The sequence below is a fragment of the Rhizobium sp. 10N414 genome (assembly GCF_056394785.1).
Window position 1 is genome coordinate 114,000 of sequence record NZ_JBFTIN010000003.1, and the last position, 113,264, is coordinate 227,263.

The window sequence follows — 113,264 nt, forward strand, 5'->3', positions numbered from 1 at the left end:
CGATAGGCCGGATGTCTCGTTGACGAAGTCGATCATCGGACTGACGCTGGATATCGCCATTGCGCGGATGCAGGGAAAGCCGCACGTGGACGACGAAGCGATCGCGATGACGGCACACTACAAGACGATCTATGCCGGTGTTCGTGACGAACCTGGAATGGACGTGCCGCTGTTCAATGGCATCAGGCCGTTGATCGATGAATTGGCGCAGAACGATGACATCCTGATCGGAGCGGTAACGGGCAAGTCGCGTCGCGGTCTTGTCCACATTCTCGAAACACACGGTTTCGCACCCCATTTTATCGTTTCGCGCACGGCTGACGACTGCCCATCGAAGCCCCATCCAGCTATGGTAATGGAGTGCTGCAGCGAGATCGGCATGAATCCCGCCGATGCGATTGTTATCGGCGATGCCATCTACGATATGCAGATGGCGAAGGCCGCGGGCGCGAAAGCGGTTGGCGTGTCGTGGGGCTATGCGAGCGTGGACGATCTGGTGTCTGCAGGGGCCGACGGCATTGTTCGTCACCCGAGTGACGTTTTGAAGCATTTTTCCTGAGGTGAAGCATGCGTGATCTGTTGAACGACCTGGCGGAAGGATTGAGCCATCCGGACCCTATTCGCCGTGCCCAGATCCAGATGAAGAAGCCGTTGCCGAAGCGCTTCTACAAGGCTGTCACGATCGCGGAAGTCGACGAAGGCCATTCCATCGAGCTGGACGGCAAGGCCATTCGTACGCCAGCGCGCAAACTGCTTGTTGTCGCGACGAAGCCACTTGCGGAGCTTTTGGTACACGAATGGGAGGCGCAGGTTGAGGTGATCGACCCCTCGACCATGCCTGTGACTCGGCTCGTCAACACCGCCATCGACGGAGTTGCAGCCGACACGCAAGCCGTCTTCGACGATATCGTGCGCTTCTCCTCGAGCGATCTGCTTTGCTATCGTGCCGAAGCCCCGCAAGCCCTCGTCGAGCGCCAGAGAGATCTTTGGGACCCGGTGCTCGATTGGGCCGGCAACTCGCTCGGCGCGCGCTTCATCCTGATCGAAGGCGTCATGCACCATGACCAGCCGCCGGAAGCAATTTCTGCGTATTCCGCAGCATTGAGGCGGCACGACGATGCGACGACCCTGGCGGCCTTGCACACCATCACGACACTGACCGGCTCCGCGCTGCTGGCGCTTGCCTTCGCCGATGGCACTCTGCCGGCGGACAAGGTTTGGTCGCTCGCGCATCTCGATGAGGATTGGACGATCGAGCATTGGGGCAGTGACGAAGAAGCCGAAGAGCGGCGCGCGAAGCGCTTTGAGGACTTCAAAGCCGCTGCGGACGTTTTTTTGGCCTTGAAGGGCTGAAACATATTGCGTTGAGCCGGGTTATCGCGAAAATCTGCGAGTCTATTGGGGGCGGATGCGGATTTTCTTAATGAGCTGGGTCAAGTCGTGCTTTTTACCGGTGGCGCTGGTTTGCATCGCGCTTGCCTCGTGCTCGATTTTCGCAAAGGAGCAACCCGCCCCGGTCTATGACGTGCGAAGCGCTGTCGTTGTCAGCGCGCAGAAGATCCCGCCAGCAATCCTTGCCGGTGTCGGCGATCGGGTAAATGCCGCGATAAACGCTACGGTGCGAACAGACGTCTATCCGCGCGTTGTGCTGACAATCCGGATCCTTTTTGTCGAAAAGGGCCAGGGCTTCGACAAGAGCCGGAATGTCGCAAAGGTCAGCGTCGATGCCGCCTCCGTCGACGATGGTTCGGTCATCGCCGTCAGTGCGTTTGAAGTGACAAGCTTCTCCAGTAGTCCAACGGCAGCCGACGAGATCCTCGCCGAGGATATCGCCGCTCGCATTCGTTCCGCTTTCTCACTGAGCGCCGGACGCGCTTGAACCAGCCGCGTGATCCGCGGCGAGGAGTATCCATGAAGGAAATTCTTGAGGAACTCGAACGCCGGCGCGGCATTGCACGGCTCGGTGGAGGCAAGGTGCGTATCGACGCGCAGCATCAGCGCGGCAAGCTGACGGCACGTGAGCGGATCGATCTTTTCCTGGACGAAGACTCCTTTGAGGAGTTCGACATGTTTGTCGAGCATCGATCCAACGATTTTGGCATGGACAAGACGCGGATCGCCGGTGACGGCGTGGTCACCGGTTGGGGAACGGTGAACGGGCGAACGGTATTCGTCTTCGCGAAGGACTTCACGGTGTTCGGCGGTTCGCTCTCGGAAGCGCATGCCGAGAAGATCATGAAGGTTCAGGATATGGCGCTCAAGAACAGAGCGCCGATCATCGGCATCTATGATGCCGGCGGCGCGCGTATCCAGGAAGGCGTGGCGGCGCTGGGCGGGTATGCGGAGGTCTTTCAGCGCAATGTGCTCGCCTCCGGCGTCATTCCGCAAATCTCGGTCATCATGGGTCCATGTGCCGGCGGTGACGTCTACTCGCCCGCCATGACCGATTTCATCTTCATGGTCCGTGATACCTCCTACATGTTCGTGACCGGCCCCGACGTGGTGAAGACGGTGACGAATGAGACCGTCACCGCGGAAGAACTCGGTGGCGCCTCGGTGCATACGACCAAATCCTCGATTGCCGACGGCGCCTACGACAATGACGTCGAGGCGTTGCTGCAGGTTCGGCGACTCATCGACGTGCTACCGCAGTCGAACACATCACCGGTGCCCGAAATCGAATGTTACCAGTCGGTGACAGATGCCGATGCATCGCTCGACACACTGGTGCCAACGAACGCGAGCAAGCCCTACGACATCAAGGAATTGATCCTAAAGACGGTGGATGAGGGTGATTTCTTCGAGATCCAGGCGAGCTTCGCCAAGAATATCGTCTGCGGCTTCGGTCGGATCGAAGGCTCGACTGTCGGTTTCGTGGCAAACCAGCCGATGGTGCTCGCCGGCGTGCTCGACAGCGATGCGTCGCGAAAGGCAGCCCGGTTCGTCCGCTTCTGCGACTGCTTCAACATTCCGATCGTAACCTTTGTAGACGTGCCCGGCTTCCTGCCTGGAACCGCCCAGGAATATGGCGGGCTGATCAAACATGGTGCGAAACTGCTGTTCGCCTATGCGGAGGCGACGGTGCCGAAGCTCACCGTCATCACGCGCAAGGCGTTCGGCGGGGCCTATGACGTCATGGCATCCAAGCATTTGAGGGGGGACTTGAACTACGCTTGGCCGACGGCTCAGATCGCCGTGATGGGCGCGAAGGGGGCCGTCGAAATCATCTTCCGCAAGGATATCGCCGATCCCGAAAAGATCAGCGCGCATACGAAGATGTACGAAGATCGGTTCCTTTCTCCGTTCGTCGCTGCCGAGCGCGGTTACGTGGACGAGGTCATCATGCCGCATTCCACACGCCGACGGCTGGCGCGGGGCCTAAAGATGCTTCGCAATAAAGACCTGAGCAATCCTTGGAAGAAGCACGACAATATTCCGCTTTAAGGAGAATAAAGTGGGGAAAGCCAAGGAAAATCAACAGGAAGTGATCGCCCGTCAACGATCCGTGTCTTCTTTCCTCTTGGCGAAGCAGCTAACCCTCCGCTGTCTTTATTCAAAAGGAGAGTCTACATGGAACGACTGAGCGCCTACCAGTCCTACGCGCTTGCCGCTCTGCGCATCATCACTGCGCTGCTGTTTATCGAGCATGGAACGATGAAGCTTTTCGCGTTCCCGGCCGCGCAGATGGACGGCCCGCTGCCGCCCTTGCTGCTGGTCGCCGCTTTGCTCGAAGTGGTCGGTGGCCTGCTGGTGCTGATCGGGCTGTTTACGCGGCCGGTCGCCTTCATCCTTTCGGGCCAGATGGCTGTTGCCTACTTCATGGCGCACGGATCGAAAGCGTTCTGGCCGGCTCTGAACGGTGGCGAGGCGGCAATTCTGTTCAGCTTCATCTTCCTGTTCATCTTCTTCGCTGGCCCCGGTGCTCTGTCGGTCGAGGGGCGCAAGGCCTCCGCCTGATGCAATAAAATGCCGTGGCCGGCTTTACCGGCCGCGGCTGCGGCTCGCTACCTGTTTTTTTGCCGCCTCAGGCAAGACGCTCCGCGTGCCACTTCAGATGATCGTCCATGAAGGTCGAAATGAAGTAGTAGGAGTGATCGTAGCGCTCGTGCAGGCGCAGGGTAAGCTTGATGTCAGTATCCTTCACAGCCTCATCGAACAGCCATGGACGCAGCCCGCTCTCTAGGAAGCCATCGGCCTTGCCTTGGTCAATCAGGAACTCGGGAAAACGTGCGCCGTCGCTTACCAAGGCGCAGGCATCATATTTCCGCCAGGTGGCACGGTCGGAGCCCAGATATTTCTCAAACGCTGGGGCCGACCAATCCGCGGTCGAAGGCTCCACGATGGGCGCAAAAGCCGAGCAGCTCTTGAACCGATCTGGGTTCCGGAGCGCGATGGTCATGGCACCGTGACCGCCCATCGAGTGACCGAAGATGCCCTGGCGGCTCATGTCCATGCGGAAGTGTTGGCTAACATAGGCCGGAAGTTCTTCGGTGATGTAGGTGTACGTCTGATAGTTTTCCGACCAAGGCCTTTCCGTCGCATCGAGATAGAAACCGGCGCCTTGGCCCATCTGCCAATTGGTAAGCTCATCCGGGACGTCATTGCCGCGCGGGCTCGTGTCCGGGCAAATGACGATCAGGCCGAGCTCTGCAGCCATGCGCCGATATTCGCCCTTTTCCATAACGTTTGCATGCGTGCAGGTTAGGCCTGAGAGATACCAGACAACCGGGCAGGGCTCCTTGATGGCCTTTGGTGGGACGAAAACTGCAAAAGTCATGTCGCACTTGCAGGCGTCGGATTCGTGCGTGAAAACACCCTGCATGCCACCAAAGGCAGTCGTCTGTGAAATTATGTTCATTCTTTATCGTCCGTTTTTGGGGTAAGAGCCTTGGCCCGGCGGCACAGGCGATCGAAAGTTTCGAGGAAGCGGGAGCGATCCTTCGGGCCGAAGGCCGCATTGTAACCCTTGCTTTCGCCGGTCTCTCTCAGGTGAGCGCCGAGATCGCGCATAGCGCTCGCCATGCCGATATTGGTATGGTCGAAGACCCGACCCGTCGGACCGCTGACGAGCGCGCCAGTTGCCACGCAACGGACCGCGAGCGGGACATCGGCAGTGACGACCACGTCACCGACACTGGCATGCTCGGCAATCCAGTTGTCGGCGGCATCGAACGAGGCCGAGACGATGACATTGTGCACCATCGGATCGCGGGAAGGACGCAGACCGGAATTCGCCACGAAGGTCACTTCCATGTCGTGGCGCTCGGCGACCTTGAGGATTTCCGGCTTCACCGGGCAGGCGTCTGCATCGACATAAATCATGAATTTCAATCTGCTTTGATGGAAACGCTAGGAGGCCCCGACGGGCGCGTAGCGGCGGTTCGTTCGGGGTCTCATAATCCGACGGCTGCCATTTGTTCAAGACGTCAGGCTTCCTTCAGTGTGCCTGCCTTTTTCGCCACCCAGGTTGCGATGACATCCATCAGCGTTGGGTTCAGGCAATCATAGGGCGTGAGGCCTAGCTCGTTCAGGCGACCGCGGACACCTGCCATCGCCGAAGGCGGCGTGCCGGATTCGATGATCGACGACACGAAGGCCGCGAATGTCGGCTCCGGCCAGCCACTCTCCTGAAAGCGTTCCGGATGAATGAAATCGAGCCCTTTGAAGGCATGTTCGCGCTCCACCGGTCCGTACATATGAACGCCGCAGGCCTTGCAGGCATGGCGCTGGATCAGCGCATCCGGATCGACGACCTGCAGCTTGTCGCCATTTTCCAGCACCGTGACGTTCTCATGCGGGGTCACGGCGACCACTGAAAAAGCCGCTCCCTTCGGCTTCCAGCATTTCGTGCAGCCGCAGGCGTGATTGTGCGCGATAGTACCCTTGATAGCGACCTTCACAGGACGGTCGACGCAGGCGCAGACCAGCGTGCCGCCGTTGAAATTTGCCTGGCCCTTTTTCACACCGCCGTCGAGGGCGGGGTGCAGCGATACTTGACTTGGCATGTTCAGCTCCTCCTCCTTAGCTGCCCACGGCTCCCAAATCAGGATCAATTTGCGAAAAAGCCGCAGGCCATTTTAAAGTCGCGCCGCATTCCGTCGTCCTCGCCTCAATACAGTACCACGCTTCGGATGCTTTCGCCGGAATGCATGAGTTCGAAGCCCTTGTTGATGTCTTCGAGCGGCATGGTGTGGGTGATCATCGGATCGATCTCGATCTTGCCCTGCATGTACCAATCGACGATCTTCGGCACATCGGTGCGGCCCCGTGCGCCGCCAAAGGCCGTGCCCATCCAGGAGCGACCGGTGACCAGCTGGAACGGCCGGGTAGAGATCTCCTGGCCGGCACCCGCAACACCGATGACCACGGACTTGCCCCAGCCGCGATGCGATGATTCCAGCGCCTGACGCATGACCTTGGTGTTGCCGGTGCAGTCGAAGGTATAGTCGGCGCCACCGATCTGGTCGGCGCCGCGCTTCGTCATGTTGACGAGGTAAGGCACGATGTCGTCGCCGACCTCCTTCGGGTTGACGAAATGCGTCATGCCGAAGCGCTCGCCCCAGGCCTTCTTGTCGTTGTTGAGATCAACGCCGATGATCATGTCGGCGCCGGCGAGGCGCAGGCCCTGGATGACGTTAAGGCCGATGCCGCCGAGACCGAAGACGATCGCGGTCGCGCCCATCTCCACCTTGGCGGTGTTGATGACGGCGCCGATGCCCGTGGTTACGCCGCAGCCGATATAGCAGATCTTGTCGAAGGGTGCGTCGGGATTGACCTTGGCGACGGCGATCTCCGGCAGCACCGTGTAGTTGGCGAAGGTTGAGCAGCCCATATAGTGGTGGATCTTGTCCTTGCCGATCGAGAAGCGCGAAGTGCCATCCGGCATCAGCCCCTGGCCCTGTGTCGAGCGGATGGCGGTGCACAGATTGGTCTTGCGCGACAGGCAGGACGGGCATTCGCGGCATTCCGGCGTGTAGAGCGGAATGACATGGTCACCCTTCTTCACCGAGGTCACACCTGGACCGACATCGACGACGATGCCGGCGCCCTCATGGCCGAGGATCGCCGGAAACAGACCTTCCGGATCGGCGCCCGAGAGGGTGAAATCATCCGTGTGGCAGATGCCGGTCGCTTTCACCTCGACCAGCACTTCGCCGGCTCGCGGGCCCTCCAACTGAACGGTCATCACTTCAAGCGGTTTTCCAGCCTGTACGGCAACGGCGGCGCGAACGTCCATGTCAGATGCTCCTACTGATTTGATTGGGCGGAGCTTTGCACGCACGACGCGGCCCGCTCAAGGGAAAACTGTCCGTGGGCGTGAGTTTCCGCCTCGAATAGGCTGATTGCGCCAATCCCTATACGGCCTGCGTCAAAAGAGCTTTTCAGTTGCGAAAATAATGGCATAGCCATGCACTGCGATGGCCGCGTAGAGGCCGAAGGCAACCAGCATGCGCTCGCCGTCCTTCATCTCTTCGAGCATCTGGCGCGGCTTCACGGAAGCGCCGCTGACGAGGCTAACAAGCGTGAAAACGAGCAGGCCCGCGGTTAGCACGTTCGCCGGCAAACCGATCTCGAATCCGATGCCGAGAATGCACAGGGTGACAACAAAACTGGCCGCAATCTGCGACCTTCGCGTGCGGAAAATTTGCCGGAGCACCTGGCCGCCGTCGAAACGGTGCATCGGCAGCAGGTTCAGCAGGTTGAAAGCGCCGAGGATCAACAGGAAGATGAGCAGAGGTCCACGTGACGCCAAGGGCAGCAGACCGGCATCGGCGAGCTGCGTGGCGACCGCGAGGATCGGGACAAGGAAAGCCGACATTCCTGCACCCATAAGGGCGCAGGTCGCCACCTCGAATAGCGACAGGTAGGGCCTCCCGCCGACCGCGATGCCACCCAGCAATGGTACGAAGATCATCCTGACGGATGCGTGACCGAACATCCGGTAGGCCGCCATATGCCCGAGTTCATGGAAGACAATGACAAGAGTCAGGAATGTCGAGAGCATCAGGCCACCTGCATCGAACCCAAGGAAGGGCCAGAGCAGCAGTGTCGACAACACCGCAAGACCGCCTTGGACCAGAGGTCGCTCAAAGTAGCCCTGTGGCAGCGACTCGCCTGTTTTCAACCATCCATCGAGCGCCTTCATTTCCCGGCGCAGGACGAAATAGCGGAACAAGAGGAACGCCAAGCCACGGTAGCGGTCGGTCTGTTCGATTTCCAGCAGCGCACCATCGGGTGTCGGTCGAATCATACGGCGCTCCCGGTAGTGGTCCCAGAATGTGGGATCCAGCGTGCTGTCATCGATGATGTGAGCCTGGAAGCCGTGGGCATTGCTCGCCATCCATGGCAACGGTTCCAATGCAAGTAGCCGTCGGGACGGCGCGCCGTTCTTGTCGAGATGCCGGTAGGTCTGTTCCACCACGCCGCGCCGATCGGCAAGGGCGTGACTGCTGATGACCGAGTGGTGCCAGGATGCATCCGGACCGGCGGGGTTCATCGCGTTCCAGAGTCTATCGGGGGAGCATCCGTAGGTCCGGCTGAGGCAAATGGTTCTGCGTCCCAGCGGGATTCGCATCAGAAGCCAGAGAAAACCGAGATTTATGACCAGCAAGAGGGTCGCCGATTGCAGCGCCGTCATTTGCTACCTCCACCGGGCATCCCGCCGGTGGGGCCACGATAGGCGGCCAGCCGTTAACAAAACCTAACCAGCGAGGCAGCAAGAGGCGTTAGCGTGCGTCAGGCAAACTCGAGAATGACGGCATCAACGGCAAGGCTCTCTCCGGGCTTGGCGTTGATCTTGCTGACGACCAAATCGCGCTCGGCGCGCAGCACGTTTTCCATTTTCATGGCTTCGACCACGGCAAGCGTTTCGCCCGCTTTGACTTCCTGGCCCTCGACCACGGCAATCGAAACGACGAGACCAGGCATCGGGCAGAGCAGCAGCTTCGACGTATCCGGCGGAAGCTTCACTGGCATCAGCTTATCGAGTGCGGCATGTCGCGGCGTCAATACCTTGGCTTTCAGCGATATTCCCTGCCAGTCCAGCCGGAGGCCATTGAGAACCGGGCGGATCTGCGCAATCACGCTTTGGCCCGCGACCTTGCCGCGCCAAACGGAATCGCCAGGTCTCCAGTCGGTGACGACATTGGAAATCTTGCCGCCAATCTCGATGTCCATGTCGAACGGGATCGTCACGAGCCCATCGACCAGACGTGCATCGACGTAACTGTCACCCAGCCTGACGGTCCAGTCCTCACGGGTCGCGCCGGAGGGGCCGCGCAAGCGATCGGCGAAGCGTTCCCGACGGTTGGCTTCAACGAGAGACGCAGAAAGAGCGACGGCCGCGAGGGTGGCTTGCTGATGTGCGTCCGGTACCATCGGCGCAAACCCATCAGGGTATTCCTCCGCGATGAAACCGGTCGACAGACGCCCTTCGCGCCAGCGGGGGTGCTTCATCAGCGCGGCCAGGAAGGGGACGTTGTGTTCAATTCCGTCGACGACGAAACCGTCGAGTGCCTCGCCCATCGCCTCGATCGCTTCAAGACGTGTCGGGGCCCAGGTGCAGAGCTTCGCGATCATCGGATCGTAGTACATCGAAATCTCGGCACCTTCGAAAACGCCCGTGTCGTTGCGCACGATGGTGTTGCCGGACTTGCCTTCGGCGGGTGGCCGATATCGCGTTAGGCGGCCGATCGATGGAAGAAAGGTTCGGTAGGGATCCTCGGCATATAACCGGCTCTCGATCGCCCAGCCGTTCAGCTTTATGTCGCTCTGCGTAAAGGGGAGCTTTTCACCGGCTGCAACGCGGATCATCTGTTCGACCAGGTCGATACCCGTCACCAGTTCGGTAACTGGATGTTCGACCTGCAGGCGCGTGTTCATTTCGAGAAAATAGAAATTGCGATCACGATCTACGATGAATTCCACAGTGCCGGCGCTTTGGTAGTCCACGGCGCGGGCGAGCGCGACCGACTGCTCGCCCATTGCCGCGCGAGTTTCGGCATCAAGGAAAGGCGAGGGAGCCTCTTCGACGACTTTCTGGTTGCGGCGCTGGATCGAGCATTCTCGTTCGCCGAGATAGACGACGTTGCCGTGTCCGTCCGCGAGCACCTGGATTTCAATGTGGCGGGGCTCGACAACATATTTTTCGATGAAGACGCGATCGTCGCCAAAGGAACTCTTCGCCTCGGAACGAGCCCGGTCGAAGCCGTCGCGGACTTCCGCTTCGCTCCAGGCAATGCGCATGCCCTTGCCGCCGCCGCCGGCAGAGGCCTTGATCATGACTGGGTAACCGATCTCGGCTGCGATCTTTTCCGCGTGAGATGCATCCTCGATGACGCCGAGATAGCCGGGTACGGTGGAGACCTTGGCGGCATTGGCGAACTTCTTCGACTCGATCTTGTCGCCCATCGCCATGATGGCTTTCGGCTTCGGGCCGATGAAGACAATGCCTTCCTTCTCCAGAGCTTCACAAAACGACGCTCGCTCGGAGAGGAAGCCGTAGCCGGGATGAACCGCTTCGGCGCCCGTCTGTTTGCAGGCGGCGATAATCTTGTTCGCCACGAGGTAGCTTTCGGCCGCCGCAGCGGGACCGATAAGAATGGCCTCATCAGCCATCTCCACGTGGAGTGCATCCCGATCCGCATCCGAGTAGACGGCTACCGTCGCAATTCCCATGCGGCGCGCAGTCTTGATGACGCGGCAAGCGATCTCGCCGCGGTTCGCGATCAGGATTTTCTTGAACATGGAGACTCCACCCAAAACATGCGTTCCGAAGTTTTACGCATAAAACCCCGGAACGCACAATCAGCCGAAAGAATATCGGCGGGTCTCAGGCCACGGCGGTTTCGTTGCAGAAACTGTCATCGACGATCCTCAGCCATCGGCTGCGGCGTGGGGCCTCGGCATAATCCGCGAGTTGGAGCGCCGAGAGAATGTCGGCCCAACGCGGATGATTTCCCGCCGGCAGCGTTGCCTCCGCGATCCGCATCATAACGCCCCAAGTGAGGGGCGGCGCACTGATAACGCCGGCATCGCTTATGCCGCGGAGAACCCGCATCATGTAATCGATATCCTGTCGCGTGATGCCCTTTCGATCCACTGCGCGCGATAGCCGATAGCCGCCGACGTTTTCCGCCAGCGCAAGACGTAACTGATCGAGGGCAAAGGCGCGCAACTCATCCGGCACGTTTACCGCGATCTCCATCACGTGCAGAACCAGTTCGAGCTCGAGCTCCGAATTGACCACGCCGTCGGTCGCGACCATGCGTATGAGCCAGGCCACATTGATCTCGTCGAGAGACCCCTGAGGGTAGCTATAGTTGACGATGAAGCCAGCAAGTTGCTCCACAAAGAAGGAGTTCCACTCCGGGCATTTTGCGGGGCAGGAATTGTTCAGCGCCAACATGGCGACAACGTCGTCGGCGGTCCGGATGCCTTCCGGGAAGGTATGCTTGCGCAGCAGACCGATGTCTTCGGTGGTCAGCTGATGCTTCCCGGCAATCACACATGCCGGAAAAGCGAGACGGAATTCGCTCATCTTTTGTCTCCAAGCCTCATCATGAGGCCGAAGGGCCCTTCTACTGCGAGCGAATTGATGATCCCTCAAGAAGCAGTGTTAATGGCGCGCTCAAATAGTCATGACGTTTTTAACGATCGCGCCTGCACACGCTCCCGCCAGATGATGAAGAGACCGGACGCGACGATGATCAGGATGCCGATCCACTTCGAAACGTTGGGAAAATCGCCGAAGAGCGCGTAGCCGAGTACTGTTGCTGAAATGATCTCGAAATACTGGAAGGGTGCGAGCAGCGACAGCGGTGCGAGCCGGAAGGCTCGGACGATAACCATATGGGCATAGCCCGAAATCGTCCCGAGGATCAGCAGCAGAACAAGTCCCAATGCCGAGGAGGGCAAGGAGGGATGGAAATCGCCGATGCCGAGTCCATTACCCACGATCAACGCGACAGCCATGAACACGGTGCCGCCGATACCAGCCATCGTCTGCATGGTCAGCGGGGAGTCAGCAATGCCGATCGCCCGGTTCATGAAGAGATAAAGCGAGTACAGGAAGGCGCAGAAGACGGGCAACAGCGCCTTCAGGCCGAAGATCTCATAGCTCGGCTGAATGACGATCATCGCGCCACCGAACCCGACGACAATCGCCATCCACCGACGCCAGCCAACCCTGTCACCGAGGAAGATAGCCGACAGCGCCGTGAGCATGAGGGGCTCGACAAAATAGATCGCGAATACGTCCGCGAGCGGCATATATTTCACGGCAACGAAGAAGAGCAGGCTCGCCGCCCCATGGAGGGCACCGCGCAACAGATTCATCCACGGGCGCTTGGCGTGAAGCGCCTTGCGGCCGAATACCGCGAAAAGGAACGGCAGCGTGCACACGAGCTGGAAGAAGAAGCGGTAGAATGTCACCTGGCCGGGCGACATCGCCTCGACGTTCGCCATGTATTTGGCGATTGCATCCATCGTCGGCAGCACGAGCATCGCGCCTGCCATCAGGGCCATTCCCTGGAGGGAATTCTGGTGTTCGGGAGGATTGCGCATCCGTGAGATTCTATATTTGGTCCAAGCGGCTATATAGAAAGTCACGGTGCGGGTGAAGGGGGCGGAGGGCACGTTGCAACCCAATGAGCACTCAGCAGGTCGCGAACGATGCGCCGTTATCGTCGTAAGGGTAAACCTTGGTGTAGTAGTCGCGCTCGCATCGTCGGCCTATGTTCGACTGTCGCGCTGAGCCGCCGCGTGATATGTGCGCCTCTAGATCGGCGCATGGGGTCAGAATTTTTCGTTGTGGGATCGTGATGGGTCATGAAGTTCACCTGCTGCCGCTGCTTATCAGTGTGATGGGGCTCGCTGGGATTGCCATTTGGCATATGCAGGGACAGGGACACCCGACCCAGCGCCTGATCGTTCAGATCGCAGTCTTCCTCTCAATGACGGCCGTGCTCGCCTACGCTCGCATTGTGCCGTTCCGCTTCGACCCCGCGGACCTAAACGGCGCCAACGCGTTGATGGTATCGGCCAAGATCCTCTGGTGGGTCCATTTGTCTTGGGCCGTGATCGGTTTCGTTCGTATCTACATCGTCCTGGACGGGCGGCCACGAGAGGCAAGACTGATCCAGGATCTCGTCGTCGCAATCGTCTATCTCGGGGTGCTGTTGTCCATCATGGCGTTTGTTTTCGGCGTGCCGATCGGAACGCTGCTGGCAACCTCTGGCGTCATCGCCATCATTCTCGGTCTTGCCCTACAGAGCACCTTGAGCGACGTATTTTCCGGCATCGCTCTCACACTGGGGCGCCCCTATGTCATCGGAGACTTCATTTACTTGAGCGATGGCACCGAGGGACGTGTTGTCGCCACCAACTGGCGCTCGACTTACCTTTTGACAGGCGCTCATAACATCGTGGTGCTGCCCAATAGCGTCCTGGCCAAGCTGGGGCTGACGAATGTTAGCCGGCCGGACGAGAACCATCAAATCGACCTGTCGATACGGGTTGCCCCGACACACATGCCCCGAACTATTGTCGAAGTGATGCGCACCGTGCTCGACAGCTGCAACCTCATCGTGAAGCAGCCGCCCCCAAACGTCGTGCTTGCCGGCATTGACGGCAGCGCAGTGACTGTCGAACTGCAATTTCGCGTCACCAGCCCGGCACAACGCGGTGCAGCGCGAACCGAAGTCATCGACCTCGTATATCGTCATTGCAAGGCGAACGGCCTGCAGTTGGCGTTCCCCCCGGAAAGCCCACTTGCAGGAGACTACCTAAGAAGCGCGCTGCGTCCCGCGATGCCCCCGGCGCAGAGCCTCATCGACGCCATTTCGATCTTCTCATTGCTGAGCCAGGAAGAGCGCAACGTCCTCGCCGCGTCCGCCAGCCGACGAACTTTTTCCCCGGGGGCCGAAATCGCCCAGGAAGGGGGTCGTCTCGCCAGCCTCATGATCGTACGCGCGGGCATCATCGCAATGAGGAAGGGTGACGAGGAAGTGGCGCGGTTGGCCCCTGGAGACTTTTTCGGGGAACAGGGATCGCTCGCCGGCTTGGCAGAGCAACATGGGCTCTATGCGGTAACGCGCGTAACCGTCTATGAGATCGACCAGACTGCTTTTGCGCCGCTGCTGCGTGAACGACCGGAACTCGCCGAAGACCTGGCTGCCCATCTTGCTCATCGCGAAGGGTTCGGGGTGCATTCCGGCGTACTGACAATCCACAATGAGCGGCGCAGACTGGATTTGCTCAAAGGAATTCGGTCGATTTTTCGCGTGCACCGGGAACACCTGAACCCTTGAGGATCGATCAAGGCGCCCCCATCCCAATCGAAGCCTAGTGTGTTTTTGACACCGCGGTCGGGTACCCGCGGTGGCGTGCCCGGTCATGTTCGCTCTGCGGCAAGAGTCAAGCGGCCCATCGGATCGGCCCAAACCGGCGCGGTCGGTTCGGCAAACCTTCGTATAGATTTGGCAAACCTTCGTATATCTATTGCGCCCCATGCCCGTCGCATAGGATCGGCTTCGGTCACAATCAATGACGTCAACGAAGGAGAAATGCCATGCGAAGGCTCGCAAGTGGCTTGCTTTGGGCAGCGCTGATGGCTGTGCCTGCCGTAGCCGCGGATAAACCCCACAATGCCAAGGTCTCAATCGTATTCGACCATGTGCTCCCGAACGTACCCGGAAAAAGCGTGCGCGGCGTGCTCGTCGAATACGGTCCCGGCGGCTCCAATCCCTCGCATACACACGCCAAAAGCGCCTTCATTTACGCCACCGTGATCGAAGGCAGCATCAAGAGCCAGGTCAACGATGGCCCGGTCAAGGTCTACAGGACCGGTGAAAACTGGATCGAGGTCTCCGGCGATCACCATAAGGTCAGCGCGAATGCGAGCAACACGAAGCCTGCGAAGATTCTTGCCGTCTTCGTCGTCGACACGACCGAGACGGAGCTGACGACCCCCGACAAGTAGCCGTTGCGGTGGGGTGGCAGGAGGCGACGGCAGTGCCGCCTGCTACTGCCTCAATCTCAAAACCTGAGATGTCCTCGGTGGATATCCAACCCTCAAGGAATAGAACCATGAAAATCGTCATCATCGGAGGCACGGGCCTCGTTGGAACGAAAGTTGCAGAGCGCCTGCGCAAGCAGGGACACGATGTAGTGCAGTCGTCCCCGTCGACCGGGGTCAACACACTCACAGGCGAGGGACTCGGCGACGTACTTGCCGGCGCGAACGTCGTACTCGACGTGACCAACTCGCCGTCATTTGAGCCGAGTGCCGTTCTCTCGTTCTTCCAAAGTTCCACAACAAACCTGCTCAAAGCAGAGCGCGCGGCAGGCGTCGGCCACCACGTCGCGCTTTCCATCGTTGGCGTCGAGAGATCGCCCGAGAACGGTTACTTCCGGGCCAAGGTTGCTCAGGAAGATCTCATCAAGAAGGGTGGCATCCCATACACCATCGTCCGCTCCACCCAGTTCCTCGAATTCCTGGGCGGGATCGCCGATAGCGCCACAGTCGATGGGACGGTCCACGTTTCACACGGCGCGTTCCAGCCAATTGCTGCGGACGAGGTTGCAGGCTTCGTCGCTGAGGCCGCTTCTGGTGCTGCCGAGAACCGAACCATCGAAATCGCAGGGCCTGAGAAGAAGCCCCTGAGTGATTTCGTTAAGGGCTATCTCACCGCAATCGGCGACAAGCGAACGGTCGTCGTCGATCCCCAGGCCAGGTACTTCGGTTCGCTAGTCGATGACCAGTCCTTGGTTCCTCTCGGACCAGCCAAGCTTGGCAAGCTGGACGTCAAAACGTGGTTTGCACAACGTCCCCAGGCTGCTGCCTGACCAGATGCGGCCTGGCGGCACCCCGCCGCCGGGCCTGCGTTTTTGAACGCGGGAGATTGCCGGGAGAAGGAAGATGGTCGAACTGCCTCGCCAGGATACCTTCGAGAAAACCGCCGAGACTGACAGAGGAACCACCGATGGGACCCCTGTCGATACGTTGAAGCCGACAGTGCCAGCGAAGTCGAACAGGAGCCTCTGGAAGAGACTATCTCTCGCCTTGGTCCTGCTAGCAGGCGCGGCGTTTGGTGTTCGATACGGCCATTACTATTGGACAGTCGGGCGCTTCATCGAGTCTACCGACAACTCCTACGTGAAGGCCGACTACACGACCGTCGCCCCCAAAGTGGCCGGCTATATCAAGGACGTGCGGGTCAGCGACAATGACCCAGTCACAGCCGGTCAGGTTCTCGCAACAATCGATGATCGCGATTTCCAGATCGCTCTCAACTCGGCACGCGCAGACTTGCAAGGTGCGGAGGCCGCCATTGCCAACCTGGATGCGCAGATTGAACTTCAGGCATCCGTGATCGAGCAGGCGAGGGCCTCAGTCGATGTCTCGAAAGCATCCTACAACTTTGCAAAATCCGATGCGGCGCGAAATGCGCGGCTGACATCAAATGGGTCCGGTACTCTGTCGCGCGCCGAACAGAGCCAGTCCATACTGGATCAGGCGTCTGCAGCGGTAGAGCGCGATCAGGCCGCGTTTGTTGCCGCACAGAACAAAGTGCGAGTCCTTAGGACACAACGCGACCAGATCGTAGCCCAGCGAGATCGAGCCGAGGCGGCCGTCCAGCAGGCCAAACTCAACCTTTCCTACACGAGCATTGTTGCAGCAGTCGACGGAACCGTTGGTGCGCGGTCGATCCGTGTTGGCCAGTTCGTCTCGTCCGGCACCCAGCTCATGGCGGTGGTTCCGCTCCATGCCGTGTATGTTGTCGCGAACTTCAAGGAAACCCAACTCACTTACGTTCGCCCCGGCCAAACCGTCGAGATCAGGGTCGACAGCTTTCCGGATCTTACGGTGAAGGGTCACGTCGACAGCATCTCGCCCGCCAGCGGCCTGGAATTTTCGTTGCTTCCACCCGACAACGCGACCGGAAACTTCACCAAGATCGTGCAGCGCATTCCGGTCAAGATCCTCATTGATGACGAGGGTGTCGCCGGCAAGCTCCGGTCCGGAATGTCGGTGGAGCCTGAAGTGGATACCAAGGCCACCCGGATGTCGGAAGGAATATGAGGATCGGTGCTTCCATGGTCGTGATCGGCAGTCATTGGAAGCCCGAAGGAGTGAGGTCTCATGGCTACTCTTCTGGTCCCTGCCAACAGCAATCAGCAGTTTGCGAAATCGGCCGAGCCCGCGCTGAGTGCTTTTCGGATGTGGTGCGCGGTGGTCGGCTCAACGCTCGGCGCGTTCATGGCCGTCCTGAACATTCAGATTGTCAACGCATCACTGGCAGACATCCAGGGAGCCATAGGAGCCGGGAAGGACGATGGAGGGTGGATATCGACCTCCTATCTGATCGCCGAGATTGTCGTTATTCCCCTCACGGGCTGGCTGGCGCGCGTCTTTTCTGTCCGCACCTATCTCCTAGTCAACGCCGCCCTGTTTCTGGTCTTCTCGGTTACCTGTGCCTTTGCAGCTAACCTGCAACAGATGATCGTGCTGCGCGCGATCCAGGGCTTTACCGGCGGCGTCCTCATCCCCATGGCATTCACCATCATCATCACGTTGTTGCCGAAACCCAAGCAACCGATCGGCCTCGCGCTGTTTGCGCTGTCGGCAACCTTTGCTCCCGCCATAGGACCGACGATCGGGGGCTACCTGACGGAAAACTATGGTTGGGAGTTCATCTTCTACGTCAATCTGGTTCCGGGATTGCTCATGATTGCAATGCTCTTCGTATCTCTGGAGCCCGCCCCGATGAATTTGGGTCTGCTTGCCAAGGGCGACTGGCCGGGCATCGTGATGATGGCCGTTGGATTGGCAGCCTTGCAAACGGTGCTCGAGGAAGGGAACAAGGAAGACTGGTTCGGATCCGACTTCATCGTTCGGCTATCGGTCATTGCCGTGGTGTCGCTTACGCTGTTTCTCATCATCGAGATAAAGTCGGCTCACCCACTTCTGAACCTGCGGCTGCTCCTGCGCCGCAATTTCGGTTTCGGTGTCGTTGCCAATTTTCTGCTGGGAATGGCACTCTACGGTTCGGCCTTCATCCTGCCGATCTATCTCTCACGGGTTCAAGGATACAATTCGGAGCAGATCGGGGCCGTTCTTGCCTGGACGGGCATACCGCAGCTTCTGCTCATCCCGCTTGTACCGCGGATGATGAAGGTCTTCGACGTCCGTTTGCTGATCGTCGTCGGATTCAGTCTATTTGCGGCTTCGAACTTCATGAATGTCTATATGACCGCTGACTATGGAAGCGACCAGCTTTTCTGGCCGAATGTCGTGCGTGCGGTCGGACAGGCGCTCGTCTTCACGCCGCTTTCGGCGATTGCAACAGCGGGTATCGAAGAGCAGAACGCCGGATCGGCGTCTGCTCTGTTCAACATGATGCGCAATCTCGGCGGCGCTGTCGGAATTGCTTCCCTGCAGACTTTCCTGACGAAGAGGGAGCAATTTCACTCCAACATTCTGACCAATGCGGTCAGCGCCTTTGAGGAAGCGACTCGTAATCGTGTCGCGCAGTTGACGGCCTATTTCATGAGCCACGGCGTCAGCGACCAAGCAACGGCAACACACAAGGCCGTTGTCGCGATCGCGCTCAGAATCAGGAAACAGGCCAACATCATGGCCTTTAGCGATACTTTCTTCCTGTTGGGGGTGGCACTCGTCGTGGCCTTGCTTGCCTCGCTCCTGCTGAAGAAGCCCGGCCAGCTCTCCGAGGGTGGGGCGCACTGACTGCTACAGCCGACTGTGTAAGCTTGGAGCAAGCTGAAGTTGCAACTTATCTTCCACATCACGTCGATATGGAGGAATGAAAAACGTGCGAGTAAATTCTGATAGTTCGGTCTACAGCCTCATGATGCCAACGTCGCGTAAAGCGCCGTCTGTTTCCGACGAGAAGCTGCAAGTTGTGTCGGCGCCCAAGGCCCCGGCCGTTCGTTCGGACGATCAGCTCATCGATGATTTTTACGCGCGCCTGACCAAACAGCAGCTCGATTGGGCCGACAGCAACAAGGACAGCACTGTCACCAAGAGCGAATACATGGATTCACAGGCACGCCTTGCGAAGATCGACAATCGTGTGTTCGATCCTGCAACCGCCGAGCAGTATTGGAACAAGCTCGATCCCACCGGCAAAGGATGGCTCGACGAAAGCGAGTTGCGCGAAGGTTACGAGAACCTCCTACCGGTCAGTGTCGGACATCTGGATGCGAACTACGCCGAGCGTCTCCGCACGAGGCAGGGGTAGCGTCCATCGAGACCGCGAATTTCCCGTGATCTCTCACGCGACATCTTGCACGGACATGCTCGTGAACAGCCACTCGTGGAAGGAAAGCGTCCCTGTTGCGATGATGCAAGAGGGTAGAAGGCCGTCCTTCGAGAGGGCAACGCCGAAATAGCGGGCAGTAGGGTCGAGGACGACCGGACGGGGGTCTTCCGCGGCGGTAAGAAGCTCCTGCGCGATTTCCACCAGTTCAAAAGCTTCAGGGCCGCCGATCTCAACAATTGAGTTCGACGGCTTCGCGGTCGCCAAGTTGGTAATCGCGCCAGCCGCTTCGTCGGCAGCTATCGGTTGGACACGAACAGAAGGCACTCTCAGCGTTTCGTCCACGGCGCTTGCATCGACAATCCCATTGAAGAACTCGAACATCTGCGTCGAGCGTGCAATCGTGAACGGCAACCCGGAGGCTCGTATCAGGTTTTCCTGCACCAGCTTTGCGCGAAAATAGTCGTTCTCCACCAGTCGATCGACAGCAACAACCGACAGCGCAAGGTAGTGTGTCACTCCGGAAGCTTTCGCGGCGGACAGAAGGTTGCCGCTTGTTTTCCTGAAGAAGTCGAGTGTATCTGTCTCTCCGAATGATCCGGTATTCGTCACGTCAATGACGACATCTGCTCCGGACAGTGCACGTTCCACGCCTTCACCCGTGTAGGCGTTGACGCCTGTGCTCGTAGAGGCTCTTGTGATGTCGAATCCATCGCGTTCAAGGATGCGAGCGATCTTGGATCCCATCATGCCGGTTGCGCCGATAACCGCGATCTTCATCTCATGCCCCTCGTAGTTTGCTGTCTCATTCGATCCGTCTCGATTTTTGGGGTGCTGTTAGGTTCGGTTGTTGGTCGAAGAAGGTCAATGCAAACCAAGGTTTGGGGTGATCGGGCCGGCACTGTCGCCGGTCGTTGCGGCTCCCTAGGTCGCCCCCGAGACGTAAACCAAGGTTTACCATCCCAGGATCTCTAACTCGTGATAAGTTGGCGGTGAGCACAATTCCGCGAGCGGCGAACCCATCACGGGAGGGGCGAGCGGGAACCGGCCCTTCAACATCGGGAGTGCGATTGGTGAGCGTTCGCCTTTTAGTCGAGGTGAGATCATGGAAAACTTGGCAAAGAAGGCGGATTTATCCGCCGAACCTATCGTTCACGTCATCGACGACGACAAGGAGATCCGGGAGTCTTTGCTCGATCTCTTCATGATCACGAACAGGCGCGCCTCTGCCTACTCCACCGGTCCTGATTTCCTTAAGACTGTTGACACGACCGCGCCCGGTTGTGTCGTGGTCGACCTTCGAATGCCCGAAGGCAGCGGCTTGGATGTCCAAAGCGAACTCATCAGCATGGGAAGCAGGATGCCCGTGATATTTCTGACCGGCCACGCGGACGTTCCGGCGAGCGTCAGAGCCATGAAGGCGGGAGCCACCGATTTCATCATGAAGCCATTCGTCAACCGGGATCTACTCGATGCGGTGGATCACGCAATTCAACTGGACGGCGAAAGACGAAAGATTGAAGCCGAACAGGCTCATGTCCGGTCACTGGTCGACACGCTGACCCCGCGAGAGCATGAGGTCATGCTTGCCGTTGTCAGTGGGCTTATGAACAAACAGATCGCCTTTGAACTCGGGATCAGCGAGATGACTGTGAAGCTCCATCGGATGAGCGTGATGCGAAAGATGCAGGCTCGCTCTCTTGCCGACCTTGTTCGCAGAGTCGAGAAGCTCCAGACCCGTTGATCCGGCGGTACGAAACGACGACGCCGGAACACCCGTCAGCCTCCAGCGCAGAATACTAATGGCTGAGATATTCGAACTGCCGAACCAACTCCGCCAGGGACGCCGCCCGCATCTTTTTCATGGCACGCCCACGATGGAGCTTCACCATGATCTCGCTGATGCCGAGTTCAAAGGCGATCTGCTTGTTCATCAACCCGCTCACGACGAGTCCGATGATCTGGACTTCGCGTGGGGTGAGGGTGGCAGCTCGCTCCAGTATTTCTTTGCGATACGCTCGCTGGGTCTGCCGCTCCCGATCGATGGTGAACGCCGTTTTGATCGCCTCGACAACCTCGTGTCGCTGCAACGGTTTTGGCAGAAAGTCCACGGCGCCCGCCTTCATGGCATTGACGCTTGTCGTCACGTCCCCGTGTGCCGTCATGAAAACCACGGGAAGGTCATATCCACGTGTCTTCAGTTCCTTCTGGAATTCGATGCCGTTCAGATCGGGCAGTCGCACGTCAAGAAGAATGCAGCCACCCGCATCCTGCGAGGCTTGGCTGAAGAAATCGAGGGCCGCATCGAAGCCCAAGGCGTGAATTCCAAGTGACTCGAGCTGATCAATAAGTGAAATGCGAAATTGCTCGTCGTCTTCCACCACATGGACGGTCTGCTGAACCAGAGGTTCGCCTGTCTGCATAGTAGGATTGGCCATGAACGTCCCCCGGACAGCTCATTTGCTCATGGTATATTAGCCATCGCAATTTTCGCAGACAAGTAAGCGAATGTTGCATGAGGAAGCTCCGAGCGCTTTCTGCACCGCGGGCCTTGCTGGTGGCTATCCTCTTGGAAACGGGAGGAACCGGAAATAGCAACAGGCCTGAACCTTCTGTTATAGTGGGACGATGGACAGTTTCGAGTGCGGGATATGGAGCGGAATGGGGCAAGAGGCTGGCCTACAAATACGACGCCGATCGGCAACGTTTCCTTGACGGACTGCGCTGCGCCGGCCTCCCAGAATAGCATTTTGAGTAGGTGTTTCGCGCATTTAGGCGCCGCAGCCTCAGTTCTGCTCGTTCCAATATCTTTGCCAGAGGTCGAGCCTGGGCTTCAGCGGATCGGGCCCTACGATCGCGCCGTCGTTGGTGAAGTTGATGAGTTTATCGGTATTGGGGTCGTAGATGGGCCAATATGGCCGTGAGCCACCATTGGGATCGCCCTTTCTTGCAAAATCGACCCAATAGCCACTCGCAAGTGCGGCCATGGCCCAGTCGGCAGGCGTAACCTTGTCTTTCACCAATGCGGCTGGGATGTCGAACATATACGGAATCTCAAAGCCGTGCGGAGTGCCTTTCCATTTCGGATCATCGCGCAGCGCCTCGGCGACATAGGAGAAGCGATACCACCAGGTCGGCTGACCTGCTCGGATCATCTCGTCAGCGAGATGGCGAGACGGCTCAACGAGCGTCTTGTCTGCGAAAAGCTGCTGTCTGAGCTCTTCGAGCGTCTCTCGGTTCCCGGGGTCATAAAGCGCGCGAGCCTCTGCCGCAGCCTTCCCGAATATCTGGAACAGGTCGTCTTTCGTCGCGGCCTGGCCGATACCAAGATCACGACTATTCGCTCCGACAATGACGGGCACTGGCGCTTGACGTCCTGCTGCGAAGGCCGCCTCGGGCGTTTCGAGCAAAAACCGTCCATCAAGGATAGGTCCTGAAATGCCGATGACCGGCTTGCTTGTCGACATTCCCGCCAGCGCCTCTGGTGCCGATGCACCCTCGGTCAGCTTTTCAGCAGGTAGCGCCCGGAGCGCTGCGAGAGCGCCGGAATCGGTGCCAGTGATTCCGAGAGAGTCGGCAAAGTCCAACGCGGCTTTCTCCGCTTGCTTCAGCGATGACAGCGGCAAGCTTTGGGCACGCGCCGTGGGAGCGCCCGGCGACTGCAAAATGGCTGCCTGGAAGAGCCCTCGCGACAAAGGCGACACCATGTGAGCCATCACCGAGCCGCCGCCTGCTGACTCTCCGAATATGGTCACCCTCTTCGGATCGCCGCCGAAGGCCTTGATGTTCTGTTGCACCCATTTCAAGGCTGCAAGCTGGTCCATGTAACCATAGTTACCGACCGGTTCATCAGGAGATTCCTCTATGAGCCCAGGATGAGCGAAGAAACCCAACCGTCCCAGGCGGTAGTTCAAGCTGACGAACACAACTCTCTGCGCGGCGAGCTGGTCGCCGGGGTACTGAAGGGTATTCCCGTGTACAAGAGCGCCGCCGTGTATCCAAACCATAACCGGAAGCGGTGTCCTGGAACGTTTGACTGGTGTCCAGATGTTGAGAGTCAAACAGTCCTCGGACTTTGGCAAATCATCGGCCTGCACGCATGAGGGACCGAAGTTCCGCGATTCCCTGACGCCATTCCATTTCGACACCGGTGTTGGATTGCGCCATCGCAGATTACCAACAGGCGGAGCGGCGTAGGGTATGCCTTTGAAGCTAATGACCGTGCCTGTCGTCTCACCTCGCAGCATTCCGCTGTCGATTTGAACGGTATCGTCTGCAGCATCAGTTCTTGGTGCAAAGATCATCTGACACGTTGCGACCGCCAAAACGACCAAGAATTTGCTACTGCGGTCTACGGGCACCATCCCCTCCAATCACCAGATTCTGACGGTCTGCAGGTAAAAATACTCCCCTCTGGCGACATCAAAAAGCGTTCATCCGCTCACGACAAATGCTGTGCTAACGCACCCATTTCGCGTGCGTCGTGTCTGCGTGCATCTGATCGCGGACGCTTCACCTCAAACATGATGCTTGAAATATTGCACCTCGCGCTCGTGCTTCTCAGCCGCTTCGCGTGATTTGAACGTGCCGAGATTTTTGCGCTTATGGGTCTTTGGATCGACCTTGCGTGAATAGAGCCGATACTCGCCGGATTTCAGCCTACGGATCATGACAGCCTCCTTCGTGGTAGTCCGTAAATTCCAAAAAGACTTGAAGGTTCCCGTTTGCTGCGGTGGCATGAGATGTCCCGCTTGCCGGCGTAACTCACACGTTGGGCGGGTGCGCGCGACCAGCGGCAACAGGAGATTACTCTTTTCTTCAAACACTCGTGATCGGAACGCCACTCGGTTGGACTGAACCCTAAAGCGGGCGTAAAAAGCAGTGCGAGCAACTACAGTGCCGCTCAGGGGAGAGCAAACGATGGCGCCGGGCCTTGCTACAGCTGCTAATTCGCCCATAGGAGCCGCCAAGACCGTCGAGAAACTGTCAGGCAATGGCTGGGCTATGGATGCCAGCGGGAGGTGGACCTATCTGTCCCATGATCTGCAGCTCGCGCTCGCGAAGACCCCGGAAGACCTGAATGCGTGGTGGAGTGAAGGAGAGGGGGCCTGGAAGCAGCTGGTTCACCCCGACGACTTCGAACGTGTTGCCGGGGAGTGGCGGCATTGCCTTCGGTCAGGGTATCCGTTTGATAGTGAATTCCGCATCAGACGCAGGACCGGCTTTGGTTGGGTACGAAGCTCCGGTCGATCCATCCTGGACGACTCTGGCGACATTGTTGGCTGGTACGGAACCTCGCTCGATATCGATAGCGACCGAAAAACTGTCGACGCCTTGCATGACCGGGAGCTCGAACTCTCGCTGTTGGTGGATTCCGTACCGAGCCATCTTTGGCGGCTGACACCCGAGGGAGAACCGAGCTTCTTCAACAAGAGAATGATCGACTATCTCGGCCGGGACGTCAGCGATATCCAGATTCCTGGCCTCAGCCGGCTGGACGCCATGATCGAGATGGCAATTCATCCGGAAGATGCGGAAGAGTTCGGCGGCGCACTCAATCAGAGCCTGGTAACAGGCGAGAGCTTCTTCATGAGATATCGCCTGCGTCGCCATGACGGCGTTTACAGGTGGATGTCCAGCCGTGCGGAATCGGTGCGAGACCACGATGGCCGCATCGTCCAATGGTACGGCCTCTGTCACGACGTCAACGATCAGGTCGCCACCGAGGAGGCGCTCAGGCGAAGCGAATGGCACCTGCAACGCTTGATCGATGCCTTGCCGGTCCACATCTGCAGTTGGACAGCAGCGGGAGAGCTTTCTTACGTAAGCAAGCGCTTTCTCGAAGAAGCCGGATTGTCGAAGGCGAGCTTTTCGGAGTTCGCGAAGGCCGCGCTGGACTTGATCCATCCGGACGACGTCGCGCAGGTTCGAGGTCAGGCTCTCCAATGCATTCAGAAGGGCGACGCATTCTCAATGAGATATCGCCGACGACGGAAAGACGGAACTTTTCGTTGGACGGCCGACAGGTTCGAGCCCCTGCGCGGTACTAACGGCACTATTGTTGAATGGTATGGCCTTTCAGTTGATGTCGATGAGGAGATGCGGATTCAACAGTCGCTGCGGGAGAGCGAGCACTCTCTTCATCAGCTGGTGGAGACACTGCCGGCACTCATCTACTGCCTGGCCCCTGATGGCAGGCCGATCTATCGCAGCCAGAAGCTGAGCGAATATCTGGGCTTCAGGATTGAGGAAGATGCAGAAACCGGCAAGAGCCTCCACGCCACCTTGGAAGCGATCATCCATCCCGAGGACCTCCCCGCCGTTAAGAGAAAATACAGCCAGTCGCTGCCGACAGGAAAGCCGTACGCGATGAGGCACCGAATGCGGCGGTTCGACGGAGAATATCGCTGGATGGAGACCCGGGCACTGGCGATGTACAATGCGGAAGGTGAAATCGTTCAATGGAACGGCGTGTGCCTCGACATCGACGATTGGCTTCGTGCGCAGGAGGAACTGCGACTAGCCCAGAGGAACCTTGCCAGGGCCAGCCAGGCGGCAAGCCTGGCTGAGCTCACCGCATCGATCGCGCACGAGATAGGTCAACCGCTCGCGGCGATGATCTCCAGTTCCGACGCGTGCCAGCAGTGGCTGAACGCAGAACCACCGAATATGGAGCGAGCCCAGAAGGCGCTGGATCGTGTTGTGAGAAGTGCGAATACCGCGACGGATGTCGTGAACCGCATTCGGGCGCTTTTCAAGCATTCCGACGACTCACGTCGTGTCAACGCATTTGGTAACGTGGTTACCGAAGCGCGCGACCTGATGGCAGAAGAGGCACTGAGACGAGGCGTCCGGATAAACTCGCGTATCGACAGCGATCTTCCGCCGCTGTTCTTCGATCACATTCAAATCCAGCAGGTCCTCGTCAATCTTATCCGGAATGCGATGGAAGCGATGGATGCGGCTCCAGATCGCCGCCTCCTGCAGCTGCGCGTGCGCCGTGATGAAGACTGGGTTCACACGGAGATCACCGACAATGGTCCGGGCGTCGACAATCCTGACCGCATTTTCGAGCCGTTTTTTACGACAAAGGGGCAGGGGATGGGAATGGGGCTGGCGATCTGCAGGTCGATTCTCGAATCCCATGGCGGGAGAATCTGGGTTGAGAAAAATGATCCGAATGGCGCAAAATTCGTCTTCTCGCTACCGGTGAAAGCCGAGGCGGCCCGGGCGTCATAGCCTTCCTAAAGGTTCCGATCGCTCAGACCGTGACTGCCGCTTCAATGGCTGAGCGGAGTTCGCCACCGGCAAATGGTTTGAAAAGACAGGTACCCGTGCGTTTTGCTTCTTTGATAAGCGCATCCTGAGCATGACCGGTCATGAACACAACAGGTATGGTGATGTTCCGCCGTCGTAGCTCATTGCAGAGGTCGATGCCACTCATGCCAGGCATCGAAATATCGAGGACAAGACACTTCGTATCCCGGATTCGGGGGAATGCGAGGAAATCGGCAGCCGATGCGAATGTCACCACGGAATAGCCAGACACCTCCAGCAGATCGAGCAGCGATTCCCTCACTGCTTCGTCGTCATCTATGATCGCAATTAGCGTCGGATGCATGTTCTTCGTTTTCTGATCAGCACAAACCTGGTGGTTGCTTGCCGGACGTGACTTCCTTCCGGCTGTCCATGTCGTTTTGTCGAAGGATGAATGAGAAAGTGGTGCGCCGGTTCAGATGCGATGCCGTGCGCCCGTTCAACGGGTCTGCGGCGCAACCCGATCCGCTCAAGAACTTGTGCTCCCTAGGTAGCCGCCCGTCCGGGTTTGGTGCGACCCAGACGGCCAAGGCACCATTCAGGGCGCTCGCCCGGCGGCAAACGCGTTGGCTATCTACCCGCAGCAGGTCAACGAGGACGTCAATCGATCCTAAATGCGAGCAGGCTGAATCTCTGATGCTATCCAGGTCCAGCTGAACAGGATCGTTGTTTCGGTCAGAGGTCACTTGTGTTGTGGATGACATAGCTTCTCACGCTCTCGATTAGGTCGTATCATGAGCCTGAGGATACAACTCCCGTAAGGTTATGCGGACAGCGCGAAGGCAAAGAGCCTTTTGGCAACCTTGTTTGAAAGCACGTGCTTTTTCCGGATTTAGATTACGCCGATAAGTAGGCGCTCGCATCCCCAACACAAGTATATCTTGAGGGTCTGGTGCGTTCGGCCATGACGGCTAATCGCGCCATGAGTGCGCTCTTTTGCGCGATCTTTTGAGGATCCCGTGAATCGCTAAGGACGTGTCGTCAACAGGGCGGCGGCTCGCCCGAATCAAGCAGGGGAATGCCAGAACACCACAGTCGCTGCAAAGATGAGAGCCGTGCTTACCACAGCAGGAGGTAGCAGCCGATATCGACTGACTCCGTTGGAAACAGAGCCTCATGGCCTGCCAGGTGGCGTCGTCGCAAATCTATGCAAAGATTGTGAGGAGCTCTAAACGCTGGGCCACAAATGCGCCTCAGCAGGTTCAATGCTATCAATCCCATTGGGATTGAATGGTGCGGTCGAGAAGACTCGAACTTCCACGGGTTGCCCCACAGCGACCTCAACGCTGCGCGTCTACCAATTCCGCCACGACCGCATCGTGGTAGGTGCCGATTTGTGCCGGCGGGGCAGCATGTAGCAAAAGCATTTCGGGTACACAAGGGCGATATGACAGATTTTTTCAAAAGAAATCACAGCATTTGAATCGTGCTCGAAACGGGACCATATAGGCCTTCGCAGCGCTGCCTCCGCAGTCGCAGCACAAGGAATGGCCATGCTACGCAAAGATCTTGAATTCTCCATGATGCCCCGAGAAGGCTCGCGGCCGGTCCGATGGCGGATCGCCGACGGTCTCGTGCCCTATGAGGAGGCTGTGGAAAACATGGAGCGCGAGGTCGCGGCGATCGCAGACGGCGGTGACGAGCTCGTCTGGCTCGTGGAGCATCCGCCTCTCTACACGGCGGGGACGAGCGCTGATGCCAAAGACCTGGTCCAGCCCGACCGGTTCCCCGTCTTCGCAACAGGACGCGGCGGTGAATATACCTATCACGGGCCGGGCCAGCGTGTTGCATACGTGATGCTGGACCTGAAGCGCAGGCGTCAGGACGTGCGTGCCTTTGTTGCCGCGCTCGAGGAAGTGGTCATTCGCACGCTTGATTCGATGAACGTCCGCGGCGAACGGCGCGAGGACCGCGTCGGTGTCTGGGTTCGCAGGCCTGACAAGGCGGCTCTACCCGACGGCACGATGGCAGAAGACAAGATTGCGGCACTGGGGATCCGGCTGCGGAAATGGGTGACCTTTCATGGATTGTCGCTGAACGTCGAACCCGATCTCGATCACTTCAGTGGAATCGTTCCATGCGGGATTTCCGCCCATGGCGTCACGAGTCTGGTCGACCTCGGCCTGCCGGTCATGATGACTGATGTCGACATCCGGCTTCGCGAGGCATTCGAATCGGTTTTTGGTGAGACAGTCACCGAGGGGTGACGCAATAAAGAAAGGGCCGGATGACCGGCCCTCGGCAATCGATTGCTATTTGTCGCCGATGTCGCGGCAGGCATCGGTATGTGACGCTCCGCTATCGCCGCCAGCCGTATGCACCCCGGAGTTCGTCCTCATGTAGTCGCAGTCGGGCAGTCGCCTGACGCTTCCCGTTGTCATCCTGTCGACGGGAGCCGACATCCGGGCTGGCGCAAATCCGTCGCTGTCATTCGTGTAGTCGGAAGAGTATTCCGGTGCCTTGCGGTTGGCGTAGTGAATTGGCTTTTTCGCCGTCATCTGGACGGGCGCAAACCCGTCGCTATCGTTGCTGTAGTCGTTCGAGTACTGTTGGGCAAAGGCTGCACTTCCTAGGCCGAGGCTGAGGACAAGAACGGAAGCGGCGGCCGCAAATCTGAAACGCATGGGATAACTCCTCAATTCATCGTTGCATTGACAACGACACCAAACCCTCGGCAGGACTTAGTTCGCGCTCAAATTGCGGCAAGAATGCGGGCAAAAAATCACACGAACGGTGCCGTTTTATCAAATGAAATCACAGATCCGCGACCGAAATTGACCGTTTCGTGATGGAACATTCTCTCTCATTCGGAAAGCGCGCGCTTCCGGATTTACACAACCATAAGCAGATTAATTGTCCACGCAGCCGCCGCTACTTTCGTAACTTCTCCCACCGTTTGACCAGCCGCTCGCGCTTGAGCCTGGAAAGGCGCTGTATCCAAAAGATGCCGTCGAGCTGGTCAATTTCGTGCTGGATGCAGACGGCGAGGAAGCCCTCCGCTTCCTCCTCGTGAACGACGCCCGTCAGATCACGGTATCGAACACGAATTGCCTTTGGCCTGATGACCTCATCAGTCATACCGGGCATGGAGACGCTCCCTTCGACATGGCGAATCGTGTCGTCTGACACTGACACAATCTCCGGATTGACGTAGTGTCGCACGCCTTCGTTTCGGCCAAGCTCAATGACGGCTACCCGCAGAAAGACGCCGATGTGGGCAGCAGTGATACCGACACCTGGCGCCGCCCGCATCGTATCCAGCAAATCGTCCGAGAGGTCGCGCAGCCTCTGGTCGAAGAGTTCGACGGGTTCGCAAACGGTTTTCAGGCCAATGTCGGGAAAGCGCAATATGGGTCGGACAGCCACTGGCAAAGTTCCTGTTTTGAGATGCGCGGAAACTATCGCTGCGCACGCGCATTGTCATCCACGCGAGGCGTTTGCGGCTGGACGGACTTCAAGCTTTGAGCTAGCACGAAGCTATATAATTCGGCGCTTAGTCATTGAACTTCAAACGGGATGCGAGGGCGGCAACCATGACGAACGACGCAGAAGAGCTCGTCCGCCCGCGTCCAGACAGCGGCGACGCCGACATCTATGATGAAAATGGCAACGTCCGAGGTGATTTCCTGGCGCTGGTCGGTGCCGCGATTGCCGATCGCGATACGATCTTCCTGCGCCAACACGTCGCCCGCCTGCACGAATCTGAAATAGGCGACCTTCTCGAATCGCTGCAGCCCGACCAGCGACTTGCGCTCGTTCGCCTGCTTGGCGACGAGTTCGACATGACGGCGTTGACGGAGGTCGACGAAACGATTCGTCGCGAAATCGTCGACCAGATGCCGAACGAGCAGATCGCCGCAGCGATCGGCGAACTCGATTCGGACGATGCCGTTTACATTCTCGAGGACCTCGACACCGAGGATCGCGAAGAAATCCTCGCGCAGCTGCCGTTTACCGAACGTGTAAGGCTGCGGCGCGCGCTCGACTATCCGGAAAGCTCGGCCGGCCGTCGTATGCAGACGGAGTTCGTCGCGGTCCCGCCGTTCTGGACGGTCGGGCAGACGATCGACTACATGCGCGACGAGGAAGACCTGCCGTACTCATTCTCGCAGATCTTTGTCATCGACCCGACATTCAAGCTGTTGGGCGCCGTCGATCTGGACAAGATCCTGCGTACGAAGCGGCAGACCAAGATCGAATCCATCATGCGGGAGACGAATCATCCGATCCCCGCGGAGATGGACCAGGAAGAGGCCGCCCAGCTTTTCGAACAGTACGACCTTCTCTCCGCCGCCGTCGTCGACGAGAACGACAGGCTGGTCGGAGTGCTTACGATCGATGATGTGGTCGACGTCATTCACGAGGAAGCCGACGAAGACATCAAGCGTCTGGGCGGTGTCGGCGACGAAGAGCTGTCGGACAATGTTTTCTCAACCGTCCGCTCTCGCTTTCTCTGGCTCGTGATCAACCTCGGAACGGCCTTGCTGTCTGCAAGCGTCATCGGGTTGTTCGACGAATCGATCGAGAAGATGATTGCGCTCGCGGTGCTGATGCCAATCGTGGCATCCATGGGCGGCAATGCGGGCACGCAGACGATGACGGTTACCGTCCGCGCGTTGGCGACCGGCGACATCGACATCTACAACGCCGGCCGCATCATACGCAGAGAGGCGGGGGTCGGCGTCGCCAATGGCGCGCTGTTCTCCGTCATCATGGGGGCCATCGCCGCCACCTGGTTTCACGACTACCAACTGGGCTTCGTGATCGGCGCAGCGATGATCATCAACCTGTTTGCTGCCGCCCTTGCCGGAATTCTCCTGCCGTTGCTCCTGCATAAGGTCGGAGCCGACCCAGCCATTGCGTCGTCGGTTTTTGTCACGACAGTAACCGATTGTACGGGCTTTTTTGCCTTTCTCGGTATCGCTACATGGTGGTTCGGGATTTAGCCGGCTCGAATTTCCGCGCAGAAATTGACTATTACGTAAAAGTCAATATTATTGGCACCCTTAATGGTGGGGAGCCCATGCCGGTCAGCAAGTACTATAGCATAACCGAATTGACGCGCGAGTTTGGAGTATCGACGCGTACGCTGAGGTTCTACGAAGACGAAGGATTGATCCATCCAGAGCGGCGCGGACGCACCCGGTTGTTCCGTCCGGCAGACCGCCGCCTGATCCAGGAAATCCTGCGTGGCCGGCGCATCGGTTTCACCATTGCGGAGATCCGCGAGATCATTCAGGTCTACAAGGAGCCGCCGGGCGAGTTGGGCCAGCTGAAGCTCCTGATGAAGCGCGTCGACGAGAAGCGCGAAGACCTGCGCCAGAAGCGCAAGGACATCGACGACACCCTGGCCGAGCTCGACAATATCGAAGAGGCATGCCTCGGTCGTCTGGCCGATATCGGCGTCGGCACCTGATTATTGCGTGTTGGCGCTGCACTCGCTCGCCAACGCCATGATCCGCCCGTCATCCGGCGTGACGGCGCCAGACTGGAATTCCGTGAAGAGCTTTTGCGTCCTCAGCGCATCGAGGGTGCACTGGCAGAAGCTGCGGCATAGCGCTTCGCCTTCCTGCATCATGCACGAGGCATTGCATTGCCTCAGGTAGGTTTCGACCGGGTCCGGCTTAGCGGGCGGAATGATCACGGAAAGTCCGTAGGCAACTGCGATCAGCACCGGCTGATGAATGAGGTAAAAGGCGAGGCTATGACGCCCGGCCCTTGCCGGCAGGCTTGAGCCGGTGCCAAGCTTTGCAAGCCTCGCGGGAAGCCCCGTCCTCAGGGCGAGCAGAGCCGTCGTCATGCCAAGCAGGAAGGGCACCGCCCAAGGAAAGATCGGGACGTAGTCGTTCGACCGTTGCGGCATCTCTGCCAGGCCGATCCAGGCGAGGTAGCGCGGATTGAAGATCGGCGAGCGCAACAGGTTGGGCGCGACCCAGGTATCCACGACCCATGCCGCGGTAACAGCAGCGGTCGCGGCGATGGCAACAGGCAAGGGCAGACGCAGGAAGACAAGCCCCAGCAGGCTGAGGACTGCGATGCAATGGAGAATGCCGAAGAATATCCATTCGCCAGGGAAGACAAACCGCGTCACCACCGAGATCGCAAGCGCTGCGGCAACGATCATCCCAAACCGCTTCCAGAACGGGCGCCAGCGGATCTCCGGCGTGTTTGCGAGGACCAGGCTGACGCCGACAATGAACAGGAAGGTCGATGCGATGGCGCGGGCATAGAGCTTCAGCCAGCCGGTTTCAGCAGTACCTGGGGGGAGGTAGCCCATGAACTCCATGTCCCAGGTGAAATGATAGGTCGCCATCGCCAGCAGGGCGACACCGCGCGCTGTGTCCAGCAAGCCAATGCGAGGCGGCTTAACGCTCGCATGTGTTTCCGTCGCCAGAGCGGTCATTCACAATCCCTCGGATGAGTCGTTGCCGTCGTTCGACGGCTTGGCGCGGGGAATAGGAGAAAGGTGGAGATTTGATGGCGGCCGGGCATCCATGATCGCCAGCCGCGCTTCAGAGAAGAACTGCCGCCTTGTCAGGACCACGATCACGATCGTCGTCGTCAGCATGAAAACATAAGGGTTGATGAACCAACCGAGGTAGCCGATCGAGAGGAAGATGGCGCGCAGCCCCTCGTTGAAATGACCCGCGGCAATGATGTTCATGCGGATGACGCGTTCCGCCGCGCGCTCGGCGGCAATCACATCGTGTTCGCTGTCGCGCATCATCGGGATTGAGCCGAAGAGGATGGTGCAGTAGTTGAAGAGGCGATACGACCAGCCGAATTTGAAAAAGGCGTATCCGAAAAGCGCCGCGAGGCCGCCGACCTTCATTTCAAAGACGGCATGCCCGCTATGAAAGACGAAGGGCAGGTCGGCGAAGACGGCGTCGACTTTCTCCGTTGCCCCCAGCAGAGCAAAGCAGCTGCCGATGGCGAAAATCGACGTCGAGGCGAAGAATGCGGTGCCATTCTGCAGGCCGGCCATGATCTGGGTGTCGATCATCTTCAAATCGCGGCGCAGCGAATTGTAGATCCACTCGCGCCGGCGTTCCCGCATGGCGTGGGTGAGGCTGGTTCTGCCGAAGAAACTCGAGCTTTGCAGCAGGCGCGCATAGCCGAACCAGATCGCTGCAAAGAACACCAGTGCAATGTAATCCGCTGTCGTCATCATTATATTGAATCAGGCTCCCGTCGCCGCGTCACTCTACAGATGCGGTGGCACGCCGCAATGACTGGCAAGTCGCAGCGCTTCGTTTTACAGATGTCGCACGCGTGAAATGCCATGTCGGTCCATCGCCGGGATCGCGGGAGCCGGTAGCGTAGGTTTGCGCAGCAACTTTACAGGACGCAGTCATGTTCCTTTCCGTTTTCGACGTCTTCAAAATCGGTGTCGGGCCCTCCAGTTCACACACGATGGGTCCGATGACTGCAGCCAATCGATTCCTCGATCTGATCCTGTCAAACGACTGGCCGCGCCCGACTTCTGGCGCCCAGGTCGCGTCGATAAAGGTCAGCCTGCACGGCTCACTGGCGCATACAGGGATCGGGCACGGGACGGGCAGGGCCGTCATCCTCGGCCTGATGGGCGAGCATCCTGACAGCGTCGATCCGGACAAGATGGACGGTATCATCAGCCACGTGGAGCGCTCCGGTCGCATCTCGCCGCCCGGGCATCCGAGCTACGGCTTCCAGCCGAAGACCGACCTGGTCTTCGACAAGAAGCAGCCGTTGCCGGGCCACGCCAACGGCATGTCGCTTTCCGCCTTCGACAAGGACGGGCGGATGCTGGTCAAGCGCATCTACTATTCAGTCGGCGGCGGCTTCGTCGTGACCGACACTGAACTCGAGCAGATGCGTGCAAAGAAGAAGACGCCGTCCGATTCGCTCAGGGTTCCGTATCCTTTCTCCTCGGCCAAGCAGATGCTCGACATGGCCGCGCGCTCCGGCCTCTCGATCGCGCAGATGAAGCGCGCCAATGAGGAAACGCAGCGTAGCCGCGAGGAACTGGACGCCGGTCTTGATCGCATCTGGGAAGCAATGCGCTCGTGTATCGAACGCGGGCTCAAGGTCGATGGCATCATGCCGGGCGGGCTGAACGTTCGCCGTCGCGCCCGCGCGATTCATGACAAACTGCAGGAGGAATGGCGCAGCAACCGCATCAACCCGCTGCTCGCGAACGACTGGCTGAGCGTCTACGCCATGGCCGTCAACGAGGAGAATGCTGCTGGTGGTCGCGTCGTGACCGCTCCGACGAACGGTGCCGCGGGCGTTATCCCGGCGACGATCCGCTATTACGAGCATTTCCACGACGATTGGGACCAGAACGGCATCCGCGATTATCTTCTGACCGCTGCTGCGGTCGGTGGGATCATCAAGCACAACGCCTCGATTTCCGGCGCAGAGGTCGGCTGTCAGGGCGAGGTGGGCTCCGCGGCCGCCATGGCGGCTGCCGGTCTTGCGGCGGTCATGGGCGGGACCCCCGAGCAGATCGAGAACGCTGCCGAAATCGCGCTGGAACATCATCTCGGCATGAGCTGTGATCCGGTCGCGGGTCTCGTGCAGGTTCCCTGCATCGAACGAAATGCCCTCGGCGCGGTCAAGGCAGTTACGGCTGCCTCACTGGCCATCAAGGGAGACGGCAAGCACTTCGTTCCGCTCGACGCCTGCATCGAAACCATGCGGCAGACCGGCAACGACATGAGCGAGAAATACAAGGAGACTTCCACCGGCGGCCTTGCCGTCAACGTCGTGGAATGCTGACTTTGTGAACATGCGACTTGCCGCTTGACGCTGCCCGATAAAAGGATTTGAACGGCGGCATGGCATTGCATCTCATTAAACTGTGTGTGGGCGCGGATTCGATCGACGATCTGCGTGAGTGGGTCGCCGAGCGGTCTCTCAGAGCGATTGCGGCCGGGCTAGAGCCTCATTCCGTGCATACGACGAGGATGGTCCCGAAGCGGGTCGAGGAGTTGCTTGACGGAGGTTCGCTCTACTGGGTGATCAAGGGGCAGGTACAGGCGCGCCAGAAGCTGCTCGATATCCAGACGTTTACCGATGGCGAGGGAATCTCACGTTGCCATCTTGTACTGGGGCCTGAGGTCATCGAAACGGCAGTCCAGCCGAAACGAGCATTCCAGGGCTGGCGCTATTATCCGCAGGACGACGTCCCGCGCGATCTGAACAGCCTCGGGCAAGGGATTGCGGAAATGCCCGCGGACCTTCGCCGCGAGCTTTCCGAACTCGGCCTGCTCTGATTAGATTAGCGCAGGCGCAACGTTACTGGTGCCCGACCTTCCGGGCAGGTGACGTGAAGGTGGATACTCGCTTCCGCCTGCGAGCAACGCCACGCCCGCGCGCCGTGGCACAACAGCAGATTGATCAAGTCCTTGGTTTTTGCCGATTTCGGCTTCTGCCGCTGCAACCCTACCTCTGCCAGTCGCAAAGCAGCTTCATGCAGCGGGTGCAAACCGGCTCGCGGATTTTTGCCGGTCACCCGGCCATGTGGCGGAAATTCCGGAACATTCTCGTTGATCGCCATTCTCATCCCCGTACGCATTACAAACCGAGTCTCAGAACTCCGTCGGATCAAACACACGATCACGACGCTTGGGACATGCCGCCCGGTCTAGGGCGGCATGTCCGCTGATCATTGGGCGGTGGCCCAGCACTTCACGCCGGCGCGCTTGAGGGCGTTGCAGGCGTTCACAGCAGAACGCTGGTCATCGAAACCGCTGAAGCGAGCACGGTAGCTTCCGGCATTGGCGACTGCGATCGGCTTTGCGGAACGAAGGGACTTGCCACCCTTGTTCTTGGCGCTGTCGAGCAGGTCCATGGCGCCTTCCTTGCTGGAAGAAACGCCAATCTGAACGGCCCAACCGGCCAGCTGCGGTTCCTTGGTCGATGCGGTCGTCAGCTCGTCGACAGACGTATCGCCCTGTTCCGGCGGGACATAGGCAGGAGCAGATGTGGGCGTAGCAACAGCAGCCTGCTTGATCGCCTGGGTCTTGACCTTCGTCGGCGTCGGCATTTCCTGCTGGAGGAGCGGATTGTCGGACTTTGACTTGGCAACGTCGGCATACGCAACCTGCGCGGAGGCCGCTTGATCGCGGGCATCCGGCGTCGGCGCGGTGCGCGGCAGGCTGACCTCAGGCGCAGCCGAAGCGACGCGTGTTTCGGTGACGGGCGCTACCGGTTGCGGCGCGGTCTGGGCGATCAGATCCGACGAACCACCGCGGCTGGATGCCTTCGGCAGATAGGCGGCGATCAGCTTGCGCATCTGATTGTCGCGGGCAGGGGTCGAAGCCCCGCCGAGAACAACGCCAACGATCGATTTTCCATCGACCTGAACGGAGCTTACCAGATTAAAACCAGCCGCCCGGGTATAACCCGTTTTGATGCCATCGACGCCGCGCACGGAGCCGACAAGACGGTTGTGGCTACGGATGATGCGATTGCCGAACTTAAAGCTCTGCGTGGAGAAATAACCGTAATACTGCGGAAAATGCTGGCGAAGTGCGATACCCAGACGGGCCTGGTCGCGCGCCGTCGTCATCTGGGCGGTATTCGGCAGGCCGTTGGCATTACGATAGGTCGTACGCGTCATACCAAGCGCATGCGCTTTCGCGGTCATCAGCTGGGCGAAACGATCCTCTGTGCCACCAAGCAACTCGCCGAGAGCCGTGGACGCGTCATTGGCCGACAGCGTCACGAGGCCAAGGATTGCCTGTTCGACGGAGATCGTGCCACCTGCGCGAACACCGAGCTTCGTCGGCGCTTGGGCGGAAGCGTGTGCGGAGAAGGGAACCGACGTGTCCAGGCGGATGCGCCCCTGCTCCAGTGCTTCGAAGGTCAGGTAGAGCGTCATCATCTTTGTGAGAGAAGCCGGATACTGCAGGCGATCCGCGTTCTCGCTATAGAGAACGCTGCCGGTTTTCGCATCGACGACGATTCCCGCGTATTTTGAGTTGGCAGCCTCCGCATCGGCATCGATCGAGTCGGCCATAATGATACCGGCCGCCAGAGACAGCGCCGTGATCGCTCTTATAAGAAAATTGCGGGATCGCGATGGTGATACGGAGGAGACTGACCTTGGCACTATTCTACTCTTCGCTTGCATTTCGGACACTGGAGAGATCGGCCGCCCTCCCGGCGCGATCGTTCTCTCAGCAAATTATCCGTCCGGGGTTACCAATCCGTTTATGATTAATCGTTTCTTTCGCCACATCGGATCATTCTAGCGACCTGTCGCAGAAGCGTTCACAAGTCGCGCTTCCACAAAATGGCGAATAGCGGCATCAATATGGTCCCAATCAGGCAGATGCGTGCTGGAGAACCGGTAAAGCACAGTTAAGTCGCGACCGAGTTTTATGTCACGCTGGCAATCCCCGCTGGTGGCCATTTGAGGCGTCGCCGGCAAGGCGCAACGTACGACATAGTCCTGGGCGTCGGCACGCGGCGCGGTCAAGAGAACCTCATCGGCATAGCCCGCGTCTGCGCGCAGGTGATGCAGCGTCATGCCATTGGCAGAGGGGACTCCGTCGCCCTCGACGAGATGCGAGTAGATCGGTTCTAGTCGTCCCGACATGTCCCGGGACATCGTGCTTTGGGTGACCTGAAGGAAGATCAGTCCCGACGACTGGGAAACATCGTCGAAGCGCTCGCGGTGTTCCTTGCTGTACCCCTGCATTTCCGGCCAAGTGAGATAGAGGTCCGCCCTTTCGGACAGGCCGTTCTTCCGCTGGCTGGGGAAGCGCAGCGTGTTTTCGGGAAGGCGGAGAGTGTCGCGGCCAATCGTCAGGGTTATCGGCGTTATCGCATCAGTATTGCCAGCGAGGGAAATGCGAGCGCCAAACCAGCGACCACCGAAACTGATGGCCAATGTCAAAGCCGCGAGGCAGGCGACAGCGATCGTAAGGCGGACGACGAAACGCGTAGAAAAGAGTGGCGACTCCTCAATTTCGCGTGCGGTACCGGTATGGTTCATGGCGGCCTTCGGATGTCAGACCGCCGCGAAAGGAACAAGAGTCGCCGGTGCCGTTGGTTGATGCGGTAATTCTCTGGCCGATACGGTTAACGAACGTTTAACTGCCGCCTTGAGGCAGGAAAAAACGAACCGCTCCCGGGACAGCGGGAGCGGCTCTGTGGCGCCGGTCAGGCACGGGGATGCGGGGGACGACCGGAGCCGTATGGTCACGCCGGGTATTCCCGGCGATACGCGCTTACTTGACGCTGCCGACCGCCACCGCGCGACCGTCCTGCAGCTTGACCCAGCGGCTCGGATCGTTAGCGGACTGACGCTTGAGGTAGGTGTATTCGGTATCGGCCCAAAGCATGACCTTGTTGCGCATGTTATCGAGGATGAAATCGCCGCGGTCCGTGCGGACCGTCAGCACCGCATGGCCTTCGCCATTCGGCTGCAGGACGACGGTGATCAGCAGGTCCGAAGCCGAGAAGCCGGCATTGATCAGCATCTTGCGCTTCAGCAGCGCATAGTCTTCGCAATCGCCGGCGGTGCGCGGATAGGCCCAGCGTTCTTCGACACCGTAGATTTCCTTGTCGGTCAACGGCGTGATCGACGAATTGACCTGGTAGTTCACTTTGAGGATCGTCTTCCAGCGCTCCTCCGTCAGAAGCAGCTCGCCTTGATCGCCGTCCGCATTCGCGCACTCGGTAGGCATTTCCTTGCAGAACTGATAGGCACCGATCGGCGGGCTCGCATTTCCAAGGACCGTCATGTTGAGGGGGTTCGCTTGTCCCGAACCCGCCATCGCGATCAACATTGCACCGACGGCCAGACTGCCTTTGATGAAACTCGTTATTGTCATTTGTCGTGTCCCCGTTGTGAGGAGAACCTGACACAGACGTTTTTATTCGACGCAAAATTACGCAGTTAAATTAAAGGCTTAGTTGATTCAAACACGCAGAGAAATCGACTAAAAACAAAATCGAATTCGCCTAAAATTCGAAGAGCTTTCGCGCTAAACTTGATTAAAATTGCTCCTTCCTCGGAAAGAGGTTCGGCGTTTAATCGCAGCATTTTGGGACAAGTTATTAACGCAGCGTCCGGATCCGAGGCTTTGGGAGGACTTCATTTACCATCTGGGCTGCCGCCGCGATGGTCCGCGCCTAGATCATAATCGCGGTGCTGGCGGTGAAATTCGCCGATTGGCACGTTTCGGCAGCAAAATTATTATCGAGAAATTTTGCGGAAGAGCAGCTGTCGGATCCACGACCCACGATCGATGAGAATTACTTTGCGGCTAGGCTCGGGAAAATTGCCATGCGCCCGAAAGCGGCTTCTCAAGGTCCAGCTGCCTTTGAGCAGGCGCCGAGTGACCAATCGGCAGGGCTGGGCGAGTGCGGCCGCCGTTGCGTTGATCGAGAAAATGATGTGCAACAGGCCGAGGGATCAAATTCGCGATAAGCGAACATCGAACAGCAGGCACCCGGGCGGCGCGCCTGTGGCAGCGATTAGAGAAATTCGCGCAGTGTTTCCCGCGACTGGATCGACAGGAATTCGATCGCAACGCCTTCCACGAAATGGCGTACGACGCGGCCGCGCATATTGCCGAGGCGGAGAGGTGTGCCAATGGGCGGACGCACCTCGACATCGACTGCGGCGCCGGAAAGCGACAGGTCCATGATGCGGCAGCTGTAGCGGGCGCCGTCTTCCAGCGTGATTTCGGTTTTCGTCTCGCGCGGCGTCAGGCGGTCGTGACGGCGGTCTTCCGGAAGGCCAAGCTCATGCTTGTTTGCAAGCCAAGTTAGCTGTGCTGCGAGCTTTTCGCGCTTGCGTTCGGTCGCATGGATCGACATGACAAAACCACGACCATCGATCGTCTGCACATAGCCTTCGACGCGCCCGAGGTGATCGATATAGGCCACCACACGCTCGTTGGCACGAGGGCGGCCCAGGCAAGTCACGTACATGTCGCCCGGCGACATATCGATGACCAGGCACTCAAATTCCTCGTAGTTCGCCAGCATAAGCCGGCCCTGCATGTTGATTGGGACGCGTTGAAAGGCACCTTGTTCGAGGCGAGGCGCAGTTCGTTGCGTCTGAACTTGCTGGAACGCGTGCATCAAAGGGCTTCTTCATGAAATACAACCATCCGATCATTACCCGGAATCCCTTAACAGAAGGTTGTTCAGATTCGTCCACTATGCACGCATTCAGTTGTGCCGAACCGAGCCTGGAACGCCGAATTCAGCAAATAGATTGGACATAACGCGTCGCATTGTGTCAGCGATCGACGGGGTACGCCCGTATACCGGGTGTTCATCTCCGAACTCGGCATCCTTGAGCTCGCTGTCGGAGCCAAGCCCTTCGTGCAGTGATCGGATGCGATCGAGAGCGAGGAACTGGAGCGGCACGACTTCCAGCCAGCTTGATGCGACCGCGGGGGCGATAGCCCCCAGAAGTTTGTCGCATTCACGCTCGTCCGAGCGAAGCGGCAGGAGGACAATTTCGAAGGACGCACAATGGCCGGCCGCGGTGAAACCCGTGGCGTTGAGCAGCTCCGGCATCGCGTTGCTCATGAGGCCCGCGGCCATCTGTTCGATGTCGTCCTTCCCATGCGCCCAAAGCTCGGAAAACGGGACCCCACGGAGATCGCGACCAAAGAGATCGCAAATACGGGTTCCGGCAAGGCGGAATGCGATGCGGCCCGAATCACCTGTTTCGAGGAGAAACACGCTCGACAGAATCTGCCGCAAATGCGTTGGCTCGACCTGCGATCTCAACGGCGCAACGTCCTTGCCGCGGATCCGAGTCCAATATTCGAATAGGTCGATCGTCGTTTTGAGACGCATTGCTGCACCGGCTGTTTCATTCTGGATCAAAACACGGCCGTCATGGCCATGCGCTATGATGCTGTGCGTATCTCGTGCCAGCTCGGAACAGTTAAGGTTAAGGAACGGTTTCGATTGAGCCGCGCATCGCGCCGTGACAATGTCTGTCCATCGCTTCCTGTCTTCGGGAAGTTCAGCACAGACTGTCGGGCGCGGATATCCTCGACGCTCGAAGCCGTCCGGTCTTTGCCGGACGGCTTTTTTTTTGACCTTTCGTCCTGTAAGGCTGTGCCGCAATCAATTGAGGACGAAGATGAACGAGCAGTCGGAGCCGCAAACGGCGATAGAGCCCCCGCCGCCGTCGCCCATCTTCAACCTTCCGGGCCCGGTGCTCGCGGCACTTGCGCTGCTGGGGCTGATATATGCGGTTCAATCGCTGCTTCTATCCGGCAGCGGCCTCGACTGGCTGTTCTTCAATTTCGGCTTCATTCCGTTGCGCTACATCACGCCGCTGTCAGAGCAGGGCCCGCAACTTTTCTGGACGCCGATTACCTATTCGCTGCTTCACGGCAGTATAGAGCATATCGTTTTCAACGGGCTGTGGCTCATGGCCTTCGGCACACCGGTGGCGCGCCGGATTGGAACGTTTCGCTTCATCGTTTTCTGGGTGCTCTCGGCAACTGCGTCCGCCGCCTTCCATGCGGCCCTGAATTGGGGAGGGGCCACGCTGCTGATCGGCGCGTCGGGCGTGGTGTCCGGCCTGATGGGCGCTGCCTGCCGCTTTGCGTTCCCGCCTGAACAGCGGATGAGCGGGCCGGCGCATCTTAATCCGCGACTCTCGATGCTGGGAGCGTTTCGCAGCCGCACGGTCGTCGCCTTCATTCTCTTCTGGTTCGTGGGCAATCTCCTGATCGCCGTCGGCGTCCCGTTGATTGGCGACGGATCCCAGGCAATCGCCTGGGACGCCCATATCGGGGGCTTCGTTTTCGGCTTCGTTCTCTTCGGCTTTTTCGACCGGGAGCCACCCGAGCAGCCGCTCATTTCAGAGACATCGGATATATTGCAATCTTGAGCATTGGAGTGCACCATTCCTCCTGATCCGTGATGGGAGGAGAGCCGCCACGGATGCCTGTGATCAGTTGAAGTGTTTCACTTTCGACATAGGAGGTTCAAGAATGTCCAACTCAGTCAAGGCCATACTCGATGCGAAGGGCAGGGATGTCGTAACCGCCGGGCCAAACACGACCGTTGCCGAGGCGGCTGTGATTCTCAGCAAGAAGAAGATCGGCGCTATCGTTATCGTCGGGATGGAAAACAAGATTTCCGGGATTTTCACGGAGCGCGACGTCGTGCACGCGATCGCCAAGGCGGGGGCGGCCTGCCTCGATCAGCCGGTTGGCTCGCTTATGACCGCAAAGGTCTATCGGTGCCATGAAGATTCGACAGTGTATGACCTGATGGGGCTGATGACGAGCCGACGCTTCCGTCACGTTCCTGTCGAAACGAACGGCAAACTTGCCGGTATCATTTCGATTGGTGACGTCGTGAAGACGCGTATTGCTGAAGTCGAACTGGAAGCCGAACAGATCAAGGCCTACATCGCCGGCTGAATGCTTCGCCGGCGCCTAGAAAGAGCCGGCGAATAGTTCCTGCATCCGTTTCAACTCGGGAAGCCTCAGCTTGGCTTCTTCATAGCCGCGCTCGATCGCTTCTCCAGCGCGATGGAATTCCGAGAGGCCGATATCGCCGAGACGCGGCTGAAGCGATATGTCCGGCGGATCGCCCGCCAAGCGCGCACGCGCAATCCTGTCCTGGATGATGTTGAAAGCCTGCACCATCACACCGGTCATGCCGAGCTTGGTATAGGGCACCTCCTCGCGTCGCTGGACTTCGGAGCGCGAGAGGGTTGCATTGTGCCGGACGACAGCCGATCGACCGTAAAGATCGTAGTTCAGATTGACGGCAACCACGAGCGGTTGCTCGTAGGCGCGACATACGGAAACGGGAACCGGATTGACCAGCGCGCCATCGACGAGTGTCCGTTGATTGCTGCGGATGGGTTCGAAAATGCCGGGGAGGGCATAGGAGGCGCGAAGAGCCGTAATTAGCGATCCGTTTGCGATCCAGACTTCGTGCCCGGTGTTTACTTCGGCGGCGACAGCCACGAATGGCCGGTCCAGATCTTCGACGTTGAGCCCCTCAAGATGCTCCTGCATGCGCTTCGTCAACCGCATGCCGCCGAACAGGCCACTGCCGCCGATAGTCAGATCAAGCAGGCTCGCTATACGCCGCATCGTCAGCGAACGAGCGAATCCTTCCAGTTCGTCGAGCTTGCCCGCCAGATAGCAGCCGCCGACCAGCGCACCGATCGAGGTTCCGGCAACCATGCCGATCTCGATACCTTCTTCGTCCAAGGCGCGCAGAACCCCTATATGCGCCCAGCCGCGTGCGGCGCCGCCGCCGAGCGCAAGGGCAAGCTTGGTTCTCTTGGGGGCAGGCGGAGGAGATGCGGGAGCGTTCATGTCTGGCGCGGTCGGGGTGCTGGCATTGGACGCGCCCGCCTCGGAGCTTTGGCGGTACAATCCCCAATTCAGCATGGCTCGTCTCCCTCCCGGCAAACAATTAAAAACGAACTATATTAGTGTCCCGCGTCCCTTTCCAATTCGTATATAGGCGTAGATTTTGGCCCAATAAGAGGCAATTGCCTGCTTTTACGACTCTTTACCGTAGACTTCGTCCGGATCGAACTGGAGCTCGTCATCGACGATTTCGAGCATCGGCTTGCCGTCTTCGAGGTTCACGGTCCTATAGAAGCAGGATCGGCGACCGGTGTGACAGGTGGCATCATGGCCTGCGACCTCGACCTTCAGCCAGATGGCATCCTGGTCGCAGTCCGTCCGGATTTCCTTGACCATCTGGGTGTTGCCCGAGGTTTCGCCCTTGATCCAGAGCTTGCCCCGCGAGCGGCTGAAGTAATGAGCCTTCCCGGTCTGAATGGTCAGTGCGAGGGCCTGGGCGTTCATATGCGCCACCATCAGCAACTCGCCATCGGCGGAATCGGTGACAATCGCGGTGATCAGGCCGCGATCGTCAAAGCGTGGCGTGAAGTCGCCCGCGTCCTCAAGTTCTGATTTATCATCGGACGGCGCATTGAACGCAAAGGGCATCATCGCGGCTTTCTTAACTGAAGCCGTATTCAGCGGCTCCGGACCATGGACATGAATCGGGCTTGATCAGCCGGCTCAGTTTTGAACGTTCCGGTAAATGTTGTCGTCAATGTGGTCGAGCCCTGCTTTTGCACACCGCGCATCGCCATGCACATGTGTTCGGCCTCAATCATGACGGCTACACCGCGCGGAGTGAGCGTGTCGTCAATGGCCTTAGCGATCTGGGCGGTCATGGTTTCCTGCGTTTGCAGGCGACGACCGTAGATCTCAACGACGCGTGCGATCTTCGAAAGGCCCAGCACCTTGCCATCCGGCATGTAGGCAACATGGGCCTTGCCGATGATTGGAACCATGTGGTGTTCGCAATGAGAGAAGAACGGAATATCCCTCACCAGGACCATGTCGTCGTAGCCGGCAACCTCTTCAAAGGTACGGCCCAGCACATCTTCCGGGTCCATATCATAGCCGGCAAAGAGTTCACGATAGGCTTTGGCCACGCGTGCTGGCGTATCGAGCAGGCCTTCGCGCGTCGGATCGTCACCTGCCCAACGCAACAGCGTGCGGACGGCGTCCTCTGCTTCTTTCTGGCTGGGCCGATCCGCATCGAGATCGGCGGGGGTCTGCGGAAAATTCTTGATGATGGCGTCCATATGTAACAGTCTCCTGATCCGCTTTGGCGGACCGTCTTTCGGACTAGCCACTGGCAATTCCACTCAAGGGAATTCATGCACCTTTGGCAGGCTCCGGGGCTTTCAGGGCTTGGTTTGCTGCCCTTCCGGCACGGTTTCCCAATCAAACTTAGCCGAGGCCATTGCATTTTTCTGGCCTTCGAACGACATACATATAGGAAAACGGCATCCTTATGTAAGTCTCCCGGCACGACACGCTGTGTTTTTCTTTTGTGCTACAATGAGTTTTGAGGCGCCGATCCGCATGAATTCTGGAGCGGAATCCACGATGGACGATATCTACAACAGCAAAATCCTGGAATTCGCGGGCAATATTCCGCTGATCGGCAGCTTGCCGGACGCGGACGCCAGCGCCCAGGCGCACTCCAAACTTTGCGGCTCCAAGGTCAAGATCTGGCTGAAGATGGACGGCGATACGGTCACCGCATTCGCGCACGACGTAAAAGCCTGCGCGCTCGGACAGGCATCGTCTTCGATCATGGCCCGCCATGTGATCGGCGCCAACGCGGTTGAGTTGCGCAAGGCGCGCGAGGACATGCTGGCGATGCTGAAGGCGGACGGCGAGGGGCCGGAGGGCCGCTTCGAGGACATGCGTTATCTCCGCCCCGTGAAGGACTATAAGGCACGACATGCCTCGACGATGCTGACCTTCGACGCCGTCGTCGATGCGGTCGGTCAGATCGAGGCCAAGCGCGGCGAAACCATCGAGGCCTGAGCGGCATAGCCGATGTGCGAATTCTGTTCGATCAATCGCGATGAGGACGAAGATGACGGTGGCGCCGCCGCACCCCGTCGGGCCGCACGCTCCTACTCCCGAAATTACTCCGGCCCGTTTCGGAAGACACCCGGCCGACTGGTCGGTATGGGTTTCATCCGCGGCTACCAGTTGACGCTCTCAGGTTTCATCGGCAATTCCTGCCGACACATCCCGACCTGCTCGGAATATGGCTACGAGGCAGTCGCACGTCACGGGCTGTGGAGCGGCGGATGGATGACGCTGTTTCGCGTCGCGCGCTGCGGCCCGGGAGGCACGAGCGGGCTCGACCCGGTTCCCGAGCAGCTCGGCGAACGCTTTCACTGGTGGACACCCTGGCGCTATCTCACGCTTGGTCGCAAGGCGGGCTGAACGATGACGCAAGGCGCATTTCGGGTGTCCCGCCGTCGCCTCGACCTCCCCGATGCCTCGTGCAAACATGTCGATGCGGTCGCGTCCAAGCACGGACTCGAAGGTTTTGGCGAGGGCGCGGCAGAGTTCTGCAAAGCATGATCTACGTCGCGCTCCTGCACAGCATCGTGCTTGCGCCCGGTCGCCGCGTGGTGATGTCCGACCTTCGCGACATGGCAAAGGACATCGGGTACGAGAATCCGAGGACACTGGTCTCGACCGGGAACATCGTTTTCGAGGCCGATGCTGCGCCGCTCGCGGAGATCGAGGCGAAGTTGGAAGCGGCCTTCAAGGCTCGCTTCGGCAAACCGGTCGATATCATTGTGCGCAAAGGTATCGACTGGTTGACCCTTGCGAAGTCCAATCCTTTTGCAGACGGCGAGGGCAGTCAGGTGATCGTGCGCGTCATGCGCAAGCCACTTACCCCTGCGGCCATGGAGGCGCTTCGCCCTTATGCCAATCCGAAACAGCGTCTCGCGATAACCGGCGGCGATCTTTGGATCGACTTTGCCGGCCAGCCGAGCGAGTGGAAGTTGCTCTCGGCACTGACGACCAAGCGCATGGGCGTCGGAACACTGCGGAACTGGAACACGGTGCGTGGCCTTGCCGAAATGATCGGCTAAGTTGGCTTTTTCTTTACTCAAGCAGCAAATCTCGGTATCAGGCGGCGGCGCATTCGTGCGGACGAAGCGCTTCATTGCAACCACCCGCATTCGTTGGCGGGACTGGACAAGGAGAATTCTAGATGTCCCAATCCGTTTCCCTGACATTTCCAGATGGTTCCGTGCGCAGCTACGATGCTGGCGCAACCGGCAAGGATGTCGCAGAATCCATTTCCAAGTCGCTTGCCAAGAAGGCAGTCGCGATCGCTATCGACGGTCAGGTCCGTGACCTTTCCGATCCGGTGACGGCGGGCGCAATTGAAATCATCACCCGCACCGACGGCCGCGCGCTGGAATTGATCCGGCATGACGCAGCCCACGTGATGGCGGAAGCCGTGCAGGAACTCTGGCCCGGCACGCAGGTCACGATCGGCCCTGTTATCGAGAACGGCTTCTACTACGACTTTGCCAAGAACGAGCCCTTCACACCGGACGATCTGCCGAAGATCGAAAAGAAGATGAAGGAGATCATCGCTCGCAACGCGCCGTTCGCCAAGGAAGTCTGGTCGCGCGAGAAGGCCAAGGAAGTGTTCGCCGCGAAGGGCGAGAGCTACAAGGTTGAACTCGTCGACGCGATTCCGGCAGGCCAGGATCTGAAAATCTACTATCAGGGCGACTGGTTCGACCTCTGCCGCGGGCCGCACATGGCGTCGACCGGCCAGATCGGGACGGCGTTCAAGCTGATGAAGGTGGCCGGCGCCTACTGGCGTGGCGACAGCAACAATCCGATGCTGACCCGCATCTACGGCACGGCATTTGCCGAACAGGCCGATCTCGACAACTACCTGCACGTGCTTGCGGAAGCCGAGAAGCGCGATCACCGCCGCCTCGGCCGCGAAATGGACCTCTTCCATTTCCAGGAAGAGGGTCCGGGCGTTGTCTTCTGGCACGGCAAAGGATGGCGCATGTTCCAAACGCTGGTCGCCTATATGCGCCGCCGTCTTGCCGAAGACTACCAGGAGGTCAATGCGCCGCAGGTGCTCGACAAGTCGCTCTGGGAAACCTCCGGTCACTGGGGCTGGTATCGCGACAACATGTTCAAGGTGACCGTCGCCGGCGACGACACGGATGACGACCGCGTGTTCGCGCTGAAGCCGATGAACTGCCCCGGCCATGTGCAGATCTTCAAGCATGGCTTGAAGTCTTATCGCGAACTGCCGATCCGTCTTGCGGAATTCGGCACCGTTCACCGCTACGAGCCGTCCGGTGCGCTGCATGGCTTGATGCGCGTGCGCGGCTTCACGCAGGACGATGCGCACATCTTCTGCACCGACGAGCAGATGGCAGCCGAGTGCCTGAAGATCAACGATCTGATCCTCTCTGTCTACAAGGACTTCGGCTTCGACGAGATCACCATCAAGCTCTCAACGCGCCCGGAAAAGCGTGTTGGTTCGGATGACCTTTGGGATCGCGCCGAAAGTGTGATGACTGATGTGCTGGACACGATCCAGCACCAGTCGAACAACATCAAGACCGGCATTCTGCCGGGCGAGGGCGCGTTCTATGGTCCGAAGTTCGAGTATACGCTGAAGGACGCGATCGGCCGCGAATGGCAGTGCGGCACGACGCAGGTCGATTTCAACCTGCCAGAACGCTTCGGTGCCTTCTACATCGACAGCAATTCGGAAAAGACGCAGCCGGTGATGATCCACCGCGCGATCTGCGGTTCGATGGAGCGCTTCCTCGGCATCCTGATCGAGAACTTTGCAGGACACCTGCCGCTGTGGGTATCGCCGCAGCAGGTCGTCGTCGCGACGATCACGTCCGAGGCCGACGGCTATGGTGCCGAAGTTGCGGCAGCATTGCGCGACGCCGGCCTGACTGTTGAGACCGACTTCCGTAACGAGAAGATCAACTACAAGATCCGCGAGCATTCCCTTACGAAAGTTCCCGTCATCATTGTCTGCGGGAAGAAGGAAGCGGAAGAGCGCACAGTCAACATCCGCCGTCTTGGCAGCCAGGAGCAAACCTCGATGTCGCTTGACGAGGCAATCGCAAGCCTCGGGCTCGAAGCCACGCCGCCGGACGTGCGCCGGAAGGCGGAAGCGAGGAAGGCAAAGGCAGCCTGAGCTGCCTCCAGCCCGTGAATACAAAACCGCCCGGTTTCTAAAAGAACCGGGCGGTTTTTCTTTGTCTGTGTACCCCTAGGAGGTCGATCAGTCCGCGCCGGCGCCGGTGCCGCCCTGGAGCTGATCGTAAGTAGGTAGCGGTGCCTGTGTACTCGGCGAGCCGTCAGTCGCTGGCGGTTGCTGATCAGGCTGAACCTGAACGGTTTTGGCGGCCTCTGTCGGTTCTTCGGGTTGCACGTCCTTCATCAGAACTTCGACGTCTGTGTTCTTGCCGGCTTCGACCTTGAAATCCCGCTGGTAGATCTTGTCCTTGTTTCGAGCTACGGCGGAGTATTCGCCTTCGGCGAGCACCATGGTCGGGAAAGCGCTGACGCTCTCGCCGACACTGTCGCCAGCGGCCGTCAGGATCGACCAGGCGGTATCGGCGATCGCTTCCCCACCGGCGTCGGACACGAGCTTGAACGTGATCTGTGCTGCCTTGTGCTGGATGGTTGCTTCCGTGAGCTTGCCTGCCTCCACCTGGATATCGGCGCGGATCGAGGCATTGGTGTCGCCGTATTCGGAGACGATGTGGTAGGTTCCGGCATTCAAGCGAACCACGGTGTTTGGCGGCACGTCAGCCATGACAAGACCGCGCTCGCCGTCCTCACGCACCTCGGCGGAGTAAATCGAGAAGCTGAGCTGATCCGGGCGAATGCGAACGTCCGTTCCCGAGACCGCGTTCAGCAGCAAGCCACCGGCTTCCAGCACCATCGTCTGCTTGTCGACCTCACCCTCTTCAGGAACCGTCAGCTTGCGCGTGACACCGGCGCGACCGAAAGAAACGTTGACGAAATAGTCTCCCGGCGCGAGCTGAAAATCCGCGGAGCCGCCTTGCGAAGACGCGATCAGCGGAAGCTTTCCGTCGGTACCCGCTATCGGGCTGAACACATACCAGGAGAGACCATCCTGAACAGGATCACCGTTGGCGGTCAGTTTCGCCTCGAGCGCGATCTCGCGCAGCTTCGAGCCCTGCGGGGCGGTGCCCGGCGCGATGAAGGCATTCAGCTTCGGCATTTTCGCAGTCGTATCCAACTGCTTGAAGGTCTGGAAGGCGTCCTGCGCCTGGCTGCTTAAAGGCAGTAGGGCGGTCAAAACCAAGGCCAGGCTTATGCTTGCATATGGCGAAATGCCAACCATCTGTCGTGCGAACCAATTGACATCTGAAATCACAGAGGCCACTTCAAGACCAACGCGATGGCAAATTCAAGACCCATCCCAAATGCTGTCATGAAAATGGAAGTCTCTCCCGCATGAAATCCGATATCAAGCTGATCGACTATCTCGGTGTCCGTCGCTCTATTCCCGCTTTCCAGATGTGCGAGCCGGGCCCCGACAAAGCCGAGATCGAAGAGATTTTGCGCCTGGCCTCCCGCGTGCCCGACCACGGCAAGCTCGCGCCATGGCGCTTCATCGTCTATCGCGGCGAAGAGCGTGCCCGGATTGGCCAAGAGCTCCTCAAGCTCGCGCTCGAGGCCAAGCCAGAACTGTCTGAGGAAATGGTCCAGGTGGAGCGTACGCGCTTTACCCGCGCTCCTGTTGTCGTTGCCGTCGTCAGCAAGTCCGGCCCGCACATCAAGATTCCCGAGTGGGAGCAGTTGATGTCGGCAGGCGCGGTCTGCCTCAACATCATCTTCGCCGCCAACGCCCATGGCTGGGTCGCCAACTGGCTGACCGAATGGTTCGCCTATGACGAGCGCGCCTACGAACTTCTCGGCGTCAAGTCGGGCGAAAAGATCGCTGGTTTCATTCACATGGGCTCGACGACGTTTCCGCCCGTCGAGCGCCCGCGCCCGGAACTGATCGAGACTGTGACCTGGGTTGGCGGAGGTGACTGATGTTCTATACCGCCGATACGAACCGGCATGGCCTGTCGCACGATCCCTTCAAGGCGATTGTCTCGCCGCGCCCGATTGGCTGGATTGGCAGCAAGGGAAGCGACGGCTCGATCAACCTTGCACCGTACTCCTTCTTCAATGCGATTTCCGATCGCCCAAAACTCGTGATGTTTTCCTCCGCCGGTCTAAAGCATAGCCAGAGGAATGCGATCGAGACCGGCGAGTTCACCTGCAACTTTGTCAGCCGAAACCTGGTCGAGAAGATGAATATCTCATCGGCAGCCGTCGACTATGGCGTTGACGAGTTTGCTCTTTCCGGCCTCACCGCCAGGAAGGGTGAGCTTGTCGACGCGCCCTACGTCGCCGAGGCCTTTGCCGTGCTCGAATGCAAGGTAACGGAAACCCTTGTGCCGAAGTCACTCACCGGTGAAAATTCCGAGAACATCATGATCCTAGGTCAGGTCATCGGCATCCACATCGACGAGACGATCATTCGCGATGGGCGCCTCGATATGGCGATCGCCAGGCCAGTCGCCCGCATGGGTTACATGGACTATAGCGAAGGCAGCGACGTATTCGAAATGTTCCGGCCGCAGGTTTGACGTTGGCCGTCAGAGCTTAAGGAACATGGTGAACCAATCATAAACTTTTCCAAGATACCGTGATCCCACTGATTGGAATGCGAGAGAATCGCATTCGGGCATGGGGCACACGGGTGATCGTAGAAGCATTTCTTCGTTGGGCGGAAACCGCCAAGGCCGGAGACAGGGCCCGTGCGGCCAGTGCCCTCGGCAGAGCCTATCTGCAGTCCGAAATGGCAGCAGAAGAACGCGCCGCGGCCGAGATGGCCATGACTTTCCTGCTCGACGACCCATCCCCCAAGGTGAGGCTGGCGCTTGCCGAAGCAATCTCTTGGTCACCGGAGGCGCCGCGAGCGGTTATACTCTCGCTGGCTGCGGATCAGCCGGAGATCGCCTGCCATGCGGTCACATGCTCACCCTTGCTGTCGGACGCAGACCTGGTGGATCTCGCCGCCAGCGGCAGCGACATCACTCGAATGCTGATTGCCGCGCGCGGCACAATTTCACGGCCGGTTTCAGCCGCGCTCGCCGAAATCGGTGAAGAAGAGGCCGTCCTCTGCCTTCTCGAGAACGGCGGGGCGGCCATCGCGCCTTACTCTCTTAAAAGAATTGCCGAGCGGCTCGGCCATCACTGCGAAATCCGCAATCTGCTGCTGGAGCGCGGGGATCTTGCGGCGGACGCGCGTCAGTTGTTGACGCAGCATGTCAGCGCCGCCCTCGTCGGTCTGCCATTGGCGCTAGCGACGATCGATCCCGGCCGACTGCACAGGATCAGCAGAGAGGCCAATGAAACTGCCATCGTGTCGATTGCTGGCGAGATTCCGCCGCGCGAGATTTCAGACCTTGTCGAGCATTTACGGGTTAGTGGCCACCTAACGCCGTCGTGCCTGATCCACGCTCTTTGCTGCGGAAAGGTCGAGTTCTTCGCAGGCGCCATCGTCAACCTGACTGGCTGCGAAGAGCGACGCGTTCGCTCCATCCTCGCAACCGGTCGCATGCACGCGGTGCGCGCCCTCTATGAGACGGCCGGCCTTTCCCGCGAGATCAGCACGATCTTCGTCGAAGCGACGCTGTTGTGGCGGGACGCATCGAAAGATCTGTCAGCGACGATGCTCGGCGACGTCTGCGGCAAGCTGCTTGAGAAGTTCCGCCGGCATGCAACGCATGGGGCCGTGCAGGAACTCCTGGAGATGATCGAAAGGCTGCACATCGCTGAACAGCGGCAGCATGCACGCGCTTACGCTCAATTGACGTCGCTCGCCGCAGCCTAGCGGTGCAGCCGCTTCGCGACCCAGGAATAGCTGCCCGAGACGAAGTGGACGGGTGAAGCCAGCGCTGTTTTCATTTCGCTACCGGACGGCAGGTACGCGCGCACCTCACTCGCCACCCGGTCAGCGAGGGCCGACAACCGACCCTGCGTTCCGGCTGGAACGGGCGGCGTCGGCGCGTTTTCCACGACCGCCTTCGGCGCTTCCGGGGAAGCAGGCTTCGGTGGCTCACAGACAGCAATTACCGTTGGGTAGCTGACATTCGTATAGCGCTTCAGCTGCCTTTCCGAATCGGCGTCGCACATGGCGACGGTCTGCCATTTCTGCTCAACCGTGGCGAGATAGTTGCATTGTGTGACCGAGTCGTTGCAGCCTAGGATCGTCATTGCAACCAGCACCGCTTGCATAATATCGCCTTTTGAATATTGAACCTTCGCCTCTTAGATGCTGAAATTCCAACAGAATGAAGGCGCCCCAACATTTTTTACGCGGGCGCCGCAAGATAGGAAAAGTCCCGTGTCCGTTACGATTGCTTTGGAAACACCGCGCCAAGACGGCGTGCTCCGCTTGCTCGACATGTCCGACGCATATGCCCAGTCTCTGTATCCGCCAGAGAGCAATCACCTCGTCGATGTATCGACCTTGGAGAAGCCGACCGTCAGCTTCTTCGTCGCCCGCAACGAGGGTGCGATCGTTGGCTGCTGTGCACTGGTCGAGGCTGGCGACGGAACAGCGGAGATCAAGCGGATGTTCGTCGACCCGGACGCTCGCGGCTTGAAAGTGGCAAGCAAGCTGATAGACGCACTCGAAACGACGGCCGCTGAAAAGAAGCTCCAAGCCGTCCGTCTTGAAACCGGCATTTACCAACCAGAAGCGATCGCTCTCTACCGCAAGTACGGCTATGGCGAAATCGAAGCGTTTGGCAGCTACCTGCCAGACCCACTTAGCCTGTTCATGGAAAAGCGGCTGCCCTGATCATTCGGCCGCGCGAGACGCCGGCGGGGCCTGCTCGTCGGTCATGACGTTCGGGCCGGTTTCGGCACTCCGGACCTCGTGCATCCATTCGCGCCAGATCGCCACAATGAGGGCCATCAGCACCGGCCCGATGAAGAGGCCGAGAAAGCCCATGGTTTTCACGCCGCCGACAAGGCCGAAGAAGGTCGGCAGGAATGGAAGCTTGATGGGACCGCCAACAAGCTTCGGACGAAGTGTCTTGTCGACAATGAACAGCTCGACCGTTCCCCAAACGAAAAGGCCGATGCCTGCGATATGTGAGCCACTGGCGAGCAGGTAGACAGACACCAGGGTAAAGGACAGCGGGGCACCACCGGGTATCAGGGCCATGATACCGGTCAGGACGCCGAGCGTGACGGGCGAGGGGACACCGGCGATCCAATAAGCGACGCCGAGCACGATGCCTTCGCCGATCGCGATCAGTGTCATGCCCATGACAGTCGAGCTGATGGTTGCCGGAACGACGCGGGAAATTCGCTCCCAGCGGTTCGGAAGAATGCGTTCGCCGAGCATATCGATCTGCTGCGAGAAGGAGGAACCATCGCGGTAGACGAAGAACAGCGCGATCAACATGAAGAGCAGCGTGAGGAGCAGGTGGAAGGCGCCACCGCCAGCTGCCAGAATCGCCCGATAGATGTTGCCGATATGGGCGCCGCTCACAGCCTGGATTAGCTCACCCATGGCACCGGGGCTGCCGATATATCTGGTCCACAGTTCATCGAGATACGGACCGGCAAAAGGCAGGGCGATGATCCACTGCGGGGTTGGCGCACCGGACCTGTTTGCGTGCACGGCCCAGGCCACCCATTCGCGCACCTCACCTGTCGTATAGGTGACGGCGAAAAAGATCGGCAACACGAGAAACGTCACGATCATCAGAATCGCGATGGTGGCGGCGACCGTTGTGTTTCCACCGACACGGCTGAGAAGCCGGCGATACAGCGGCCAGCTTGCAAAACCGATGACAAGGGCGGCGAGAACCGGGACGGCAAAGCCGTAGAAGAAGTAGACGCCAGCAGCGACAACAAGCACGAGCAGCCAGCGCGCCGCGGAGATCGAGGGAATTAACGGCGTGCGGGCTGGGCCTGAGGGGCCGAGCCATCGCGGCTCTCGCTGGATGTTGTTGTTCGGAAGGCTCACGTCGTTCTTTTCCCCTGTTTTGGCTATGGATATGGGCCATGCGCCCCTCGGGCGCAAGCACAATGACCGATTCTGTCATCGACTGGCGCCCGTGAGACCACCGGCGATCCATACTACGCTCCCTAACGCTATTCTTCGCAATCAATATGACAGAAATCATGCCATAGCGTTGCCAAAATACACTTGCGCGTTTACTTTGGATCCATGGATACAAACCTGATTGCAACGGCGCTGCGGCGCGAAATAGAAGGCGGGAGCCTGCCGCCAGGGACCGTCCTGAAACAAGAGCTCCTGGCAGAGCGGTTTGGCGTGAGCCGCCAGCCGGTACGCCAGGCGCTAGATCGGTTGCTGGCGTCAGGCCTGCTCGACCGGCGGCCTGACCGAAGCCTGGCCGTCGCCGGTTTGACGGAAGAGCAAGCACGTGAACTCGCCGAGATCCGCGCAGCCTTGGAGAGCATGGCGCTGCGCGCTGCGCTGGCGCTGCTCGGCGACAGTGACCTGCGCAAGGCGCGCCGTCTCAATGAAGATCTGATCGAAGAGGATGATCCGGCCGCGCTGGAGGAGCTGGATGTCGCCTTTCATCGAACGCTCTACGGGCGATGTGGCAATCGCCGCCTTCTGTCCATGATCGACGAACTGCGGCGTGAATCGCGTCGTGCCTATCTGAGGCAGCCAAAGGGCTCCAACGAGCGTGTGATCCTCCACGCCGAGCATCGCGCCATCATAGACGCGTGCGCGCGTCGCGACGAGGCTGAGGCACTGAAGGCCCTGTCGGGCCACCTGCAGATGACAACAGCGCGCCTGGCGCGCAAGGGAGAATGAGAGATGACGACTTTTTCCGCGGAGGTCGCATGGGAGCGGGGCGCGGCAAGTTTTATCGACGGACGCTATAGCCGCGGGCACAGATGGAGCTTTGATGGCGGCGCCACCGTCGCTGCCTCCGCTTCGCCGCACAATGTGCCGTTGCCGTATGCGCTTGCCGAGAATGTTGATCCGGAAGAGGCATACGTTGCAGCACTGTCGAGCTGCCACATGCTCTTCTATCTCTGGCTGGCCTCAAAGAAGCGCATCCTGGTCGATAGCTATATCGATGCGGCAACCGGCCTTATGGAAACTGTGCAGGGCAGGACAATGGTGAGCCGCGTGGAGCTTCGACCGCAGGTTACCTATGCCGGCGACAGGCCGAACCGAGAGATCGAACAGAAACTCCACCACGAAGCGCACGAGTTGTGCTTTCTTGCCAACTCAGTGAAGACGGAAATTACGGTGCGCCTCGACTAGCCGGTTCAGATATCGAGGTTTACCGCAAAGGCGGCGCGATCCTGAATGAACCGGAAGCGCGCTTCCGGCTTCGTTCCCATCAGGTCGTCGACCGCCGTGCGCGTACCCTCGAAATCCACCTCGTCGATAATCACGCGCAACAGCGTGCGCTTGCCTGGGTCCATGGTGGTTTCTTTGAGCTGCGCCGGCAGCATTTCGCCGAGGCCTTTGAAGCGGCTGATTTCGACTTTCGCCTTGCCCTTGAACTCGGTCTCCATCAGCTCGGCGCGGTGCGCATCGTCGCGGGCGTAAGCGGACTTCGCGCCCTGGGTGATCTTGTAGAGCGGCGGCACGGCCAGGAAGAGGTGACCGCCACGGACCAGCTCCGGCATTTCCTGATAGAAGAACGTGATCAGCAGCGAGGCAATGTGGGCACCGTCGACGTCGGCATCGGTCATGACGATGATGCGTTCGTAGCGAAGGTCTTCCTCACGATACTTCGAGCGCGTACCGCAACCGAGCGCCTGAACGAGATCAGCGAGCTGCTGGTTGGCGCCAAGCTTTTCGCGACCGGCACTGGCGACGTTGAGGATTTTGCCGCGCAGGGGGAGGATCGCCTGGTTGGCACGATTGCGAGCCTGCTTGGCCGAGCCACCTGCCGAGTCACCTTCGACGATGAAGAGTTCGGCACCCTGGGCGGTGTTCTGTGCGCAATCGGCTAGCTTGCCGGGCAGGCGCAGCTTGCGCACGGCGGTCTTGCGGTTGACTTCCTTTTCCTTGCGACGGCGCAGGCGTTCTTCCGCACGCTCTATAACCCAGTCGAGCAGCTTGGCTGCCTCGTTCGGATTGTCGGCAAGGTAGTGGTCAAAGGGGTCGCGGAGTGCGTTTTCAACGATCCGCTGGGCTTCGACCGTGGCGAGCTTGTCCTTCGTCTGGCCGACGAATTCCGGCTCGCGAATGAAGACCGAGAGCATGCCGACGGCGGAGATCATCACGTCATCGGTGGTGATCTGGGCAGCGCGCTTGTTCTGCGTCAGTTCGGCGTAATTCTTCAGGCCCTTGGTCAGCGCGATGCGCAGGCCCGCCTCGTGCGTGCCGCCTTCGGGCGTCGGGATCGTGTTGCAGTAGGAGTGGACCTGGGGATCGCCGCCGTACCAGGTGATCGCCCACTCCAGGGAGCCATGACCACTGGTCTTCTCGGTTTTCCCTGCGAATATCTCGCGGGTAACGGTGAATTCCTTGCCCATCGTCGCCTGCAGGTAATCCTTCAGGCCGCCGGGGAAGTGGAAGACCGCCTTGTCAGGTATCTCCGAGCCTTGCGGCAGAACGCCTTCCTCGCAACTCCAGCGGATTTCGACGCCGCCAAAGAGGTAAGCCTTGGAGCGTGCCATACGGAACACACGCCCGGCATCGAACTTCGCGTGCTCGCCAAAGATCTGCGGATCGGGGTGAAAGCGGACTCGCGTGCCACGACGATTGTGGACGTCGCCGAGTTCTTCCAGTTCGCCCTGGGGCAAACCGCGGGAAAAGCGCTGACGATATAGCTTCCGATTGCGCGCAACCTCGACTTCCAGCACGTCGGAAAGCGCGTTGACGACGGAAACGCCGACGCCGTGCAGACCACCTGACGTCTCATATGCCTTGCCGTCAAACTTGCCGCCCGCGTGCAGCTTCGTCATAATCACTTCAAGGGTCGACTTCCCGGGAACTTGCGGGTGATTCTCGACGGGGATACCACGGCCATTGTCGCTGACCGTCAAGTAGCCCTGCAGGTCAAGGTGAACCTCAATGAAGTTCGCGTGGCCGGCGACAGCTTCGTCCATCGAATTGTCGATGACTTCGGCGAAGAGATGGTGAAGAGCCTTTTCGTCGGTGCCGCCGATATACATGCCCGGCCGCATGCGGACGGGTTCAAGACCCTCGAGAACGCGGATCGAGGACGCGCCGTAGTCTTCCGACGTCGAGTTCACGGGCGCCGGACGCAGGGCGGGGGCAGCAGCCTTAGCGGGTGCGGCCTTTTGTGGCTCGGCAGACTTTGGAGCTTCCTCCTGCTTCGGTGTCAGGGGCAGTCCGGAAAAGAGGTCGTTGCTATCGTCCATGGGGCCGTTCAGATCTTTATCCTGTCGGGCAGGGGCCTTACGCCAAGCCTGACCCAAAATCACCGCATTTGATGTCACGTTTGCGAATCAGGCAGATTCTGCCAGAAAGCGCCTCGTTACGCGACGCCGCCCGATCAGGCGGACTTCCTTAGGAAGTGGTTTGCGTTGGCGGGCGTGGAATGGCAAGCGGCCAGAAGGCTCAGGGAACCATGCTCATGCGAATGTCCACAAGTCATTGCACCATTATTACCGCAATTGCGGCCTTTTTCCTGACGACGACGGCAAGCGGCCGAGCGGCCGAGAGCCTGCCGCCCTTTAAGGACGAGCTCTTCTCCACACAAAATGTGCTGCGGACGAGCGATAATGGCGCCCTTGACGTCATCGAATACGACGAGATGCGGGACATCAACGGCCGCGATCAGATACCCCAAAAGCGCGCCCAACAAAAATACGTGTCTCTCGGCGTCAAAAGGCAGCAGTCGGACGAGACCTTGCAGCTTGGTTCGCAAAGACTCGACGTCACCAGGGTGGGACAAAGCTCGGGAGCGGCATTTACGGTCATTTTCATTCACGGTCGTAACGGCGACCGGCGCCTCGGCGTGAACGACTACAGTTTCGGGGGCAACTTCAATCGCCTGAAGAACCTGGTCGCCGGCAATGGCGGTGTCTATTATTCGCCGACGGTCAAGAGCTTCGACAGCGATGGCGTCGCCGCGATCAAAGGGCTGATCCGCTACGCTTCCCAGCAGTCGCCCGGCAAGCCGGTCATTCTGGCGTGTGCGTCGATGGGCAGCCAGGTCTGCTGGGGCTTGAGCCGTGACCCCGCCAGCGTGAAAGCCCTCAAGGGAATGGTGATCCTCAGCGGCGTTACCGATCCGGATTTCGGCAAGAGCCCGTTCTTCAAGGCCAAACTGCCGCTTTGGTTCGCGCATGGCAGCCGGGATCCGGTCTATGCAGCGACAGACCAGCAGGCACTCTTCGAAAACCTGCTGAAGGGGGATTACCCTGCACATTTCACGCTCTATCAGACGGGAAATCACGGAACACCGATCCGGATGATCGACTGGCGCCGCACGCTGAACTGGATGTTGGGTTCGTGACGACAACCTAAGTCGCCTGACCGCCGGGCGAGCGTCATGGCGGCCGCCTGGTCTATCATTTTCAGCAACATGGGCTCCAAATTTTAAGCATTTGCGCGACAAAAGGCCGTTATTTCCCTTAGGGAAGGTGCCCAAACCTTTTCATTGATCCCCGCTTTTGCTAAGGCCCCACGATACGTGGAAGATGGGAAGGCTGGCATGACACCTGACGTGCGTCCGCTTGTGGCGGGAAACTGGAAAATGAACGGCACGCGTGCCTCCCTCGACCAAATCAAGGCAATTGCCGAAGGTGTTCAGGGGCCACTTTCCGATAAGGTGGAGGCGCTGATCTGCCCTCCGGCAACGTTGCTTTATGTCGCCACTGCGCTCTGCACCGACAGCCCGCTGGCGATCGGCGCACAGGACTGCCACCAGAAGCCCTCGGGCGCCCACACCGGCGATATTTCGGCCGAAATGATCGCAGACTGCTTCGGCACTTACGTGATCGTCGGACACTCGGAGCGTCGCACCGACCATGCCGAGACCGACCATCTTGTTCGCGCCAAGGCGGAGGCTGCGTTCGCGGCCGACCTGACGGCAATCGTGTGCATCGGCGAAACGGCGGACGAACGCAAGGCAGGCCAGACCCTCGACATCATCAAGCGTCAGCTTTCCGCTTCGGTGCCGGATAGCGCGACGCCGGAGAATGCCGTCATTGCCTACGAGCCCGTCTGGGCGATCGGCACCGGCGTTACCCCAACCGTGGAAGACGTAGAGAAGGCGCACGCCTTCATGCGTTCCGAGCTCGTCGCCCGCTTCGGGGCGGCTGGCAAGAAGATCCGCATCCTCTATGGCGGCTCGGTCAAGCCAAGCAATGCAAGGGAGTTGATGGGCGTCGCGAATGTCGATGGCGCACTGATCGGCGGTGCAAGCTTGAAAGCGGCCGATTTCCTCGCCATCTACGGCGCATACGAAGCGCTGCTTGCTTAGAGCCGTGTATATTCCGAGCCTAAGGGCTTGGAATAGCGGATCACCTCATGTAAAGAGCGCCAGAATTTTACTTTATGCCCGCCGCGCGCGTGGGCAGGACTGGACCCATGCAGACCGTTTTGATTGTCATCCATCTCATGATCGTGCTGGCGCTTGTCGGCGTCGTGCTCATTCAGCGCTCGGAAGGCGGCGGCCTCGGCATCGGCGGCGGCTCGGGCTTCATGTCTGCCCGTGGCACGGCCAATGCGCTGACGCGCACGACCGCGATCCTGGCGACGCTGTTCTTCATCACGTCGCTCGGCCTCGGCATTCTCAACCGCTATGAAAGCCGTCCGACGGATATTCTGAATCGTATTCCGGCGACGAGCGGTGAGGGCAAGGGTATTCTCGATTCGCTCGGCGGCCAGAACGGCAATGCCGCTCCGGCTGCACCGGCCGCGCAGAACAACAACGGCGTCCCGACCGGCGGTGAGACCGCTCCGGCTCCGGCAGCAACCGCGCCGGCGGCTCCGGCAGCAACTGCTCCGGCCGCACCGGCACCTGCCGAAACGGCTCCGTCTACTCAAACTGCTCCGGCAGCACCGCAGGCGACTACGCCTTCCGCTCCGGCGCCCGCCACCGTCCCAAGCGGACAGTAAGCGGCACACAGCATCAACCGCCGGCAGGCCCTCGGGTCTGCCGGTTTTCTTTTGTTCAAATTCCGCGCTGGCACCAAAAGTTCTGGAAAAGAATTTTTGGGCTGGTGGAATCGTTTTTGAAAAGGTATCCGGTGACTCCCATGGCGCGATACGTATTTATCACTGGCGGCGTGGTTTCCTCTCTCGGTAAAGGAATTGCGGCCGCGGCTCTCGGAGCGTTGCTGCAGGCCCGTGGTTATCGGGTGCGGCTTCGCAAACTCGACCCCTATCTGAACGTGGACCCGGGCACCATGAGCCCGACCCAGCACGGCGAAGTCTTCGTCACCGATGACGGTGCCGAAACGGATCTAGATCTCGGCCACTACGAGCGCTTTACCGGGCGTTCGGCGACCAAGACCGACAACATCACCACCGGACGCATCTACAAGAACATCATCGACAAGGAACGCCGCGGCGACTATCTCGGCGCGACCGTTCAGGTCATTCCGCACGTCACCAACGAGATCAAGGACTTCGTCACCGAAGGCAACGGCGACTACGACTTCGTCATCTGCGAGATCGGCGGCACGGTCGGCGATATCGAGGCGATGCCGTTCATGGAAGCGATCCGCCAGCTCGGCAACGATCTGCCGCGCGGCACTGCGATCTACGTCCACCTGACGCTGATGCCGTATATTCCGGCTGCCGGCGAACTGAAGACCAAGCCAACCCAGCACTCCGTCAAGGAACTGCAGGCGCTCGGCATTCATCCGGACATCCTGCTGGTGCGCGCCGACCGCGAAATTCCGGAAGCGGAACGCCGCAAGCTGTCGCTCTTCTGCAACGTCCGTCCGTCCGCGGTGATCCAGGCGCTCGACGTCGCCAACATCTACGACGTCCCGATGGCCTACCACAAGGAAGGGCTCGACAACGAAGTGCTGGCAGCCTTCGGCATCGAGCCGGCACCTAAGCCCCGCCTTGACCAATGGGAAGAGGTCTGCAACCGCATCCGCACGCCTGAGGGCGAGGTCACGATTGCCATCGTCGGCAAGTACACCGGCCTCAAGGATGCCTACAAGTCGCTGATCGAAGCGCTGCATCACGGCGGCATTGCCAATCGCGTCAAGGTCAACCTGGAATGGATCGAATCCGAGGTCTTCGAAAAGGAAGACCCGGCGCCGTATCTCGAGAAGGTCCATGGCATCCTCGTTCCCGGCGGGTTCGGCGAGCGCGGCTCGGAAGGCAAGATCCATGCGGCCCGCTTCGCACGCGAACGGAAGGTACCTTATTTCGGGATCTGCTTTGGCATGCAGATGGCCGTTATTGAAGCCGCCCGCAACCTTGCCGGCGTGGAAAGCGCCTCGTCGACCGAGTTCGGCCCGACGAAGGAGCCCGTTGTCGGCCTGATGACCGAATGGGTGAAGGGCAATGAGCTGCAGAAGCGCACGGAAGCGGGCGATCTCGGCGGCACGATGCGCCTCGGCGCCTACAAGGCTGCGTTGAAGAAGGATACGAAGATCTCGGAGATCTACGGTTCGACCGATATTTCCGAGCGCCATCGCCATCGCTACGAAGTCAACATCGACTACAAGGACCGTTTGGAAGACTGCGGTCTCATCTTTTCGGGAATGTCACCGGACGGTGTACTGCCCGAGACGATCGAGTATGCTGAGCATCCCTGGTTCATCGGCGTTCAGTACCATCCGGAACTGAAGAGCCGTCCTCTAGACCCGCATCCGCTCTTCGCAAGCTTCATCGAAGCCGCAACCGAACAGAGCCGCCTGGTCTGACCTTCAAGAGGCCGCCTCAACGAGGCGGCCTTTTTGATTGCCGAGAGACACTTAGCAATTTGCGGCCTATCTCAGCGGTTAGAGGCTTCCCCGCACCGAGACCCACTATAAACGATATGCCGGCGGCTGGGACCGCCGGTTCTTCTTATTGTCGATGCTCACGCCGCCTGCGGCACCGGCCCGACATAGATCGACCGAGGACGGATCAATCTGCCTTGCAGCGCCTGCTCGCGCGCATGCGCGATCCACCCCACGGTCCGGCCGATCGCGAATACGCCGGTGAATGATTCGCGCGGAAAGCCCAGCGCATCGAGCAATAAGGCGGTGTAGAACTCGACATTGACGTCCAGCGGCCGGTCTGGCTTGCGCTCCCTCAGGACAGCAAGCGCCGCACGTTCGACGGCTTCCGCAAGCTCCACGCGCTGGCGATCGACCTGCCCAACCAAGACGAGCGGTCGCAGCGCCTTCTTCAATGCATCGGCGCGCGGATCACGCACCCGGTAAATGCGGTGACCGAAGCCCATCAGGCGTTCGCCGCGATCCAATGCTCGACCGAGCCACCCGCGCGCATTCTCGCTGGCTCCGATCTCATCGAACATATCGAGCACAGGCCCCGGCGCGCCGCCATGCAAAGGTCCTTTAAGCGCACTTATCGCCGCGAGCACTGATGAAGTGAGGCCGGCCCGCGTCGAGGCGATGACGCGCGAAGCGAAGGTCGAGGCGTTCAAGCCATGGTCGGAAATGGTCACAAGATAGGCGTCGAGAGCAGCCTTCTGCTCCGCACTCGGCATCCTGCCTGTGAGCATGCGCAGGATGTCGGCTGCCTGGGGTAGCGAAGCGTCCGGGGCCACGGGTTCGTTGCCGGCCTGCAGACGGAGTATCGCCGGCAGGAAAACTGCGGGCGCTGCCAGCAATCGAAGCGCCGCTTCGAAGTCCTCGCCATCTGGCAGGCGAGCGATGAGAGCGCGCATCGCGTCCACTGGCGGCAAGGCCAGCAGGTCCGATTGGAGGGCCGCCACATGGGCAAATAGGCGCACCCGCATTTCACCCAACCAATCGCGGAGTTCTGCAGGACCAAAATGCCGTTCCGTCAGGCCGTCGAGCAACAGCGCGGCAACACTTTCATAGGTTGCTGTCGATACGAGATGATCGAGCGACACGCCACGGATGATCAGGCGGCCCGCTTCGCCGTCGACATCGGAGAGCTGCGTTTCCGCTGCGATAACATCTTCCAAACCGTTTTTCATGGTGTTTTCTCCTTTACGTGCAACAGGATCAAGCTTAGATTGATTGACGTCAATCTTGATGCAAATGATCAATGTAAAGAGGACAAAATGCTTTGGCTGACAGCCGAGCAGGCGCTCGAGAAACTCGGAACCAAGCCACAAACGCTGTACGCCAATGTGAGTCGCGGCCGTATCCGGGCCAAAGCAGATGCCAGCGATCCACGGCGAAGTCTTTACAATGCGGTCGACGTCATGCGGCTTGCCGCACGTCACGCTGGCCGACGAAAGACCGAGACAGTTGCGGCAGACGCCATCCAATGGGGCGATCCCGTGTTGCCATCTGCCATTTCCACCATTCTGGATGGCCGACTCTACTATCGCGGCCGTGATGTGGCGACATGGGCGGAACATGCGACGCTCGAGGAGACCGCGGCACTTCTGTGGAAGTCCGGACCGATTACAGCCGCAGCAAGCGAGTCTTCTGAAACTGCACCGTCGTTAGAGCGGGCATTTGTTTTGCTCGCACAGCGCGTGACCCGCGACTTACCGACTCTCGGCAGAGCGCCAATCGTACTGCAAGCCGAAGCAGAAAGTATTCTTTCGATCGTGGCCAGTGTCCTTGCTCCAGATGCGGCAGCTTCACCATTGCATCTGCGCCTCGCCACCAGCTGGTCCAGGCCAGAAGCCGCCGATTGCATCAGGCGCGCGCTTGTGCTCCTTGCCGATCACGAGCTCAACGCGTCGACCTTTGCCTCGCGAGTGGCTGCTTCTTCAGGCGCAACGCTATCGGCCGCGGTCCTGTCGGGCCTATCGACTTTGAGCGGACCGCTCCACGGTGGCGCCTGGCATGGCGTCGCCTCGTTGATCGCAGAGGTCGACGCGCTCGATGCCAGTCAAGCAATACGGCAGGCGTTGACACAGGGAAGACCGCTGCCGGCGTTCGGCCATCCTCTGTATCCGGATGGAGACATCAGGGCAAAGGCGCTGATGGCTCAGTTCGACTTGCCGCCGAGCTACGCCGAACTGGCGACCGCGGGACAAGAGATCGTCGGGGAAGGCGTCAACATCGATTTCGCGCTGACAGCCATGAGCGCCGCCTTCGATCTTCCCGATGATGCGCCCCTCGTGATTTTCGCGCTCGCGCGAACCGTCGGGTGGCTCGCTCATGCCATGGAGCAGATCGAGAGCGGCCACCTTATTCGCCCGAGGGCGCGCTATACTGGACCGGCAATCGAAAGACCGCTTAAGACATAGACAATGTCGGATAGGCGTTGACGTTTTGACATGCGTGCTGCAGCTATCAGCGTATGATGCCGTCGCACGCCCGGGCTGTCCGGCCATGCATTCAGGTAGGGGACGAATATGCTTGTGAACTCCAGAATGCTCCTGGCGCTGGCCGCGTGGGCAAGCGCTGCCTGTCTATTCAACTCAGATCCGGCACTTGCGCAAGCGAACGGATGCACGATGGCGCGCGTGGCGGGAACGGCGCGACAGATCATGCGGTGCGCGGATGGCGTGACGATCACCGCCGAGGCGGGGGCTCGCTTCAACGTCGTCGACCGCAATCACGACGGGCGACCGGACACGGTCTCGTTGCGCAACAAGGCCGTGCTCGTCGATGTCGACCGGGCGCGGCACCCGGACGGATTCGAGGTCGTCACACCACAGGCAATTGCCGCCGTCCGCGGCACACGTTGGGTTGTCGATGTCAAGAACGGCACGACCTCTGTCTTAGTCGTACGCGGACGCGTAGCGGTCGGCCGTCCTTCGGCAGGAGCAGCAGCACGCGTCGTGCTGAATGAAGGCGAGGGTGTTGATGTCGCGCCGGGCAGCGCACCGCTCACCGTCCGCCGCTGGCCGCCGGCCCGTAGCGCGGCCCTGCTCGCCCGCCTCGGCCAATAACGCCGATGCAGGGCAGACGGCTCCTGGTCACGATTGCTCTGCTGCTATCCGCGCTCTGGGGCGGCCTCCTCGGCTATATGCATCTTTCGGGAAGCATGAGTTTCCTCGACCGCCTCGAAGCTTCCCTTACTGACGTGCGAAGCACGGTGATCGGCGCAAAGGAGCCTCCGCCGGTTACCAGCATTGTTGCGATTGACGACCAGACTGCCGTCGACAACGGCTATCCTCTCAATCGGGCAACGCTTGCCCGCGTGGTTGCCGCCGTCGGCGCCTTCAAGCCGAAGGTCATCGCACTTGATCTTTTGCTGGTTGATCCCGGACCAGAAGAGGGAGATGCGGCGCTTGCCGTGGCGCTCCATCAGAGCCCCAGCGTGATCGCCGCCGCAGGCGTCTTCCCGAAAGACACACAGGCGGTCGATCACGACGCCAATGATCCGCTGGCAGCGATACCGGCAGCCAGCCAGATGCTGTTGCCTCTAAGTCGCTTTTCCGACGTTGCTGCTATTGGCGTCGTCAACGTCGCCACCGACGAGTCAGGCACACCGCGTTTCATTCCGCTGATCTCGCGTGGCGGCGCACGAGTCGATGCCTCATTTCCGTTGCGGGTGGCGTCACTGGCACTGGGTATCAATCCGGCATTCTCGCCTGGCGGGCTTGCGCTCGGCGATCGGCATCTGCCGACCGACAACGGGCAGCGCCTGCCGATCACCTTCTATGGTCCACGCGGCACCATTCCGACATTCAGCGCGGCGGATGTGCTGGCCGGCAACCTCCCCGCCAAGGCAATAGAGGACAAGATCGTCGTGATCGGCTCCACGGTGACGGGCGGTGGCGACGTCTTCCCAACCCCATTCGATCCGGTATTGCCGGGCGTCGAGGTGATGGCGACGGCAGCGACGCATCTGATTGCTGGCGACGGCATCATCAGGGACCGCAATGTGCGCCTGCTCGATTCGCTGATCGCGGTGGGTCTGCCGGTGCTGTTGATCAGCCTGCTTGCGTGGCGACGCAGCGCCATCGGCTACGCTATCATTGCGTCGGCGGCGCTTGCATGGGCCGCCCTGAACGTTGTCGCCTACGCGCACGGCTATTGGTTCAGTGCGGCATTGCCAATCGCAGCGGCGCTGCCGCCCGTGCTGCTTTTCGGCGCCGCCGAGATCTGGATGGATCGTCGCCAGGCCGCACACTTTGCGGCGCAAAGCGACCTCCTGCAGCGCATCGAGGCCCCGGGCCTGGGAGAGTGGCTCGCCCGCGATCCCAACTTTCTCGCAAAGCCGGTCCGGCAAGACGCCGCAGTCGTCTTCATCGACCTCTCCGGCTTCACCGGCTTGAGCGAAGCAATCGGCGCGACGAATGTCCGCGAAGTTCTCAGCGACTTTTTTGAATTGGTCGACGAAGAGGCGCGCTCGCACGGCGGCGCGGTCACCAGCTTCATGGGCGATGGAGCGATGATTCTTTTCGGCTTGCCGCAACCGGCCGATGACGATGCCGCGCGAGCCGCCGCGTGCGCCGTTCGCCTGTGCGGGCGAATGCGTCCCTGGCTTGCAATACATCCCGCGCTGAGCGGCCGAAAGACTGGTTTCAAGGTTGGAGCTCATTGCGGTCCGGTCGTTGCCTCGCGCCTAGGAACCGGCAGCCGCCAGCAGATTACCGCAACCGGTGACACCGTGAATGTCGCCAGCCGCCTGATGGAGGTCGCGGCAGAGTGTGGTGTCGAACTGGCGTTGAGCGCCGCACTGATGAAGGCGGCAGGCGCCGATAGCGCGCCGCTTCGCGCCGGCCAGCTCGAGGGCCCTGCAAAAGCACGCATTCGTGGCAGAAGCGAAGGCATCGACGTGTGGCTATGGCAGGGACATCCGCTTTGACATTTGCCGCCTGACCAAGTAGGAACGGCCAACTTCTCCACCGGCAATTGCCGGCCAGGGCGCAACATGCGCGTGAGACTTCCGAAAGATAGACAACATGACAGATTTTAACGGCGTCGTTCCGGCGATCGCCAAGGCGTTGGTGAAGCGCGGTTACACCGAGCTGACGCCGGTTCAAAAGTCCATGCTCGACCCGGCGCTCGCCGCGTCGGATGCCCTCGTTTCGGCCCAGACCGGCTCCGGCAAGACCGTAGCCTTCGGCCTCGCGCTGGCGCCGACGCTGCTCCAGGACGCGGAACGCTTTGGCCCTGCAGCCGAACCGCTGGCTCTTGTGATCGCACCGACGCGCGAACTCGCGCTGCAGGTCAAGCGCGAACTCGAATGGCTTTATGAAGCGACGGGCGCGCTGATTGTCAGCTGCGTCGGCGGCATGGACATCCGCAGCGAGCGCCGTGCGCTGGAGCGTGGCTCCCATATCGTTGTCGGCACTCCCGGTCGCCTCTGCGATCATATCAGGCGCAATGCGCTCGACATTTCCGGCCTCAAGGCTGTTGTACTTGATGAAGCCGATGAAATGCTCGATCTCGGCTTCCGCGAAGATCTGGAGTTCATTCTGGATTCCTCCCCCGATGACCGTCGCACGCTGATGTTCTCGGCGACGGTTCCGGCAGCCATCGCGAAACTCGCGAAGAGCTATCAGAAGAACGCTGTCCGGATCGCAACGGCCACCGAGGAAAAGCAGCACGGCGACATCGAATACCGGGCTCTTGTCGTGTCGCCGAGCGACCGCGAGAACGCGATCATCAATGTCCTGCGCTACTACGAAGCGACCAACGCCATCGTATTCTGTTCGACGCGCGCGGCGGTGAACCATCTGACGGCCCGCTTTCACAATCGCAACTTCAACGTCGTCGCCTTGTCGGGCGAGCTGACGCAGAACGAGCGCAGCCATGCGCTGCAGGCAATGCGGGATGGACGCGCCCGGGTCTGCATCGCAACGGATGTCGCCGCCCGCGGTATCGACCTGCCGGGTCTTGACCTTGTTATTCATGCCGACCTGCCGACCAATCCCGAAACCCTGCTTCATCGCAGCGGCCGCACCGGTCGCGCCGGCCGCAAGGGCGTCAGCGCGCTGATCGTGCCGCTGAACCTCCGCCGCAAGGCAGAGCGTCTTCTCGACAACGCCGGCATCTCGGCCGCCTGGGCTCGTCCACCGTCAGCAGAGGAGGTCACAGCACGTGACGAAGTCCGTCTGCTTGCCGACCCCGTCTTTGATGAAGCCTCGAGCGAGGAAGCCCAGGACCTGGTCAAGCGGCTTCTCGATACGCATGGCGCCGAAAAGCTCGCTGCTGCCTTCGTCAACCTCTATCGTTCGAACCAGTCCGCGCCGGAGGATCTGATCGAGGTCTCGGTCCAGGACAGCCGTGGCGGCAAGCGCCGCGAGCATGCCGAGAGTTTACGGGAGCCTTATCAGAAAGGTCCGCGCGACGACTTCGGCGCGAGCGTCTGGTTTTCGATTTCGGTCGGTCGCAAGCAGAATGCAGAGCCGCGATGGTTGATCCCGATGCTTTGTCGGAACGGCAATCTGACCAAGCGCGAGATCGGCGCGATCAAGATGCAGCCCGAGGAAACCTACGTCGAGATTTCCGCGGCCAGCGCCGACAGCTTCCTGCAGTCGATCGGTCCAAACAAGACGATGGAGCGCGGCATCCGCGTGACGCCGCTGAACGGCACGCCTGATTTCAGCAAACCTGCCGCCGCAAAACCCTATGCCGGCAAGAAGGCCTTTGGCGAGCGTCGTGAATTCACGGATGAGCGCCCCAAAGGCAATTTCCGCAAGGAAGCCCGCGGCGAGGGCGGGAGCGACGAGCGACGCGACTCGAAGCCTTGGGGCAAGAAGCCGGGCAAGCCGAAGTTCGAGGGCAAGGGCGGCAGCGGCCCTAAGCCCAAGTTCTCGAAAAAGAAGGCATAATGATCCCACCGGCGGCGCAGCCTTGCGTCGCCGCTTGAACCCGCGGAGAGGACAATGGCAGATACCATCGTTTTAACGGTTCCTGTTTTCAGTACCCTTTGCAATGAGGCGTTCAAGCTCCGGCGCGCGGTCTTTGTAGCCGAACAGAATGTACCCGCCGATGAAGAATTCGATGCGCTTGATCTTACTGCGCATCATGTCGTCGCGGTTGCAGGCGGTGAGGTCTGCGGGACGCTCCGGATCATCCATGCGAACGAGCATGTGAAGATAGGCCGCGTCGCCGTCGGCAAGGCATGGCGCGGACATGGTGTCGCAAGCGCGATGTTGACCTATGCGATGAACGAGCACCGATCTGCCCGTGAGAACCGGTTTTATCTGACGGCACAAAGCGATAAAATAGCACTCTACGAACGCTTCGGATTTGCCGCCTTCGGCGACGAATTCCCTGATGGCGGCATACCGCATCTGGCGATGAAGAATTATTGATCCGGCCGAGCGGAATGAGCGGACACCGCCATCCTGAGGCTGAACCAAATCGCGATGCTTTATTTCCGCGGGATGTCCGCGCCTTTATCGTCGAAAACCTTCACCTGAAACCCGCACCCGGCCTGCAGGAGATAGTTCTCTACACGGCTCATCCCGGCAGTGGGCTGTCGCGCCTCAGAACCAGCGACGCGGAGGATGCGCCGCCGTACTGGGCCTACAACTGGGCTGGTGGAACGCTGCTCGCTCGGCATATTCTGAATTATCCGGACATCGTTAGTGGCCGCCGCGTCCTCGATCTCGGCGCAGGGTCCGGCATCGTCGGGATCGTGGCCCGAAAATGCGGAGCATCCCTCGTGATCGCAGCCGAGATCGACACGAACGCTATCGCGGCGATCGGCCTCAACGCGGCAGCGAACGGCGTCGCGATCGAAGTGACGAGCGCTGACGTGCTTGCCGGCCCACCGCCGGATGTCGATGTCATCCTCGCTGGGGACGTCTTCTACAATCCCCAGCTTGCCGGGAGGGTTTTGCCGTTCCTTGCGGCCAGTCGCAAGGCAGGCGTCGATGTGCTCATCGGAGATCCACGCAGGCAGTCGCTGCCACTCGCAGCCCTAAACCTAGTCGCTGAATACGCTGTCCCCGATTTCGGCGACGGTTCGACCGGGCAGGGGGCGATCGGCGGGGTGTTCACTCTGGCGGACGCCCGCTGATCAAAGACGGCGTTTAGGCCGACGACGTTTCTTGTAGTTTAAGCAAGATCTCGAGCGCCAAATCCGCCATGGCGACTGGAACGAAGACATGATCGTGATGGTAGGCCGCTACCATGTTGCACGGGATTGAGCGGGCTGCCAACGCAGAAGCAACCGCGGCCGTCAGGCCGACACCTTCCAGCGACGAAAAGACTTCAAGAACGATACGCCGCATCGGCGCATCGCAATTAAAGCCGAGTTCCGCAGCTCGGCCTCTCGAGAGGATCAGGGAGGTCCCTTCGTGCTCGCGAAACCATGCAAGAGCATCGGGAACAGCAAGCTGTGCCACATCCTCGTCTGAGGTCACGCAGAATACGAACTCGCCATCCATGAGCGCAGGCGTCATGCGCGAAAGCATGGCCTGTGTGTCTTTGACAGCCTCCTTCGTCATCTCAATCCTGCTTTCTGTTCCCAGGAAACAATCAGGGCAGGCTCGACGACTCAGCCCAGAAGATCAGGCCTCAGCATTATCACCGGGCAGGGACTTCCGGCGGGCAGTTCCGGTGCATGCGGTGGACGAACGATCAAGCAGTCGGACTCGGCGAAGATCTTCATCATGGACGAGTCCTGCTTGGTGAACGGCTTTGTCGCCAGCGCGCCGGATGACGATCGCGACAGCGTGGCTCGGACGTAGTCCTGCCGCTGGTCGTTGGCACGAAGCGTCGCAGCCGCCTCTACGGTCGCCTCGCGTCTGACTGGTGGCAGCGAGGCCAGTTTCCGGATCAACGGTTCAAGGAACAGGATCCCGCAGACTAGGCTCGACACCGGATTACCAGGCAGGCCAATGACATGGGTTTCGCCGAGGCTGCCGACCATCAAGGGTTTGCCCGGGCGCATGGCAATCCGCCAGAAATCGAGCTTCATGCCCGATGCGAGCAGCGTTGCCTGCACCAGATCATGGTCGCCCACCGACGCTCCGCCGAGCGTCACGATGACATCGACCTCGGCCCGCCTTGCGCGCTCGACCGCCGCCGAAATCGCGGCTTTGTCGTCGGGGACGATTCCGAGGTCAAGAACCTCGGCGCCCGCCTTGCGGGCCATGGCAGCGATGCCAAAGGTGCTAGACGCAATGATCTGCGCGGGAGCGGGCGAGCTTCCAGGTGGCAACAATTCGTCGCCGGTCGCAAGCAACGCAACCACCGGCTTGCGCCGGACCTCAAGGGTCGCGTGGTTCATTCCGGCCGCCACGGTCAGGCGAGAGAAGTCCAATACAGTGCCGGCCTTCAGCACCGCTTCGCCTTCGAGAAAGTCCTGGCCGCGAGGCCGGACGTGCTGGCCGGGACGAACTGCAAAGGTCGTGCGGATGCCACCCTCGATTTTTTCCGCATCCTCCTGCAGCAAGACGCTATCCGCACCGGACGGAACCGGGGCGCCGGTGAATATACGGACGGTCTCGCCCTTGCCGACAACGCCCTCAAACCCGTGCCCGGCGGACGACATCCCTATGAGCTTCAACTGACTGCCGGGCTGAGGGGCGTCGTCACCGCGCAAGGCGTACCCATCCATCGCTGACGCGTCGAAAGGCGGCTGGGTCAACCGGGCTGCAACATCGGTCGCGAGCACACGACCGTCGGCCTCCGGCAAGGGGACTGTTTCAAGGGTCTCGATTGGCTCAGCACGCGACAGCAGGCGATCCTGCGCCTCAGCAACCGGCAGCAAGCTCATTTGCCGTACTCCGGATGACGAAAGTCTCCAGACTTGCCGCCAGATTTTTCGAGTAGCCGGATGCCTCCGATTTCCATGGCCTTATCGGCGGCCTTGGCCATGTCGTAGATCGTCAGGCAGGCGACGGAAACGGCTGTCAGGGCTTCCATTTCGACGCCCGTCTTGCCCGTCAGCTTTGCCGTTGCGGTGACGCGCAAGCCAGGGAGATCGGCATCCTCCGTGATGTCGACCGAGACTTTCGTCAACATCAGGGGGTGGCAGAGCGGGATGAGGTTGCTCGTCTGCTTGGCCGCCATGATGCCGGCAAGGCGCGCCGTGCCGATCACGTCGCCCTTTTTCGCGTTGCCCGCGCGAATGAGATCGAGCGTTGCCGTCGCCATCCGCACGTGCCCCTCGGCGGTCGCGATCCTTGTGGTTTCGGCCTTATCGCCGACATCGACCATATGCGCCTCGCCGGAGGCATCAATGTGCGTGAGACCGGATTGGCCGCTCATATCACTCGGCCGCCTGAGCGGCTTCGGCGAATAGGAGCGCGCGCGTCGCCGCCGTAACATCTTCTTTGCGCATCAGGCTCTCGCCAACCAGGAACGTGTTGATGCCTACCGCCTGTAGGCGCTTGCAATCCGCGTTCGTGAATATGCCGCTTTCGCCAACCAACAGGCGATCCTCTGGAACCATCGGCGCCAGCTTTTCGCTGACTTCGAGGCTGACTTCGAATGTCCGCAGATTGCGATTGTTGATGCCAACGAGCGGGGAGGAGAGCTTCAGCGCACGCTCCATTTCCTCGGCATCGTGAACTTCCACCAGTACATCCATGCCGAGGCCGAAGGCCTCGTCCTCGAGACGGTTTGCATCGTCATCGGAAAGCGACGCCATGATCAGGAGAATGCAATCGGCACCCCAGGCGCGGGCTTCTTGCACCTGATAGGTCTCGAACATGAAGTCCTTGCGCAGCGCCGGCAGCGAACAGGCGGCACGTGCCGCCATCAGAAATTCCGGCGCGCCCTGGAAACTTGGCGTGTCCGTCAACACCGAAAGACATGCCGCGCCTCCGAGTTCATAGGCCTTGGCCAGCGACGGCGGGTCGAAGTCGGGTCTGATCAGTCCTTTGGAAGGACTGGCCTTCTTGATCTCGGCGATCAGACCGTACTGGCCGGCCTCACGTTTTGCAACGAGCGAGCGGTGGAAGCCGCGCGGCGCCGATTGATCCGCCTGCATCGCCTTCAGGTCGGCCAGCGACACTTTCGTCTTTGCGGCGGCGATCTCTTCCCGCTTGTATAGTTCGATTTTCTTCAGGATGTCGGTCATGGCTCTATCCTAGTCGATGTCGTTCGACACGGCGACGAGTTTATCGAGGGCTGCCGCCGTCGCACCGCTATCCAGCGATTGCGCAGCAAGCCGCATGCCATCCTTCAGCATCTCAGCCTTGCCGGAGATCACCAGCGAGGCCGCTGCGTTGGCGAGCGCGATATCGCGGTACGCGTTCTTTGCGCCGCTCAGGACGTCGCGCAGCGCCGCCGCATTCACCACGCCGTCGCCACCCTTGATGGCTTCCAGCCGGCAAGGTTCTACGCCGAAATCCGCGGGCGACAGTTCGAAGGTGCGGATCTTGCCGCCCTCGAGTGCCGCGACGCTCGTCTGTCCCGTCGTGGTGATTTCGTCGAGGCCGTTGCCGTGGACAACCCACACGCTTTCCGAGCCGAGATCGCGCATGACCTCGGCAATCGGAACGACCCACTGCGGCGCGTAAACGCCAAGCAACTGGCGGCGGACACCGGCCGGATTGGAGAGAGGGCCAAGCAGATTGAAGATGGTGCGCGTGCCAAGTTCGACACGCGTGGGTCCAACGTGACGCATCGCAGAGTGATGCTGCTGGGCAAACATGAAGCCCACGCCAGCTTCGCGAATGCAGCGCGAGATCACCTCGGGCGTTACATCCAGCTTGACGCCGAGGGCAGCGAGGCTGTCGGCGGCGCCCGATTTCGAGCTCAGTGCCCGATTGCCATGCTTTGCAACAGGGACACCCGCACCGGCCACGATAAGGGCAGCCAGCGTCGAGATATTGTAGGTCCCGCTTGCGTCACCGCCGGTCCCGACGATGTCGATTGCATCCGCCGGGGCATCGACGGTCAGCATCTTGGAGCGCATCGTCGTCACAGCGCCGACAATCTCGTCGACCGTCTCACCGCGGACGCGCAATGCCATCAGGAAGCCCCCGATCTGCGAAGGGGTTGCCTGACCGGACATCAGTATGTCGAAGGCCTCGCGGGCCTCCTCACGTGTCAGAGGCTCGCGGCTTGCAGCCTTCGCCAAAAGCGGCTTCAGATCGGTCATGCGCTTAATGTTCCCCTTAGCGGACTGCCGCCTGTTCGGCGAGAGGTTGATTGACCGATGCGCCGTACTGCGTCTGCAGCAAGTTGACCATCTGATCGAGAATGTCGTCGCCGGCAGCGTTTGCAGTTGACGTGATCTGTTGGTCCTGGTTGTTGAGAACGTCACCCGTCGGTTCCGTGTTGACTTCAGTGACCTTGAGCAGAATCTGCGTCGTCGGGTCGCCACCAACGGCGCTGGCAATGGTGTCGATCGGGCCGGAGAACGCGGCAATGACACCGGCCCTGCCGAGAACGGCGTCGTCGGTGCCGCGGGTGATACCACTCTTGCTTTCGACCGTAATGCCGAGCGGTGCAGCGATATCGGCCAGCGACGTTCCCTTCTGCGCCTGCTGCTTCAGCTCTTCGGCTTTTTTGGCGAGTTCGAGCTTCTGCTGTTCGGCGGTCCAGTCGGCGATTGCCTTATCCTTCACTTCGCTGAGCGGCCGATCACGCTCCGGCGTGATGTCGCGGACGTCGAACCAAAGATAGCCGTCGGTGCCGATCGAGAGGGAAGGAGCGTCTGCCCCAGCCTCAGTCTTGAAGGCAGCCCCAAGAACCTGCTGCTTGGCCGGAATATCCTTGACCTCGTTGCCGTCCCTATCGAGACCGGTCGCATCGACGGCGTCGATCACGACCGCCTTGAGCTTGAGCTGCTCTGCAATCTGTTCCAGCGTCGAGCCCGACCCGCGCAGATCCTCGATCTGATCGTGAACGTTGATGAGTTCCTGCGAGGCGTTGGAAACGGCCAATTGCTTGCGGATCTCTTCCTTGACCTCGTCAAGGGTCTTGACGCTCTCGGGCTTGATGTTGCTGACACGGACGATGACCGGGCCGAAGGTGCCATCGACAACGGGCGTCGTTCCGCCATCCTTCGAGACGGCGAAGGCCGCATCCGCGATCGCCTGATCCGGCACCTTGTCCTTGGAGAACTCGCCCAGGAACACGTCCGCTGCCGTCTTGCCCTGATCGGTCACCAGTTGATCGAACGTCGTGCCGGTCTTCAGCGCGGCCAGCGCGGCATTGGCAAGATCCTTGTTCTGGAAGGTCAACTGCTCGATCGTACGGGCCTCTGGCGTGCGGAAGCTCTCCTTTCGCTTTTCGAAATCCTCGCGGATCTGGTCGTCCGTAACGGAGGCGGCATCGGCGATGTCTTCCGGTTGCAGCTTCAGGAACGCGATCTTGCGGTATTCCGGCGCGCGGAAGCGCGTCTTGGCGCCTTCGAACCACTTGGCGAGGACATCCTCGGCAGGCGCCTTGATCGGCTCGATATTGGCGTTGGTCAGCAGCAGGTAATCGATACCGCGACTTTCCTGGCGGTAAAGCTTGAGCGCATCGACGAGCGTTTTCGGCGCCGTGAAGCCGTTCGATACTGCATCGACGATCTGGCTCCGAACGGCGACCTTGCTGCGCTCCTTGATGTAATCATCTTCGCGGATGCCGGCATTGCGCAGGCGCGACGTAAAGAGGGTACGGTCGAACTGGCCATTCACCGCCTTGAAGGCTGGATCGTCGCCGATCAGCTGCGCAAGCCGATCCTGCGACAGGCCAAGGTTCATGTCTTCCGCCAACTGATCGAGCGATGCGCCGGCGACCAACTGTGCCAGAACCTGCTGCTCCACACCGAAGGCCCGGGCCTGCTCGGGTGTCAGGCGCATGCCGAACTGCTGGCTGAGATTTGCGACCTGCCGCTGGTAGGCCAGGCGAAACTCGTTGACGTCGACGTGCTGGTCTCCGACGCTGACAACCGTCGTGCTCGTGCCGCCCGATATCAGTGAGCGCGACACGCCCCAAATACCAAAAGAGGCGACAAGTAGCAGCATGAGGAGCTTGGCAACCCAGGTGTGAGCAGCTCTTCGCAGAAGATCGAACATCGAAACGCAAACCTCGCATTATATTCGCCCGTTCGCGGGCAAAGCTTTTGACGTTCCTTAGAACAAAGCCAGCAGGAAATGAAGGGTTATCGCACGAAAACATCTGCGCTATATGTGCAGTCATACTGGAGCGCCTGGCGCCGCAAAAGAGACCGGACATCGGAACCTTTCCCAGCACTAATTCGTTGAAGAGCATCCGGAAAAAGAGGAGCAGACCATGGCCGATATGAAAACCGCCTCCGCCCAGTCCGCAACCGCGCGTGTGAAGGCGGAGATCGCGGCAGACGATCTTTCCGCACAGGTCGCCGCATTGCGCGAAGACCTTGCACGCCTGTCCGAAAGCGTTGTGGCGCTTGGACACGGCGCCAAGACCGCCGTCGCCGACGAGGCATCGGTCATGACGGAGCGGCTGCGCGACAAGGTAAGGGAGGAACCTATCTTCGCGCTCGCCGTGACAGCCGGCGTCGCTTACCTTTTCGGATTGATGAGCCGTCGATAGATCGAACGGCGTTTGACCAGGCAAGGGCCGGGCGTGTTGGCGCCCGGCTTTTGGTTTTTAACTAGCGACGAATGACTCGCCCAACGGCAATGAGCAGGCACGCGCCGACGAAGCCAGCAATCAAATACCCGAGCCAGCCGGCAAGCGCGATGCCCAGCCCAGAGAGGATGGCGTTCGCAACGATCGCGCCCACAATGCCAAGAATGATGTTCATCAACAGGCCCATGTTGCTGTTCATGAACTTTTCCGCCAGCCACCCGGCAATGCCGCCGATAATGATAGCTGCTACCCAACCTACGCCTGCGTCTTCCATATGATTTTCCTTCCAGAGAAACTACGAAGTCAACGCTCGAGGCGGAAATTGAGGCCTTTGTAACGGCCGGGGCAGTGCATGGCAGAAGAGGTATGCTTTTGGCAGCGTAAGGCAGGTCAAACGCAAAGGCTGCGCAAATGTCCAATGCCGGCAGTCAGACTCAATTCCCCCGAGAGAAAAGATAGGCGATCCGTTTGGTTGCGCAACGCAAATGTGTTCGCCCTAAAACGAGGACAACGGCGGCAAAGTCCGTGCGATCGACCTCACATCCCTTCAAACACACTTTCCGAACAATCTTCGACGGCCCCCCTTAACCCAGCCACAACCACTGGACGTCCTTTTGCAAAACACTCGACGTGGTGTCGAGTGCGCCTTGAGAGATGCTGAATGGTTCCGCCAGGCAGGCACAAATTCATCAGCTGGCAAGTCGCGAACAAAACACCATATCACGGGGTCATCACGTTTTGACGACAACGTCGGAAATGCATACCAATCGTCGTACTTTCCGGTATATCAGTCGCGTAGGAATAATACCAATATGCGATCAGTTTTGTTCCGGAAGACGAGTCCGGAGCTCTCTCGTCGGATGGCGCCCGCAAAATCCATCACACTTCCGTGATGGTTTCAGATGGCTGATTATACCGTGAATCGCTTTGCCGACCCCCCTTGTGTCATCGAAAAAGCTCATTCTCAACGAAATCGCGCGTTTCCTTAAGCATTTGCTTGCTCAACCTGCAATCTATGTCATGGTAGCTTCCTCACATGAGAGGGGTTCTAGCTATGATTAATCTTCAATCGGTTCGTAATGACACTACTCATGATCAACGCCTGCTCGATTGCCGCGCCGATGTTGAACCCGCGCTCCATCAGATCATCCGCGATGCGCAACTAAAGGGGTGGGCGCCGGCGGAAGTGGCGATGGCAATAGCGGATGCAGCGGATGACTACATTCTGTTGTTGGCCAGCAGGAAGGCGACGTCGCATTGATAGGCGTCACATTGCTAATGGGGCGAGGACGAGGACACCGGATCTGCGGGCAAGGCAGCAGCATTTGCCCGCAGGAAAGATCTCCGCACATCCAGGCATCGCGGCACCGGGGTAGTGAATAGCGTTTCAGCACGCCAGTAGAGTGATGACATCACGGAGTGGAGTTCAACCCACTACCTACAGGACGAAAATCTGCGACCTGTCGGATAAAATCAGGTGAGTTTCGCTTCATCGTGCCTCACGCCGCATAGCGATGCCGCAGAGGATCTGGAACTCGCCGGCGGTAGCGGATTCGTGAACTGTGCCTGGCAAAGGGCGCCGTAATTCTCGCCCGGGCTTGCGATGACACGCTAGATTGCGCGCGCGGCGGTGAGCAATGGCCCTCCCGGAGGAGCGCGGACGCACATATTTCTCACATTTCTGGCGGCCGTGGCGCTGATCGGCCTTTCCACAATCACCTCAGCCTGCACCACAAACCCTGATCAGACCTCATCAATCGGGTCGTCATCGGCCTATCTACGCGATCGCTCTGTAAATCCAGCCTGTGCAGATGGGTTCAGACCTAGTAACGGCCGCCCGTGCAGCTATTAGACACGAACGTGGTGCGAGGACGCAAGGCAGTCGCCGTCCCAAACTATACTAAGTCTTTGATTTCATGGTGAGAGCGTCGGGGTTCGAACCCGAGACCTACTGATTAAAAGTCAGTTGCTCTACCGGCTGAGCTACGCTCTCCCTGAAGCCGAGCGGTGCGTCCGGCTGGAAGTGCGCGGAACATATGCAGGTGCCCCATTGCGGTCAACCAAAAAATCACCGTTCCCTGTGCATTAGGCACATTTCTTGCGACTGGGCCTGAAAAGGCGGCCCCCTGGAAACGGCCAAAAAGAAAAGCGCCCGAAGGCGCTTTGTAAAAGTTGGGGGAAACGAGGTCATGAACCGGGCGGACGAAAGTTCGAATATAGTGTTGACGACCCGGAGAAAGCGGAAAAATCCGGGTATACTTTCGCGCCGCCGAGTCCGCTTGGCTCGGCTCACAATCTCAGCATATAAATGCGCGACGGATCAGAAGGTTCCACCGAAAAAGATTTAATCGAATCAATCCTTTCCGAGGCTGGTCGATACCTTCACAAAGTCACATGACGCTCTAGCTAGCTCCTTGTACAGACAAGGAGACTGCGATGACCAGCGTGACCACACCCACAACGACCACCCGAAAAGTGTTGCGCGGGCGACCTTACAGCCTCGGTGAGTTTGCCAGGAAGTATAGACTAGAGGAAACCGAGGCAAAGCGGCTCTATGAGAAGTTCGGGCCATCGGCCACGGAACTCGATCTGCTCATGGCCGCCAAGCGGCGTCTACCGGTTCATTGATGGTTCTATCGATGGTTCTATCAAACGCATAAGGACTGCAGCAAATCGAGTTGATTCGCTTTTGTCGCCGTTGCGGTGTGGCCATCACTCGGTCAGTCCGGCGAGGGGCTGCAGCTCTCCACGACGGTTCTGCAGTTTCAGCGGCTGCAGATCGAAGAGGTCGAAGGCCAGCTTAAGAGCGACGGCCAATACAAAGCGAATCCTCTCGGTCCCATTTCAGCCTACGGAAACTGAACTTTCATTACCAAGATTTCATTTCATTCGACCGTCATTTCGTGCCAATCCGGGCCGATGCTAATCTGCCGTTCAGCTTCGACATGATCATCTTGCTGGCGGCTGCGTTGGCAGCATGTTGATCGAGGCCGGAATGAACGACGTCAAGACTATGCACGAAACCAAGCCGACCAAGGCGAGCGCCGACCTGGCGACCGTCCTTGCGGCTTCACGCAAACAGTCGAAGGGCCGTTGGCGTGGTCGCCTATTGGTATTGCTTCTGCTGATTCTTGCGGCCGGCGGGGTGGGTTATTTCTATGCGCGGCAAGAAGGCAACCAATACAGCTACGCCACTCAACCTATCAAACGCGGCGACCTGACCGTGCTGGTTACGGCAACCGGATCCGTGCAGCCGACAGAGCAAGTGGATATATCAAGCGAGCTGTCGGGAACGGTTCGCGAGGTGAACGTCGACTATAACAGCGAGGTCAAGGCCGGCGAGGTTCTTGCCGCTCTCGATACGAACAAGCTTGAGGCGGACGTCAAGAGTTCGCGGGCGAAACTCGATTCGGCCAAAGCGAATGTCGTGAAGGCGACCGCCGACCTCGAGTCGGCCCAGAGCTCGTTCCAGCGAGCCCGCAACCTCGTTCAGAGCAACGTTTCTACGCAGCAGAGCCTCGAAGATGCGCGCTACAAGTTCGATTCCGCGGTTGCCGCGAAGGACATCAACGTCGCTGCCGTGCTCTCTGCGGAGGCCGATCTGCGGCTGGCCGAAGTCAACCTCGCCAAGGCGACGATCGTCTCGCCGATCAACGGTGTGATTCTCACGCGTTCGGTCGATCCCGGCGCAACGGTCGCAGCGTCCTTGTCCGCGCCGGTGCTGTTCGTCATCGCCGGCGATCTGCGGAAGATGGAACTGCAGGTCGATGTCGACGAGGCCGATGTCGGTCAGATTGCCGTCGGCCAGAAGGCGACGTTCACGGTTGATGCCTATCCCAACCGGACCTTTCCGGCCGAGATCAAGCAGATTCGATTTGCATCCGAGACCACGAACAACGTCGTGACCTACAAGGCGATCCTGTCGGTCGACAATGCTGACCTGTTGCTGCGTCCTGGCATGACCGCGACGGCTGATGTCACCGTTGAGGCAGTCGAGAATACCCTGATGATCCCAAATTCGACCCTTCGCTATGCCCCCCCGGCTGCAGAGTCTCCCCGCGGCCGCGGCATCTTCGGCCTGCTCCGACCACCGCGCATGGGGCCACGGAGCGGCAACCAAGGCGAAGCCCTGACCGGAGCAAAGCGGCGCGTATGGCTGCTGAAAGCAGGCAAGCCGGCACCAGTGATCATCCAGGTGGGGTCTTCCGACGGACAATTCACTCAGATCGTTTCCGGTGACCTGAAGGAAAGCGATGCGGTGATTACCGACGCTACGCAGGCGAAGTAGGCGAGGCTCACGATGCAGAGCCCGGCACTTATCGAATTCAAGCAGGTCTCGAAGATCTATGGTCAGGGAGAGGCGGCCATCCGCGCCCTCGACCGGGTGGATCTGTCGATCCGCGAACACGAATTCGTCGCCATCATGGGACCTTCCGGCTCGGGCAAGTCGACGGCCATGAACATTCTTGGTTGTCTCGATGTGCCCACCGACGGCGACTACATTTTCCAAGGCGTCTCAACACAGGGCTTCGACCGCAGCCAACTGACATTGCTGCGCCGTCATATGCTCGGCTTCGTATTCCAGGGGTTCAACCTGCTGCCGCGCACCTCGGCGTTGGAGAATGTCGAGTTGCCGCTGATCTATCGCGGCATGCATGCAAGCGAGCGCCACCGCAAGGCCAAGGAGGCGCTCGGGCTTGTGGGGCTTTCCGGGCGTGAGCATCACAAGACGCAGGAACTGTCCGGCGGCCAGCAGCAACGTGTCGCGATTGCCCGGGCGATCGTGACCGAGCCCTCGCTGCTTCTCGCGGATGAGCCAACCGGCAATCTGGACACGAAGACCAGCGTCGAGATCATGGACCTGATGACGCGACTGAACCGCGAACAGGGCATCACGATCGTCATGGTCACGCACGAGCCCGATATTGCTGCCTACGCTCAGCGCCTGCTGCGTTTCATAGACGGCAAGCTCGAGACCGAGGTCGAGCATCGCGGGAGGGCGGATCATGTTCTTTGAGACGCTGAAACTTGCGCTGCGTGCGATCAGCCGGAACATGCTTCGTTCCTTCCTCACGGTGCTCGGCGTGGTCATCGGGGTGGCGGCCGTCATCGCGTTGGTGACGATCGGCAACGGTACGACCGCCCAGGTTTCGGCCGAGCTTTCACGGCTCGGCACCAACATGCTGTTTGCGCGCCCGGGTCAGTTCGGTCCTGGTCGCCCAAGCTCGGAAGCACGCCGCTTCACGATCAAGGACGTCGACGCCATTCGCGATCAGGTCAATGGCCTGCGCGCCGCGGCGCCGCTCAATCAGACGACCGCGACCGTCATCTACGGCGGGCAGAGCCACTCGACGACCGTGATGGGGACGAACAACGACTACTTCATCGCGCAGGACTGGGACATGGCGATCGGCCGCACCTTTGACGCGGCGGAAGAACGCGGACGCCCGCGCTGCATCCTCGGAGAAACGGTACGCTCGCAACTCTTCGGCGCCGCCGATCCCACGGGACAGCAGATTCGCGTCGGCAAGGTTTCGTGCAGCATCATCGGCGTCCTTGCCAAGCGCGGCCAGTCCGGCATGGGCAACGATCAGGACGATGTCGTCGTCATGCCCGTTAAGGTCTATCAACGCCGGGTCGGCGGCAAAGCGAACGCCAATGTCCAGATGATCGTGATCTCGGCGCGCGACGGGGTGTCGACATCGAAAGTTCAGACCGAAACCGAAAACCTGCTTCGGGAGCGGCGCAAGATCGTACCGGGACGTGACGATGACTTCAGCGTCAATGACATGACGCAGATTGCTGACGCAATGACCGGTACCACGACACTGTTGACCAGCTTGCTCGGAGCGGTCGCCGCGATCAGCCTGCTTGTCGGCGGGATCGGGATCATGAACATCATGCTGGTGTCAGTGACCGAGCGCACCCGCGAGATCGGCATACGCCTGGCGATCGGCGCACTGGAAAACCAGGTGCTGCTGCAGTTCCTTGTCGAGGCGGTGGCACTCTCCGTGTTTGGTGGGATCGCAGGGATTTTGCTGGGGGTCAGCCTTGGTTATGGAGCAGTGACCGTGCTGAAGGTGCCGTTCGTGGTCAGCCCCACGATGATCGCTGTGGCGTTCGCGTTCTCCGCCGCGATAGGGATGGTCTTCGGTTACTTCCCCGCTCGCAGTGCGGCGCAGCTCAACCCGATCGACGCGTTGAGGCACGAGTGAGCGGAGGCGCCTGGTTTCGGCCGGGCCGCTGCTCTGCATGCCTCATAGGGTTAGGCGCTCGGCGCTGGCCAGCGCTCTTGCGTCACCACTCGCTGCAAGGCCATTTGCCATTTCACCGTGATTGAGAAGACGCATCGCCGGAAGATCCAGGCGCTCCCGCGGCTTGCCGTTCGAAAGAACGCTGATATATCATTAACGTTACAGTCGCTTCGCAACACGCATACACTTTCTGGAGCCGAATACGCGGATGCAGAACTCACTCAGCCACCGTGCCTATCTCACCCTGGAACATGCGATCGTGACGCTGACGTTGCAGCCGGGCGCCTTGGTTACCGAGAAGCATCTGATCGACCTTGCCGGTCACGGACGCACGCCGGTGCGCGAAGCGATCCAGAAGCTGGCGTGGCAAGGGCTCATCGTGGTGAAGCCGCGTGTCGGGCTGCAGGTGGCCGAAATCAAGCCGACGGACCATGAGAACGTCATGCAGGTTCGCCGCGAGCTCGAGCCGATCGCTGCCGCCCTGGCAGCCGACTTTGCGACATCAGAGCAGCGCAGGGAACTGGGTGAATGTGCCCAGACGATGGAAATGTCCGCCACGACCGGCGACTTGGCAGCATTCTTCGCCGCGGACAAGACCTTTGACGAAATCCTGGAAGAAGCCTGCCCGAACAGTTTCATAACATCGGCGCTCGGACCGGTTCAGACCCATTCCCGTCGGCTCTGGTCTGCATCCAGCAGTCCCGACAGGATGGATCAATCCATCTCTCTGCACGTCGAGGTCATACGGGCCATTCAGCAGGGCAGATCCCAGGACGCCAACCGGACGATGGGCGCCCTCATCGAGTATCTCAGTGGCCACAATTGAAAACGGCCCCATTTCGGGGCCGTGAACGCTTCTATCTTGGCTGATTTAGCCGACGAATGCCCGCTCGATAACGAACTCCGCCGGCTTGCTGTTTGCGCCCTCATTGAGGCCAGCCTTTTCCAGCAGTTCCTTGGTATCTTTCAGCATCGCCGAGGACCCGCAGATCATACCGCGATCGATTGATGGATCGAGCGGCGGAACGCCGAGATCGGTGAAAAGCTTGCCCGCCGAGATCAAATCCGTGATGCGGCCGCGATAGGCGAAGTCTTCGCGGGTGACCGTCGCGTAGTGGCGCAGCTTGTCGCCGACTATCTCCTGCAGAAGTTCGTCGTTCTTGATTTCCTCGACGAGATCGAAGCCGTACTTCAGTTCCGCTACGTCGCGGGTCGTGTGCGTGAGGATGACTTCCTCGTACTTCTCGTAGGTTTCTGGATCGCGGATCAGGCTCGCGAAGGGGGCGATACCGGTGCCGGTCGAAAACATATAGAGACGACGGCCGGGCGTCAGCGCGTCAAGCACCAGCGTGCCCGTCGGCTTCTTGCGCATCAGAACCTGGTCGCCTGGCTTGATCGCCTGCAGATGCGAGGTCAGCGGACCATCCGGGACCTTGATCGAGAAAAACTCCAGCTCCTCCGCCCAAGCGGGGCTTGCGATCGAATAGGCGCGGAAAATCGGCTTGCCTTCGACCATCAGCCCGATCATCGCGAATTCGCCGGACCGGAAACGGAAACCCTGCGGGCGCGTCATCGTGAACCGGAACAAGCGGTCCGTATAATGCGTCACGCTAAGCACGGTTTCGGCATAGACTCCGGCCGGAATCGGGGAGGCGAAGTCTTCGGTTTTTGCAGGGGCGTTCATTTCGGTATCGGATCCCGTATTCATCGCACAATGTTATCGATGCCAGCGAGATATTACAAATAGTGTCGGGATTAAAGGTAATCCATTCTTTCTCATGCGACTTGCACGAAATATGCGTGTCATCGTCAGGATTCCTGCCCCTTGCGTCGCTTCGTCGCTTTTGCGCTGGCGAAGCGAAGCAAAGGATGCATATTAAGCCAAAAACCGCGTCTGCCATGCGCGGACGCCATAGGCTGCTCGGGGAAACATGAAGATTTTCAATTACAAGCGCGTACCTTACGCGGAGATGCGCGCATTTTCCGTCCATATTCTGACGGCATCCGGATCTTTTCTCGCGTTCCTCGGCGTGGTCGCTGCTGCCGAGCACCGGTTCATCGACATGTTCTGGTGGCTCGGCCTTGCGCTTCTAGTTGACGGTATCGACGGACCGATTGCCCGCAAGGTGAGCGTCAAGGAGGTGCTGCCAAACTGGTCGGGCGATACGCTCGACAATATCATTGACTATGTCACCTACGTTCTATTGCCGGCCTTTGCCCTCTACCAGAGTGGCATGATCGGCGAACCATGGTCCTTCGTGGCGGCAGGCATGATCGTCGTATCGAGTGCAATCTACTACGCGGATACCGGAATGAAGACGGACGAGTACTTCTTCTCCGGCTTCCCAGTAGTCTGGAACATGATCGTCTTTACGCTTTTCGTCATCGATGCCAGCGCGATCACAGCACTTGTCGTCGTCATCGTTTCCGTCATCCTGACCTTCCTGCCGATCAATTTTCTCCATCCTGTCCGCGTCCAGCGCCTGCGTCCGCTCAACCTCGGTGTTTTCTTCCTATGGTCGGCGCTCGGAATGTATGCGCTTCTGACGCATTTCGTGATCCCGCAGTGGGCGCTTGTCCTCTTTATCCTTAGCGGTATCTACCTCTACTGCGTCGGCGCCGTGCTGCAGTTCTTCCCGGCGCTTGGACGTAGAGCCTAGGAGAAGACGATGGCAAAGACGCAGGCGGTCTCATTCAGCAGGACCGGTGGACCCGAGGTTCTTGAATATGTCGATATCGACCTGCCGCCGCCCGGCGCAGGCGAAGTGCAGATCAAGCATGCAGCCATCGGCCTTAACTTCATAGACGTCTACTTCCGGACAGGTCTCTACAAGGCGCCGCATACGCCTTTCGTGACGGGCAAGGAAGCGGCTGGCACTGTCATCGCTGTCGGGCCTGATGTAGAGGATTTCAAAATTGGCGATCGGGTCGCCTATGCCGGTGCGGATGGCGCATACAGCGTCGAGCGGAACGTCGAGACCAAGCACCTCGTCAAGGTGCCGGATGGAATTCCCCTGGAAACTGCAGCCTCGATGATGTTGAAGGGAATGACTGCGGAATACCTGCTCAACCGGACATACAAGGTTGGCCCGGATACGACGATCCTGTTTCACGCCGCCGCCGGTGGCGTCGGCCTCATCGCAGGCCAATGGGCCAAGGCGCTCGGGGCAACGGTGATCGGCACCGCGGGGTCAGATAGCAAGGTGCGTTTGGCACTCGAGCATGGCTACGACTACGTTATCAACTATAACACCGAGAATTTTGTAGAGCGCGTGCGCGAGATCACCGGTGGGGCAGGGGTCCACATCGCCTACGACTCGATTGGCCGCGACACGTTTCCGCAATCGCTCGACTGCCTGCGACGGTTCGGCATGTTCGTCTCGTTCGGCCAATCCTCAGGACCGATCGAGAACTTCACCCTTGCCATGCTCGCGCAGAAGGGATCGCTCTTTGCAACACGGCCCACGCTTTTCGCCTACATCGCAACACGCGAAGAGCTAACCAATTGTGCAAACGCGTTATTTGATGTTGTTTTGAGCAACAAAGTGCGTATCAATATCAACCAAACCTATCCATTGCGTGAAGTCGGACGGGCTCACATGGATCTGGAGTCCAGAAGAACTACCGGAACTACGCTGCTGATCCCATAATGACCCGAATGGGCAGGGTCGGCAGAGAGAAATGAGGGGAACGTGTCGTTATCTGATGTGCCGGGTTCCGGCGCGTTATTGTCTGTCCAGCAACTGACGAAACTCTTCGGCAGCTTTGCTGCCTGCAACCACATCGACCTCGATATCGCCCACGGCGAAATCCATGCTCTCCTTGGTGAAAACGGCGCCGGCAAATCGACGCTCGTCAAGATGCTGTTCGGCGTACTCGAACCGACCGAGGGCCATATCCTGTGGGAGGGCCAGCCGGTTTCGATCGGTTCGCCGGGTGATGCCCGCAAGCTCGGCATCGGCATGGTCTTTCAACACTTCTCGCTCTTCGAGGCGTTGACGGTTGCTGAAAACATCGCGCTTTCCCTTGATGACAGCATTCCGATCGGCAGGATTGCGGAAGAAGCAAGGGCGCTCTCGCGCGCCTATGGATTGCCGCTCGACCCTCATGCCCACGTCGCCGATCTTTCCGTCGGCGAACGCCAGCGCATCGAGATCGTGCGTGCGCTGCTGCAAAACCCCAAACTCATTATCCTCGATGAGCCGACTTCGGTGCTGACGCCGCAGGAGGCCGACAAGCTTTTCGAAACACTCTTCAAGCTGAAGGCGGAGGGCAAATCGGTCCTCTACATCAGTCATCGGCTCGAGGAGGTTCAGCGCATCTGCGACCGGGCGACCGTGTTGCGCAACGGAAGCGTCACCGGCGCCTGTGATCCACGCCAGGAAACGCCTGCCTCGCTTGCCCGCATGATGGTTGGCAGCGACGTCGCAACCGTCACTCATCCCGATCGTGGCAACAAGGGCGACGTGCAGCTTTCCGTCAGCAATCTTTCCGTCTCCGCCCGCACGCCCTTTGCCATGCCCCTCAAGGACGTATCCCTGACGGTTCGGTCGGGCGAGATCCTGGCGATTGCGGGTGTCGCCGGCAACGGCCAGGGCGAACTTTTCGATGCGCTCTCTGGAGAGTATCCCGTGAGCTCGCCGGATGCGATCACCATCCGCAAGAAGGCGGTGGGCACCCAGGGTATCACGGCACGGCGTCTGCTTGGCGCCGGGTTCGTGCCGGAAGAACGCCATGGCCATGCGGCCGTCTCAGCCATGAAGCTTTCCGACAACCTTGTGCTGGCGCGAAGCCAATCCGACCGCAGGGGCTTCCTCGGTGGTTCTTTTCTCAAGGTGATCCGTCGCGGTGCCGTCAAGACCGCGACAAAGCGGATTGCCGACGCGATGGACGTGCGCAAGAGCGGAGAGGACCCTGCGGCAGGATCGCTTTCTGGCGGAAACCTGCAAAAGTTCATCGTTGGGCGTGAACTCGACCGACAACCGGCGGTTCTCGTTGTTAATCAGCCGACGTGGGGCGTCGACGCGGGAGCCGCGAGTCGCATTCGTCAGGCCCTCGTCGATCTGGCGCGCAACGGCTCGGCAGTCGTCGTCATCAGCCAGGATCTTGACGAAATATTTGAAGTCGCAACGGAGATTGCCGTGATTTCTGAGGGGCGACTTTCGCAACCCTTCCCGGCGGGAGAACTGTCTCGAGAGAAGATTGGCCTTCTGATGGGCGGCCTGCACGAAGGCAAGACCGCGTCGGAGACGGCCAATGCGCATTGAGCTCGAGAAGCGGCCGCAAGCGTCGAAGCTCTATGGTTTCGTCTCACCGTTACTGGCATTGGTGCTGACGCTGATTGCCGGCGGGATCATGTTCGCCATTTTGGGCAAGAACCCCGTCGAAGCGCTGGATGCCTTCTTCCTCGAACCCTTGCTGGAAGTCTGGTCGCTGCATGAGCTTGCCGTTAAGGCAGCGCCCCTGATCATGATCGGCGTCGGGTTGGCGGTCTGCTATCGTTCCAATAACTGGAATATCGGCGCCGAGGGTCAATTTACGATCGGCGCGATTACTGGCTCGATCCTGCCGATCGTATTTACAGAATGGCATTCGCCTCTCGTGCTGCCCTTGATGCTTGTCATGGGTGCGATCGGCGGTGCGTTGTTTGCGGCCATTCCAGCGCTGCTGAAGGCGCATTTCAATACCAACGAAATCCTGACGAGCCTAATGCTTGTCTATATTGCGCAGCTGTTTCTGGATTGGCTGATCCGCGGCGCCTGGCGCAATCCGCAAGGCTTCAACTTTCCCGAAAGCGTGCCGTTTCCACCCGAAGCCACACTGCCGGCGATCTGGGAAGAGTCCGGCCGCGCCCATTGGGCATTCGTGTTCGCGATTGTTGCAGCGCTTCTCGTCTGGTTCATGCTGAAATACACGCTGAGAGGATTCGAGATCGTGGTGCTCGGCCAGTCCGAGCGGGCAGGGCGCTTCGCCGGCTTTTCGTCCAAGAAGATGATCTGGTTCAGCTTTCTGTTCTCGGGGGCACTTGCAGGACTTGCCGGCATCTCCGAAGTATCGGGATCGATCGGACACCTGCAGCCTGCGATTTCTCCAGGCTACGGCTTCACGGCGATCATTGTCGCGTTTCTCGGACGCCTGAACCCACTCGGCATCATCGCATCCGGCCTTGTGCTCGCGCTGACTTACCTCGGCGGCGAGGCGGCGCAGCTTTCGCTCGGCGTATCCGACAAGGTCACCCGCGTCTTCCAGGGCTTGCTGCTCTTCTTCGTGCTCTCCTGCGACACGCTCATCTACTACAAGATCCGTATCGTCTGGTTGCGGGTCCGGGGAGGCGTCGCGTGAGCATCTTCGAAGCTATTCTGCTGACCGTCATCACAGCGTCCACACCTCTCGTTATTGCAGCCTTGGGCGAACTCGTCGCCGAACGATCCGGTGTTCTAAACCTCGGCGTCGAGGGCATGATGATCATGGGGGCCGTCGCTGCCTTCGCCAGCGCTCAGATTTCGGGGTCTCCCTATATCGGGCTGCTGGGCGGCATTGTCGCCGGCGCACTGTTTTCACTGCTGTTCGGTTTCCTTACCCTCACGCTGGTCGCAAACCAGGTGGCGACTGGCCTGGCGTTGACGATCCTCGGCCTTGGGGTGTCGGGAATGCTGGGTGAGGGCTATGTTGGCGTACCGGGCGTTCGCCTCGCGCCGATCGTCATTCCCTACCTCTCCGACATTCCGCTCATCGGATCCGTCCTGTTCAGGCAGGATCTGACATTCTACCTGTCGCTGGCTTTGCTCTTCGGCGTGAGCTGGTTCCTGTTCCGCAGCCGCACCGGCCTGAAGCTGCGCGCGATCGGCGACAGTCACGGTTCAGCGCACGCTCTCGGCATCAGGGTCATCCGCACGCGCTACCTCGCCGTGATGTTCGGTGGTGCCTGCGCGGGGCTCGCCGGAGCGCAGCTTTCCCTCGTTTATACGCCGCAATGGGTGGAGAACATGTCTTCCGGCCGTGGCTGGATCACACTCGCCCTCGTCGTCTTCGCATCCTGGCGTCCATGGCGGGTTTTTGCGGGTGGCTACCTCTTCGGCGCGGTCACGATCCTGCAGCTTCATGCACAGGCTTTTGGCGTTGGAATTCCGGCCCAATTTCTGTCGATGCTCCCTTATGCTGCCACTATTGTGGTCCTTGTCATCATTTCTCATAATCGCCGTACGACGTTGATCAACACGCCTGCGTCGCTGGGAAAACCGTTCGTGCCGGAGCGCTAAACAGAAGAATGAGACGCGCTTCCGGAAATTACAAACTAACAGGGGTTATCATGAAAAAACTCGCATTTGCATTTGCCGCATCAGCTGCCGCGGTCCTGAGCGTCGGTTCGTCCGCGCAGGCCGCTGACAAGACCAAGGTCTGCTTCGTCTACGTTGGGTCACACACGGACGGTGGTTATTCCCAGGCTCACGATCTCGGTCGCCAGCAGATCCAGAAGGAATTCGGCGATAAGATCGACACGCCCTACCTCGAAAACGTACCGGAAGGCCCCGACGCCGAGCGTGCGATCGAGCGTCTGGCGCGTTCGGGCTGCAAGCTGATCTTCACGACGTCCTTCGGCTTCATGGATGCCACCGTGAAGGTCGCCGCCAAGTTCCCGAACGTGAAGTTCGAACACGGCACCGGCTACAAGTCCGGCCCGAACCTCGCGACCTATAACTCGCGCTTCTACGAAGGGCGCTACATCCTCGGCCAGATCGCAGCCAAGACGTCGAAGAACCACGGTGCTGCTTACATCGCCTCATTCCCGATCCCGGAAGTGGTCATGGGCATCAACGCCTTCGAACAGGGTGCCCGCTCCATCGATCCGGACTTCAAGCTGAAGGTCATCTGGGTGAACACCTGGTTCGACCCGGGCAAGGAAGCCGATGCAGCAAAGGCCATGGTCGACCAGGGCGTCGACGTGCTGACGCAGCACACGGATACCACCGCTCCGATGCAGGTTGCCGAGGAACGCGGCATTCATGCGTTCGGCCAAGCCTCCGACATGATCGCAGCCGGCCCGAAGGCTCAGCTGACGGCGATCGTCGACACCTGGGGTAACTACTACTCCAAGCGCGTTCACGCGCTGCTCGACGGCACCTGGAAGTCCGAGCAGAGCTGGGACGGCCTGAAAGACGGCATCCTCAAGATGGCCGACTACACCAACATGCCTGACGACGTGAAGAAGATGGCTCAGGATACCGAAGCCAAGATCAAGTCGGGCGAGCTTCACCCCTTCACCGGCCCGATCAACAAGCAGGACGGCACCCCGTGGCTGAAGGCTGGCGAAAAGGCTGACGACGGCACGCTGCTCGGCATGAACTTCTACGTCGAAGGCGTCGACGACAAGCTGCCGAAGTGATTTCGTCAGGCAATTAGCACGTGCGAAAAGGCGCTCGTTTTGAGCGCCTTTTTTTATTTGCACCGCATACCAGAAAGTGCATTTACAAAAGTAATACTATATGATTTTTTCTCGGTGTGCCGCGTGGAGGCGGCTTTGGGAGGATATAATGAAATTGAAGACTGCACTCTTGAGTGCTACGATTCTGGCTGCCTGCATGTTCGGTTCTGCATCGGCTGCGGAACTGGTCGTCGGCTTTTCGCAGATCGGTTCTGAATCGGGTTGGCGCGCTGCTGAAACCACCGTCACGAAGGAAGAAGCCAAGAAGCGTGGCGTTGACCTGAAATTTGCTGACGCTCAGCAGAAGCAGGAAAACCAGATCAAGGCGATCCGCTCCTTCATCGCCCAGGGCGTCAACGCTATCTTCCTGGCGCCCGTCGTCGAGACCGGCTGGGACGCTGTTCTGAAGGAAGCAAAGGAAGCTGAAATCCCCGTAATACTGCTCGACCGGACGATCAAGGCGCCTGAAGACCTCTACCTGACCGCTGTCACTTCGGATCAGGTTCATGAGGGCAAGGTTGCCGGCGACTGGCTGGTAAAGACCGTCGGCGACAAGGCTTGCAAGATCGTCGAACTCCAGGGAACGACCGGCTCTTCCCCCGCCATCGCTCGTAAGAAGGGCTTCGAAGAAGCCATCGCCGGCAAGGCAAACTTCAAGATCGCTCGCAGCCAGACCGGTGACTTCACCCGCACCAAGGGCAAGGAAGTCATGGAAAGCTTCCTGAAGGCCGAAAACGGCGGCAAGGATATCTGCGCCCTCTACGCTCACAACGACGACATGGCCGTGGGCGGCATCCAGGCGATCAAGGAAGCCGGTCTGAAGCCGGGCAAGGACATTCTGGTCGTCTCGATCGACGCCGTGCCAGATATCTTCAAGGCCATGGCAGCCGGCGAAGCAAATGCGACCGTGGAACTCACGCCGAACATGGCTGGTCCCGCATTCGACGTCCTCGGCGCATACCTGAAGGACAAGAAGGCTCCGGCGAAGTGGATCCAGACGGAATCCAAGCTCTACACGCCGGCTGACGACCCGACGAAGGTCTACGAGTCGAAGAAGAACCTCGGCTACTGATTTTTGACGCTCGAACCGCACCGGTCCATCATGGACCGGTGCGGAACTGCCGCCTGCCAATCAGGACCTCATGTCCTTCAATGCCGCGGCACCGCAAGGCCTGTATCAGGAAAAGCCGCACTCATGATTCACGATTTTGAGACCGTTCTAGCCGCTTCCGGTATTTCGAAATTCTTCCCGGGTGCCATTGCGCTCGATAAGGTCGACTTCTCGCTGCGTAAGGGCGAGGTGCATGCGCTTCTCGGCGAAAACGGCGCAGGAAAGTCGACGCTGATCAAATGCATCACCGGTGCCTACCACCGCGACCAAGGCCGGCTCGTTCTCGACGGCGCTGAAATCAGTCCGTCCGATACGCTCGCGGCTCAGAAACTGGGCATCGGGACTGTGTATCAGGAGGTCAATCTCCTCTCCAATCTGAGCGTCGCTGAGAACCTCTATCTTGGCCGCCAGCCGAAGCGTTTCGGCATGATCGATGTGCGTGCGATGAACCGACAGGCACGGTTGCTGCTTGATCAGTATGGGATGGACATCGATGTGACCGCGCAACTCGATCGGTTTTCGGTCGCCGTGCAGCAGGTCGTGGCGATCGCGCGGGCTGTCGATTTATCCGGCAAAGTTCTCATCCTCGACGAGCCAACCGCAAGCCTCGACACGCAAGAAGTCGCGATGCTCTTTCGCATCATGCGTGACTTGAAAGACCGCGGCCTTGGAATTGTCTTCATTACACATTTTCTCGAACAGGTTTACGAGGTCAGTGACCGCATCACGGTCCTTCGAAACGGCAAGCTCGTCGGCACCCGTGAGACATCCGAGCTGTCTCGCCAGAGCCTGATTTCAATGATGCTCGGCCGTGAACTGGCAAAGGCCGAGGCCACCGCCCGGGCGCACTCCGTTGCTGCCGGTCCCGTGAAATACAGCTTCGAGGGTTATGGCAAGCGCGGCAAGGTGAAGCCGTTCGATCTCGAGGTCCGTGTCGGCGAGGTGGTGGGCGTTGCCGGCTTGCTCGGGTCGGGACGCACGGAGACCGCCGAATTGCTGTTCGGGATCGAGCATGCCGACAGCGGAACCGCTAAGGTCGACGGTAGGCAGGTTAGTCTGTCGAACCCGCGTGCTGCGATCCGCAACGGCTTCGGCTTTTGTCCGGAGGATCGTAAGACGGACGGGATCATCGGCGACCTGTCCATTCGCGAGAACATTGCGTTGGCGCTGCAGGCGCGTAGAGGCTGGGCCCGACCGATTTCTCGCGCCGATCAGAACGCCTTGGCCGACCGCTACATCAGCGCACTCGACATCCGTACGACGGACAGGGAAAAGCCCATCCGTCTGCTGTCAGGCGGCAATCAGCAGAAAGCGATCCTTGCACGCTGGTTGGTCACCAATCCCGACTTTCTCATTCTCGACGAGCCGACCCGCGGCATCGACGTCGGAGCGCATGCCGAGATCATCCGCTTGATCGAAGAACTGTGCGCGAATGGCATGTCGCTGATCGTGATTTCTTCGGAATTGGAAGAGCTTATCGCCTATAGCTCACGTATTTTGGTGCTTCGTGACCGCGAACATGTCGCTGAGCTGACAGGTGACAATGTCAGCACCGCGCGCATCGTCGACGCAATCGCCGCAGCCCAGAAAGAGACGGAGGACGCATGAAGTCGTCACTCAATGCCTTGTTGACCCGGCTTGCGCCGCAAATTATCGCGCTTGCGGTCATTCTCCTATTGAATTTCATTATGTTCCCTCAGTTTTTTAATGTTGTTATTCAGAATGGCCGGCTTTACGGCAGCCTGATCGACGTACTGAACCGCGGCGCGCCGGTCGCTTTGTTGGCAATCGGCATGACCCTCGTGATCGCTACGAAGGGGATTGACCTCTCGGTCGGTGCCGTGATCGCGATCTGCGGCGCGGTTGCCGCATCATCCATCGTGTCCGGCCATTCGCTTGCTTCGACGCTGCTGGTAACGATCGGCGTCGGACTGCTTTGCGGTGTATGGAACGGATTCCTGGTCGCGTTGCTCAACATCCAGCCGATCATCGCCACGCTTGTGCTGATGGTCGCTGGACGCGGGATCGCGCAGCTCGTCACCGAGGGTGTAATCATGACCTTCAACGATGAAGGGCTGATCGCACTCGGCAGCGGCGCATTTGCTTTCCTACCCATGCCCGTTATCATCTGGCTGGTCGTGGGGGCCCTGGTGATCCTCCTCGTGAGACGCACAGCGCTTGGCATGCTGATTGAAGCAACCGGTATCAATCGACGTGCAAGCACGTTGTCGGGTGTGCGCACGCCTGTGCTGCTGATGGCCGTTTATATGTTGAGCGGCCTTTGCGCCTCGATTGCCGGGATCATTGTCGCAGCCGATATCAAGGGCGCAGATGCGAACAATGCCGGTCTCTGGCTTGAACTCGACGCGATCCTGGCGGTCGTGGTCGGAGGCAACTCGTTGCTTGGAGGGCGTTTCAGCATTCTGGGTTCTCTGATCGGTGCAATGATCATTCAGGCGGTCAATACTGGCATTCTTCTCTCGGGCTTCCCGCCTGAGTTCAACCTGATCATCAAGGCGGTGATCGTCATCGTGATCCTCGTCATTCAGTCGCCTGCGGTCCAATCGGCCGCCGTGGTCCTGAGCCGGCGATCGAGCCGCGTCACGGAAGGGCAGGTTCAATGAACTCGAAATATCTGCCGCTTCTGGCAACGGTCGTGATCTTCGTTCTCTCTTATGCGATCTGCACGCTGCAGTATCCCAATATTCTGTCGACCCGCGTAATCGGCAATCTTTTGACCGACAACGCCTTTCTCGGGATTGCAGCAGTCGGCATGACCTTTGTCATTATCTCCGGCGGCATCGACCTGTCGATTGGCTCTGTCATTGCGTTTACCGGTGTGTTCCTGGCAGTCGTCCTCCAGAACACGACCATCCATCCGCTCGTCGCGTTCGCATTGGTCCTGATCATCACGACCGTGTTCGGCGCCGTAATGGGTGCTATCATTCACTATCTGGAAATGCCGGCCTTTATCGTGACGCTCGCAGGCATGTTTCTTGCGCGTGGCATGGCTTTCGTTCTGTCGATCGACAGCATTCCGATCAATCACGACTATTACACCACGTTGACGAGCCTCTATTACAAGCTGCCAGGTGGGGGGCGTTTGACGCTGATCGGCGGCATCATGCTTCTGGTCTTTGTCGGCGGCATATTCCTGGCGCACCGCACCCGCTTCGGGACCAATGTCTACGCACTAGGCGGCGGTTCGCAAACAGCGCAACTCATGGGCGTCGCCGTGGGCCGCACCACGATACAGATCTACGCATTATCCGGTTTTCTTGCTGGCCTATCCGGAATCGTTTTTTCGCTCTATACGTCAGCCGGTTATTCTCTGGCAGCAGTCGGCGTTGAGCTGGATGCGATCGCAGCAGTTGTCATTGGGGGGACGCTGTTGACCGGAGGGGCGGGATTCGTAGCGGGTACCTTCATCGGTATCCTGATACAAGGCCTCATTCAGACCTACATCACCTTCGACGGGACGCTGTCGAGCTGGTGGACGAAGATCTTGATCGGCCTATTGCTTTTTGCATTTATTCTAATGCAGAAGGTTATTCTCTTCCTTTCCAGTATGAATAAGAGGTATGCCTGAACGGGGAGGTATTCGTTGCGTAACAGATTGCTTGAGACCGGAAGAACAGCGCGCAAATCGCGAACGAGCCACGCCCAGGTCGTGGATGGCCTTGGCAGGGCGATTGTTGCCGGAACCTATCCTGTCGGAAGCATTCTGCCGGGCGATGCCGAACTCGCGCAACACTTCAAGGTCTCGCGGACGGTCCTTCGGGAAACGATGAAGACGCTTGCCGCAAAAGGCATGATCATCGCCAAGGCCCGTGTCGGAACACGCGTGACGAAGAAAAACTTCTGGAACATGTTCGACAGCGAGATCATAGCTTGGCATTTCGACTGTGGCGTGACGGAAGAATTCCTGTTGCAGCTTTACGACATTCGGATGGCCTTCGAGCCATTTGCCGCGGGTCTCGTAGCGGAGCGGGCGAGCAAGGAGGATATTGAAAATCTGCGCGCGCTAGCGACGGAGATGGCAGCCCCGGGTCATACCAGCGAAAGCCTCGCCTTGGCCGATCTGCATTTCCACCTCGCCATAGCCGATGCCTCTCACAACCCGTTCATGCGAACACTAGGGAGCTTGATCGAAGCTGCGTTGGTTGGGATGTTTCGTATCAGTACGCCCCCCTCGCAGAACGGCTTCTCAGATATTGCGGACACGCATATGCGCATCGTGGAGGCGATCGTTGCCGGCGACATCGATGGCGCTCGAAAAGCGATGGAGGCCGTGATTGTCGACGGCCGGGATCACGTCCGCGAGGCCTATGCGGCGATGAGCAGAGAATCCGCCTGATCCATTTTTGATCTTTGTCCTGCCTTTGTCTTGCTGCTATGAGGCAGCAAAGGCCGCACATAACGGATTCTCGGAGCACATCATGGAACGCACTTGCCTCGCCATCATTCTCGCTGCGGGTGACAGCACGCGAATGAAGTCGTCGAAATCGAAAGTGCTGCATCCAATCGCGAACCGCCCGATGATCGCCCATGTCTTGGATGCCGTGGCAAAAAGCGACATCTCATCGGTCGCGCTGGTCGTTGGGCGTGATGCCGACGAAGTGGCGAAGGCGGCCCAGGTCGAAGGTGTCAAAATCGAGACCTATCTGCAAAAGGAGCGGCTCGGCACTGGTCATGCGGTGTTGGCAGCGCACGATGCTATTGCTCGCGGATATGACGATATCATCGTGACCTACGGCGATGTGCCGTTGCAGACCGAAGGGCCACTCAAGGCAGCACGTCAGGGCCTTGCCGAGGGCAGCGATGTCGTAGTCATCGGTTTCCACACCGACAAGCCGACCGGCTACGGCCGGCTGCTCGTCAAGGACGGCGAACTGATCGCCATCCGTGAGGAACGAGATGCCGCCGATGCCGAGCGTGCCGTGAAATGGTGCAACAGCGGCCTGATGGCGATCAACGGCCGTAAGGCGCTCGAGCTCCTGTCTCGCATCGGCAACGCCAATGCCAAGGGCGAATACTATCTGACCGACTTGGTGGAAATCGCTCACTCCATTGGGGGCCGCGTTACGGCTGTCGATGCTCCTGAAATTGAGATGACTGGCTGCAACAATCGCGCGGAGCTCGCCGTGATTGAGCGGCTCTGGCAAGAACGCCGACGCGACGAGATGATGATATCAGGCGTGACGATGATCGCGCCGGAGACTGTGTTTCTTTCCTACGATACAACCATCGGGCAGGACGCGCTGATCGAGCCGAATGTGGTATTCGGTCCCGGCGCGACGATCGACGGCGGCGCAATCATTCATGCCTTCTCACATATCGAAGGCGCGCATGTCAGTGCCGGCGCAATCGTTGGTCCCTTCGCCCGCTTGCGGCCCGGCGCCGACCTCGCCAACGGCTCGAAGGTCGGCAACTTCTGCGAAGTCAAGAATGGGAAGATCGGTGAGGGCGCCAAGGTCAATCACCTGACCTACATCGGCGACGCGAAGGTCGGAGCTGGCGCGAATATCGGTGCAGGCACGATCACCTGCAACTATGATGGCCTAAACAAACATCAGACGCTGATCGGCGCGAACACCTTCATTGGATCAAACTCCTCGCTTGTGGCGCCGGTCAGCATTGGCGACGGTGCCTACATAGCCGCTGGCAGTGTCATCACTGCGGATGTTCCTGCCGATGCGCTGGCCCTTGGCCGGGCGCACCAGGAGCTGAAGCCGGGCAGGGCTGCCGTGCTCCGCGAACGCGCATTCGCGATTAAGGCTGCAAAGAAGGCCAAACCATAGGCTTCCGCGTAACGCGTGGAAACCGAAAGTGACCGCCGAGGCCATTGAGAAAAAAGACGGAATCGTTACGAGTGGCCTCTGAACAGAAGGCTTTGGGGGTGTTTATGTGCGGTATTGTTGGAATCGTTGGCAGCAGCCCGGTTGCGGGGCGTCTCGTGGATGCGCTGAAGCGGCTCGAGTACCGCGGCTATGACTCTGCGGGCGTTGCGACGATACATAACGGCGAGATGGCTCGTCGTCGCGCCGAGGGTAAACTCTTCAATCTCGAGAAGCGCCTGGACGGTGACCCTCTGCCGGGAACGATCGGCATTGCGCACACGCGCTGGGCTACGCATGGCATTCCCAACGAGACCAACGCTCACCCGCATTTCGTCGAGGGCGTCGCGGTCGTCCATAACGGCATCATCGAGAACTTCTCCGAACTGCGTGAAGAGCTGATCGCCGAAGGGGCCGTCTTCGGGACGCAGACCGACACGGAAGTCGTCGCCCATCTTATTGCGAAGTACCTCCGTGACGGCCTCGAGCCGCGCGCCGCGATGCTAAAGATGCTGAACCGGGTAACAGGCGCATATGCTCTTGCGATCATGCTCCAAAGCGATCCGGGCACGCTCATGGCGGCACGGTCCGGCCCGCCGCTTGCCGTGGGTTATGGCTCCGGCGAAATGTTCCTCGGCTCGGATGCGATTGCGCTTTCCCCCTTCACCAACGAGATCACCTATCTCGTCGATGGCGATTGGGCCGTGCTTACGCGAAACGGCGCGACAATCCTCGACTTCGCAGGTAACGAGGTAAAGCGCGCCCGTCAGATATCACAGACGACCGCCTATGTGGTGGACAAGGGCAATCACCGCCACTTCATGGAAAAGGAAATCTATGAGCAGCCCGAGGTCATCTCGCATGCCCTCAGCCACTACGTAGATTTTTCCAGCAACACGATCAGCGACAGCATCAACGCGATCGATTTCAAGGCTACCACCAGCCTGGCGATCTCCGCGTGCGGAACCGCATATCTCGCGGGGCTTGTAGGCAAATACTGGTTCGAGCGTTACGCCCGTCTGCCCGTCGAGATCGACGTCGCCTCCGAGTTTCGTTATCGCGAGATGCCTCTGTCGCCTTCGCAGGCTGCGCTTTTCATCTCGCAGTCAGGCGAGACGGCGGACACGCTGGCGTCGCTTCGTTACTGCAAGGAGAGCGGGCTGAAGATTGGCGCAGTGGTCAACGTCAAGGAATCGACCATTGCCCGTGAGTCGGATGCAGTCTTCCCGATCATGGCGGGCCCGGAGATCGGCGTTGCCTCGACCAAAGCCTTCACCTGCCAGTTGGCCGTCCTTGCCACGCTCGCACTCGGCGCAGGCAAGGCGAGGGGAACGATCGGCGCAGAGCAGGAAAGGGAGCTGGTCCGCCATCTCGCCGAAATGCCGCGCATCATGAGCCGCGTGCTGAACCTCATCCAGCCGCAGATGGAGAGCCTGTCGCGCGAACTTTCGAAGTGCCGGGATGTCCTCTATCTCGGTCGCGGCACGAGCTTCCCGCTTGCGATGGAAGGGGCGCTTAAGCTCAAGGAAATCTCCTATATCCATGCTGAAGGTTACGCCGCAGGCGAACTCAAGCACGGACCGATTGCGCTGATCGACGAAAACATGCCTGTTATCGTGATTGCGCCGTTTGACCGCTTCTTCGACAAGACTGTCTCGAACATGCAGGAAGTTGCCGCACGCGGCGGACGCATCATCTTCATTACCGACGAGGCGGGCGCGGCGGCATCGAAGTTGCCGACTATGGCGACGATCGTGCTTCCCGATGTCAACGAGATCATCGCGCCGATGATCTTCTCCCTGCCGATCCAGCTGCTTGCCTACCATACGGCCGTTTTCATGGGCACGGACGTCGATCAGCCGCGCAATCTGGCGAAGTCGGTCACGGTGGAGTGACCGCTTGTTCGCCTCCAGGAGGCTTGTATGGCTTGGTAGTTTCTGGCAGCTTTCTGATAGGAAAGCACGGGGGAGCTGATTTCTGATAGCCGGCCTGCTCAACGGAGTTATCAGTACGCGATGAAGGAAAAACTGCCCCGATTGCCTATAGCCACTCGCCTTAGGAACGACTTCCTGGCGGGGCTGATTATTTGTGCGCCGGTCGCGATTACGCTTTGGCTGACGTGGTCGGTCGTGCGGTGGGCGGATAGCTGGGTCAAACCCTACCTACCGGCGCGCTATGACCCGGATAACTACCTTAACTTTGCGGTGCCAGGGTCCGGCCTGCTGATAGCACTCGTCGCGATCACGCTTATCGGATTCCTCGGCAAGAACCTCATCGGCCAGAGCATCGTTCAGTTCAGCGAATCGCTTGTTCGCCGCGTGCCGCTGGTGCGGAGCATCTATCAGAGCGTGAAGCAGATTTTCGAGACGGTGCTGAAGGACAAGACGAACTCCTTCAAGAAGGTCGGCCTCATCGAATATCCCAGCCCCGGCCTCTGGGCGCTCGTTTTCATTTCGACGGATGCCAAAGGCGAGATCGCGACAAAGTTCAAGGCGATGGGTCAGGACATGGTCTGCGTGTTCCTGCCGCCGACCCCGGTGCCGACGGCCGGATTTCTGATCTTCACGCCGCGCGAAAAGATTGTGCCGCTCGACATGTCACCGGAGGACGCGGCGAAGCTCCTGATCTCCGGTGGTCTCGTCACGCCCGAAGAGCTTGCCGGGCGCATGAAAAAACAGGAGCGGACACGCAAGCCGCTGCCGGCGCCGATCGAAATGTAACTTCCGCTCCTGCTTGGCCCGTACGCGAGATCACGTCTGTTGGTTCCGCCATGTTGCCATGCGATGGCGGTTGAAGGATGACATACGCAATGCTGATCAGACCAGCCACCGCGGAAGACCGTTCCTCCATATGGACCATCATCGAGCCGACGATCCGCGCGGGGGAGACCTACACGCTCGATCGCGACATGAGCCAGACCGATGCCCTCACTTACTGGCTGGGGCCGGACAAAGAGACCTTCGTCGCCGAAGACGAAAGTGGCGAGATCCTCGGTACTTATTACCTCCGCGCCAACCAGGCGGGCGGTGGTGCACATGTCTGCAATTGTGGCTACATGACCGCTGCTGCCGCGGCAGGCAAGGGCGTGGCGCGACAGATGCACGAGCACTCGCTCGTCCGCGCCCGCGAGCGTGGTTTCCGGGCGATGCAGTTCAACTTCGTCGTCAGCGCCAACGAACGCGCCGTTCGTCTCTGGGAAACATTGGGCTTTGAGACGGTCGGCCGCTTGCCCGGCGCCTTCGAGCACCCGACAAAAGGCTACGTTGACGCTCTCGTGATGTTCCGGACGCTGTAAGACGGCTTCGGCGCGCTGTGGGCCGGGCTCGGCTCACCCTGCATGCAGGAAGCGGATCGCCTCGTCGCGGCGGAAAAGGTAGAGCAGGGAGCGTACTGCCTTGCCACGCTCGCTGGTGAGATCGGGGTCGCGCTCGATCAGGTAGGCCGCATCGCGGCGGGCGATTTCCAGCAGGTCGGCATGTGCCTCGAGGCTCGCGATGCGAAAGCCTGGGGTTCCCGACTGGCGCGTGCCGAGCAATTCGCCTTCGCCGCGCAGTTTCAGGTCTTCCTCAGCGATGCGAAAACCGTCTTCCGTTTCACGCATGATCGACAGGCGCGCATGACCAGTTTCGCCCAGTGGCCCCTTGTAGAGCAGGATGCAGGTCGAAGCCTCGTCACCGCGCCCTACGCGTCCGCGAAGCTGGTGAAGCTGCGCCAAGCCGAAGCGCTCGGCATGCTCGATCACCATGATCGTCGCATCGGGAACATCGACGCCGACTTCCACCACTGTTGTTGCGACTAGGAGGCGGATTTCGCTGTTCTTGAACGCCATCATTACGGCATCCTTCTCCGGGCCGCTCATGCGGCCGTGGATCAGGCCGATGGCGCCGCCGAGCGACGAAACGAGCGTTGCATGACGCTCCTCGACCGACATCAGGTCGCTCTCCTCGGACTCCTCTACAAGCGGGCATATCCAATAAGCTTTCTTGCCCTCCGCCAAGGCGCTCTTAAGGCGCCCGACGATCTCGCCGATACGTTCGGTCGGCACTGTGATCGTCTGGATCGGCTTCCGTCCGGCCGGCTTCTCCGTCAGCTTGGAGACGTCCATGTCGCCGAAGGCAGCCAACACCAGTGTGCGCGGTATCGGCGTCGCGGTCATGACGAGCATATGAGGTGTGATGCCCTTCGCAGTCAGCCGCAGGCGCTGGTGGACGCCGAAGCGGTGCTGCTCGTCGACGACAGCCAACATGAGGTTGCGGTAGTTGACGCTGTCCTGGAAGAGGGCGTGGGTGCCGATGACGATCTGCGCCTCTCCGGATGCGATCCTCTCGAGAATATCTTCACGTTCGCGGCCCTTGGTGCGGCCGGTAAGAACCTCGATTCCGAGGCCTGCGGAAGCGGCAAATTTGGAGATCGTCGCATGGTGCTGGCGGGCTAGAATTTCCGTCGGCGCCATGAGGACGGCCTGACCGCCACTTTCAATCACGGCTGCCATCGACATGAGGGCAACCAGGGTCTTACCGGAGCCAACGTCGCCTTGAAGAAGGCGGAGCATGCGGTCCTCGCCGGCCATATCCTTCAGGATGTCGGCGACCGCCGCATTCTGGCTGTTCGTCGGCGAAAACGGCAGAGCCTGCAGGATCTGCCTGCTGACTTGACCGGTGGCGTGTACGGGCTGGCCGGCAACCTTGCGCAATCGTTGGCGAACGAGGCTCAGCGATAGTTGGCCCGCGAGAAACTCGTCATAGGCAAGCCGGCGGCGGGCAGGGGCTTGTGCATCGATATCCGAGGGATCGCGCGGTTCGTGTAGTCCATGGAAAGCGTCTGATATCGAGGGCAGACCCTGCTTCTGCGCAAGAGCGAAGTCGATCCATTCCGGCATTTCCGGCGCGCGCGGCAGCGCCGCTTCGATGATCTTGCGCAATGTCTTCGGCGAAAGACCAGCTGTGAGCGGATAGATCGGCTCGACGAGGGGCAGGTTCTCGGCTTCGCTGGCCTTCACAATGTAGTCGGGATGGACCATCGACGCGCGACCGTTGAACCAGTCGATCTTGCCGCTGACGGTTACCTCCTCGTCCAACGGCAGCTGCTTTTCCAGCCAAGCCGCCTGGCCGCGAAAGAAGACAAGGGTCAGTTCGCCGGTTTCGTCGTGCAGCGTGACGCGATACGGAATGTTGCTCTTGCCGCGCGGCGGCGCCTGGTGACGATCGACCCGCGCCGTGACGGTGACGATTGCACCTTGCGGGGCGCGGGCGATACCCGGTTGGTTTCGACGGTCGATCAGCGAGTGCGGCGCATGAAACAGCAGATCGACGACGCGCGTATCTTCGGGCGTCTCGCGCCCAAGCAGCTTCACCAGCAATTCGGCGATCTTTGGGCCGACGCCGGGCAGGGCGGAAACGGGCGAAAACAGCGGATCGAGAATGGCTGGGCGCATGGCCGCAAAATGCGATGAACAATGCGGCCTTGGCAAGGCTGACAAGCTGCTTTCGAGGGTCTATAGAGGCGCATCAACAGGAAGGTAAAGCCATGACGGGTGTGTCACTCTCGAGCGCCGATCTTGATCCGCGCCGCCGCCGAATCCTCTTTCGCTGCTGGCATCGCGGCATCCGCGAAATGGATCTGGTCTTCGGGCAGTTCGCCGAGAAGGAGATCGCCACCCTGTCCGAGACCGAACTCGACGAGTTCGAAACCATCATGGCCGAAGAGGACAACGATCTCGTGCGCTGGATCATGGGAACATGGCCGGTGCCTGAGCGTTTCCAGACGCCGATGTTTGCGCGCCTTGCCGCTTACAAGCCCGATTTCGAATATCCAGCCGACGCCCTGCCCAGGAATGCCTAATGACCTCAGGTTTTGACGTAAGGAAGCTGTCAGCCGTCGCCGAGCCGCTGACAATCGGCAATGTGCCGACAGGTATGGAAGCTTTGTTGCTGGCCGACCTGGCGCGCGCCGGAGAGCCGGTCGCTTACGTGCTTTCCGACGGCCAGCGGATGGTGGACCTTGAGCAGATGCTGGGCTTCGTTGTGCCGGAGATCCCGGTTCTGACCTTGCCGGCCTGGGACTGTCTTCCTTACGACCGCGTTTCCCCGAGCGCCGATACGTCGGCACGCCGTCTCGCGGCGCTGGGCGGCCTGATCGCGCATCACAAGAAGCCACATGCCGCGATCGTGCTGGTGACAGTCAATGCAATGCTGCAGAAAGTCGCCCCACAAGAGATTATCGAAAGCCTTGCCTTCTCAGCTCGCCCCGGAAATACGGTGCGCATGGACGATGTTGCCGGGCGCCTTGAACGCAACGGCTTCGACCGCGTCGCAACGGTTCGCGAGGTCGGCGAATATGCGGTGCGCGGCGGTATTCTCGACGTCTTCGTGCCGGGCTCCGAGGAGCCTGTTCGCCTCGATTTCTTCGGCGACACGCTGGAAAGCATCCGAAGCTTTGACCCGGCAAGTCAGCGCACCACAGGGCAGGTGCGCTCCCTCGACCTCAACCCGATGAGCGAGGTCACACTGACGCCCGATACGATCAGCCGTTTCCGGAAGAATTACCTCTCTTCCTTCGGCGCGGCGACACGCGACGATGCGCTTTATCTCGCCATATCGGAGGGCCGACGCTACCCAGGCATGGAGCATTGGCTGCCGCTTTTCTACGAGAAGCTGGAGACGGTATTCGACTATCTCAAAGACTTCCGGATGGTCACCGATCATACTGTGCGCCAGGCCGCCGAGGAACGGTCCAAGCTCGTCTTCGACTACTATGACGCCCGCCTCAGTTCCGGGCAGCCCAGCAAGGGACAGATGGCGCAAGGGACACCCTACAAGCCCGTGACGCCCAGCCAACTCTACCTGGACGGAAAGACGTTCGCCAGCACGCTCGACGCGTTCAACGCGATGCGAATCTCGCCCTTTAACGAGCATGAGGGAGAGGCGCGGCGTGTGATCAATCTCGACGCGCGGCAAGGCGAGCGCTGGGCACGCTCGAATGCCGAGGGTGGCGGCAATGCCGAGCGGATCAATGTGTTCGACGCTGTCGTGAAGCATATTGCCGACAAGCGCTCGGCTGGCGCGAAGGTCCTGATTTCCGCCTGGTCGGAAGGTTCGCTGGAGCGTCTGCTGCAGGTGCTGAGCGAACACGGGCTCGAGCGCGTGAAGCCGGTCGGCGCGCTGAAGGAGATGGATGGCCTTGCCAAAGGCGAGGCGGCTGCCGGCGTGCTCAGCCTCGAATCCGGATTTGAAGTCGGCAATCTCGTCGTCATCGGCGAACAGGACATTCTCGGCGACCGCATGGTGCGGCGTTCGAAGCGACGCAAGCGCGCCGCCGATTTCATCTCCGAAGTTGCCGGGCTCGACGAAGGTTCGGTCGTCGTCCACGCACAGCACGGTATCGGTCGGTTTGTCGGCCTGAGAACGATCGAAGCGGCGGGCGCACCGCATGCCTGCCTCGAACTGCAATACGCAGACGACGCGAAGCTGTTCCTGCCGGTCGAGAACATCGACCTTCTGTCGCGCTATGGCGGAGAGGGGACGGAAGCGCAACTCGACAAGCTCGGCGGCGGCGCATGGCAGATGCGCAAGGCCAAGCTCAAGAAGCGGCTGCTCGATATGGCGGATGGGCTGATCCGTATCGCAGCTGAGCGACTGACGCGGCATGCGCCCGTGCTAACGACGCCGGAAGGGCTTTACGACGAGTTTGCCGCGCGCTTCCCTTACGACGAGACGGAGGATCAGGATAATGCCATCGAGGCTGTGCGCTCCGACCTTGGAGCCGGTCGGCCGATGGATCGCCTCGTTTGCGGCGACGTCGGTTTCGGCAAGACTGAGGTGGCGCTTCGTGCTGCCTTCGTTGCGGCGATGAACGGCATACAGGTTGCCGTCGTCGTGCCGACCACACTGCTAGCGCGCCAGCACTTCAAGACCTTCGCCGAGCGGTTCCGCGGCCTGCCGGTTCGCATCCAGCAAGCCTCACGCCTCGTCGGGTCGAAGGAATTGGCGTTAACGAAGAAGGAAGTAGCAGAGGGCAAGACGGATATCGTCGTCGGCACCCATGCGCTTCTTGGTGCCGGGATCAAGTTTGCCAATCTCGGGCTGCTGATCATCGACGAAGAGCAGCATTTCGGCGTCAAGCACAAGGAACGCTTGAAGGAGCTGAAAAGCGATGTCCATGTGCTGACGCTCTCGGCGACACCGATCCCGCGCACGCTGCAGCTCGCGATGACTGGGGTGCGCGAGCTGTCGCTGATCACGACGCCGCCGGTCGACCGCATGGCGGTTCGCACCTTCATTTCGCCCTTCGATTCGCTTGTCATCCGCGAAACGCTGATGCGCGAGCACTATCGCGGTGGCCAAAGCTTCTATGTCTGCCCGCGGCTTGCCGATCTGGAGGATGTGCATGCCTTCCTGCGGTCGGATGTACCGGAGCTGAAGGTCGCGGTCGCGCACGGCCAGATGCCCGCCGGCGAGCTTGAGGACATCATGAACGCCTTCTACGAGGGCCGCTATGACGTGCTGTTGTCGACGACGATCGTGGAATCGGGACTCGACGTGCCAACGGCCAATACGCTGATCGTGCACCGCGCCGACATGTTCGGCCTGGCGCAGCTCTACCAGCTGCGTGGTCGCGTCGGACGTTCGAAGGTGCGCGCCTTTGCGCTCTTCACGCTGCCGGTCAACAAGGTGCTGACGGCGACGGCGGAACGGCGCCTCAAGGTGCTGCAGTCGCTCGACACGCTCGGCGCCGGCTTCCAGTTGGCCAGCCACGATCTCGACATCCGCGGCGCAGGAAACCTGCTCGGCGAAGAGCAGTCCGGCCACATTAAGGAGGTCGGCTTCGAGCTCTACCAGCAGATGCTGGAAGAGGCGGTGGCCGAGGTGAAGGGCGTCGACGAAATCCAGGATACCGGCTGGTCGCCGCAGATCTCTGTGGGCACGTCGGTGATGATCCCCGACGGTTACGTGCCGGACCTGCATCTGCGCATGGCACTCTATCGCCGCCTCGGCGAGATCACGGAACTGAAGGAAATCGATGCCTTCGGCGCAGAAATGATCGATCGCTTCGGCCCCATGCCGATCGAGGTCCAGCACCTTCTAAAGATCGTGTATGTGAAATCGCTCTGCCGGGTCGCCAACGTGGAGAAGCTGGATGCAGGTCCCAAGGGGGTGGTCATCCAGTTCCGCAATAAGGAGTTTCCGCATCCAGCGAACCTGGTTGGCTACATCGCCAAGCAGGGGACCATGGCAAAGATTCGGCCGGACCAGAGCGTCTTCCTCACACGCGATCTGCCGACGCCGGAAAAGCGGCTGCAGGGCGCAGCCGTTATCATGACGCAGCTTGCGGAAATGGCGAAGGGGTAAGGGCTCAGTTCATGCCGGCGCGCGCTTCCGCCTTCGCCTTGGCGATGTCGCGAAGCGCGCCTGCCAGAACGTCCGGCGTCTGAGCGCCGCTGACGGCGTATTGCTGATCGAAGATAAAGAACGGCACACCGTTCACGCCCATCTTCTGCGCCGCCTCGATCTCTTCGACCACCAGGACCTTATCGGCATCGGAGGCGAGCAGCGACGCAGTGACCGTGCGGTCAAGGCCTGCCTTCTCGGCAACGTCGAGCAGCACGGCATGATCGCCGACATTGCGGCCTTCCTCGAAGTTCGCCTTGAACAGGCCGTTGACGACCTTGTCCGCCTTGTCGCGGTCCTCAACCATTGCCCAATGGATCAGGCGATGCGCATCCAGCGTATTCGGGCCGATCTTGATCGCGTCAAAATCGAACTTGATGCCGACTTCACGACCAAGCTCAGTCAGCATCTTGTGTCCTTGGGCAACGCGCTCGGCACCGCCAAGCTTCTCCTCCAGCGCCTTCTTCTGGTCGACGCCATCAGGCGGATAATCGGGGTTGAGGCGGTAGGGGCGCCAGTTGATATCCACGCCGACCTCGTCCTGAACTTCAGCGATCGCAAGCTCGAGCCGGGCCTTACCGAGATAGCACCACGGGCAGACGACGTCGGAGACAACGTCGATGGTAATGCGTTCCATGGGCTTTTCCTTCTTTCTCAAATCGAAACCTTCCCGCCATCTAGTCCCTGCGGCGGGCGACTTCAACCAGGCAGAAAAAAGGAACCTGCTATTGGACGCTCTGATCCCACCATGCCGGCAACTGGTAGCCATAGAGCGGCACGGAGTCCGGATGAGCGATGCGCTTGCTGCGCGCAACCCACTGCTGATCAACATGGTAAAGCGGCAGGACATAGTGCCCCGACAGCAACATCCGATCATGAGAACGCACCGCCGCGGTAAAGTCTTCAGCCGACCGGGCCATAAGGATGTGCTGGATCAGCGTATCGATGTCAGGGTCGGAAACTCCGGCGAAATTGTCTGTGCCTTCGCGCTCCTTGGCCGCGGAAGACCAACGTCCGAGCTGTTCGATGCCCGGCGAGAGGGACGACGTATAGGACTTGATGATCACGTCATAGTCGAAGCTGCTCGTGCGGCTCTGATATTGGGAATCGTCCACCGTGCGGATGGTCGCGACAATGCCGAGCAGTTGCAGTGAACGCTGATAGGAGACTGCGAGCTTCTCCTGGTCGGTGTTCTGCGTCATGATCTCGAAAGCAAGCAGACGTCCGTCGGTGTCGCTCATCTTGCCATTCTTGATCGTATACCCTGCTTCCTTGAGGAGCGCGGCTGCCTGCTTCAGGACATTGCGATCGCGGCCCGATCCGTCGGTGACTGGGAGCTTGTAGGTGCCATCCAGGATCGCTGGATCGATTCGATCCTTGATCGGGCCGAGAAGCTTCAGCTCGCGTTCGTCCGCCGGCACCCCGAAACTCGACAGATCCGAGTTCTGCCAGAAACTCGCAGTGCGGATATAAGCGTTCGAGAAGAGGTTCTTGTTCGCCCATTCGAAATCGAAGACCAGCGACAGCCCCTCGCGAAGCTTCGCGTTGGCAAAGACCGGCCGCCGGGTGTTGAAGACGAAGCCGAACATGCCGCTCGGCAGCTTGGGTTCGAACGTATCCTTGACGACGTTGCCTGAGGTCACTGCCGGGAAATTGTAAGCACTTGCCCAATGGCCGGGACTTCCGTCCGGATAGATATCGATGTCACCCTTCTTGAAAGACTCGAACAGGGTGGTGTCCTGCAGGAAATACTGCACCGTTATCTGATCGTAGTTGTCGAGCCCAACCTTGGCCGGAATGTCCTTGCCCCAGTAATTGGGATCGCGTTCGAAGGTGATGCTCTCGCCGGGCTTCAAAGACTTGATCTTGTAAGGACCAGATCCCACGGGAGGTGTGAGCGTCGAACGATCGAATGTCTCTGGATCGATGGCATGTTTCGGCAGGATCGGCGTGGAACCGGCCAAAATCATCGGGAATTCGCGATCAGCCTTGTCGTTGAAGGTGAAACGAACGCTGTGGTCGCCCACCTTCTCCATCTTCTCGACCGCATTCAATCGCGTGCTGAAGGGAACGCGCCCCTTTTCCTTGAGCAGATTGAGAGTGAAAATCACATCATCGGGGGTCACCGGCTGCCCGTCCGACCATTTGGCGGCTGGATTGAGATTGAACTGGATAAACGTCCGGTCTTCGTCCCATTCGACGGACTCTGCCAGCAGGCCGTAGAGGGTGAAGGGTTCATCGCGCGAGCGCAGCATCAGCGTCTCGAAAACGAGATTTCCGTACTCCGGATCCCACATGCCGCGCGCCGTCGTGCGCATGCTTTTCAAGATGAAGGGATTGAGGCTGTCGAAGGTCCCGACGACGCCATAACTGATCTTCCCACCCTTTTTCACATCGGGATTGACGTAAGGAAGGTGCCTGAAATCGGCGGGCAGGGCCGGCACGCCATGCATCGCGATGCCATGCACCGGCTCAGCGAGAGCCGCGCTGCCAACGAGTGTAAAAATGACGGGAAGAACGATCCGAAGCATCGTTGAGGTCCTTTCAGGGAACGCACGATTCGGCGCAAGACTATCATGCAGCCACCGCAGTTCACCATCCGCGCCGAATTCTTTCGGATGACCCCGAAAAGGTCAAAGAAATACTGGATATCTGGCCCGACGCAATGTAACAGGGGAACCCGAAGTTGGGGGGTCATGCATTTGCCTCATTGTTCTAAGAGGTGAATTGCGAACAACCCTGTTGGTGAGGATGGCACGTTGTCGTCCCTAAGGGATTTCAGGAGACGGAATTCGTTATGATGTTCAAGGCTGAAAACAAAACGCGGGCAGCCCTGTCCGTTCTGGCAGTGATGCTCGGTGCTGCAGCAGCTCCCGTATCGTCCTTCGCGCAGGATGCAGCGGCCTCCGCCGACCCGGCTACTGCTGCCGGCGCCCCGCGTCTCGGCTGGTACAAGACCTGTAGCAAGCAGGAAGACAATGATGTCTGCGTCGTTCAGAACGTTGTTCTCGCAGGCGGCGGCCAGCTCGTCACGGGCGTTGGCCTCATCAGCGTTTCCGGCAAGATCAACAACAAGAGCCTTCAGGTTTCGGTTCCGCCGGCTCGTCTGATCCCGCCAGGTGTCGCGATGCAGATCGACGGCGGCAAGGCCCAGAAGATCGACTACCTGATGTGCATGCCCGACCGTTGTGTCGCCCAGATCCCGCTGACTGACGCCATGGTCGCCAGCCTGAAGAAGGGCACCGATCTGGTTCTCACCTCGATCAACTTCCGCCGCGCGCCGAACCCGATCAAGATCTCGCTCGAAGGCTTCACCGGCGCCTTTGATGGCGAACCGGTTTCCGCTTCCAAGCTTGCTGAGAGCCAGAAGAGCCTGCAGGACAGCATGCAGAAGAAGGCTGACGAAGCCCGCAAGAAGCTTGAAGAGGCCCAGAAGGCTGCCAAGGCTCAGTAATTCTGAGCCATCGGATTCGCAAAGAACCCGGCCTTGCGCCGGGTTTTCTGTTACACGACCCAAGCAAAGAAAAACCCCGCGGGAGGAGCGGGGTTTTGAATGATATTAGCGGACGTTAGTGGGCCAAGTTCATCTTGGGTTTGAACTGCCCCGTCGGTGCCATATCGAAAATCTGATAGACCTGTTCGTTACGGAGCGGTACACCGCTTTCATCGTTGATCAGGTTCTGCTCGGATACGTAGGCAACGTATTCGTTTTCATCATTCTCGGCCAGCAGATGGTAGAAGGGTTGATCCTTGCTGGGGCGCACTTCGGCGGGAATGGAGTTCCACCATTCTTCCGTATTCGCGAATTCCGGATCGACATCGAAGATCACGCCGCGAAACGGAAATACCTTGTGCCGAACCACTTCACCGATACTGAACTTTGCTACTCTTTCTTTCATGGTACGACTTCCTTTCATCACCTGATTTGGTGATTGGGCCCGCTCAAATCAAGATTTTTGCGGGATCTCGTCACATGAGTGTCACATCCGCTATCAAATAACTGTGACATCCGGTCAGGCGAAAGCCCCGGCGAACCGGGGCTTTCTCTCTTCTTAGGAGGAATAGTACATGTCGTATTCGACCGGATGCGGCGTCATGTCGAAGCGCATGACTTCCGCCATCTTCACCTCGATGAAGCTATCGATCTGGTCGTCGTCGAATACACCGCCGGCGGTTAGGAACTTGCGGTCCTTGTCGAGGCTTTCCAGCGCTTCGCGCAGCGAGCCGCAGACCGTCGGGATCTTCTTCAGTTCCTTCGGCGGCAGGTCATAAAGGTCCTTGTCCATGGCCTTGCCAGGATGGATCTTGTTCTTGATGCCATCGAGACCGGCCATCAGCATGGCGGCAAAAGCGAGGTATGGGTTTGCCATCGGATCGGGGAAGCGGACTTCGACGCGCTTGGCCTTCGGGTTGGTGCCGAACGGAATGCGGCACGATGCCGAACGGTTGCGGGCCGAGTAGGCGAGCAGGACCGGAGCTTCATAGCCCGGAACGAGACGCTTGTAGGAGTTCGTCGACGGGTTGGTGAAGGCGTTCAGCGCCTTTGCGTGCTTGATGATGCCGCCGATGTAGTAGAGGCAGCTTTCGGACAGGCCTGCGTATTCGTCGCCGGCGAAGGTCGGCTTGCCGCCCTTCCAGATCGACTGGTGCACGTGCATGCCCGAGCCGTTGTCGCCGAAGATCGGCTTTGGCATGAAGGTTGCCGTCTTGCCGTAAGCGTTGGCGACCTGGTGCACGACGTACTTGTAGAT

Annotated in this window: 109 protein-coding genes and 2 tRNA genes (2 of these 111 cut by a window edge); 65 read left to right on the forward strand and 46 right to left on the reverse strand. The window is 59.6% G+C overall.

What is annotated here, in order from left to right:
* The 5 genes from AC1DE4_RS05535 to AC1DE4_RS05555 form a co-directional block, all read left to right on the forward strand.
* Positions 1–559 carry the 3' portion of an HAD-IA family hydrolase gene (locus tag AC1DE4_RS05535; protein WP_018854924.1) on the forward strand. 95 nt of this gene lie to the left of the window's left edge, so 559 of the gene's 654 nt are visible here — the last part of the coding sequence; its start codon lies beyond the left edge, outside the window; the stop codon is at positions 557–559.
* Positions 560–567: 8 nt separating this feature from the next.
* Positions 568–1,353: an ATP12 family chaperone protein gene (locus tag AC1DE4_RS05540; protein ID WP_025661162.1), complete on the forward strand. Its 786-nt coding sequence runs from the start codon at positions 568–570 to the stop codon at positions 1,351–1,353.
* A gap of 70 nt (positions 1,354–1,423) precedes the next feature.
* The gene (locus AC1DE4_RS05545) at positions 1,424–1,879 is read left to right on the forward strand and encodes a hypothetical protein (protein ID WP_025661161.1); all 456 of its coding nucleotides are present in this window, start codon (positions 1,424–1,426) and stop codon (positions 1,877–1,879) included.
* 32 nt (positions 1,880–1,911) lie between these two features.
* Positions 1,912–3,444: an acyl-CoA carboxylase subunit beta gene (locus tag AC1DE4_RS05550; protein ID WP_025661160.1), complete on the forward strand. Its 1,533-nt coding sequence runs from the start codon at positions 1,912–1,914 to the stop codon at positions 3,442–3,444.
* A 126-nt stretch (positions 3,445–3,570) separates the two neighbouring features.
* Positions 3,571–3,957: a DoxX family protein gene (locus tag AC1DE4_RS05555; RefSeq protein WP_018854928.1), complete on the forward strand. Its 387-nt coding sequence runs from the start codon at positions 3,571–3,573 to the stop codon at positions 3,955–3,957.
* Positions 3,958–4,024: 67 nt separating this feature from the next.
* Here AC1DE4_RS05555 and fghA read toward each other — a convergent pair whose 3' ends face one another.
* From fghA to AC1DE4_RS05595, 8 genes are all read right to left on the reverse strand, one after another.
* Positions 4,025–4,858, reverse strand: a complete 834-nt coding sequence (gene fghA / locus AC1DE4_RS05560) for an S-formylglutathione hydrolase (RefSeq protein WP_477880407.1) — start codon at positions 4,856–4,858, stop codon at positions 4,025–4,027.
* Positions 4,855–5,322 carry a YaiI/YqxD family protein gene (locus tag AC1DE4_RS05565; protein ID WP_025661158.1) on the reverse strand — a complete coding sequence of 156 codons (468 nt, stop codon included), beginning with the start codon at positions 5,320–5,322 and terminating at the stop codon, positions 4,855–4,857. The genes fghA and AC1DE4_RS05565 overlap by 4 nt, the downstream gene beginning before the upstream one ends.
* A 104-nt stretch (positions 5,323–5,426) precedes the next feature.
* Complete coding sequence (gfa, locus tag AC1DE4_RS05570; RefSeq protein WP_018854931.1) at positions 5,427–6,005, reverse strand: S-(hydroxymethyl)glutathione synthase; 579 nt, start codon at positions 6,003–6,005, stop codon at positions 5,427–5,429.
* A gap of 104 nt (positions 6,006–6,109) precedes the next feature.
* Entirely contained in the window at positions 6,110–7,237 is a 1,128-nt protein-coding gene (locus AC1DE4_RS05575; RefSeq protein ID WP_018854932.1) for an S-(hydroxymethyl)glutathione dehydrogenase/class III alcohol dehydrogenase, read from the reverse strand.
* A 132-nt stretch (positions 7,238–7,369) separates the two neighbouring features.
* Positions 7,370–8,638 (reverse strand): zinc metalloprotease, encoded by a 1,269-nt coding sequence (locus AC1DE4_RS05580; RefSeq protein WP_025661157.1) that lies wholly within the window; start codon positions 8,636–8,638, stop codon positions 7,370–7,372.
* Positions 8,639–8,736: 98 nt separating this feature from the next.
* Positions 8,737–10,746 (reverse strand): acetyl-CoA carboxylase biotin carboxylase subunit, encoded by a 2,010-nt coding sequence (locus AC1DE4_RS05585; RefSeq protein ID WP_477880410.1) that lies wholly within the window; start codon positions 10,744–10,746, stop codon positions 8,737–8,739.
* Between the two features lie 85 nt (positions 10,747–10,831).
* Positions 10,832–11,539, reverse strand: a complete 708-nt coding sequence (locus AC1DE4_RS05590) for a hypothetical protein (protein ID WP_025661155.1) — start codon at positions 11,537–11,539, stop codon at positions 10,832–10,834.
* A gap of 98 nt (positions 11,540–11,637) precedes the next feature.
* Positions 11,638–12,564 (reverse strand): DMT family transporter, encoded by a 927-nt coding sequence (locus AC1DE4_RS05595; protein ID WP_477880412.1) that lies wholly within the window; start codon positions 12,562–12,564, stop codon positions 11,638–11,640.
* 257 nt (positions 12,565–12,821) lie between these two features.
* Here AC1DE4_RS05595 and AC1DE4_RS05600 point away from each other — a divergent pair, with 257 nt between their 5' ends.
* The 6 genes from AC1DE4_RS05600 (at position 12,822) to AC1DE4_RS05625 (ending at position 19,262) form a co-directional block, all read left to right on the forward strand.
* A complete protein-coding gene (locus AC1DE4_RS05600) occupies positions 12,822–14,309 on the forward strand; it encodes a mechanosensitive ion channel domain-containing protein (protein WP_477880414.1) in 1,488 nt (495 codons plus the stop codon).
* A 260-nt stretch (positions 14,310–14,569) separates the two neighbouring features.
* A complete protein-coding gene (locus tag AC1DE4_RS05605; RefSeq protein ID WP_477880416.1) occupies positions 14,570–14,980 on the forward strand; it encodes a cupin domain-containing protein in 411 nt (136 codons plus the stop codon).
* 107 nt (positions 14,981–15,087) lie between these two features.
* A complete protein-coding gene (locus AC1DE4_RS05610) occupies positions 15,088–15,846 on the forward strand; it encodes an SDR family oxidoreductase (protein ID WP_477880418.1) in 759 nt (252 codons plus the stop codon).
* A gap of 73 nt (positions 15,847–15,919) precedes the next feature.
* A complete protein-coding gene (locus AC1DE4_RS05615; RefSeq protein WP_062370870.1) occupies positions 15,920–17,083 on the forward strand; it encodes an HlyD family secretion protein in 1,164 nt (387 codons plus the stop codon).
* A gap of 60 nt (positions 17,084–17,143) precedes the next feature.
* Positions 17,144–18,748, forward strand: coding sequence for an MDR family MFS transporter (locus AC1DE4_RS05620; protein ID WP_477880421.1), 1,605 nt, complete (start codon positions 17,144–17,146; stop codon positions 18,746–18,748).
* A 76-nt stretch (positions 18,749–18,824) separates the two neighbouring features.
* Positions 18,825–19,262 carry a hypothetical protein gene (locus AC1DE4_RS05625; protein ID WP_025661148.1) on the forward strand — a complete coding sequence of 146 codons (438 nt, stop codon included), beginning with the start codon at positions 18,825–18,827 and terminating at the stop codon, positions 19,260–19,262.
* 33 nt (positions 19,263–19,295) lie between these two features.
* Here AC1DE4_RS05625 and AC1DE4_RS05630 read toward each other — a convergent pair whose 3' ends face one another.
* Positions 19,296–20,060, reverse strand: coding sequence for an SDR family oxidoreductase (locus tag AC1DE4_RS05630; RefSeq protein ID WP_025661147.1), 765 nt, complete (start codon positions 20,058–20,060; stop codon positions 19,296–19,298).
* A gap of 325 nt (positions 20,061–20,385) precedes the next feature.
* On the opposite strand from AC1DE4_RS05630, the gene AC1DE4_RS05635 reads away from it, so the two are divergent.
* Positions 20,386–21,024 carry a response regulator transcription factor gene (locus tag AC1DE4_RS05635; protein WP_477880424.1) on the forward strand — a complete coding sequence of 213 codons (639 nt, stop codon included), beginning with the start codon at positions 20,386–20,388 and terminating at the stop codon, positions 21,022–21,024.
* Positions 21,025–21,079: 55 nt separating this feature from the next.
* On the opposite strand, the gene AC1DE4_RS05640 is transcribed toward AC1DE4_RS05635, so the two are convergent.
* From AC1DE4_RS05640 to AC1DE4_RS05650, 3 genes are all read right to left on the reverse strand, one after another.
* Positions 21,080–21,718, reverse strand: coding sequence for a response regulator transcription factor (locus tag AC1DE4_RS05640; RefSeq protein WP_025661145.1), 639 nt, complete (start codon positions 21,716–21,718; stop codon positions 21,080–21,082).
* A 348-nt stretch (positions 21,719–22,066) separates the two neighbouring features.
* Positions 22,067–23,644 (reverse strand): carboxylesterase family protein, encoded by a 1,578-nt coding sequence (locus AC1DE4_RS05645; protein WP_084659771.1) that lies wholly within the window; start codon positions 23,642–23,644, stop codon positions 22,067–22,069.
* Between the two features lie 153 nt (positions 23,645–23,797).
* Entirely contained in the window at positions 23,798–23,950 is a 153-nt protein-coding gene (locus AC1DE4_RS05650) for a hypothetical protein (RefSeq protein ID WP_112647943.1), read from the reverse strand.
* Between the two features lie 250 nt (positions 23,951–24,200).
* Here AC1DE4_RS05650 and AC1DE4_RS05655 point away from each other — a divergent pair, with 250 nt between their 5' ends.
* The gene (locus tag AC1DE4_RS05655; protein WP_025661143.1) at positions 24,201–26,519 is read left to right on the forward strand and encodes a PAS domain-containing sensor histidine kinase; all 2,319 of its coding nucleotides are present in this window, start codon (positions 24,201–24,203) and stop codon (positions 26,517–26,519) included.
* A 22-nt stretch (positions 26,520–26,541) separates the two neighbouring features.
* On the opposite strand, the gene AC1DE4_RS05660 is transcribed toward AC1DE4_RS05655, so the two are convergent.
* Together AC1DE4_RS05660 and AC1DE4_RS05665 are read right to left on the reverse strand one after the other, a co-directional pair.
* A complete protein-coding gene (locus tag AC1DE4_RS05660) occupies positions 26,542–26,901 on the reverse strand; it encodes a response regulator transcription factor (RefSeq protein WP_025661142.1) in 360 nt (119 codons plus the stop codon).
* Between the two features lie 927 nt (positions 26,902–27,828).
* Positions 27,829–27,913: transfer RNA gene (locus tag AC1DE4_RS05665), tRNA-Leu, on the reverse strand.
* A 171-nt stretch (positions 27,914–28,084) separates the two neighbouring features.
* Here AC1DE4_RS05665 and lipB point away from each other — a divergent pair.
* Positions 28,085–28,804 carry a lipoyl(octanoyl) transferase LipB gene (gene lipB / locus AC1DE4_RS05670; protein ID WP_025661141.1) on the forward strand — a complete coding sequence of 240 codons (720 nt, stop codon included), beginning with the start codon at positions 28,085–28,087 and terminating at the stop codon, positions 28,802–28,804.
* Between the two features lie 45 nt (positions 28,805–28,849).
* Here lipB and AC1DE4_RS05675 read toward each other — a convergent pair whose 3' ends face one another.
* Positions 28,850–29,221 carry a hypothetical protein gene (locus AC1DE4_RS05675; protein WP_025661140.1) on the reverse strand — a complete coding sequence of 124 codons (372 nt, stop codon included), beginning with the start codon at positions 29,219–29,221 and terminating at the stop codon, positions 28,850–28,852.
* Positions 29,222–29,468: 247 nt separating this feature from the next.
* Positions 29,469–29,963: a peptide deformylase gene (locus AC1DE4_RS05680; protein WP_477880428.1), complete on the reverse strand. Its 495-nt coding sequence runs from the start codon at positions 29,961–29,963 to the stop codon at positions 29,469–29,471.
* A 167-nt stretch (positions 29,964–30,130) separates the two neighbouring features.
* On the opposite strand from AC1DE4_RS05680, the gene mgtE reads away from it, so the two are divergent.
* The gene (mgtE, locus tag AC1DE4_RS05685) at positions 30,131–31,543 is read left to right on the forward strand and encodes a magnesium transporter (RefSeq protein WP_018854955.1); all 1,413 of its coding nucleotides are present in this window, start codon (positions 30,131–30,133) and stop codon (positions 31,541–31,543) included.
* Positions 31,544–31,620: 77 nt separating this feature from the next.
* Positions 31,621–32,013 carry a MerR family transcriptional regulator gene (locus tag AC1DE4_RS05690; RefSeq protein ID WP_016554043.1) on the forward strand — a complete coding sequence of 131 codons (393 nt, stop codon included), beginning with the start codon at positions 31,621–31,623 and terminating at the stop codon, positions 32,011–32,013.
* Here the strand turns inward: AC1DE4_RS05690 and AC1DE4_RS05695 are convergent, their stop codons facing one another.
* Positions 32,014–33,000 (reverse strand): heparan-alpha-glucosaminide N-acetyltransferase, encoded by a 987-nt coding sequence (locus AC1DE4_RS05695; protein ID WP_477880430.1) that lies wholly within the window; start codon positions 32,998–33,000, stop codon positions 32,014–32,016.
* On the reverse strand, positions 33,001–33,765 hold the full coding sequence (locus AC1DE4_RS05700) for a DUF599 domain-containing protein (RefSeq protein ID WP_025660929.1): 765 nt from the start codon (positions 33,763–33,765) through the stop codon (positions 33,001–33,003).
* A gap of 185 nt (positions 33,766–33,950) precedes the next feature.
* Here AC1DE4_RS05700 and AC1DE4_RS05705 point away from each other — a divergent pair, with 185 nt between their 5' ends.
* Both AC1DE4_RS05705 and AC1DE4_RS05710 read left to right on the forward strand, forming a co-directional pair.
* Positions 33,951–35,357, forward strand: coding sequence for an L-serine ammonia-lyase (locus AC1DE4_RS05705; RefSeq protein WP_477880432.1), 1,407 nt, complete (start codon positions 33,951–33,953; stop codon positions 35,355–35,357).
* Between the two features lie 59 nt (positions 35,358–35,416).
* Positions 35,417–35,854: a DUF1489 family protein gene (locus tag AC1DE4_RS05710; RefSeq protein ID WP_477880434.1), complete on the forward strand. Its 438-nt coding sequence runs from the start codon at positions 35,417–35,419 to the stop codon at positions 35,852–35,854.
* 5 nt (positions 35,855–35,859) lie between these two features.
* Here the strand turns inward: AC1DE4_RS05710 and AC1DE4_RS05715 are convergent, their stop codons facing one another.
* From AC1DE4_RS05715 to AC1DE4_RS05740, 6 genes are all read right to left on the reverse strand, one after another.
* On the reverse strand, positions 35,860–36,138 hold the full coding sequence (locus AC1DE4_RS05715; RefSeq protein ID WP_025660931.1) for a hypothetical protein: 279 nt from the start codon (positions 36,136–36,138) through the stop codon (positions 35,860–35,862).
* A gap of 108 nt (positions 36,139–36,246) precedes the next feature.
* Positions 36,247–37,716 (reverse strand): D-alanyl-D-alanine carboxypeptidase, encoded by a 1,470-nt coding sequence (locus AC1DE4_RS05720; protein WP_205634476.1) that lies wholly within the window; start codon positions 37,714–37,716, stop codon positions 36,247–36,249.
* Positions 37,717–37,833: 117 nt separating this feature from the next.
* Positions 37,834–38,583, reverse strand: coding sequence for a hypothetical protein (locus AC1DE4_RS05725; RefSeq protein WP_477880437.1), 750 nt, complete (start codon positions 38,581–38,583; stop codon positions 37,834–37,836).
* A gap of 235 nt (positions 38,584–38,818) precedes the next feature.
* Positions 38,819–39,424 carry a transglutaminase-like cysteine peptidase gene (locus AC1DE4_RS05730; protein ID WP_025660934.1) on the reverse strand — a complete coding sequence of 202 codons (606 nt, stop codon included), beginning with the start codon at positions 39,422–39,424 and terminating at the stop codon, positions 38,819–38,821.
* A gap of 646 nt (positions 39,425–40,070) precedes the next feature.
* Positions 40,071–40,682: a PilZ domain-containing protein gene (locus tag AC1DE4_RS05735; RefSeq protein ID WP_018854964.1), complete on the reverse strand. Its 612-nt coding sequence runs from the start codon at positions 40,680–40,682 to the stop codon at positions 40,071–40,073.
* Between the two features lie 90 nt (positions 40,683–40,772).
* The gene (locus AC1DE4_RS05740; protein ID WP_025660935.1) at positions 40,773–41,411 is read right to left on the reverse strand and encodes a PAS domain-containing protein; all 639 of its coding nucleotides are present in this window, start codon (positions 41,409–41,411) and stop codon (positions 40,773–40,775) included.
* Between the two features lie 292 nt (positions 41,412–41,703).
* Between AC1DE4_RS05740 and AC1DE4_RS05745 the strand changes: the two genes are divergently transcribed.
* Both AC1DE4_RS05745 and AC1DE4_RS05750 read left to right on the forward strand, forming a co-directional pair.
* Entirely contained in the window at positions 41,704–42,462 is a 759-nt protein-coding gene (locus AC1DE4_RS05745) for a rhomboid family intramembrane serine protease (RefSeq protein ID WP_062370894.1), read from the forward strand.
* Positions 42,463–42,565: 103 nt separating this feature from the next.
* Entirely contained in the window at positions 42,566–43,000 is a 435-nt protein-coding gene (locus AC1DE4_RS05750; RefSeq protein WP_018854967.1) for a CBS domain-containing protein, read from the forward strand.
* 15 nt (positions 43,001–43,015) lie between these two features.
* On the opposite strand, the gene AC1DE4_RS05755 is transcribed toward AC1DE4_RS05750, so the two are convergent.
* From AC1DE4_RS05755 to folE, 3 genes are all read right to left on the reverse strand, one after another.
* Complete coding sequence (locus AC1DE4_RS05755; RefSeq protein ID WP_025660937.1) at positions 43,016–43,987, reverse strand: patatin-like phospholipase family protein; 972 nt, start codon at positions 43,985–43,987, stop codon at positions 43,016–43,018.
* A gap of 114 nt (positions 43,988–44,101) precedes the next feature.
* Positions 44,102–44,560: a phosphoribosyl-AMP cyclohydrolase gene (hisI, locus tag AC1DE4_RS05760; RefSeq protein WP_018854969.1), complete on the reverse strand. Its 459-nt coding sequence runs from the start codon at positions 44,558–44,560 to the stop codon at positions 44,102–44,104.
* 26 nt (positions 44,561–44,586) lie between these two features.
* Positions 44,587–45,207 (reverse strand): GTP cyclohydrolase I FolE, encoded by a 621-nt coding sequence (gene folE, locus AC1DE4_RS05765; RefSeq protein WP_018854970.1) that lies wholly within the window; start codon positions 45,205–45,207, stop codon positions 44,587–44,589.
* Positions 45,208–45,514: 307 nt separating this feature from the next.
* Between folE and AC1DE4_RS05770 the strand changes: the two genes are divergently transcribed.
* The 4 genes from AC1DE4_RS05770 to thrS all read left to right on the forward strand — a co-directional run bounded on the left by AC1DE4_RS05770 (position 45,515) and on the right by thrS (position 49,142).
* Positions 45,515–45,961: an iron-sulfur cluster assembly scaffold protein gene (locus tag AC1DE4_RS05770; protein WP_025660938.1), complete on the forward strand. Its 447-nt coding sequence runs from the start codon at positions 45,515–45,517 to the stop codon at positions 45,959–45,961.
* Positions 45,962–45,973: 12 nt separating this feature from the next.
* On the forward strand, positions 45,974–46,372 hold the full coding sequence (gene yidD, locus AC1DE4_RS05775; protein WP_062370895.1) for a membrane protein insertion efficiency factor YidD: 399 nt from the start codon (positions 45,974–45,976) through the stop codon (positions 46,370–46,372).
* A 137-nt stretch (positions 46,373–46,509) separates the two neighbouring features.
* Positions 46,510–47,034 (forward strand): DUF1697 domain-containing protein, encoded by a 525-nt coding sequence (locus tag AC1DE4_RS05780; RefSeq protein WP_025660940.1) that lies wholly within the window; start codon positions 46,510–46,512, stop codon positions 47,032–47,034.
* A 122-nt stretch (positions 47,035–47,156) separates the two neighbouring features.
* Positions 47,157–49,142: a threonine--tRNA ligase gene (gene thrS / locus AC1DE4_RS05785; RefSeq protein ID WP_477880442.1), complete on the forward strand. Its 1,986-nt coding sequence runs from the start codon at positions 47,157–47,159 to the stop codon at positions 49,140–49,142.
* Positions 49,143–49,229: 87 nt separating this feature from the next.
* On the opposite strand, the gene AC1DE4_RS05790 is transcribed toward thrS, so the two are convergent.
* On the reverse strand, positions 49,230–50,321 hold the full coding sequence (locus AC1DE4_RS05790) for a hypothetical protein (protein WP_025660942.1): 1,092 nt from the start codon (positions 50,319–50,321) through the stop codon (positions 49,230–49,232).
* Positions 50,322–50,434: 113 nt separating this feature from the next.
* Between AC1DE4_RS05790 and AC1DE4_RS05795 the strand changes: the two genes are divergently transcribed.
* The 3 genes from AC1DE4_RS05795 (at position 50,435) to AC1DE4_RS05805 (ending at position 52,871) form a co-directional block, all read left to right on the forward strand.
* A complete protein-coding gene (locus tag AC1DE4_RS05795) occupies positions 50,435–51,019 on the forward strand; it encodes a nitroreductase family protein (RefSeq protein ID WP_025660943.1) in 585 nt (194 codons plus the stop codon).
* Positions 51,019–51,621: a flavin reductase family protein gene (locus tag AC1DE4_RS05800; RefSeq protein ID WP_025660944.1), complete on the forward strand. Its 603-nt coding sequence runs from the start codon at positions 51,019–51,021 to the stop codon at positions 51,619–51,621. Before AC1DE4_RS05795 ends, AC1DE4_RS05800 begins: the two co-directional genes overlap by 1 nt.
* Positions 51,622–51,698: 77 nt before the next feature.
* Positions 51,699–52,871, forward strand: coding sequence for a DUF2336 domain-containing protein (locus tag AC1DE4_RS05805; RefSeq protein WP_198021166.1), 1,173 nt, complete (start codon positions 51,699–51,701; stop codon positions 52,869–52,871).
* Here AC1DE4_RS05805 and AC1DE4_RS05810 read toward each other — a convergent pair.
* A complete protein-coding gene (locus tag AC1DE4_RS05810; RefSeq protein WP_025660946.1) occupies positions 52,868–53,275 on the reverse strand; it encodes a hypothetical protein in 408 nt (135 codons plus the stop codon). The genes AC1DE4_RS05805 and AC1DE4_RS05810 overlap by 4 nt on opposite strands.
* A gap of 109 nt (positions 53,276–53,384) precedes the next feature.
* Here AC1DE4_RS05810 and AC1DE4_RS05815 point away from each other — a divergent pair, with 109 nt between their 5' ends.
* Positions 53,385–53,843, forward strand: a complete 459-nt coding sequence (locus AC1DE4_RS05815) for a GNAT family N-acetyltransferase (protein ID WP_025660947.1) — start codon at positions 53,385–53,387, stop codon at positions 53,841–53,843.
* Here the strand turns inward: AC1DE4_RS05815 and AC1DE4_RS05820 are convergent, their stop codons facing one another.
* The gene (locus tag AC1DE4_RS05820; RefSeq protein ID WP_025660948.1) at positions 53,844–55,022 is read right to left on the reverse strand and encodes an AI-2E family transporter; all 1,179 of its coding nucleotides are present in this window, start codon (positions 55,020–55,022) and stop codon (positions 53,844–53,846) included.
* Between the two features lie 204 nt (positions 55,023–55,226).
* Here AC1DE4_RS05820 and AC1DE4_RS05825 point away from each other — a divergent pair, with 204 nt between their 5' ends.
* Both AC1DE4_RS05825 and AC1DE4_RS05830 read left to right on the forward strand, forming a co-directional pair.
* Positions 55,227–55,844 (forward strand): GntR family transcriptional regulator, encoded by a 618-nt coding sequence (locus AC1DE4_RS05825; RefSeq protein ID WP_477880446.1) that lies wholly within the window; start codon positions 55,227–55,229, stop codon positions 55,842–55,844.
* A gap of 3 nt (positions 55,845–55,847) precedes the next feature.
* Positions 55,848–56,303, forward strand: a complete 456-nt coding sequence (locus AC1DE4_RS05830; RefSeq protein ID WP_025660950.1) for an OsmC family protein — start codon at positions 55,848–55,850, stop codon at positions 56,301–56,303.
* Between the two features lie 5 nt (positions 56,304–56,308).
* On the opposite strand, the gene parE is transcribed toward AC1DE4_RS05830, so the two are convergent.
* A complete protein-coding gene (gene parE, locus AC1DE4_RS05835; RefSeq protein ID WP_477880449.1) occupies positions 56,309–58,381 on the reverse strand; it encodes a DNA topoisomerase IV subunit B in 2,073 nt (690 codons plus the stop codon).
* 215 nt (positions 58,382–58,596) lie between these two features.
* On the opposite strand from parE, the gene AC1DE4_RS05840 reads away from it, so the two are divergent.
* From AC1DE4_RS05840 to AC1DE4_RS05855, 4 genes are all read left to right on the forward strand, one after another.
* Entirely contained in the window at positions 58,597–59,481 is an 885-nt protein-coding gene (locus tag AC1DE4_RS05840; RefSeq protein WP_025660952.1) for a dienelactone hydrolase family protein, read from the forward strand.
* A gap of 198 nt (positions 59,482–59,679) precedes the next feature.
* Positions 59,680–60,450, forward strand: coding sequence for a triose-phosphate isomerase (gene tpiA / locus AC1DE4_RS05845; protein WP_062370905.1), 771 nt, complete (start codon positions 59,680–59,682; stop codon positions 60,448–60,450).
* A gap of 107 nt (positions 60,451–60,557) precedes the next feature.
* Positions 60,558–61,088, forward strand: coding sequence for a preprotein translocase subunit SecG (gene secG, locus AC1DE4_RS05850; RefSeq protein WP_025660954.1), 531 nt, complete (start codon positions 60,558–60,560; stop codon positions 61,086–61,088).
* Between the two features lie 140 nt (positions 61,089–61,228).
* Positions 61,229–62,857, forward strand: a complete 1,629-nt coding sequence (locus AC1DE4_RS05855; RefSeq protein ID WP_025660955.1) for a CTP synthase — start codon at positions 61,229–61,231, stop codon at positions 62,855–62,857.
* Positions 62,858–63,015: 158 nt separating this feature from the next.
* Here the strand turns inward: AC1DE4_RS05855 and AC1DE4_RS05860 are convergent, their stop codons facing one another.
* Positions 63,016–64,104 carry a citrate synthase/methylcitrate synthase gene (locus AC1DE4_RS05860; protein WP_112824617.1) on the reverse strand — a complete coding sequence of 363 codons (1,089 nt, stop codon included), beginning with the start codon at positions 64,102–64,104 and terminating at the stop codon, positions 63,016–63,018.
* Positions 64,105–64,191: 87 nt separating this feature from the next.
* On the opposite strand from AC1DE4_RS05860, the gene AC1DE4_RS05865 reads away from it, so the two are divergent.
* The 6 genes from AC1DE4_RS05865 to AC1DE4_RS05890 all read left to right on the forward strand — a co-directional run bounded on the left by AC1DE4_RS05865 (position 64,192) and on the right by AC1DE4_RS05890 (position 71,018).
* Positions 64,192–65,337, forward strand: coding sequence for a citrate synthase (locus AC1DE4_RS05865; RefSeq protein WP_169683831.1), 1,146 nt, complete (start codon positions 64,192–64,194; stop codon positions 65,335–65,337).
* A 108-nt stretch (positions 65,338–65,445) separates the two neighbouring features.
* On the forward strand, positions 65,446–65,985 hold the full coding sequence (locus AC1DE4_RS05870) for a FecR domain-containing protein (protein ID WP_192305566.1): 540 nt from the start codon (positions 65,446–65,448) through the stop codon (positions 65,983–65,985).
* Positions 65,986–65,990: 5 nt separating this feature from the next.
* Positions 65,991–67,850 (forward strand): CHASE2 domain-containing protein, encoded by a 1,860-nt coding sequence (locus tag AC1DE4_RS05875; protein ID WP_477880453.1) that lies wholly within the window; start codon positions 65,991–65,993, stop codon positions 67,848–67,850.
* 97 nt (positions 67,851–67,947) lie between these two features.
* Positions 67,948–69,822 (forward strand): DEAD/DEAH box helicase, encoded by a 1,875-nt coding sequence (locus tag AC1DE4_RS05880; protein WP_477880455.1) that lies wholly within the window; start codon positions 67,948–67,950, stop codon positions 69,820–69,822.
* A gap of 54 nt (positions 69,823–69,876) precedes the next feature.
* Positions 69,877–70,308 (forward strand): GNAT family N-acetyltransferase, encoded by a 432-nt coding sequence (locus tag AC1DE4_RS05885; RefSeq protein ID WP_062370917.1) that lies wholly within the window; start codon positions 69,877–69,879, stop codon positions 70,306–70,308.
* Positions 70,309–70,322: 14 nt separating this feature from the next.
* Positions 70,323–71,018, forward strand: a complete 696-nt coding sequence (locus AC1DE4_RS05890) for a class I SAM-dependent methyltransferase (RefSeq protein WP_192241900.1) — start codon at positions 70,323–70,325, stop codon at positions 71,016–71,018.
* A 13-nt stretch (positions 71,019–71,031) separates the two neighbouring features.
* Here AC1DE4_RS05890 and AC1DE4_RS05895 read toward each other — a convergent pair whose 3' ends face one another.
* The 6 genes from AC1DE4_RS05895 to AC1DE4_RS05920 are packed head-to-tail and all read right to left on the reverse strand — an operon-like array spanning position 71,032 to position 76,965.
* Positions 71,032–71,448 (reverse strand): ACT domain-containing protein, encoded by a 417-nt coding sequence (locus AC1DE4_RS05895; RefSeq protein WP_018854997.1) that lies wholly within the window; start codon positions 71,446–71,448, stop codon positions 71,032–71,034.
* Between the two features lie 50 nt (positions 71,449–71,498).
* Positions 71,499–72,722 (reverse strand): molybdopterin molybdotransferase MoeA, encoded by a 1,224-nt coding sequence (locus AC1DE4_RS05900; protein ID WP_192241901.1) that lies wholly within the window; start codon positions 72,720–72,722, stop codon positions 71,499–71,501.
* Entirely contained in the window at positions 72,719–73,216 is a 498-nt protein-coding gene (moaC, locus tag AC1DE4_RS05905; RefSeq protein ID WP_018854999.1) for a cyclic pyranopterin monophosphate synthase MoaC, read from the reverse strand. Before moaC ends, AC1DE4_RS05900 begins: the two co-directional genes overlap by 4 nt.
* A 1-nt stretch (position 73,217) precedes the next feature.
* Complete coding sequence (gene trpC, locus AC1DE4_RS05910) at positions 73,218–74,030, reverse strand: indole-3-glycerol phosphate synthase TrpC (RefSeq protein ID WP_113470420.1); 813 nt, start codon at positions 74,028–74,030, stop codon at positions 73,218–73,220.
* Positions 74,031–74,039: 9 nt separating this feature from the next.
* Complete coding sequence (gene trpD, locus AC1DE4_RS05915; protein ID WP_018855001.1) at positions 74,040–75,056, reverse strand: anthranilate phosphoribosyltransferase; 1,017 nt, start codon at positions 75,054–75,056, stop codon at positions 74,040–74,042.
* 16 nt (positions 75,057–75,072) lie between these two features.
* Entirely contained in the window at positions 75,073–76,965 is a 1,893-nt protein-coding gene (locus AC1DE4_RS05920; protein WP_192241902.1) for a peptidylprolyl isomerase, read from the reverse strand.
* Positions 76,966–77,182: 217 nt separating this feature from the next.
* Here AC1DE4_RS05920 and AC1DE4_RS05925 point away from each other — a divergent pair, with 217 nt between their 5' ends.
* Complete coding sequence (locus tag AC1DE4_RS05925; RefSeq protein ID WP_007793703.1) at positions 77,183–77,464, forward strand: hypothetical protein; 282 nt, start codon at positions 77,183–77,185, stop codon at positions 77,462–77,464.
* Positions 77,465–77,525: 61 nt separating this feature from the next.
* Here AC1DE4_RS05925 and AC1DE4_RS05930 read toward each other — a convergent pair whose 3' ends face one another.
* Positions 77,526–77,777 carry a GlsB/YeaQ/YmgE family stress response membrane protein gene (locus AC1DE4_RS05930; RefSeq protein WP_025660968.1) on the reverse strand — a complete coding sequence of 84 codons (252 nt, stop codon included), beginning with the start codon at positions 77,775–77,777 and terminating at the stop codon, positions 77,526–77,528.
* A gap of 780 nt (positions 77,778–78,557) precedes the next feature.
* On the opposite strand from AC1DE4_RS05930, the gene AC1DE4_RS05935 reads away from it, so the two are divergent.
* Positions 78,558–78,764 (forward strand): hypothetical protein, encoded by a 207-nt coding sequence (locus tag AC1DE4_RS05935; protein ID WP_018855004.1) that lies wholly within the window; start codon positions 78,558–78,560, stop codon positions 78,762–78,764.
* Positions 78,765–79,420: 656 nt separating this feature from the next.
* Here AC1DE4_RS05935 and AC1DE4_RS05940 read toward each other — a convergent pair.
* Positions 79,421–79,496: transfer RNA gene (locus AC1DE4_RS05940), tRNA-Lys, on the reverse strand.
* Positions 79,497–79,939: 443 nt separating this feature from the next.
* Between AC1DE4_RS05940 and AC1DE4_RS05945 the strand changes: the two genes are divergently transcribed.
* From AC1DE4_RS05945 to AC1DE4_RS05965, 5 genes are all read left to right on the forward strand, one after another.
* Positions 79,940–80,131, forward strand: a complete 192-nt coding sequence (locus AC1DE4_RS05945; protein ID WP_018855005.1) for a hypothetical protein — start codon at positions 79,940–79,942, stop codon at positions 80,129–80,131.
* A 367-nt stretch (positions 80,132–80,498) separates the two neighbouring features.
* Complete coding sequence (locus AC1DE4_RS05950; protein ID WP_477880458.1) at positions 80,499–81,791, forward strand: efflux RND transporter periplasmic adaptor subunit; 1,293 nt, start codon at positions 80,499–80,501, stop codon at positions 81,789–81,791.
* A 12-nt stretch (positions 81,792–81,803) separates the two neighbouring features.
* The gene (locus AC1DE4_RS05955) at positions 81,804–82,520 is read left to right on the forward strand and encodes an ABC transporter ATP-binding protein (RefSeq protein WP_018855008.1); all 717 of its coding nucleotides are present in this window, start codon (positions 81,804–81,806) and stop codon (positions 82,518–82,520) included.
* A complete protein-coding gene (locus AC1DE4_RS05960; RefSeq protein WP_018855009.1) occupies positions 82,510–83,718 on the forward strand; it encodes an ABC transporter permease in 1,209 nt (402 codons plus the stop codon). The genes AC1DE4_RS05955 and AC1DE4_RS05960 overlap by 11 nt, the downstream gene beginning before the upstream one ends.
* A 247-nt stretch (positions 83,719–83,965) precedes the next feature.
* Entirely contained in the window at positions 83,966–84,583 is a 618-nt protein-coding gene (locus tag AC1DE4_RS05965; protein WP_169683835.1) for a GntR family transcriptional regulator, read from the forward strand.
* A gap of 45 nt (positions 84,584–84,628) precedes the next feature.
* Here AC1DE4_RS05965 and AC1DE4_RS05970 read toward each other — a convergent pair whose 3' ends face one another.
* Positions 84,629–85,441, reverse strand: a complete 813-nt coding sequence (locus AC1DE4_RS05970; RefSeq protein ID WP_025660972.1) for a ferredoxin--NADP reductase — start codon at positions 85,439–85,441, stop codon at positions 84,629–84,631.
* A gap of 247 nt (positions 85,442–85,688) precedes the next feature.
* Between AC1DE4_RS05970 and pcsA the strand changes: the two genes are divergently transcribed.
* From pcsA to AC1DE4_RS06045, 15 genes are all read left to right on the forward strand, one after another.
* Positions 85,689–86,417 carry a phosphatidylcholine synthase gene (gene pcsA, locus AC1DE4_RS05975; protein WP_018855012.1) on the forward strand — a complete coding sequence of 243 codons (729 nt, stop codon included), beginning with the start codon at positions 85,689–85,691 and terminating at the stop codon, positions 86,415–86,417.
* A 9-nt stretch (positions 86,418–86,426) separates the two neighbouring features.
* Positions 86,427–87,407, forward strand: a complete 981-nt coding sequence (locus AC1DE4_RS05980; protein WP_192241904.1) for a quinone oxidoreductase family protein — start codon at positions 86,427–86,429, stop codon at positions 87,405–87,407.
* Positions 87,408–87,449: 42 nt separating this feature from the next.
* On the forward strand, positions 87,450–89,024 hold the full coding sequence (locus AC1DE4_RS05985; protein WP_026371498.1) for an ABC transporter ATP-binding protein: 1,575 nt from the start codon (positions 87,450–87,452) through the stop codon (positions 89,022–89,024).
* Positions 89,014–90,099: an ABC transporter permease gene (locus tag AC1DE4_RS05990; RefSeq protein WP_025660975.1), complete on the forward strand. Its 1,086-nt coding sequence runs from the start codon at positions 89,014–89,016 to the stop codon at positions 90,097–90,099. The genes AC1DE4_RS05985 and AC1DE4_RS05990 overlap by 11 nt, the downstream gene beginning before the upstream one ends.
* On the forward strand, positions 90,096–91,016 hold the full coding sequence (locus AC1DE4_RS05995; protein ID WP_018855016.1) for an ABC transporter permease: 921 nt from the start codon (positions 90,096–90,098) through the stop codon (positions 91,014–91,016). The genes AC1DE4_RS05990 and AC1DE4_RS05995 overlap by 4 nt, the downstream gene beginning before the upstream one ends.
* A gap of 50 nt (positions 91,017–91,066) precedes the next feature.
* On the forward strand, positions 91,067–92,140 hold the full coding sequence (locus AC1DE4_RS06000) for a BMP family ABC transporter substrate-binding protein (RefSeq protein ID WP_018855017.1): 1,074 nt from the start codon (positions 91,067–91,069) through the stop codon (positions 92,138–92,140).
* A 148-nt stretch (positions 92,141–92,288) separates the two neighbouring features.
* Entirely contained in the window at positions 92,289–93,251 is a 963-nt protein-coding gene (ytfQ, locus tag AC1DE4_RS06005; RefSeq protein WP_477880461.1) for a galactofuranose ABC transporter, galactofuranose-binding protein YtfQ, read from the forward strand.
* Positions 93,252–93,374: 123 nt separating this feature from the next.
* Positions 93,375–94,898: a galactofuranose ABC transporter, ATP-binding protein YtfR gene (ytfR, locus tag AC1DE4_RS06010; RefSeq protein WP_477880463.1), complete on the forward strand. Its 1,524-nt coding sequence runs from the start codon at positions 93,375–93,377 to the stop codon at positions 94,896–94,898.
* Entirely contained in the window at positions 94,895–95,914 is a 1,020-nt protein-coding gene (locus AC1DE4_RS06015; protein ID WP_113470413.1) for an ABC transporter permease, read from the forward strand. Before ytfR ends, AC1DE4_RS06015 begins: the two co-directional genes overlap by 4 nt.
* Positions 95,911–96,879: a galactofuranose ABC transporter, permease protein YjfF gene (gene yjfF, locus AC1DE4_RS06020; RefSeq protein WP_018855021.1), complete on the forward strand. Its 969-nt coding sequence runs from the start codon at positions 95,911–95,913 to the stop codon at positions 96,877–96,879. Before AC1DE4_RS06015 ends, yjfF begins: the two co-directional genes overlap by 4 nt.
* 15 nt (positions 96,880–96,894) lie before the next feature.
* The gene (locus AC1DE4_RS06025; RefSeq protein WP_025660978.1) at positions 96,895–97,647 is read left to right on the forward strand and encodes a FadR/GntR family transcriptional regulator; all 753 of its coding nucleotides are present in this window, start codon (positions 96,895–96,897) and stop codon (positions 97,645–97,647) included.
* Between the two features lie 82 nt (positions 97,648–97,729).
* Positions 97,730–99,091 (forward strand): bifunctional UDP-N-acetylglucosamine diphosphorylase/glucosamine-1-phosphate N-acetyltransferase GlmU, encoded by a 1,362-nt coding sequence (glmU, locus tag AC1DE4_RS06030; RefSeq protein WP_192305560.1) that lies wholly within the window; start codon positions 97,730–97,732, stop codon positions 99,089–99,091.
* Positions 99,092–99,195: 104 nt separating this feature from the next.
* On the forward strand, positions 99,196–101,022 hold the full coding sequence (gene glmS, locus AC1DE4_RS06035) for a glutamine--fructose-6-phosphate transaminase (isomerizing) (RefSeq protein WP_192305558.1): 1,827 nt from the start codon (positions 99,196–99,198) through the stop codon (positions 101,020–101,022).
* A gap of 120 nt (positions 101,023–101,142) precedes the next feature.
* Entirely contained in the window at positions 101,143–101,847 is a 705-nt protein-coding gene (locus AC1DE4_RS06040) for a DUF502 domain-containing protein (RefSeq protein WP_018855025.1), read from the forward strand.
* 89 nt (positions 101,848–101,936) lie between these two features.
* Complete coding sequence (locus AC1DE4_RS06045) at positions 101,937–102,422, forward strand: GNAT family N-acetyltransferase (RefSeq protein WP_018855026.1); 486 nt, start codon at positions 101,937–101,939, stop codon at positions 102,420–102,422.
* A 33-nt stretch (positions 102,423–102,455) separates the two neighbouring features.
* Here AC1DE4_RS06045 and recG read toward each other — a convergent pair whose 3' ends face one another.
* On the reverse strand, positions 102,456–104,561 hold the full coding sequence (recG, locus tag AC1DE4_RS06050; protein WP_113470411.1) for an ATP-dependent DNA helicase RecG: 2,106 nt from the start codon (positions 104,559–104,561) through the stop codon (positions 102,456–102,458).
* A gap of 92 nt (positions 104,562–104,653) precedes the next feature.
* Between recG and AC1DE4_RS06055 the strand changes: the two genes are divergently transcribed.
* Together AC1DE4_RS06055 and mfd are read left to right on the forward strand one after the other, a co-directional pair.
* Positions 104,654–104,968, forward strand: coding sequence for an FAD assembly factor SdhE (locus AC1DE4_RS06055; RefSeq protein WP_018855028.1), 315 nt, complete (start codon positions 104,654–104,656; stop codon positions 104,966–104,968).
* The gene (mfd, locus tag AC1DE4_RS06060; RefSeq protein WP_192241906.1) at positions 104,968–108,474 is read left to right on the forward strand and encodes a transcription-repair coupling factor; all 3,507 of its coding nucleotides are present in this window, start codon (positions 104,968–104,970) and stop codon (positions 108,472–108,474) included. The genes AC1DE4_RS06055 and mfd overlap by 1 nt, the downstream gene beginning before the upstream one ends.
* 4 nt (positions 108,475–108,478) lie before the next feature.
* On the opposite strand, the gene AC1DE4_RS06065 is transcribed toward mfd, so the two are convergent.
* Together AC1DE4_RS06065 and AC1DE4_RS06070 are read right to left on the reverse strand one after the other, a co-directional pair.
* The gene (locus AC1DE4_RS06065; RefSeq protein WP_018855030.1) at positions 108,479–109,150 is read right to left on the reverse strand and encodes a DsbA family oxidoreductase; all 672 of its coding nucleotides are present in this window, start codon (positions 109,148–109,150) and stop codon (positions 108,479–108,481) included.
* An 88-nt stretch (positions 109,151–109,238) separates the two neighbouring features.
* Entirely contained in the window at positions 109,239–111,044 is a 1,806-nt protein-coding gene (locus AC1DE4_RS06070) for an extracellular solute-binding protein (RefSeq protein WP_029792650.1), read from the reverse strand.
* Between the two features lie 266 nt (positions 111,045–111,310).
* On the opposite strand from AC1DE4_RS06070, the gene AC1DE4_RS06075 reads away from it, so the two are divergent.
* Positions 111,311–111,967 carry an invasion associated locus B family protein gene (locus AC1DE4_RS06075; protein WP_018855032.1) on the forward strand — a complete coding sequence of 219 codons (657 nt, stop codon included), beginning with the start codon at positions 111,311–111,313 and terminating at the stop codon, positions 111,965–111,967.
* Positions 111,968–112,082: 115 nt separating this feature from the next.
* On the opposite strand, the gene hspQ is transcribed toward AC1DE4_RS06075, so the two are convergent.
* Both hspQ and glnA read right to left on the reverse strand, forming a co-directional pair.
* Positions 112,083–112,412, reverse strand: a complete 330-nt coding sequence (hspQ, locus tag AC1DE4_RS06080; protein WP_025660985.1) for a heat shock protein HspQ — start codon at positions 112,410–112,412, stop codon at positions 112,083–112,085.
* A 153-nt stretch (positions 112,413–112,565) separates the two neighbouring features.
* Positions 112,566–113,264: the 3' portion of a type I glutamate--ammonia ligase gene (gene glnA / locus AC1DE4_RS06085; protein WP_477880469.1), read on the reverse strand. 711 nt of this gene lie beyond the right edge of the window; the window shows 699 of its 1,410 coding nt (coding positions 712–1,410); the start codon falls outside the window, past its right edge — the gene reads right to left on this strand; the stop codon is at positions 112,566–112,568.

Bases quoted from the DNA above. Each gene is read 5' to 3' on its own strand.
- AC1DE4_RS05540 (WP_025661162.1), top strand. From the start codon at position 568: ATGCGTGATCTGTTGAACGACCTGGCGGAAGGATTGAGCCATCCGGAC.
- AC1DE4_RS05545 (WP_025661161.1), top strand. From the start codon at position 1,424: ATGAGCTGGGTCAAGTCGTGCTTTTTACCGGTGGCGCTGGTTTGCATC.
- AC1DE4_RS05550 (WP_025661160.1), top strand. From the start codon at position 1,912: ATGAAGGAAATTCTTGAGGAACTCGAACGCCGGCGCGGCATTGCACGG.
- AC1DE4_RS05555 (WP_018854928.1), top strand. From the start codon at position 3,571: ATGGAACGACTGAGCGCCTACCAGTCCTACGCGCTTGCCGCTCTGCGC.
- fghA (WP_477880407.1), bottom strand. From the start codon at position 4,858: ATGAACATAATTTCACAGACGACTGCCTTTGGTGGCATGCAGGGTGTT.
- AC1DE4_RS05565 (WP_025661158.1), bottom strand. From the start codon at position 5,322: ATGATTTATGTCGATGCAGACGCCTGCCCGGTGAAGCCGGAAATCCTC.
- gfa (WP_018854931.1), bottom strand. From the start codon at position 6,005: ATGCCAAGTCAAGTATCGCTGCACCCCGCCCTCGACGGCGGTGTGAAA.
- AC1DE4_RS05575 (WP_018854932.1), bottom strand. From the start codon at position 7,237: ATGGACGTTCGCGCCGCCGTTGCCGTACAGGCTGGAAAACCGCTTGAA.
- AC1DE4_RS05580 (WP_025661157.1), bottom strand. From the start codon at position 8,638: ATGACGGCGCTGCAATCGGCGACCCTCTTGCTGGTCATAAATCTCGGT.
- AC1DE4_RS05585 (WP_477880410.1), bottom strand. From the start codon at position 10,746: ATGTTCAAGAAAATCCTGATCGCGAACCGCGGCGAGATCGCTTGCCGC.
- AC1DE4_RS05590 (WP_025661155.1), bottom strand. From the start codon at position 11,539: ATGAGCGAATTCCGTCTCGCTTTTCCGGCATGTGTGATTGCCGGGAAG.
- AC1DE4_RS05595 (WP_477880412.1), bottom strand. From the start codon at position 12,564: ATGCGCAATCCTCCCGAACACCAGAATTCCCTCCAGGGAATGGCCCTG.
- AC1DE4_RS05600 (WP_477880414.1), top strand. From the start codon at position 12,822: ATGGGTCATGAAGTTCACCTGCTGCCGCTGCTTATCAGTGTGATGGGG.
- AC1DE4_RS05605 (WP_477880416.1), top strand. From the start codon at position 14,570: ATGCGAAGGCTCGCAAGTGGCTTGCTTTGGGCAGCGCTGATGGCTGTG.
- AC1DE4_RS05610 (WP_477880418.1), top strand. From the start codon at position 15,088: ATGAAAATCGTCATCATCGGAGGCACGGGCCTCGTTGGAACGAAAGTT.
- AC1DE4_RS05615 (WP_062370870.1), top strand. From the start codon at position 15,920: ATGGTCGAACTGCCTCGCCAGGATACCTTCGAGAAAACCGCCGAGACT.
- AC1DE4_RS05620 (WP_477880421.1), top strand. From the start codon at position 17,144: ATGGCTACTCTTCTGGTCCCTGCCAACAGCAATCAGCAGTTTGCGAAA.
- AC1DE4_RS05625 (WP_025661148.1), top strand. From the start codon at position 18,825: ATGAAAAACGTGCGAGTAAATTCTGATAGTTCGGTCTACAGCCTCATG.
- AC1DE4_RS05630 (WP_025661147.1), bottom strand. From the start codon at position 20,060: ATGAAGATCGCGGTTATCGGCGCAACCGGCATGATGGGATCCAAGATC.
- AC1DE4_RS05635 (WP_477880424.1), top strand. From the start codon at position 20,386: ATGGAAAACTTGGCAAAGAAGGCGGATTTATCCGCCGAACCTATCGTT.
- AC1DE4_RS05640 (WP_025661145.1), bottom strand. From the start codon at position 21,718: ATGGCCAATCCTACTATGCAGACAGGCGAACCTCTGGTTCAGCAGACC.
- AC1DE4_RS05645 (WP_084659771.1), bottom strand. From the start codon at position 23,644: ATGGTGCCCGTAGACCGCAGTAGCAAATTCTTGGTCGTTTTGGCGGTC.
- AC1DE4_RS05650 (WP_112647943.1), bottom strand. From the start codon at position 23,950: ATGATCCGTAGGCTGAAATCCGGCGAGTATCGGCTCTATTCACGCAAG.
- AC1DE4_RS05655 (WP_025661143.1), top strand. From the start codon at position 24,201: ATGGCGCCGGGCCTTGCTACAGCTGCTAATTCGCCCATAGGAGCCGCC.
- AC1DE4_RS05660 (WP_025661142.1), bottom strand. From the start codon at position 26,901: ATGCATCCGACGCTAATTGCGATCATAGATGACGACGAAGCAGTGAGG.
- lipB (WP_025661141.1), top strand. From the start codon at position 28,085: ATGGCCATGCTACGCAAAGATCTTGAATTCTCCATGATGCCCCGAGAA.
- AC1DE4_RS05675 (WP_025661140.1), bottom strand. From the start codon at position 29,221: ATGCGTTTCAGATTTGCGGCCGCCGCTTCCGTTCTTGTCCTCAGCCTC.
- mgtE (WP_018854955.1), top strand. From the start codon at position 30,131: ATGACGAACGACGCAGAAGAGCTCGTCCGCCCGCGTCCAGACAGCGGC.
- AC1DE4_RS05690 (WP_016554043.1), top strand. From the start codon at position 31,621: ATGCCGGTCAGCAAGTACTATAGCATAACCGAATTGACGCGCGAGTTT.
- AC1DE4_RS05695 (WP_477880430.1), bottom strand. From the start codon at position 33,000: ATGACCGCTCTGGCGACGGAAACACATGCGAGCGTTAAGCCGCCTCGC.
- AC1DE4_RS05700 (WP_025660929.1), bottom strand. From the start codon at position 33,765: ATGACGACAGCGGATTACATTGCACTGGTGTTCTTTGCAGCGATCTGG.
- AC1DE4_RS05705 (WP_477880432.1), top strand. From the start codon at position 33,951: ATGTTCCTTTCCGTTTTCGACGTCTTCAAAATCGGTGTCGGGCCCTCC.
- AC1DE4_RS05710 (WP_477880434.1), top strand. From the start codon at position 35,417: ATGGCATTGCATCTCATTAAACTGTGTGTGGGCGCGGATTCGATCGAC.
- AC1DE4_RS05715 (WP_025660931.1), bottom strand. From the start codon at position 36,138: ATGGCGATCAACGAGAATGTTCCGGAATTTCCGCCACATGGCCGGGTG.
- AC1DE4_RS05720 (WP_205634476.1), bottom strand. From the start codon at position 37,716: ATGCAAGCGAAGAGTAGAATAGTGCCAAGGTCAGTCTCCTCCGTATCA.
- AC1DE4_RS05725 (WP_477880437.1), bottom strand. From the start codon at position 38,583: ATGAACCATACCGGTACCGCACGCGAAATTGAGGAGTCGCCACTCTTT.
- AC1DE4_RS05730 (WP_025660934.1), bottom strand. From the start codon at position 39,424: ATGACAATAACGAGTTTCATCAAAGGCAGTCTGGCCGTCGGTGCAATG.
- AC1DE4_RS05735 (WP_018854964.1), bottom strand. From the start codon at position 40,682: ATGCACGCGTTCCAGCAAGTTCAGACGCAACGAACTGCGCCTCGCCTC.
- AC1DE4_RS05740 (WP_025660935.1), bottom strand. From the start codon at position 41,411: ATGCGTCTCAAAACGACGATCGACCTATTCGAATATTGGACTCGGATC.
- AC1DE4_RS05745 (WP_062370894.1), top strand. From the start codon at position 41,704: ATGAACGAGCAGTCGGAGCCGCAAACGGCGATAGAGCCCCCGCCGCCG.
- AC1DE4_RS05750 (WP_018854967.1), top strand. From the start codon at position 42,566: ATGTCCAACTCAGTCAAGGCCATACTCGATGCGAAGGGCAGGGATGTC.
- AC1DE4_RS05755 (WP_025660937.1), bottom strand. From the start codon at position 43,987: ATGCTGAATTGGGGATTGTACCGCCAAAGCTCCGAGGCGGGCGCGTCC.
- hisI (WP_018854969.1), bottom strand. From the start codon at position 44,560: ATGATGCCCTTTGCGTTCAATGCGCCGTCCGATGATAAATCAGAACTT.
- folE (WP_018854970.1), bottom strand. From the start codon at position 45,207: ATGGACGCCATCATCAAGAATTTTCCGCAGACCCCCGCCGATCTCGAT.
- AC1DE4_RS05770 (WP_025660938.1), top strand. From the start codon at position 45,515: ATGGACGATATCTACAACAGCAAAATCCTGGAATTCGCGGGCAATATT.
- yidD (WP_062370895.1), top strand. From the start codon at position 45,974: ATGTGCGAATTCTGTTCGATCAATCGCGATGAGGACGAAGATGACGGT.
- AC1DE4_RS05780 (WP_025660940.1), top strand. From the start codon at position 46,510: ATGATCTACGTCGCGCTCCTGCACAGCATCGTGCTTGCGCCCGGTCGC.
- thrS (WP_477880442.1), top strand. From the start codon at position 47,157: ATGTCCCAATCCGTTTCCCTGACATTTCCAGATGGTTCCGTGCGCAGC.
- AC1DE4_RS05790 (WP_025660942.1), bottom strand. From the start codon at position 50,321: ATGGTTGGCATTTCGCCATATGCAAGCATAAGCCTGGCCTTGGTTTTG.
- AC1DE4_RS05795 (WP_025660943.1), top strand. From the start codon at position 50,435: ATGAAATCCGATATCAAGCTGATCGACTATCTCGGTGTCCGTCGCTCT.
- AC1DE4_RS05800 (WP_025660944.1), top strand. From the start codon at position 51,019: ATGTTCTATACCGCCGATACGAACCGGCATGGCCTGTCGCACGATCCC.
- AC1DE4_RS05805 (WP_198021166.1), top strand. From the start codon at position 51,699: ATGCGAGAGAATCGCATTCGGGCATGGGGCACACGGGTGATCGTAGAA.
- AC1DE4_RS05810 (WP_025660946.1), bottom strand. From the start codon at position 53,275: ATGCAAGCGGTGCTGGTTGCAATGACGATCCTAGGCTGCAACGACTCG.
- AC1DE4_RS05825 (WP_477880446.1), top strand. From the start codon at position 55,227: ATGGATACAAACCTGATTGCAACGGCGCTGCGGCGCGAAATAGAAGGC.
- AC1DE4_RS05830 (WP_025660950.1), top strand. From the start codon at position 55,848: ATGACGACTTTTTCCGCGGAGGTCGCATGGGAGCGGGGCGCGGCAAGT.
- parE (WP_477880449.1), bottom strand. From the start codon at position 58,381: ATGGACGATAGCAACGACCTCTTTTCCGGACTGCCCCTGACACCGAAG.
- AC1DE4_RS05840 (WP_025660952.1), top strand. From the start codon at position 58,597: ATGCGAATGTCCACAAGTCATTGCACCATTATTACCGCAATTGCGGCC.
- tpiA (WP_062370905.1), top strand. From the start codon at position 59,680: ATGACACCTGACGTGCGTCCGCTTGTGGCGGGAAACTGGAAAATGAAC.
- secG (WP_025660954.1), top strand. From the start codon at position 60,558: ATGCAGACCGTTTTGATTGTCATCCATCTCATGATCGTGCTGGCGCTT.
- AC1DE4_RS05855 (WP_025660955.1), top strand. From the start codon at position 61,229: ATGGCGCGATACGTATTTATCACTGGCGGCGTGGTTTCCTCTCTCGGT.
- AC1DE4_RS05860 (WP_112824617.1), bottom strand. From the start codon at position 64,104: ATGAAAAACGGTTTGGAAGATGTTATCGCAGCGGAAACGCAGCTCTCC.
- AC1DE4_RS05865 (WP_169683831.1), top strand. From the start codon at position 64,192: ATGCTTTGGCTGACAGCCGAGCAGGCGCTCGAGAAACTCGGAACCAAG.
- AC1DE4_RS05870 (WP_192305566.1), top strand. From the start codon at position 65,446: ATGCTTGTGAACTCCAGAATGCTCCTGGCGCTGGCCGCGTGGGCAAGC.
- AC1DE4_RS05875 (WP_477880453.1), top strand. From the start codon at position 65,991: ATGCAGGGCAGACGGCTCCTGGTCACGATTGCTCTGCTGCTATCCGCG.
- AC1DE4_RS05880 (WP_477880455.1), top strand. From the start codon at position 67,948: ATGACAGATTTTAACGGCGTCGTTCCGGCGATCGCCAAGGCGTTGGTG.
- AC1DE4_RS05885 (WP_062370917.1), top strand. From the start codon at position 69,877: ATGGCAGATACCATCGTTTTAACGGTTCCTGTTTTCAGTACCCTTTGC.
- AC1DE4_RS05890 (WP_192241900.1), top strand. From the start codon at position 70,323: ATGAGCGGACACCGCCATCCTGAGGCTGAACCAAATCGCGATGCTTTA.
- AC1DE4_RS05895 (WP_018854997.1), bottom strand. From the start codon at position 71,448: ATGACGAAGGAGGCTGTCAAAGACACACAGGCCATGCTTTCGCGCATG.
- AC1DE4_RS05900 (WP_192241901.1), bottom strand. From the start codon at position 72,722: ATGAGCTTGCTGCCGGTTGCTGAGGCGCAGGATCGCCTGCTGTCGCGT.
- moaC (WP_018854999.1), bottom strand. From the start codon at position 73,216: ATGAGCGGCCAATCCGGTCTCACGCACATTGATGCCTCCGGCGAGGCG.
- trpC (WP_113470420.1), bottom strand. From the start codon at position 74,030: ATGACCGACATCCTGAAGAAAATCGAACTATACAAGCGGGAAGAGATC.
- trpD (WP_018855001.1), bottom strand. From the start codon at position 75,056: ATGACCGATCTGAAGCCGCTTTTGGCGAAGGCTGCAAGCCGCGAGCCT.
- AC1DE4_RS05920 (WP_192241902.1), bottom strand. From the start codon at position 76,965: ATGTTCGATCTTCTGCGAAGAGCTGCTCACACCTGGGTTGCCAAGCTC.
- AC1DE4_RS05925 (WP_007793703.1), top strand. From the start codon at position 77,183: ATGGCCGATATGAAAACCGCCTCCGCCCAGTCCGCAACCGCGCGTGTG.
- AC1DE4_RS05930 (WP_025660968.1), bottom strand. From the start codon at position 77,777: ATGGAAGACGCAGGCGTAGGTTGGGTAGCAGCTATCATTATCGGCGGC.
- AC1DE4_RS05935 (WP_018855004.1), top strand. From the start codon at position 78,558: ATGATTAATCTTCAATCGGTTCGTAATGACACTACTCATGATCAACGC.
- AC1DE4_RS05945 (WP_018855005.1), top strand. From the start codon at position 79,940: ATGACCAGCGTGACCACACCCACAACGACCACCCGAAAAGTGTTGCGC.
- AC1DE4_RS05950 (WP_477880458.1), top strand. From the start codon at position 80,499: ATGAACGACGTCAAGACTATGCACGAAACCAAGCCGACCAAGGCGAGC.
- AC1DE4_RS05955 (WP_018855008.1), top strand. From the start codon at position 81,804: ATGCAGAGCCCGGCACTTATCGAATTCAAGCAGGTCTCGAAGATCTAT.
- AC1DE4_RS05960 (WP_018855009.1), top strand. From the start codon at position 82,510: ATGTTCTTTGAGACGCTGAAACTTGCGCTGCGTGCGATCAGCCGGAAC.
- AC1DE4_RS05965 (WP_169683835.1), top strand. From the start codon at position 83,966: ATGCAGAACTCACTCAGCCACCGTGCCTATCTCACCCTGGAACATGCG.
- AC1DE4_RS05970 (WP_025660972.1), bottom strand. From the start codon at position 85,441: ATGAACGCCCCTGCAAAAACCGAAGACTTCGCCTCCCCGATTCCGGCC.
- pcsA (WP_018855012.1), top strand. From the start codon at position 85,689: ATGAAGATTTTCAATTACAAGCGCGTACCTTACGCGGAGATGCGCGCA.
- AC1DE4_RS05980 (WP_192241904.1), top strand. From the start codon at position 86,427: ATGGCAAAGACGCAGGCGGTCTCATTCAGCAGGACCGGTGGACCCGAG.
- AC1DE4_RS05990 (WP_025660975.1), top strand. From the start codon at position 89,014: ATGCGCATTGAGCTCGAGAAGCGGCCGCAAGCGTCGAAGCTCTATGGT.
- AC1DE4_RS06000 (WP_018855017.1), top strand. From the start codon at position 91,067: ATGAAAAAACTCGCATTTGCATTTGCCGCATCAGCTGCCGCGGTCCTG.
- ytfQ (WP_477880461.1), top strand. From the start codon at position 92,289: ATGAAATTGAAGACTGCACTCTTGAGTGCTACGATTCTGGCTGCCTGC.
- ytfR (WP_477880463.1), top strand. From the start codon at position 93,375: ATGATTCACGATTTTGAGACCGTTCTAGCCGCTTCCGGTATTTCGAAA.
- AC1DE4_RS06015 (WP_113470413.1), top strand. From the start codon at position 94,895: ATGAAGTCGTCACTCAATGCCTTGTTGACCCGGCTTGCGCCGCAAATT.
- yjfF (WP_018855021.1), top strand. From the start codon at position 95,911: ATGAACTCGAAATATCTGCCGCTTCTGGCAACGGTCGTGATCTTCGTT.
- glmU (WP_192305560.1), top strand. From the start codon at position 97,730: ATGGAACGCACTTGCCTCGCCATCATTCTCGCTGCGGGTGACAGCACG.
- glmS (WP_192305558.1), top strand. From the start codon at position 99,196: ATGTGCGGTATTGTTGGAATCGTTGGCAGCAGCCCGGTTGCGGGGCGT.
- AC1DE4_RS06040 (WP_018855025.1), top strand. From the start codon at position 101,143: ATGAAGGAAAAACTGCCCCGATTGCCTATAGCCACTCGCCTTAGGAAC.
- AC1DE4_RS06045 (WP_018855026.1), top strand. From the start codon at position 101,937: ATGCTGATCAGACCAGCCACCGCGGAAGACCGTTCCTCCATATGGACC.
- recG (WP_113470411.1), bottom strand. From the start codon at position 104,561: ATGCGCCCAGCCATTCTCGATCCGCTGTTTTCGCCCGTTTCCGCCCTG.
- AC1DE4_RS06055 (WP_018855028.1), top strand. From the start codon at position 104,654: ATGACGGGTGTGTCACTCTCGAGCGCCGATCTTGATCCGCGCCGCCGC.
- mfd (WP_192241906.1), top strand. From the start codon at position 104,968: ATGACCTCAGGTTTTGACGTAAGGAAGCTGTCAGCCGTCGCCGAGCCG.
- AC1DE4_RS06065 (WP_018855030.1), bottom strand. From the start codon at position 109,150: ATGGAACGCATTACCATCGACGTTGTCTCCGACGTCGTCTGCCCGTGG.
- AC1DE4_RS06070 (WP_029792650.1), bottom strand. From the start codon at position 111,044: ATGCTTCGGATCGTTCTTCCCGTCATTTTTACACTCGTTGGCAGCGCG.
- AC1DE4_RS06075 (WP_018855032.1), top strand. From the start codon at position 111,311: ATGATGTTCAAGGCTGAAAACAAAACGCGGGCAGCCCTGTCCGTTCTG.
- hspQ (WP_025660985.1), bottom strand. From the start codon at position 112,412: ATGAAAGAAAGAGTAGCAAAGTTCAGTATCGGTGAAGTGGTTCGGCAC.